A 112,785-nucleotide genomic window follows, 5' to 3' on the forward strand; every position below is an offset into this window, starting at 1 on the left:
AAGCTCGCGGTCGCCATGGGCTTCCCGGTGGTGATGAAGATCGTCTCCCCTGACATCCTGCACAAGACCGAGGCCGGCGGCGTCGTGGTCGGCGTCAAGACCGCGGCGGATGCCGAGAAGAGCTACGACGCCATTCTCGCCAATGCGAAGAAGTATAAGGCTGACGCCAAGATCGAAGGCATCCAGGTTCAGCAGATGCTGGCCGGTGGCACCGAAGTCATCGTTGGCTCCATTACCGACGGATCGTTCGGCAAGCTGGTGGCGTTCGGCCTCGGCGGCGTGCTGGTCGAGGTGTTGAAAGACATCACCTTCCGCCTTGCGCCCGCGACCAAGGACGACGCGCTGTCGATGCTGGACGGCATTCAGGCCCATGACATGCTGAAGGGCGTGCGCGGCGGCGATCCCGTCAACCGCGACGCGCTGGCCGACGTCATCGTCAAGGTGTCGCAACTCGTCAGCGACTTCCCCGAAATCGTCGAGCTCGACCTCAACCCGGTGTTCGCCACCAAGAAGGACGCGATTGCCGCCGACGTGCGCATCGTCGTCGATTTCGACTACAAGCCGCGTCCGGCGCCGCGCCCGACCGAGGAAATCGTCGTCGCGATGAACCGTATCATGCAGCCGAAGGGCGTTGCCGTGATCGGCGCCTCCGCCGAGGACGGCAAGATCGGCAACTCCGTGATGAAGAACCTGATCAACGGCGGCTACAAGGGCGAGATCTATCCGATCCACCCGAAGGCTGCCGAGATCCTGGGCTACAAGGCCTACAAGAGCGTCAAGGACGTGCCCGGCGTGATCGACACCGCGGTGTTCGCGATTCCGGCAAAGTTCGTCGCCGGAGCCCTGGTCGAGTGCGGCGAGAAGAAAATTCCCGGCGCCGTGCTGATTCCGTCGGGCTTTGCCGAAGCGGGCGCCCCTGAACTGCAGGCCGAGATCGTCGAGATCGGCAACAAGTACAATGTCCGCCTGATGGGGCCGAACATCTACGGCTTCTACTATACGCCCGCCAATCTCTGCGCCACGTTCTGCACCGCCTACGACGTCAAGGGTTCGGCGGCGCTGTCGTCGCAGTCCGGCGGAATCGGCATGGCCATCATCGGCTTCTCGCGCTCGGCCAAGATGGGCGTCTCCGCGATCGTCGGCCTCGGCAACAAGTCCGACATCGACGAGGACGATCTGCTCGCCTTCTTCGAGCAGGACCCCAACACCAACCTGATCGCACAGCATTGCGAGGACCTGAAGGACGGCCGCGCCTTCGCGGAAGCCGCCAAGCGCGTCTCCAAGAAGAAGCCGGTGATCGTGCTCAAGGCCGGCCGCACCTCGGCCGGCGCCAAGGCAGCGTCGTCGCACACCGGCGCGCTCGCCGGCAACGACAAGATCTACGAGGACGTGTTCAACCAGTCCGGCGTGATCCGCGCCCGCTCACTTCGGCAATTGCTCGAATTCGCGCGCGGCGTTCCGGTGCTGCCGACGCCGAAGGGCGAGAACATCCTGATCATCACCGGCGCCGGCGGTTCCGGCGTGTTGCTCTCGGACTCGGTGGTCGACAACGGCATGTCGCTGATGGCGATGCCGCCGGATCTCGACGCCGCGTTCCGCAAGTTCATCCCGCCGTTCGGCGCGGCCGGCAATCCGGTCGACATCACCGGTGGCGAACCGCCGATCACCTATGTCAACACCGTCAAGCTCGGGCTGTCGGATGAGCGTATCCATGCGCTGATCCTCGGCTACTGGCACACCATCGTGACGCCGCCGATGGTGTTCGCGCGCAACATGGTCGAAGTGAAGAAGGAGATGGAGGCCAAGGGCTTCGTGAAGCCGATGGTCGCCTCGCTGGCCGGCGACGTCGAGGTCGAGGAGGCCGCCGAATATCTCTACCAGAACGGCATTCCGGCCTACGCCTATTCGACCGAACTGCCGGTCGAGGTGCTGGGCGCCAAGTACAAGTGGGCACGCGGCGCGGGCCTGCTGTAACGATCCATACGCGCGATGTTGCGCAGATGCCGCCGGGGTTTCCGGCGGCATTTTTGTTTGGAACCGGAACCGCCGGAACCGCTGCCGTGACGCCATAAGCGGCAGAAGGAACCGGAACATTCTCGCGCGTCCGACGGTTGAAACGCATCGTCAATTTACCGGAGGACATGATGAACAATCGTTTTGCTGTTTCGCTGCTTGCGGCTTCGCTGCTGACTTCGGGCGCGGCCTTCGCGCAATCCACCACGGCAACCGGCGCCGCCAATGGCGCGGCCGCGGGCGGCTCGGTGGCGGGCCCGGTCGGCGAGATCGTCGGCGGCACCGTGGGTGCTGCAGTTGGTGCGGCCGTGGAAATTCCGAACGCGGTGATCACGTCGGTGACATCAGAGCGGACGCCGTCGGTGACGGTACGTGAGCGTGTCGTCGTCGGCGAGCCGCTGCCGCCGGCCGTCGAGTTGCGGCCGGTGCCGAGGCACACCGAATATCGCTATGCCGTCGTCAACGATCGCCGCGTGATCGTGGAGCCGCGCACGCGCAGGGTCATCAAGATCATTGAATGATGATCGGGATCATCGAATGATGATCGGGATGATCGACTGATGATCGATCCTCGCGGGACATTGGTCCCGCGGGGATCGTCGTATCAGGAAGGGCTGGCGCCGGTTTGCCGGGTTCGGCGGAAGATCCAGTCCAGCGCTGCGGCAATCGCAAGCCCGACGCAGGCCGCCAGCGCATCGACAACAAAGTCTTCCACGCGGGCATGCCGTCCGGGCGCCCAGAATTGCAGGATCTCGATCAGGCCGGTGAGCCCGACGGCAACGACGGCCGTCAGCCACCGGTTGCTTGTGTAAGCGAGGCCGAAGGCAAGCCCGAGCAGCACGAAGGCCAGCGCATGCTCGCCGTCCTGTCCGAGGTTGGAATGGGGCCGGTACCCGGGTGGGCCAAGCGTCGCAAAGGCGACAGCGGCGGCAAGACACCAGGCGAACACCCTGAGAAGGATCGTGATCATCGCGATCGGATAGCACACTTCGCGTGACGGATAATCCGCTCATGCGAGCCTGCAACACTGTGTGGTTAATTTGCCCGGAGCTTCGGCTGCTCAGAGCAAATTTTACAGCGGTTCCCGCACGCCCATGCCGTGCATGAAGCGCTCGCGGATCTGCACGGGATCACGGCGGGTGGTTCCGGTGCCGGGCTTGTCGTCGATCCGGACGCCGATCAGGGTCGGGCCCGAGGCCGACATCGATTGCTCGATCAGGCGTTCGAAATCTTCCTCGTCCGCGGCCCAGGCGCTGTTGGTTAACCCGCTCGCGACCGCGATGGCGACGAGGTCAGCGACCGCGGCACCCGGCGTCGGTTGTGCGCCGGTGATTTGGTAGATGCCGTTGTCCATCACCACCATGGTCAGGTTCTTCGGTTTAAGCGTCGCGATCGTCGACAGCGAGCCGAGCTGCATCAGGAGCGAGCCGTCGCCCTCGAGCGCGAACACACGGCGCTGCGGTTGCGCCAGCGCCACGCCGAGCGCGATCGGGAAGGCGAGGCCCATGCTGCCGAGCATGTAGAAATTCTGCGGCCGGTGACCGGCGGCCCAGAGGTCGAAATTGGTGTTGCCGATGCCGCCGATCACGGCTTCCTCGTTCTTCAGCTTCGCGACCAGCCGCGAGGTGAGATCGAACCGGTTCATGACCTTGGTATTGCGGGCGGGATTGTCGGCGGCGGTGTTCATGAGATCGCTCACTTGTCGAAGACTTTGCCGCCGGTCAGGAGCGGCGAGAGGATCAGCGCCACCGGCGCCTGCGTGGTGAGGGCCTGCTTGATCGAGCGGTCGACGATGAACTCGAATTCGTCGAGCCGGGTGCAGGTGTGATGCTCCATCGCCAGGCTATCCAGCACCGGGCGCATGGTGCGGCACACCAGCGACTGGCCGTAGTTGAATTCGCCGAGCGTGCCGCGTTCGGACACGAACATGATCAGCGGGATCTGGTAGGGGATCGCCAGCGACGCCAGGATATTGGCGAGCGTGGCAAAGCCGGAGGTCTGCATCAGCACCGCGCCGCGCATGCCGGCCATCCAGGCGCCGGAGACGATGCCGACCGCTTCTTCCTCGCGGGCGGTGGGAAAGGTGGTGAAAAACGGATCGGCGTGAACGTTCTTGATCAGCGTGGTCAACACGCGATCGGGAACGTAGGGCACCAGCCTGATGTCGTTGCGTTTGAGCGCCTCCAGCACGATGCCGTGCCAGGTGGTTTCTTGCGCCTTTTCCTGCGCGCTCTGGGGCGACGTATGTGCCTCGGCAACCGCCATCTCGGTCTCCCTTTACCCGCGACGATGTTTCGTTCGCGCATCGTTCGAGCGCCGAACTTGACGTTCGCGGCGGGATTGTCAACATGCTCTCGCGTTACCGTGATCTGCTGACTTGCCGATGCCGTCGGCATGCCACCATGTGAAACGAGAAGTAATGAACAACACGGGGAGGGCGCCATGGCCAGATGGTTCCGGACGGCTGCTTTGCCGTCGCTTTAGCCGACGCCGCAGCCGATCCCCGCCGCCACCCCCGCAAAACGCCGTGGTTTTCCGAACTGAAAGTTGCCAGCCAAAATGACCGTCAACAACAAGCGCGTGTTCTACGTCAAATATCTCGCCCACCCGGTCTACGAGGAAATCATCAAGGCCCGTCCCGACGTCCGGCTGGACCGGCTCGAGAATGAGAGCCCCGATGCGGTCTCGGCGCCGATTTTGTCGGCGGCGCATGCCTATCAGATCGGGGCGGCGCGCGATGAGCTAGCGCCGCATTTCCACGTCCATCGGGATCTGCTGCAGCGGGCGCCCAACCTCCTGATCGTTTCCTCCAACGGCGCGGGCTTCGACCCCGTCGACGTCGACGCCTGCACGGCGGCGGGCGTGCTGGTCGTCAATCAATCCGGCGGCAACGCCAATTCAGTCGCCGAGCATGCGCTGGGCATGCTGCTGACGCTGTCGAAGCGCATCCTCGAAGCCGACCGCGCGCTGCGGCGCGATGCCAATGTCAATCGCAATGCGCTGATGGGCAACGAAGCCAAGGGCAAGACCATCGGCATCGTCGGGATCGGCAATGTCGGCCGCCGCATCGCCGAGCTCTGCAAGGGCCTCTTGCACATGAAGGTGATCGCCTACGACCCATTCCTGAGCGCCGAGGAAATCGCCGCACGGGGCGCGGAGAAGGTCGAACTCGACGACCTGATGCGTCGCTCGGATTTCGTGTCGATCTCGTGTCCGCTGAACAAGGACAATCGCGGCATGATCGGCGCGCGCCAGTTCGCGCTGATGCAGCCGCATGCGTTCTTCATCACCACCGCGCGCGGCTTCATTCACGACGAGAAGGCGCTGTACGACGCGCTGCGCGAAAAACGTATCGCCGGCGCCGGCCTCGACGTCTGGGACAAGGAGCCGCCGCCGCCGGAGCACCCGCTGCTGCAGTTCGACAACGTGCTGGCGAGCCCGCATACGGCAGGCGTCACCAAGGAAGCGCGCGAGAACATGGGCCGGATCGCGGCCGAGCAAATCCTCGATGCGCTCGACGGCAAGCGGCCGCCGCGCGTCATCAACCCCGAAGTATGGCCGGCTTACGCGAAGCGTTTCGAGCGGACCTTCGGGTTTGCGCCGAAATAGGGTCGTGGATGGCATGGCCGAACCAGAAGCCCGTTTCTACGAGTCCCAGGGACTGCGGCTGCATTATGCCGACTGGGGCAACGCGGCCGCGCCGCCGCTGCTCCTGATCCATGGCGGGCTCGATCACTGCCGCAACTGGGATGCGATCGCGCGGGCATTGCAGCCGCATTTTCACATCGTGGCCCCGGATCTGCGCGGGCACGGCGATTCCGATTGGGCCAAGGGAAGCAGCTATGGTCTCGCCGACAATGTCGTCGACCTCACGCGCCTGATCGCCATCGCGGGGCTGAAGGACGCCGCCATCATCGGCCATTCGATGGGTGGCATGGTCGCGCAGGCCTATGCCGGAACGTTCCCCGAGCGGGTGTCGCGGCTGGCCGTGCTGGACGGCACCTTCCTGTCCTACGCCAGTCCCGCGCCGATCGACGAACAGATGTCGCGCTGGATCAAGCAGCTCGAGCGGATCGGACAGCACGAACCCAGCGCCTTCAAGACGATCGACGAAGCGGCGCAGCGGCTTTCGGGGCGCAACAAGCGGCTGACGCCGGAGCAGGCGCTGCATCTGGCACGCCACGGCGTCCGGCAGCACGCCAATGGTCTCTATCGCTGGAAGTTCGATCATTACCAGCGGGCGAGGGCGCCGTATCGATTGTCGCCGAACGACTATATCGGCCTGTGGTCGCGCATCGCTTGTCCGACCCTACTGATGTGGGGCAGCGAAAGTTTCCTGGCCGATCCGGAGGCCGCCGGCCTGCTGGCGCATTTCAAGCAGGCCGAGATGCTGAAGATCGCGGGCGCCGGGCACTGGCTCCATCACGACCGGCTCGATGAAGTGCTGGCGGCGCTGCGGCGGTTTCTCGGCGTGCCGGCCTGAGCAGAGTGCTTACAGAAACGCGAACCTGAAGGCCGATCCGTTCGAGATCACCCGGCCCGCCGTCGGCGCCGGAAAATGCGCCGGCAGCAGGATGCTCGGCGTATCCGCCAGTTGTTCGAGCAATTTGACGCGCGTGTTCCGCGCCATCTCAAGGTCGAAATCGGCGGCGTTCGAGAGCCAGGGCGCCGCGCACTGGATCGGATGGTGGATCACGTCGCCGGACACGACGGCATGATCGTGGCCGCCGCGGAGGTCGATCATCATGTTGCCGATGGTGTGGCCGGGCGCCGGAACGAAACGGAAGGTGGCCTCGTGGTCGTCGAACACGCAGTGGTCGCTGTCGACAAATTCGGCCTGTCCGGCGGCGACGACGGGCAGCACCGAGTCCTCGAACGAGCCGCGATTGACCGCGCGTCCGGGATTCTTCCGGTGATGCCGGTCCCAATGGTCGTATTCCGTCCGTCCCATCAGGTAGCGCGCCTTGGGGAAGGTCGGGACCCAGCGTCCGTCGACCAGCCGCGTGTTCCAGCCGACGTGATCGACATGCAGATGGGTGCACATCACGAAATCGACGTCCTCGGGGCGCACGCCGAGCGCTGCCATGTTCTCGATATAGGGCTGGTTGAGCCGATGCCAGAAGGGCAGGCCCGGGCGCTCCTTGTGATTGCCGCAGCAGGTATCGACGATGGCGGTCCAGCGCGGCGTGCGCACCACATAGGAATGGTGGCTGAGAATGAAGCGGCCGGTCTCCGGCTCGATATAACGATGATCGAGCCAGTCGCGATTGGCCGCGATCACCTCGTCGGTGACATTGGCAAATAGGAACTCCTTGTCGAGCGGCAGGGCTGGTATTTCGACCAGTCGGTCGATCCGCATGTCACCGATGGTGAGTTGTCGCATTGGACTGTCTTCCGCTGATCAGTTCCGCAGCAACTCGCCGAAGCCGACCCAGCGCGTCCCGTCGAAGCGGATCAGTTGCAGGACGGTCATCGGCGTATAGCGGTCCGGCGAGTTGTTCACCGCGGTACCGTTGATGAGCATCGGCAGGCGAAGGTCCTTCAAGCTGGTCGCCTGCTTCATGACATTGGCACGCGTAAGATCATTGCCGGCAGCCTTCAGCGTCGCGACCAGTGTCTGCGCGATGGTGTAACCGTAGACGTTGAGCCAGTCGGTCTTGTTGGCGTCCGGCAGGTACGTGTCCATGAAGGCCAGCCATTCCCTGTAGCCGGCATCGTCCTTCAGGCCGGGATCGGTGCCGTCCTTCAGATATTGGCTGGAGATCACGCCGGTCGAATTGTCGCGGCCGGCGGGCTCCAGCACGCCGCTGATCGAGGCCGAGACGTTCGAGATGATCGTGACCGGCTTCCAGCCGATTTCGCCGATCTTGCGGATCGCCTGCGCCGCAAATTTCGGCGTCGCCGCCACCAGCACGACATCGGCGCCGCTGCTCTTGAGCGTCAGGATCTGGGTATCGACGGTCGGTGACGTGGTCTCATAAGGCGCCCTGGCAACGATCTGCTCGCCGCCGCCCAGGCCCTCTTCGAGGGCTTTCAGATAGTCCTTGCCAAGGTCGTCGTTCTGATAGAGCACCGCGACCTTCGCGTTCGGATGGCTGGCCTTGATGTATTTGGCATAGGCCAGCGCCTCGTCGCGATAGGTCGGCTGCCAGCCCACGGTCCATGGAAAATTCTTCGGATCGTCCCACTTGGCGCCGCCGGAGCCGAGGAAAAGCTGCGGCACCTTGCGGTCGTTGAGGTATTTGTGCACGGCGCTGTTGGTCGGCGTTCCGACCCCGCCAAAGATCAGCAGCACCTCGTCGCTCTCGACCAGGCGTCGGGTCTGTTCGACGGTCTTGGGCGGGCTGTAGGCATCGTCGGCGATGATCATTTGGATCTGCCGCCCGTTGACGCCGCCCTCCGCATTGACCTTCCTGAAATAGGCTTCGGCGGATTTGGCGATCTGCGCAAAGGCGGAAACCGGGCCGCTCAGCGGCGCCGTGGTTCCGATCTTGATGGTCTTGTCGTCGGCGCCGGGATCGTATTTCGCCGGCGTCTGCGCTTGCGCAGAAATGGCGGCGAGCATCGACAGCGCGACGCCAAGGGCGGGTAGCTGGATTCCGGGAAATCGGCGCATCGGTACTTCTCCCTGTTGTTCCGCCTCTTCGGGCGGCTCCAAATCGTTGACGAGTACGAACGAACGATCGTTCGTCTGTTGACTATCGAACGAGCGTTCGTTAGTCAACAGATCGTTCGTCTGTTGACTATCGAACGAGCGTTCGTTAGTCAACGTGCATGATCGCACCCGCTTCCAGCACGGCCGAGCCGGCGGCGCCCTCGACCCGCGAGCGCATTCTCGCCGAGGCGCTGAATCTGTTTGCCGAGAGTGGTTACGGCGGCGCCTCGATGCGCGAACTGGCGCGCCGGGTCGGTGTCCGCGAGAGCAGCCTCTACAACCATTTTCCGGGCAAGGCCGCGATCCTGGAGGCGATCGTCAGCGAGCACGGGCCGGCCAGTTCGGCGAGTCGGCTCGAGGCGCCGCGCTATCGGCAGCTTCGGCAACAGCCGGCCGCGTTCTGCCGGCAGTTTGCGCTCGACCTCGTCGCGCAATGGTCGGACCCGCGCGAGCACCAGTTCCAGAAGGTCATCACGGCCGAACGCAACCGCGTGCCGGGCATTCGCGCAAAATTCGCCGACCAGTTCTATTCGCGCGAACAGCGCCTGATGACGGACTATTTTCGCGGTTTTGCGCTCGCCGGCCTGATCTCGACCACGGATCCGCGCGAGATGGCGCGGCTGTTTGCGGCCGGTCTGATCTTCATTCGCCTCGAACACTTTGTGATGGGCGCGCAGCCGTCGGCCCATGGCAAGGTGATGGAGGCCGTCGATCATTTCCTCGCATTTTTCCTGTCCTTGCTCGCGGTCAGGGATATCGACGGGGTCGCCGCGGCAAAGCCGGGCAACGCAAAAACCAAACCAAGAAAAGCCAAGGGAGAGACGCGTGGCAAGGATACCCCTGATTGACCCGGAGCAGACCACCGGAGACATCCGCGCTTCCTTTGACAGGATGCCGGTCAAACTGAACATCTTTCGCATGATGGCGCATGCCGAAGCCAACATGATCCCGGCGATGCGGCTCGGCAATTCGATCTTGCATCGCCAGAAGCTAAGCGCTGTCAACCGCGAATTGCTGATCCTGCAGGCAGCCCAGCTGGAAGGCGGCGCCTATGAGTGGCGTCAGCACGTCCCGATCGCGCTCGGCGTCGGCGTGACGCAGGCCCAGGTCGACGCGCTGGCGCAGAATAACTACGAGAACCGCGCGTTCAATGCGGCCGAGCGGGCGCTGCTGTCGTTCGGGCGCGAAGTGATCGAGAACGTTCGCGTTCCCGCCGAGATCTTTGCGCCGATGCGCCAGCATTTCAGCGATCAGGAAATCGTCGAATCGATTGTCGCGATCGGATTTTACATGATGATGGCGCGACTGACGGAAGCAACCGAGACCGATCTCGATCCGTCGGCCGGCATGACCGTGTTCAACGTCGGCAAGAAGCCGGCAACCGCGTAAGCCGCCTTGCTCATTCTGCGCGAGCCGCGCCCAACCCGACACGAGGTGAAAAAAATGTCAGACAAGATACGGTACGTCCGCGAGCTGAGCGCGGAATCCAAAGGCGAGGCGCCGGGCCGCGGCAGGCTTCAGGGCCGCCGCATTCTGGTGGTCGGCGGCGGGCAGCGAACTTTCGACGCCGAGACCGATCCGGTTGGAAACGGCCGGGCAATGTCGCTGGTGTTCGCCAGGGAAGGGGCCCATGTCGCGGTGGCCGACATGAACCGCGCCAGCGCCGACGACACCGTCGGGCGCATCGCGCGTGAAGGCGGCCGCGCCTTTTCCATCGAGGCCAACATCGCCGGCGAAGCCGATGTGAACCGGATGATCGAAGAGGCAATCGATGGCCTCGGCGGCCTCGACGGCATGGTGCTCAATGTCGGCATCGGGATCGGCGCGCTCGGCATCGACGGCGTCGACCTCGGGGAATGGAACGACACCTTCGCGGTCAATCTCACCGGGCCGATGCTCTGCTGCCGCAAGGCGCTGCGGCACCTCGACCCGGGTTCGTCGATCGTGTTCATCTCGTCGATCGCCGGCCTTCGCTCCGGCTCGCGGCTGGTCGCCTACGATACGTCGAAGGCGGCGCTAGGCGGCCTGATGCGCAATGTCGCCAAGGAAGGCGCCCGGCGCGGTATCCGCGCCAATATCGTTTGCCCGGGCCTGGTCGATACGCCGCTGGGCCGTCACACCAGCGCCGGCCGGCCGTCGCGTAGCGCATCGGGGGCGCCGTTCGGGCGGATGGCGACGGGATGGGAGATCGCCTACGCCGTGCTGTTTTTCATGTCCGACGACAGCGTTTACGTCAACGCGCAGACGCTGGCGGTCGACAGCGGAATCACGGGTCTATAGGCCGGAAACCGGGGAGAAAATTTCCTCCGCCGTCGGGTCCATTGTAGCAATAAACCCACTGCCCACGGGGACCCGGACGAAGCGCTCATTGCTATTTTCGCTGACATCTCGACTAGTTGGCCGCGCAAGCCCATTTTCCGTAGTGCGCCTATCGCTGGAACCTTGTTCCACCGGCGCAGATGGAAGATGTGAGATGCAACAGCTTCGTTCATTGCTGCGCGGCGCGCCCTCCCGGATCGGGCGTCGGCTGTCCCAGATCGTCGCTATCGCCGCCGCCAGCCTGCCGGCCGCGGGCGCGTAAGCGATCTGATATCCAGAGTTCACATCGCAGCGACTATTTCCATTCCGTCGTGGCGCTTGTGCGTCTCAGCAAATAGACATCCATGATCCATCCGTTGGTCTCGCGCGCCTGCGTGCGGGCCTTCAGGATTCGCGGACCTGTTTCTGCCAGCGGGCCGGCAAGCGTGATCTCCTGGGGCATGCCGACATAGGCGCCCCACCAGATGGTTACATCAGCGGGATCGAGATGCTGGAAGGCGCAGTCGCCATCGAGCATCACCACCAGCGTATCGATGCCTACAGGCCAACCGCCCTCGCGCAGCCGTCGACCGGTGGTGACGAGAAACGGTGCGCCGATTTCATTCAGTGGAATCGCATGCGATGCGGTCAAGGCGTTGATCGAGGTGATGCCCGGGATCACCCGCACCCTCGGCGCGGGTTTCAGGCGCGAGGCAATCCGCAGCGTGCTGTCGTAGAGCGTTGGATCGCCCCAGACCAGCAGCGCTACCGTTCCGCCGCCTGCAAGTTCGGATTGAATCGTATCGGACCAGACATCGGCGATGGCGTCGTGCCAGTCATCGACGCCGCCGCGATAGTCGGGGTTGCTCTGGTCGCGGCGGGGCAGGTCGAATTCCACAATTCTTGCGGCGGGATTCGTTACTACCTCGGCGCAGATCGAACGGCGGAGATCGGCGAGGTCGGCCTTGTCCGCGCCCTTGCGCGGGATCAGGATCAGATCGGCGGCGTTGAGCGCCCGGATCGCCTGCAGCGTCAGGTGCTCGAGGTTGCCGGTGCCGATGCCCACCAGGAGAAGTTCGATCATCTGGCTCCCAAATGAAAACGCGGCCGACATGGCGGCCGCGTTGGTTCTTTGCGCCCTCGAATCAGGCGGCGTGGTAGAGCCGCTGCGTCACCAGCGGCGAGCCGCGCAGCGCATGCAACGACTTGGCTGCGGCCAGGATCGCGAGATCGGCCAGCGGCTCGATCAGGACGACGGCCATGTAGGCGGCGCCGAAGCTTGCGACCGAGGACAGGTTCGCGGCGCTGAAACCCGCGCCGTAGATCGCCCAGAACGCCACCCAGGCCACCACCCCGCCCTGATAGGCGGTCGAGAGCGTCAGCGCCTGGCTGTACTTCAGGTCGACATAGGCGGTACCGGGCGCGATCACCCGTCCAGCCAGCGCGTGAAGCGCGAACAGCGGAACCAGTAGCGTGGTGACGTTCATGCCATATTGCGGCAGGTCGATCGGCGAAAAGAACAATCCCTGAATCAGCAGGCCAGTTGCCAGCCCGATCGCCGAAGGCGCGGCGCCCAGGATCAGGAATAAGGTCGAGCCCAGGATGAAATGCACCTCGGATACGCCGACCGGAAAATGCGGCATGACCTCGAAGAAGATGAAAACGCAGACGGTTGCGATCGCGCTGCGCAGGAGCAGCGATACCGGGCCCTTTTCGCCGAGCGAACGGACGACGGACCTGAGGGCAACTGCACCTGCTGCGGCGGCAGTCGCATAACTCAGTACGATTTTGCTGCTGTCGACGAGACCGGGTTCGATATGCATGAAGTCCTCCGTGCCGTCTTCCCCGACGGCGGTTGGTGTAGCGAGGCAGTTTTGGTGCAACGTGCACCGGACGGCAGGTCTCCTGACTTGCGGGTTGTCGCCGCTCCGGACCTTCCCAGCCCGAGATGGGCCAGTGGTATTTTCCGGGGCGGCTCGCCGCTTACAGTTGCGGGGGCAGTCGCGGATTCGGCGCCTGATGGCTAGGCCTCACCGCATTCCCTTTTCATCCCTTCGGCTTTTTAAGGCCACGGGGAACCGTCATCGCTAGCGTTGTCACCGGCCTCAGGCCAAGTCAAGGGCGGCCGGCGGCAAGTGCGCCGTACAGGATCAAGGCAGGGGTGCTGCTGTCCTCAGTCGCCATCAGGTCGGCCAGTTCGGCCACCGTCGCGCGCGTCAGGCGCTGGTCGGGATGGCCAACGGATTCGGCCAGCATGGCCGGCGTATTTGCCGGTAAACCAGATGCGACAAGCCGCCGTGCCAGTTCCGGAAAGGTGCGTTTGCCCATGAAGACGGCTGTTGTCGCCGACGGGTCGGCCAACGCCACGAAATTCAATTCTTCGGGAAGTGCGCCGGTGACGTCGTGGCCGGTGACGAATTGCACCCGACGTGACTTCAGCCGCCGGGTCAGCGGCATGCCGGCCGCGGCCGCCGCGGCACAGGCCGAGGTGACGCCGGGAATGATTTCGTAGCCGATACCGGCCGCCGACAGCGCCTCGATTTCTTCTTCCAGCCGCCCGAATATTCCGGCGTCGCCGGATTTCAGGCGCACCACCTTTGAATGCGTCGTCGCATAATCGACCAAGAGGCGGCTGACATGCTGCTGCCGCGGCGACACCCGGCCGGCGCGCTTGCCGACGCTGACCAGATCGGCCCCGGCGCGGACATGCGCGAGGATCGGGCCTGACGACAGGTCGTCGAACAGCACGGCGTCGGCGGCCTGCAGCCGCGCCACCGCCTTCAGCGTCAGCAGCTCGGGATCGCCGGGGCCGGAGGAGACAAAGGACACAAAGCCGGTCATGTCGCCTCCGCGATCAGGTGAAAGAACGAACCAGTAGCGCGGCCGCCGCCGTCGAAGGTCTTGCTCGATCCGGTTTCCGGCACCGCGGCGCCCGATGCATCGACGACCCGCGCGAGCGGCGCGTCGTTGTGTTCGAGGATGCTGGCGTAGTGGAACTCATGCCCCCGCAACCGGGCGCCTTCGCGGTGACCGGGAATCGGCGATACCAGCTGCGCAAGGCGATAGCCGAGATGCATGCGCCGCTTCTCGAACGACGTCGTGAGCTTGAAGAAGCCGGCCATCTCATGTCGTGCACCGGAGGCGTCGATCAGGCACTCGCCCATCGCCATGTAGCCGCCGCACTCGCCATGGACAGGCCTGGTCTCGGCAAAGCTTCGCAGTCCCGAACGGAATCGGGTTGCAGCCGCCAGTCGCCCGGCATGCAACTCCGGATATCCGCCCGGCAGCCAGCAGGCATCGGCCGATGCGTCCGGCGATTCGTCCGCCAGTGGCGAAAACGGCAGAATCTCCGCGCCCGCCGCGCGCCATCCCGCCAGCAAATGCGGATAGATAAAGGAAAAGGCCGCGTCACGCGCCAGCGCCACCCGATTGCCCGGCGGCGAGATATTTTGGCGTGCTGCCGCATCTGCCGTTGGCGTCTGCGCCGCCAACGCACGCAGCGCCGTCAAGTCCACGTGCGCGGCAATGAAAGATGCCATCTCGGCCAGGATCTGCGCGAGGCGAGGTTGCTCCTCGGCCTGCACGAGGCCGAGGTGGCGCTCCGGCAGCGCGACCGACTCCCGCCGCGGCAACGCGCCGAGCACGCGAATGCCAGCAGCTTCCATGCCGGCCCGCGCCAGCGCCTCGTGCCGGGGGCTCGCCACGCGATTGAGTACGACGCCGGCGAGCGCGACATCCTTGCGCAGGGTGGCAAAGCCGAGCGCGACTGCCGCCGCCGATTGCGCCTGGCCGGATACATCGAGCACCAGCACCACCGGCCAGCCTGCAAGGGCTGCGATATCCGCACTGGCGCCGGTTCCTGTTTCACCAGACGTGGCGACACCGTCGAACAGTCCCATCGAGCCTTCGGCCAACACCAGATCGGCGCCGTCCGAGGCTTGCATCAAAGCGGCAAGGTGCGACGGCTGCATCGCCCAGCTATCGAGGTTGAGCGAAGCACGGCCGGACGCCGCGGCATGAAACGCCGGGTCGATATAGTCAGGTCCGCACTTGAAGGGCTGCACGGAAAGTCCCTGCGCGCGAAACGCCGCCAGCAGGCCCAGCATCAAGGTGGTTTTGCCCGTACCCGAAGCGGGCGCGGAAATGACGAGGCCCGGCGGGATCACGCGCCCTCCGGAAAACGGGGATCGATGCCGACGGGACGAAAGCGGCGGTCGTAGTCGCCGGCATAAAGCCGGCTTTCGTCGAACTCCTGCGCGCCTATCGCGCGCCCGACCAAAATCAGCGCGGTGCGCTCCATGACGCCGGCTATGGCAGCATCGAGTGTCGCGAGCGTCGCCATGACGATGCGCTCGTCAGGCCAACTCGCGCGCCAGACCACGGCGACGGGACAGTCGGCGCCGTAATGCGGCGTGAGTTCTGAGATTACCTTATCCAGCACGTGCACGGACAGATGGATCGCCAGCGTCGCGCCGGTAGCGGCAAACGCCGCGAGCGTTTCGCCCTCCGGCATCGCCGACGCGCGGCCCGAGGTGCGCGTCAGCACCACCGATTGCGCGACGCCGGGCAACGTGAGTTCGGCGCCGAGCGCCGCCGCCGCGGCGGCGAAGGAGGGAACGCCGGGCGTGACGTCATAGGGAATGTTGAGCGCGCGCAGCCGGCGCAGTTGCTCGCCCATCGCCGACCAGACCGACAGGTCGCCGGAATGCAGCCGCGCCACATCATGCCCCGCGGCATGGGCCTCGGCGATTTCCGCGATGATCATGTCGAGCGACATCGGCGCGGTATCGACGATTTTGGCGCCGGCCGGGCAGTGGCTCAGCAGCGCCTTCGGCACCAGCGAGCCGGCAAACAGGCATACCGGCGACGACGCAATCAGGTCGCGGCCACGGATGGTGATGAGATCAGGCGCGCCCGGGCCGGCGCCGATGAAATGCACCGTCATTCGCCGTCTCCTTCCGCGATCGCCGCCGTCGCCATGCCGTCGGCCGATACCGCGCGGGGACCCAGCAATCGTGCCGTGGGCCCAGCGGCTGCCAGCGCGGCGGCTTCGGCAAGACTGCCGATGCCGAAACGCGCGGCCACGCGCTCCGACCAGGTCTCGGTTTCCACCGCGGCCAGCGCGCCCGGCGTGATGGCCCGGATCGGCAACTGTAATTCCGCGGCGAGCGCGAGCAGTGCCACGGCTTCGGCCTTCTCGGCGACCGTGGCCAGCGCCATCACGCCATCGGTCCCGCCGGCCGCCATCAATGCGCTGCGCAGCGAGTCGATCCCGGCCGTTTCGCGAAAGCCTATGCCCGCGATTTTCATTTCACCACGCTCCATTGCACCAGCGGACGCGAGGGAACCCAGCCGCGCATGCTCCCCAAGGGCGCCGCTTGCGCAAGCTCGATGCGCATCAGCTCGCCGCCATGCTTGCTCTGTTCCGAAAGCAGCAGCGCTTCGGTTTCCAGCGTCACCGCGTTGGCCGCCAGCCGCGTTCCCGCAGGGATCATCGCCCACAGCGCATCGAACAGCGACTGGTCGTTGCCGCCACCGACGAAGACGGCATTCGGAGACGGCAATGTTTCGAGCGCCGCCGGCGCCGTTCCTTCGATCACCGTCAGGGCATGCGCGACGCCGAATGCTGCGGCGTTGGTCCGAATATTTGCAACGCGGTCGGATCGTGTCTCGATCGCGAACGCGCGGCCGCCGGCGAGACACCATTCCACCGAGATCGATCCCGAACCCGCGCCGATATCCCACAATATCTCGCCCGGCCGCGGCGCCAGCGCCGACAGCGTCAGCGCCCGCATCGGACGCTTGGTGATCTGACCGTCATGGACGAAGGCGTCGTCCGGCAACCCCGATGTTCGCGGCAGCCCCGCGGCGCCCGCCGCCGAAATCGCGACCGCGGCCGGGGCGGCGACCTCGGTGAGGTCGAAGCCTGCGGCTTGCGTCGTGCGGATTTGCTCCCCGGTGCCGCCGAGCGACTCCATCACGCATAGCGATGAAGCGCCGAAACCTTGTTGGGTCAGCCACGCCGCCAGGTCGCCGGCGGCGTTGCCGTCACGGAGCAGACATATCGCACGCCGCGCCGGCGCCAGATGGGGCAGCAACGTTTCAAACGGCGCGGCGTGAAGGCCGAGGCAGGCGACCTCTTCCAGTCGCCAGCCCAGTCGCGCCGCAGCCAGCGAAAAGGTGGAGGCTGCGGGAAAGGCGATCCATTCGCCATGCGCAAGCTGTGCCACAAGGCTGCCGCCGGCGCCGTGCCAGAACGGATCGCCGGACGCCAGAACCGCTACCCGCCGGCCACGGCAGTCCAGCACCGGGTCAACCGAAAACGGCACCGGCCAGGGGCGGCCGCGCGCGTCGATCTCGGCAAGCCTGAGGTGGCGCGGGCCGCCGAAGACGATTTCCGCTTTCGCCAGCGCATCTCGACTTGATTGGGACAAACCCGTAAGGCCATCTTCGCCGATACCGATGATCGAGAGCCAGGGATCGGCCGCCAGCCGAGTGGAGGAGTCAGACATGATGCGCGTCCTTCGCGTCCTTCTCTTGGGCGGCACGACGGAGGCCAGCCAGATCGGCCGCGAGCTTGCCGCGGCTGGCATTGCGGGAGTCTACTCCTATGCTGGTCGCACCGCGACGCCGGTTGCGCAACCCTTGCCGACGCGGGTTGGCGGTTTTGGCGGCGTCGATGGGCTCGCCGAATATATCGGCCACGAAAAAATCACCCATGTGATCGACGCCACGCATCCGTTCGCGAGCCAGATCAGCCGCAACGCCGTGGAGGCCTGCGCAAAAACCTCCACGCCGCTGATCGCCTATCTGCGCGAGCCGTGGAGGGCGGTGGCCGGTGACAAATGGCAGCATGTCGCTGATGTCGAGGACGCCGCGGCAGCACTGCCGGATCAGCCGGCGCGAATTTTTCTCGCCATCGGCAGGCAGCATCTCAACCCGTTCGCGGCGCAGCCGCAGCACTTCTACCTGCTGCGCCTGGTCGACGCGCCCGATGCGACGTTGCCGCTGCCGGACGCCGAGATCGTGCTGGCGCGCGGACCGTTCACCACAGAAGGCGACCTTGCGCTGCTGCGCGATCACCGCATCACGCACGTTGTCGCGAGAAACGCGGGCGGCGAGGGCGCCAGGGCCAAGCTTGATGCCGCGCGTGCGCTCGGTCTGCCGGTCATCATGATTGACCGGCCCAACCTGCCGGAACGCAGGACGGCGCAAAGCGTGGGTGAAATCATGCGCTGGCTCACTCACTCGGCGTGCCTCGGCGTGTAGACGTAGCGCCCGACCCGGCGGGTCGCTGAATTGCCGACCAGCACGACGGTACGCATGTCGGCCATCTCGGGCTGCGCTTCGGCGAGCGTCACCGTCTCGATGCGTTCCTCTGGCGTCGTCACCGCGCGCGCAAAAATGATCAGCCGGTCGGGACCGCAGGCCTCGCGCAGGATTTCCAGCGTGCGCGCGAATTGATGTGGGCGGGCGGCCGAGCGCGGATTGTAAAACGCCATCGCGAAGTCGGCTTCCGCGGCGAGCCGAAGCCGCCGTTCCACGAGCGCCCAAGGTTTCAGATTGTCGCTGAGGTTGATCGCGCAAAAGTCGTGGCCAAGCGGCGCGCCGGCACGGGCGGCCGCCGCCAGCATCGCGGTGATGCCGGGTAGCACGCGGATATCGAGGTGGTGCAGCGCCGGGTTTTTCTCCAGCGCTTCGAACACGGCTGACGCCATTGCGAACACGCCGGGATCGCCCGACGATACGATCACGACGTGCCGTCCGGCGGCGGCCAGTTCAAGCGCCTCTTTGGCCCGTTGCAACTCAACGCGATTGTCGGAGGCGTGCAGTGTCAGGCCTTTGCGCGGCGCCACCCTTGCGACATAGGGAATATAGCCGACGACGTCGGTCGCGACCGCCAGCGCCGCGGTGACTTCGGGAGTCACGAGCGCCTGATCTCCGGGGCCGAGGCCGGCGACCACCAGCGAGCCGGTCATTCCTCCAGCTCCGGGCGGCGGCCCTGGCCGTGGACCAGAATGGTTGCGAAGTAGGGGCATTCGCCAATGTCGGTTTCGGCGAGCCGCATCACGCGCTGGCCGGGCATGGTGCCGCGCTCGACCAGCCATGCGTCGTCCAAGCGACCCGCGCGCTCGAGCGCCCGGCGCACTTTTGGCAGATTGCGCCCGGTCTTCATCACCACCAGCGCATCGGCGCTTTGCATGTGACGCAGCAGATCGTCTTCGGGCAGCGTGCCCATCAGCACGGAAAGGACATCGTCGCCCCAGGTGATGGGAATGCCGGTCGCGTTCCAGCAGCCGGTCATGCCGTTGATCCCCGGCACGATCTCGACCTCGGCGCGGCCCTGCAGCCGGGTTTGAAGATGCATGAAGGAACCATAGAACAGCGGGTCGCCCTCGCAGAGCACGACGACGTCGTTAGCCGCGGAGAGACCCACAAGCCGCATCGCCCAGTCGTCGTAGAACGACGCCAGCAGTTGATTGTATTCGGCGCTGCCGAACGGCAGCTCGGTCGTGACCGGATATTCCATCGGATATTCCGTCACGTCCGCCGCCAGCATGCCTTCGACGATGCGGCGCGCCTGGCCCGGCCGGCCAATTTTACGGAAATACGCGACGTGGCGCGCGGCGCGGATCAGCCGGTCCGACCGGACGCTGATCAGGTCGGGATCGCCGGGGCCGAGGCCGGTGCAGATGATCTTGCCCACGATCTATTCCTTGGCGCTGGCGAGCGCGTTGATGGCGGCGACCGTGATAGCAGACCCGCCGAGCCGACCCGCAACAATCAGCGACGGCACCGGCGGCGCGGATATCAGCGCTTCCTTCGATTCAGCGGCGCCGACGAAGCCTACCGGGCAGCCGACGATGGCGGCCGGGCGCGGGCAGCCTGGGTCTTCCAGCATGTTGAGCAGGTGAAACAAGGCGGTCGGCGCATTGCCGATAGCAATGACCGCGCCTTTTAGATGTGGCCGCCACAGTTCGACCGCGGCGGCTGACCGGGTATTGCCGACCTTAAGCGCGAGTTCGGGCACGCCGGCATCGTGCAGCGTGCAGATCACTTCGTTATTGGCCGGCAGTCGCGGGCGTGTGATGCCCTCGCTCACCATCCGTGCGTCGCACAGGATCGGCGCGCCGGCTTCCAGCGCCGCGCGGGCTGCCGTCGCCATGCCGGGTGAAAAGCGGACGTGCTGCTCGAGCCCGACCATGCCGGCGGCATGGATCATGCGAACCACCACGACTTCCTCTTCCGCTGTGAAGCGGCCGAGATCGGCTTCGGCCCGGATCGTCGCAAAGGACTTGCGATAGATCGCCGCGCCGTCGGTTTCGTAAACGTGCGGCATCACAGCGCCTCGCGCAGGAGGGAGGGGTGAGCGGCGAGATACTCCGCGGTCATGCCCCAGCGCAAAGGCAGGTCCCGCGCATCGCCATCGCGGATCAGGTCAAACCCTCCGGCTTGCGCCGTCAGCGTCAGCGCCGTGGGGCCGGGATGCGCGCAGCCTTTGCTACAGCCCGACACATGCAGCACGGTTCCGTCAGGCAGATGGGGCGCCAGCGATCGCGCCAGCGCGCGCGTCGGCTGCGCGGCCTGGCGGCATCCGGGCGCGCCGGTGCAGGCAATTACGCGCAGCATCGGATCGTTGGGCTGCGTGATCAGGCCGGGCAAATCCGGCATGGTACGCGCGCCCTCGATCAGCAGCATCCGCCACGGCGTCACGCGCAGCGCGCCGAGGTGTGACAGCGCATCAAGCAGTTCGGCCGGCACCTGGCCGAATTCGAATCCGATCAGCACGCCTTGCGCGACCAGACCCGGCTCCGGAGAATATGTGGCGATGGATGGGGCAGGGACCTCCGCAAAGATTTCCGGCAACACCGCACCGCGCGCCAGATGCGCCGCCATTCGGCCGCGCTCGCCGGAAATTCCGCCCGATTGCACGAACCAGTCGGCCAGCGCTAGCATGGTGCTCACAGCGGTTTCCGCTGATACGTGCGCGGCAGTCGCTGCACCACTGGCGCGGCAGATCAATCCGCCATCTGCGCTGCGCTCCAACCGGATGTCGGCCGACACGTTGGTCAGAACCGGTCGCGGCCCGCAGTCGATCGCGAAGCCGAATTTGGCCGGCAGGCGCGGCGCGTCCGGCGCGGTCAGTGATTTCGCCAGCGCCGCCGCCAGTTCGACGCTGCCGTCATCGCGCGACCAGAACGGCGTAAGCACAATGTTGCGGCGTTCTTCGGCCTCGGGGGTTTCGTCGATCAGGCCGAGCGCATCGAGACCCGCGATCAGGGGAGCGTAGCTGTGCTCGGTCACGCCGCGCAGATGAATGTTGGCGCGCGAGGAGAGATCGATCACGCCGTTGCCGTGTGCGCGCGCGAGCCGCGCGATCTCGTGCGCCTGCTGTGGCGCCAGCCGACCGCCTGATGGCCGCACACGAATGACCCAGCCGTCACCCGACAGCATCGGGCGCAACGCGCCGGGACACCAGCCCTGGATGACCGGCTCAGCCATGGGCGGCCCCCAATTGCATCGCAATAGAGTTGCGCCGGGTCGTCCAGAGGCCTGCCTCCCGCAGCGCGTCGAACCGCGCCCGCATGGCGGCGAGTGCCGCCGGGTTTTCGCGCGCCATAAAATCCACCAGATCGGATCGGCCCAGGGTCGCGTCGTAATAGAGGTCGAACAGATGATGGGGAACGTCGCGCGTCAGGTGCGCGAAGGCGGCGAGGTTATCGAGCGTCATGGTGAGTTCGGCCGCGCCGCGAAAGCCATGACGCATCATGCCGCTGGCCCAGGCCGGATTGGCGGCACGCGCCCGGACCACGCGGGCGATCTCTTCCGGTAGGGTGCGCGATCGCGGCGCGTCGGGCTGCGTCGTGTCGAGATGATAGAGCGGGGGCGCCGTGCCACCGAGCCGCGCGACAGCGGCAGCAAAGCCGCCTTCATGGGTGGCGTAATCCGACGCCAGCAACAGGTCGCTCTCGGCGAGATCCTGCACATGGGCAAAGCCATCGGCGGCGAGCACGCGGGTTTCCAGCGCGGCGCGATCCTGGTGACTATTTCCCTGCGCGTCGATCGCCCATTCCGATCCGGCGAGCCAGGCTTCGCCGAGCGTTTGCCGGCCCTCGGCGCTGTAATCCTCCAGTGCTGCGCCCATCGCGAGTCCGTAAAGCCCCGGGCGCGGTCCGAACACGCGCGGCGTGGGCGTCGCATAGGGATTGCTGTCGTCGGGCTCGCCGTCGCCGGCCAGCGCCGCGGCACCGGCTTCGAACAATTGCGGCAGATTTGGAAAGACGTCGCGAAACAGCCCCGAGACCCGCAACGTCACGTCGATGCGCGGCCGTCCCAGCAGCGCCGGCGGCACGACCTCGATGCCGTTGACGCGTTCGGAGTTGGCGTCCCAGCGCGGCGCGAGGCCGGCCAGATGCAGCGCCATCGCAAATTCCTCGCCCGCGGTCCGCATCGTCGCGGAGCCCCAGAGATCGATCACCAGCGCGCGCGGCCAGTCGCCATGATCCTGCAAATGCCGGCGCAGCAATTCCTCGGCGAGCTTGACGCCTTGCGCATGCGCAGAGCGCGACGGCACCGCGCGCGGATCGACCGAAAACATGTTGCGTCCGGTCGGCAGCACGTCGGACCTGCCGCGCGCCGGTGAACCCGATGGTCCCGCCGCAACCCGCCGCCCGGCCAGCGCCGTCAGCAGGCCGTCGCGCTCGCCGGCGCCTTGTCCATAGATGTGAAGACCATCGCCGAACTGGCTTGCCTTGATGTCGCAGACAAAGCGGTCGATGCGCGTCAGGGCTTCGGCCGCGCTCATGGTCGCGGTGATCCCGAGATCCTGTTCGATCCCTGCGGCCTGGGCTTCGGCACGCACCGCCGCGACCAGCCGGACGCGCCGCGCCGGGTCCAGGCCATCGGCCGTCGAATACTCGTCCAGCAACTGCTCGAGCCGCAGCAGCCCTACCGGCATGGAGCTGGCCGCCTGCGGTGGCGGCAGATGGCCCAGCGTCACCGCGCCGATCCGGCGCTTTGCCTGTGCGGACTCGCCGGGGTCATTGACGATGAACGGATAGATCACCGGCAGTCCTGCCGTCAGCGCTTCCGGCCAACAGCTTTCCGATAGCGCGACGGATTTTCCCGGCAGCCATTCCAGCGTGCCGTGCGCGCCGACATGCACCAGCGCGTCGATCTGTTGCGCGTGCAGCCAGAGATAAAACGCGACATAGCCATGGCGCGGCGTGCGCGCGAGGTTGTGATAGTCGGCGTCGCGCGACGATACCTCGCCGCGCTCGGGCTGCAGCGCGACCAGCGCATGGCCGCGATGGAGGGCGGCGAAATGAAATGCGTCGTCGCGCACCGCGGGGTCGGTTTCGGGTTCGCCCCAGGCCGCGGTGAGGGCGGTCTGCAACGGCTCGGGAAGGCGGGCAAGCGCCGCACGATATTCGTGCAACGGCCAGGCTAGTGTTCGAGCCAACAGTTTCGGCGCGAGTGGCTCGCCGCCGGTAACAGCGTAACCGTCGTTGGCCAGATCGGACAGGATCGCTTCGGTCGACGCCAGTGCATCGAGCCCGACCGCGTGTGCCATCTGGTCCGCACGTCCGGGATAGGTCGACAGCACCAGCGCCAGCTTGCGTGCGTGCGCCGGTGTGGTCGCCAACCGGTGCCAGCCTGTGACGCGATCGGCGACCGCCTCGATCCGTGCGCTGTCGGCGCGATGGGCAAAGCGGGAATATTGCAGATCCGGATCGCGCTTGCCCGGCGATTTGAAGCTGGTGACGCCGGCAAAGATACGCCCGTCCAGTTCGGGGAGAACCACATGCATGGCGAGATCGGCCGCCGACAATCCGCGCTCCGACGCGGCCCAGTCGCGCTTGCGCGCGGTCGACAGTGCGACCTGAAACACCGGACAACCGGGCGCGTCAAGCGGCGAGGTGCCGTCGTCGCCGCGCGCGGAGAACGCTGTGGCGTTGACGACGGCGGCCGGGGCCAGTCTGCGAAGCGCCTCGCGGGTCCATTCGGTGGCACCGGGCGCCTTAAGCGAAGGCACGAACAGCCCGATCGCATCGAAACCGCGCGAGCGGAATGCGTCGATCAGCGCATCGACCGGCCCGGTATCGGCGGACGTGAGGTAAGAGCGATAGAAGGTCACGACGATGAGCGGCCGGCCGGTCGGTGCCGGCTCGGCAACAACACCGCGTGCTGGATCGTACCAGCCGTAATCGGGAACGATTTTTTCGCCTTGAACCGGTCCGGCATAGAGTCCGGCCGCCAGCGCCAGTTGTGCGAGGGCGGCCTGCGCCGCCAACGCGCCGCCGGCGTCGCACAATGCGGAAAGCCGTCGCAAGGTCGAGACAGGCAGCGTCGAGAACGCATCGAGAGCGACATCCTCGCGCCCGTCGCCGGGCAACACCGCGAGCGCGATACCGCGCCGCTGCGCCAGGTCGCGCACCTGTTGCAGGCCGTAGGACCAATAGCTCTCGCCGCCGATCAGCCGGATCAGGATTCCCTTGGCATCCGCCAACGTCGCGTCAATGTAAGTATCGACCGACATCGGATGGCGCAGCGCGACCAGATTGGCGAGCCGCAGCGTCGGCAGTATGCCGTTGGCGCGATGCCAGCCGGCCGCGAACGCGCCGAGATCGCTGTCGGAAAACGACAGCGCGACCAGATCCGCCGGCGTCTGCTCCAGATCGTAGGCAGTCGCCGTCTCGTCAAGCGCGTAGCTGTCGCGGTAGCCGCCATGCATGGCCGATCAGACCCCCAGCGTTGCCTCGATGGCGGCGCGATCGATGTGGTGGCGTTCGGCGATGACGACGAGCTGCGACGTCCGGGGCGTATCGCCCCACGGCCGGTCGAACTGGCTCCGCACCCGTTCGCCGACGGCCTGCACCAACAGTCGCATCGGCTTGCCCTTGACCGCAACATAGCCTTTCACGCGCAAAATATTCTGTTCGCGCGCCAACCGACGGATGGATTCGGCCAAGGCTTCCGGATCCAGAGTCTCCGGCAGGCTGATCGCGACGCTGTTGAAATCGTCATGCTCATGGTCGTCCTCGCCGTCGTGATGCGAGGGGCGGGAGGCGATATCGTCTTCGGCGGCGCTGTTGAGACCGAGGATGACGCGGGGATCAATGATGCCGTCCGTCATCGCCAGCATCGGCACCGCGCGCGGTGATTCCGCCGATATGATCGAACGTGCAGCGGCCAATCCTGCGTCGCCGGCGAGATCGGCCTTCGACAACAGCACGATATCGGCGCAGGACACCTGGTCCTCGAACACTTCTGACAGCGGCGTCTCGTGGTCGATGCTGTCGTCCGCGGCGCGCTGGGCGGCAATCGCATCCAGGTCGGGCGCAAACCGTCCGGCCGCCACCGCTTCGGCATCGGCCAGCGTGATCACGCCGTCGACCGTGATGCGCGAGCGGATCGCGGGCCAGTCGAACGCCTTCAACAGCGGTTTTGGCAGCGCCAGCCCCGAGGTCTCGATCAGGATGTGATCGGGTCGCTGCGGCATCGCCATCAGCGCCTCGATCGTCGGGATGAAATCGTCGGCGACGGTGCAGCAGATGCAGCCATTGGCGAGCTCGACGATATTCTCGACCGGGCAGTTTTCGTCGGCGCAGGATTTCAGGATATCGCCGTCGACCCCGAGCGTGCCGAATTCGTTGACGAGAATGGCGAGCCGCTTGCCGCCGGGGTTGCGCATCAGATGCCGGATCAGCGTGGTCTTTCCCGAACCGAGAAAGCCAGTGATGACGGTGACGGGTATTTTGGCCAGATCGGTCATGCGAGCACCATGGGCGGAATGCGGGCAAGGCTCTGCTTGCGGAAAATCTGCGGGCGTTGCCGCCAGGGCACGATGCCGTCGGGCGCACTGGCATAGGCAGCAGCGCCGGACAGAATTTCGGCCGCGTCGGTTTCCGACAGGCGGCCGTAGACGTAGGACCAGCGGCCCGGTGCGCTGAGCGCGACCGAGCAGCCCTGCGAGCAGGCGGAAAGGCATTCCACCGGCACGATCTGCACCGTCTCGGGCGCGCCTGCCGCCATCAGCGCGGCATGCAGCCGCGTGCCGGGACACGCCGTGCCGTCAGGTACGGTTTCTCCGGCTTTGCAGGTGATGCAGACATGCAGCGAAACGCTCATCATCTTGTCCCATGCTTCCATACGAAAGGGCAGGACAGGAGGCGGCGCGACCGAACGAACGGGTGGCGCATCCAACCGGCCGCGGAACACCCCGTCCGCCCGTTCAGTCTGTGCGCTGGCAGGTCTCCCGGCTTGCGGATTCTGGGTTTCCCCAACACTCACTCCACCTTCCCAGCATCATCGCCAGTGGCCTGGAGTGACCTAATCCGGTCACGGTCGCGGGGGCGGCAGCGCTTCGGGGTTTCCCCCTATCGCATTCCCTCTTCGCCTGTCATAGACAGGAACCAACGCTGCTTCACATGCGGAACAATCAGCTTCCTTGTCAAGCAACAGAATGTGCAATGACCCCAGACCCTGACCAGACCGAAGACGACCGCCATGCCGCCAAAATGGCCAAGAAAAAGGCCGCGCGCGACAAGATCATGGCCACCAAGCAGGGCGAGAAGGGCCTGATTATCGTCCATACCGGGGCCGGCAAGGGCAAGTCGTCGTCTGGTTTCGGGATGATCCTGCGCTGCATCGCCCATGGCATGCCCTCGGCCGTGGTGCAGTTCATCAAGGGTGCCTGGGATACCGGCGAGCGCCGCCTGATCGAGGGCCATTTCGCCGATCTTTGCCAGTTCTACGCCATGGGCGAGGGCTTTACCTGGGAAACCCAGGATCGCGCCCGCGACATAGCCGCGGCCCGGGCCGGCTGGGAGAAGGCCAAGGAACTGATCCGGAACCCGGATATCCGGCTGGTGCTGCTTGATGAAATCAATATCGCGCTGCGCTACGACTATCTTGATGTCGCCGAGATCGTGACTTTTTTGCAGGAAGAAAAGCCGCCGCTCACACACGTGGTTTTGACCGGCCGCAATGCCAAGGAAGAGCTCATAGGGATCGCCGACCTCGTCACCGAGATGACGCTGGTCAAGCATCCGTTCCGGTCCGGCATCAAGGCCCAGCCGGGCGTCGAGTTCTGATCCCATGCGCGCGCTGATGATCCAGGGCGCGGGCTCCAATGTGGGCAAATCGCTGCTGGTGGCGGGGCTGTGCCGGGCGGCACGGATTCGCGGCCTCAAGGTCGCGCCCTTCAAGCCGCAGAACATGTCCAACAACGCGGCCGTCACGGCTGACGGCGGCGAGATCGGCCGCGCGCAGGCGCTGCAGGCGCTGGCCTGCGGGATCGAGCCGCACACCGACATGAATCCGATCCTGCTCAAGCCCGAGAGCGAGATGGGCTCGCAGGTGATCGTGCAGGGACGCCGACTGACGACGGTGCGGGCGCGCGAATATTCGGCGCTGAAGCCGAAACTGATGGCGCCCGTCCTGGAGAGTTTTGAGCGTCTGAAAAGCAGCGTCGATCTGGTGATCGTCGAAGGCGCCGGCAGTCCGGCCGAAGTGAACCTGCGGCCCCGCGACATCGCGAATATGGGTTTCGCGCGCGCAGCCGATGTGCCCGTGGTGCTCGCAGGCGATATCGACCGGGGCGGGGTGATCGCCCAGATCGTCGGCACACAGGTGGTGATCGATCCCGCCGACGCCGCGATGATCGAAGGGTTCGTTATCAACAAGTTCCGCGGCGATCCGCGGCTGTTTGACGATGGCTACGCATTCATCGCCGAGCGGACCAGATGGCGCGGTTTCGGTGTTCTGCCGTTCTTTACCGAGGCCGCGCGGCTTCCGGCTGAGGACGCGCTCGATCTGCCGCGCGGCGGCGGCGCCGGCGGATTCCGCGTCGCCGCGCTGCAGTTTTCCCGGATCGCCAATTTCGACGATCTCGATCCGTTGTCGCAGGAACCGGGCGTCAGTCTCACGATGGTGCGCGCGGGCGAGGCGATACCTGGCGACACCGATCTAGTGATTCTGCCGGGATCGAAATCGACGCGTGGCGATCTGGATTTTCTGAGGGCGCAGGGTTGGGACATCGATCTCGCCGCGCATGTCAGGCGTGGCGGTCATGTGCTCGGGATCTGCGGCGGCTACCAGATGCTCGGCCGCACCATCAGCGATCCCGACGGGATCGAAGGGCCGGCCGGGGAAACACAAGGTCTCGGCCTGCTGAAGGTTGACACCGTCATGACCGCGGACAAGCGGTTGACGCGCATCGAAGCTACGCACGCTTCGTCCGGCGCGCCGATCCAGGGTTATGAGATACACATCGGCGAAACCTCGGGCGAAGCGCGAAAACGCCCGTTCGCGCAGGTGGCAGGTGAGGCGGAAGGCGCGGTCTCGGCCGACGGCCGCGTGATGGGAAGCTATCTCCATGGCATGTTTGCCGGCGACAGCTTCCGTCAGGCGTTTCTCAAGCAGCTCGGGGCGGCACCTTCAGCCACATCCTATGCCGCCGGGGTCGAGGACACGCTGGACCGACTTGCCGCGCATCTCGAGGCGCATTTGGACGTCGATGGTTTGTTGGCGGTGGCGCGCTAGCCGCGCGCGATTTCATGCGTCACCGCACGTCCCATTCGGTCGGAAAATTCTCTTGCCAGCCGACGCGATGCAGCAGCGGCGTGTCGTCGATGAACTCGGCATGACCCAGACAGAGATAGGCCGATAGTTCCCAGTCCTCGGGCACGTCGAGCAAACGTTCGATGGCGCGCGGATCGAGGATCGAGACCATGCCGACCCCGATATTTTCGGCGCGCGCGGCCAGCCACAGCGTGTGGATTGCCATCGCGGTCGACTGCCGCAGCGTTTCCGGCTGCGTGCGGCGACCGAGGCCGTGGCCCTCGGCCGGATCGATCAGCGTGAACACCGCTAGCTGCACCGGTGCGGCGTCGAGGCCGGCGAGTTTCAAGCGCAGATATTCCCGGTGCTGTTCGTCCTTGTAGTCGGCCGAGGCCTCCGCGTTGCAGAGATTGAAGTTGGCGCGGACGCCGGCGCGCAACGCGGGATCGTTGATCCGGATGACGCGCCAGGGCCTGGAGTTGCCGACCGAGGGCGCGCTGTCCATGGCGTGACGCAGCCGATCGAGCACGTCCTCATTAACCGGTGTCGTCCGGAAATGACGAACATCGCGGCGCCAGCGGAAGATGCGCGCCAGCGTCTCGGCGTCGGCTTTGGTGAACTCCATCGATCTAGTCTCGCAACGCCGCGGCCAGCCGGTCCCATTCCGCCGGTTGTCCGGGCAGGCCAAGTCTGAGCCAGCGATCGGAATATGGGAACATGCGCGTCCAGATTTGGTATCGGGCCAGCCGGTCTCGCGCGGCGGCTGCGTCCGGTGTGTCGTATAGCCGGAACAGGTCGGTTCCGCCCAGCACTTTCCATCCGGCCGACTGTGCGAAGCGATCGAGGCGCGCGGCGTCCGTGCGCAGCCGCGCCGCGGTGGCCTCGGCCCAGGAACGGTCCGACAGCGCGGCCTCACCGATGGCGATGGCGGGGCCGGACACCGGCCAGGGTCCGGCCATTTCGGCAAGCGTTGCGATGTCGGCTTCCGAACCGAGGATGAACCCCAGCCGCATGCCGGCGAGGCCGTAGAATTTTCCGAACGAGCGCAACACGATCAGTCGCCCTTGTCCGGCCTTCGGAGCCAGCGAAAGGTCGGGCCGTGCGTCGGCGAAGCTTTCGTCGACCACCAGCCTTCCGACTCGCGTCGCCAGTCGCAGCAGGTCTTCCGGCGCATGGTTTTTACCATCGGGATTGTTGGGGTTGACCACAACAGCGAGATCGACGCCTTCGAGCGCTGCGAGCGTCGTCACCTCGTCGACCTGCCAGCCGGCGCTGCGAAGTGCTGCGCCGTGTTCGTTATAAGTGGGAGTCAGGATGCGCGCGCATGCCGGCGCGGAAAGTCGCGGGATCATCTGGATCGCCGCTTGCGCGCCGGCGACCGCGAGCATCGGCGCTTCCGATCTATAGGCGGCGCGCGCTGTCGTCAGCAGGCGCGCCGTCGCCGCATGCGTGGGGAGTGCCGTCCAGGTATCCTGCGGCAACGTCGGCAGCGGATAGGGCACGCGATTGATTCCGGTGGACAGGTCGATCCAGTCCGTGCCGCCGAAACGCGCCTGCGCCCTGTCGATATCGCCGCCGTGGTCGCGAATTTCGTCCTCCTGTCGGATCGTATGGTCAGAGCAGGGCAAGAAGCGCGAGCCCGGCCGCCAGCACAAGCATGGCGCGGCGATAGAGCGCAAGGGCTCGGTTCAAATCCGCAGCAGTTGGGTCCGGGGCTTCGGCATTCAACCAGGGTTCCTGCGAGAGCTGTCCCTCGTAAATGCGGGGCCCGGACAGGCGAATGCCGATCGCGCCCGCCATCGCGGCTTCCGGCCAGCCGGCGTTGGGCGAACGGTGATGGTGCGCATCGCGCCACATCGTCGCCAGCGCGCTGCGCGGCCGAATGGAGACGGCCGCGAACAACAATCCCGTCAGCCGCGCCGGGATCAGGTTCGCGACGTCGTCGATGCGCGCCGCCGCCCATCCGAAAGCTTCGTGTCTTGGGGTGCGATGGCCGATCATGGAGTCCAGCGTGTTGATGGCCTTGTAGGCGGCAATGCCCGGCAGGCCGAAGATCGCGCCCCAGAACAGCGGCGCCACGATTCCGTCGGACGTGTTCTCGGCAAGGCTTTCGGTCGCAGCCCTTGCGATCCCGGCCGCATCGAGCTGCGAGGGATCTCGTCCGACAATCATGGAAACCGCCTGCCGTGCCGCCGGCAGATCGCCTGCTATCAACGGCCGCGCCACGCCATCGACATGGTCGTGCATCGAACGCGCGGCGACAAGCGGCCAGGCCAAAATCGCGGCGAACATCAGACCCGGCCATCCGCCGGGCAGCATCGACGCACAGGCCAAGCCGACGCCGGCCGCTAGCATGATGACAGCGAGCGCCACACCAATTCCGGCCGCGCGTCGCGTGGCTTCGGAAGCGTCTTCACGGTTGAAGCTTTGATCGAGCGCGGCAATCATCGCGCCGATCCACGTCACGGGATGTCCGATCCTTGCGTGGATCGCAGACGGCCAGCCGAGAATTGAATCGATGAGCAATGCCAGCAGCATGATGGCAGCTCCACTCATTTCAACGCATCTCCCGGGATCGAGCCGTCGCGGCCTCGCCGGCATATTGGCGAAGCGACGCCCGCTGACAAGCCCGGCGACATCGACGACGCATCAATGCGGCTTCGCATCGAGCAGGATCCCGCGTCCGATTGACTCGGCGGACCAACTGCAATTAGTGTCCTCGCGACGGTTCTCCTTCGGGGGATCAAAAGGGAATGCGGTGAGGGGCGGTTCTTTAATCTTTGAACAAAACCCCGATTCCGCGGCTGCCCCCGCAACTGTAAGCGGCGAGCCTTTCGTCAATTGCCACTGGGATCAAACCCCGGGAAGGCGACGAAAGGCGATGACCCGCGAGCCAGGAGACCTGCCGCCAGTCGTGGTCACACGCGAGCACATTGGGCGGGGTGTCCTGGTGGTAGCCGATCCTTGGCCCAGCAAGCGGGCCTCGGGGAGACTTCGTTCGCGGTGACGTGCCACGTTAACCGCGAGCCGAATGATGAACTCCGTCTCCTTTCATGCGTCACGACGCATGCCTTTGCTGTATTCCGTTGTGCTCTCCTCCGTTCTCTGGCCGCTCGATGCGTGGCCGCAAAGCGCGCCAAAAACGAGCCAGACGCTCGATCCGATCGTCGTGACGAACCCGCAGCCCGCCGCGAGCCCGCGCCAGCCGAACAGCCCGGGCGCTTCGCGGTCGACCCGCGCAGGAAAGAAGCGCGCGGCCGCGGCGGCGACGACGCCATCGACGGTTGTTCCGACATCGCCGGCAGCGCCCACGCTGACGTTGCACCAGACGGCAGGTAGCGGCAGCCGCCTCAACCTGACGCGGCTACAGATACCGGCCAGCGTCGAGATCATCACCGCCGAAACCATCGCCGAGCGCGGCCAGCACAACGTGATTGACGCCGTCACCCAGGACGCGACCGGCTTCACCGCCAGCCCCGCTCCCGGCAACGGCGGGCTCTCGTTCAGCACCCGCGGCTTCACCGGCAATTCGACGGTCATGACGCTCTATGACGGCACGCGGCTCTACGTTGGCTCCGGTACGTTGACGTTTCCGTTCGATACCTGGTCGGCGCAACGCATCGAGGTGCTGCGCGGGCCGGCGTCGGTGATGTACGGCGAGGGCGCCATCGGCGGCGCGATCAATGTGATCTCGAAAATGCCGCTCACCGTCCAGCGCAACGAGGCGGAAGTCTCGCTAGATAGCAACATGACGAAACGGCTCGCGGTCGACAGCGGCGGCCCGATCAACAAGGACGTGTCGTATCGTGTGACCGCGATCGGCAACATGTCGGACGGCTGGGTCGATCGCGACAAGACCTCGAACGTTGCGGTCTCTGCGGCGGTGCGCGTGCAGGCTTCCGAGACGCTGGCCTGGACGCTGTCCACTGATTACGGCGATCGCAGTCCGTCGCGCTATTTCGGCACGCCGCTCCTCAACGGCCAGATCGACGAGTCGCTGCGGTTCAAGAACTACAATGTCGGCGACAGCAACATCCGCTACCGCGACAGCTGGAATCAGTTGCGGACGGAGTGGCAGGTTACCGACAGCATCACGGTTCACAACGTGCTGTATTATCTGAACAGCCAGCGGCATTGGCGCGATGTCGAAAGCTACGCGTGGAATCCGGCCAAGGGCCTGATCGACCGCTCCTCCTATATCGAGATCTTCCATAACCAGCAGCAGGTCGGCGACCGCATGGATGCGACCTTTCGCGGCCATGTGCTCGGGATGAAGAACGAGTTCGTCGCCGGTTTCGACGTCAACCGGATCGATTTCACCCATACCAACAACTCGCCCTTTAGCGGGACATCGTCGGTCAATCCCTGGTCCTTCGATCCGGGCGTATTTCTCAGCCCGATCCCGACCGTTCCGTCCTTCAATACCGTGACCAACCAGTACGCTCTATTCGCCGAGGACCGGCTCTCGCTGACCGATCAGTGGACGCTGATCGGCGGCGTGCGCCAGGATGAACCGGTCATCAACCGCACCGACCTGATCACGACGGCTAACGGCTTCGTCAAATCGTTCTCGGCAACGAGTTGGCGCGTCGGTACGGTGTATAATCCGGTCAAGGATCTGGCGCTGTACGGACAATATTCGACAGCGGTCGATCCGGTCGGCAATCTGATTACGCTGGCGACGACCCAGAAGGATTTCCAGTTGTCCACCGGCGAGCAGGCCGAGATCGGCATCAAGCAGTCGTTCTGGCAGGGCCGCGGCGAATGGACGCTGGCCGGTTATCAGATCGTGAAGAACAACCTGTTGGCGCGCGATCCGAACAATCCGGCGTTGACCCAGCAGATCGGCCAGCAATCGTCGCGCGGCGTCGAAGCGACGATCGGGCTGGTGCTGGATTACGGCTGGCGCATCGACGCCAACACCGCCTGGCTGCGCGCCAAATACGATGACTTCGTCCAGTCGGTGAACGGCGTGGCGGTCAACTTCGCCGGCAACGTTCCGGTCAACGTGCCGCAGCACGTATCGAACGTCTGGCTGACCTGGGCATTCGCGCCAAATTGGTCGGTCAATGGCGGCGTGCAGATCGTCGGCAAGACCTTTGCCGACAATGCCAATACGCTGGCGCGTCCGGCCTACACCGTCGTCAATGGCGGGGTGCAGTGGAAGCCGGACGCCAACACCACGCTGTCGCTGCGGGTCTACAATCTCTTTGACACGATCTATGCGACCTCGGGCGGCACCACGCAGTGGCTGCTGGGCATGCCGCGGACCGCCGAACTCGCACTCAATGTCAGGTTCTGACGATGCGGCGCCGGATCATGCGTCGCGCAAGGCGGTGGCTCTATATCGCCCATCGCTGGATCGGTATCGGCACCTGTCTGCTGTTCGCGATGTGGTTCATCTCCGGCGTTGTCATGATGTACGTGGCGTTTCCGCAGCTCAACGACACCGAGCGGTGGGCGGCGCTGCCGCCGATTGCTTGGGACAAGGTGCAGGTGACCCCGGATCGCGCGATGGAAGCCGTCGGCTTTAAACTCTATCCGCGCGATCTGCGGCTCGCAATGCTGAACGAGGAGCCGGTCTACCGGCTTCTCGGTTGGGATGGCGAGCGCAAGACGATATCGGCGGTCGACGGCCACACCGTCGATCACGTCACGTCGGAACAGGCGCTTGCGGTCGCACGGTTTCATCCTAATGCCGTGCGGCCCGAACTAAGGGACACGGTGCAGCGTGACCAATGGAGCGTTACCGCGCGGTTCGATCCGTTGCGGCCGCTTTTTCTGATCTCGCTCGGCGACCCCGGTGGGACCGAACTCTATGTCTCCTCGCGGAACGGCGAGATCGCGCTCGACACCACGCGGAGGGAACGGGTCTGGAACTGGCTCGGCTCGATCCCGCACTGGATCTATCCGACCGTCCTGCGCAAGGACGGCGCCACCTGGCGGTTGGTGGTGCTGTGGATTTCCGGCGTCTGCATGGTGGCGGCCGTGACCGGATTCTGGATCGGCATTTTGCGCGTGCGGCTGCGTCGCCGTTACACCAACGACGCGGTCACGCCGTATCGTGGCTGGATGGCCTGGCACCACATTGCCGGGCTGATCGGCGGCGTTTCTGTCCTGACCTGGATGTTCAGCGGCTGGCTGTCGCTCAATCCCGGCGAATTTTTTGCCGGACGTGGAACGGCGCGCGAAATGGCGGTTCGCTATGCCGGCACTGAGAGCCCGCACATACCGGCCGAGTTTCTGTCGAAGGCAAAATCAGGCGAACTTCAAATGGCGTCCGTCGAAGCGCGCTTCGTCTGGCTCGGAGGCAGGCCGCTGGTGGTGCTGACCGGCCGCGACGGCGGTCGCGTCACCGTCGATCCCGTAAGGGGCGTCGCGGCGCCTTTGTTCGATGAACGGATTTTCGAGGCCGCGCGCCGGCTGATGTCGAACGCTGCCTTGACGATGCGGCAGCGGCTCGAAGCGCCCGACGCCTACTGGTATTCGCATCACCAGCAACGCGTGATGCCGGTGCTGCGGGCAGGGTTTGACGACGAGGCCCACACCTGGTTTCACATCGATCCCGGGACGGGCGATATATTGGGCCGCACCGACGACAGCCGCCGGACCTACCGCTGGCTGTTCAATGCAATGCACAGCCTCGATTTTCCGCTGCTGCTTAGCTATCGCCCCGCGTGGGACGGCGTGGTGTGGTTGCTGTCGCTGGCCGGATTGGTCGTCTCGGTGAGCGGCATCGTGATCGGCTGGCGGCGCTTGCGGCAATAGGATCGGCGGGGCCGGACGGTTGTGTTTCACGCGCCGATGGTTTCTGCTTCTTAAGGCCGCAGCGAGCAAGAGGGGACATGGGCAGGATCATTCTGGTGACGGGCGGCGCCCGTTCGGGCAAGAGCGCGATCGCCGAGGCGCGGGCGCTCAGCCTTGCGCCCCGCGCCATCTACATCGCCACCGCCGAAGCCCGAGATGCCGAGATGACGGCACGGATCGCGGCGCATCAGGCCCGGCGCGGCGACAACTGGCGCACGCATGCCGAGCCGCTCGATCTGACCGGCGCGCTGGCCGTGACCGACGGAGAGGGGCCGCGGCTGGTCGATTGTCTGACGCTGTGGCTGACCAACCTGATGCTCGGCGGCCATGACTGGCAGGCGGCCGGCCGTGCGCTGGTGGCGGCGCTCCCCGCGCAGGCCGATCCGGTCGTGCTGGTCACCAACGAGGTCGGCGCTGGCATCGTGCCCGACAATGCGCTGGCGCGGGAATTTCGCGACGCCGCCGGAACCCTCAATCAATGGGTGGCCGCGGTCGCCGACGAAGTGACCCTGGCGGTGGCCGGACTTCCGCTCAAGGTGAAGTGAAATCTCAGCCTCAATCCGGCCTGAGGCGGATTTTCCGGCCGCTTCATTCACTCAAGAATTCAGTTGAGTGCCAATAAGTCAAATAAAATGAATGGCTTATGCCGGTTACTTCCAGCGGATCCACTGACGGATTGATTGAACATCTGACCCGTTGAATCGGCTAGAAAGCGGCGCGTGCGCGACCCAATCCGCGCCGGACGCCTGTGGGCGTGAGTTGACAGTTCATCTACCGCTGAAGGACGCCGTGATCGTGCACCAGAACCGTTCCGCTTTACCCCAACTCTCGCTTCCGAAGGACAAGATCCGCGTCCTGCTGCTCGAAGGCGTCAACGACAGCGCCGTGCAGCTGATCGAGTCCGCCGGCTATTCCAACCTGACGCGCCTGCCCAAGGCGCTCGACGGCGATGCGCTGCGCGACGCCATCAAGGGCGTGCACTTGCTGGGCATCCGCTCCCGCACCCAGATCACGCCTCAAGTTGTCGAGGCCGCGGACCGCCTCATTGCGATCGGCTGCTTCAGCGTCGGCACCAACCAGGTCGATCTCGATGTGGCGCGACGCAGCGGCATTCCGGTGTTCAATGCGCCGTTTTCCAACACCCGCAGCGTGGCGGAACTGGTGATCGGGGAGATCGTCTTCCTGCTGCGCCGGATTGTCTCGCGTTCCAACGCGGCCCATCAGGGGCGTTGGGACAAATCCGCCGACGACAGCCACGAGGTGAGGGGCAAGACACTCGGTATCATCGGCTACGGCAATATCGGCTCGCAGCTTTCGAATCTGGCCGAAGCGTTCGGCATGCGGGTCATCTTCTATGATCACACCGACAGGCTTCGTCACGGTAATACCGAGCCGACCGCGACCCTGCATGAGCTTTTGGCACAGAGCGACGTCGTGACGCTGCATGTGCCCGAGACCCCGGCCACCAACAAGATGATCGGGCGCGAGGAAATCCGGGCGATGAAGCCCGGAGCCTTCTTCATCAACAACAGCCGCGGCTCGGTGGTCGACCTGGATGCGCTGGCCGAAGCGCTGCGGGAAGGCAGGCTTCGTGGCGCCGCGGTCGACGTCTTTCCGGTCGAGCCGGGCTCGAATGCGGAGCGGTTCATAACGCCGCTGCAGGGTCTGGAAAATGTCATCCTGACGCCGCACATCGGCGGTTCGACCGAAGAGGCGCAAGAGCGCATCGGTGCCGAAGTCGCGCGCAAGCTGGTCGACTACAGCGATTCCGGCTCGACGATGGGCGCGGTCAATTTCCCCCAGGTCCAGCTGCCGCCGCGGCCGTTAGGGACACGGTTCATTCAGGTGCAGCGCAACGTGCCGGGCATGCTCGGCCGGCTGAACGAAGTGCTGGCGCGCCACGCCGTCAACATTGCCGCGCAATATTACGAGACCGACCACGATGTCGGCTACGTGGTTCTCGACGCCGATGCTTCCGCGGCCGACAGCCAGCGCGTGCTCGCGGACATCCGCTCCCTGGAAGGCACCATTCGCGCCCGACTGCTCTACGAATACAAGGCGTGAGGGCCGCGTCGAACGCATTATCGACGCCGTCTGGAATCCCGATACACTGGCCGACGTCTCGGACCTGATGAGAGCGCACGGCTGAACGCGCGTTCTTGAAAGCAGCAGTCAAACGGTGGAAGGAACCAACGATGAGCGAATTGTTCGACAAGGGATTGAAGGTCCGCAAGGAAGTGCTCGGCGAGGAGTACGTCAACAAGTCGATCGCAGGCGCCGACGAATTTACCCGGACGATGGCGGAATGGTCGACCGAGTTCTGCTGGGGTGCGTTGTGGACCCGCCCGGGCCTCGATCGCCGCACGCGCAGCATCGTCAACCTGGCGATGCTCGGCGCGCTGGGGCGGCCCCACGAACTGAAGCTGCACGTCAAGGGCGCGCTGAAGAACGGCGTGACCAAGGACGAAATCAAGGAGATCCTGCTTCAGGTCGGGGTCTATTGCGGCATCCCGTCCGGAATCGATGCGTTCCGGAATGCGCGCGAGGCCTTCAACGAGGTCGAGGGGAAGTGACGCAGCCGGCGGCTGTGTTGCAAGTGCTGCGCTTCATCGTCGGCTCCGGGGGTATCTATGTCCGTTGCCGCGGTTGCTTCGCTGACGTCATGGCAAAGCCGGCTTTCATTTCGCGGACCGTATCGACAAAGGCCTTGATGATCGGGGAGTGCGCACGATCCTTGTGATAGGCAACGCTGTATTGTGTCCTGATGGCGCGACCCTGGATTTCCAATGCCCGCAGGTTGGGGTGCGGAACGAATTCAAAATCGGCTACCACACTGATGCCGAGTCCCCGCTCAACGGCCTTCCAAACACCCTCCCGGCTTTCGATCTCGAAAACCGGGTTGATCTTTAGCCCTTCGTGCTGGATCGCCGCCTCGAACGCGCGTCGCGTGGTCGAGCCGCGCTCGCGCAAGACGAAGCGCTGATCCGCAAGTTCGTGCAGCTTTACCGATTTTCGATTGAACCAGGGATGGTCGCCGTTAACGAAGATGACCACGCGATGTGTTCGATAAGGGATCATCACCACGCGCGGGTCGTCCGGGACTTCCGCGAGGATTGCAACCTCGGCCTCGAAGTCAATGATATGACGGAGCGTGCGTTCGGAATTGCCGAGCAGCGTCGAAATCTGCACGCCGGGATGGTCGCGGTTGAAGGCCGCCAGAATCTCGGTAGCGTGAAACGGGCCCACGGTCGCCAGACGGAGATGACCTTTCGTCGATTGGCCATGGGCGCCCAACAGTTCGTGGGCCTCATCGCAGAACTTCATGATGCCGCGCGTAATTTCAAACAGCGCGGCGCCGGTTTCCGTTAGCTCGACCGTTCTCGATTTGCGGATCAGAAGTTCGACGCCGTAGCTTTCTTCGAGTTCCTTGACCTGAATGGTCAGCGTTGGCTGGCCGACGTTCAAAACGCGCGAAGCCGCCGTAAAGCCGCGGTGCTCGGCAACGGCGTGGAAGGCGCGTATTCGGCTGAACACTATTGACATAATCAATAGGTTCCTTCGAAAAGATGAATTTGTCAATAATGCGCGGCTGCCTACCATCGCTCGAAAGGGAGAAGCGCGATGGTGTGGAAATATGGAAATCCGGTTCAGATCGAATTCGGCGTCGACAGTTTCGCCAAACTGGCTGAGCTGATCGGAGGCCGGCGATATGCCCTGGTCACTTACGGCGAGCCGTTCTTTGACGAACTGGCGGGCCGGTTGAAAGAGACCGCCGGCGCGCCCGCTCTCGTGATCAGCGATGTGGCGCCCAATCCCGATTACCGATTGCTGGCCGAACAAACCGGCCGGTTCGCCAAGCTGGAGCGGCAGCCAGAGGTGATCGTCGCTCTCGGTGGTGGCTCGGTTATCGACTCGGCCAAGGTTTTCGCCGCGGCGGGGGGCGACTTCGGAAAAATCAAAACCTTCCTGGAAAGCCAGAAAGGCGCCGAGCAGCTCTCGGCCATTCCCATCATCGCGGTTCCGACGACGGCAGGCACCGGAAGCGAAGTGACTTGCTGGGGGACAGTCTGGGACGAGGCGAACGGAAAAAAGTATTCTCTCGCTCGGCCAAATCTCTATCCGACTCACGCCGTCGTCGATCCGCGCCTGATGCTGGGCAAGCCGCTGCTGCTGACGATCAGCACCGGACTCGACGCATTGTCGCACTCGCTGGAAAGCCTGTGGAACGTCAATAACAATCCGGTGTCCGCCAATCACGCCGTTTTCGCCGCCCGCAATATCCTGGAGGTATTGCCGAAGCTTGTGAAGGATCTCGGCAATATTGAATTGCGTGGCCGGATGGCGATGGCGGCCTTGTTCGCAGGCCTGGCATTCTCGAACACCAAAACCGCTATCGCCCACTCACTGTCCTACCCGATCACGTTGCGGCATGGCGTTCAGCACGGAATCGCATGTTCGTTCTCGCTGCCGATGGTGCTGCGCAGCGTCCAGGGCGTCGGTGGTATCTGCGAAGACAGCCTGAAGCAGATTTTTGGCGTCGATCTGGCGCGTGGCGCCGACGATCTGGAAGATCTTCTCGGGCTGCTCGGAATCTCCAGCAACCCCGCCGCGTACAAGATCGATCGCCAGGAGTGGCGCCTTCTGATCGAGGATTCGCTTCAAGGCGAGCGCGGAAAGAATTTTCTCGGCTCGGGAGACCGGTTGATTGAGGCGTCGCAGATGATGCGCCTGCCGAAAGCCAAGACTGCGTGAATTGAAGCCGCCGGAAGTTGCACGCGTTAAGCGTGCTCACCGCGGCGTGACAGGGAGAATGACTATGAAAACCAATGGAAAGACCATCGTCGTCAACGGCCGCGCCTACAATCCGCCCGAGCGGCCGACTGTTGTGATTTGCCTCGATGGATCCGAGCCCGGATATATCGAGCAGGCGATCGAAGCCGGCGTAGCGCCGACCTTCGCGCGGTTCATCAAGGAGGGCGCGCACGTTCACGCCAGCAGCGTGATTCCGAGTTTTACCAACCCGAACAATCTGTCGATCATTACCGGGCGCCCGCCATCGGTGCATGGGATCGCCGGAAATTACTTCTACGACACCGCCAGCGGCGTCGAAGTGATGATGAACGACCCGAAGTTCCTGCGCGCGCCGACAATCCTCTCGGGTGTTCACGACGCCGGGTTCAAGGTCGCGGCTGTCACCGCCAAGGACAAGTTACGTACCCTGTTGTCGCACGGGCTCGATTATTCGACCGGCCGCGCCTTCGCCTTCTCGGCCGAAAGGGCCGACCAGGCGACGATGAAAGACAACGGGATCGACGATCTCCTCCGCTTCGTCGGACGGCCGTTGCCGGAAGTCTACTCTGCCGATTTGTCGGAGTTTGTGTTCGCCGCCGGCGTCAAGCTGGTCGAGCGCCATCGCCCCGACCTGATGTACCTGTCGACGACCGATTACATCCAGCACAAGGTCGGTCCGGGAACCAGGATTGCGAACGACTTCTACGGAATGATCGACGGCTATCTGGCGCAACTTGATGCGTTGGGCTGTAACATCGTTGCCACCGCGGACCATGGAATGAACGACAAGTTTATCCAGGGCGGTCAGCCTGACGTGCTGTACCTCCAGGATTTGTTCGACGACTGGATCGGCAAGGGGCAGGCGCGCGTCATTTTGCCGATCACCGATCCCTACGTGGCGCACCATGGATCGCTGGGTTCATTTGCAACGATCTATACGCCCCCCGGCGCGAACGTCGACGAGCTCATCGCAAGGCTGAAGGGCACTCCCGGCGTCGAACTGGCGATGACCCGTAAAGCTGCTTGCGAACGGTTTGAGCTACCCACCGACCGCGTCGGCGACATCGTCGTCATCTCGTCGAGGCACAAGGTGCTGGGAACGAGCCGGGACCGCCACGATCTGTCGGGGCTGACCGAGCCGCTGAGGTCACATGGCGGGATTACGGAAGAACGCGTTCCGCTGATCGCAAACGGCAAGATTGTCATCCCGCCCGGTCACGTCTTGCGAAACTTTGACGTGTTCGACGTGGCCCTCAATCGCATTCAGTGATCCGGCGCCGATCCGACAGGAGCGTTCAATGAACATACAGGCTCAAGCCGTTCGTCACGAACAAATGCGGATCGCGGGCGCGCGCATCGATACCGATGAGCGCGTCAACGTGGTCAACCCCTACACCAACAAGGTTGTCGGCACGGTGCCGGCTGCGCGCCCCGAGCAGGTGCGCGACGCCTTCGCCAAGGCCAAGGCCTTCAAATCCAAACTGACGCGCTATGAGCGTCAGCAAATCCTGCTCAGGACCGCGGACCTTCTTGCAAGCCGCAAGGAAGAATTCGCGCGGTTGATTACGGCGGAATCCGGTCTGTGCTGGAAGGATTCGCTCTATGAGGCCGGCCGCGCTTACGACGTTTATTCCTTCGCCGGCCAGTTGACCATCAAGGACGATAGCGAGGTGTTTTCCTGCGACATCAGCCCGCAGGGCAAGTCGCGCAAGATCTTTACCATGCGCACGCCCTTGCTGGGGACCATCTCGGCGATCACGCCATTCAATCATCCGCTGAACATGGTGAGCCACAAGATCGCGCCGGCGATCGCCACCAATAACCGGATCGTCCTGAAGCCCACGGAGTTGACGCCCCTCACCGCCCTGGCGTTGGCCGACGTCCTCTACGAAGCCGGACTGCCGCCGGAAATGCTCTCGGTCGTAACCGGAAATCCCCAATCGATGGGGGATGCCATGATTACCGATCCCGATGCCGATCTCGTCACCTTCACCGGCTCGGTCCGTGTCGGCAAGCACATCGCCGCGAACGCCGGCTACAAACGCCTGGTCCTCGAACTTGGTGGCAACGATCCGCTGATCGTCATGGAAGATGCCGACCTCGAGAAGGCGGCAGAGCTGGCGGTGTTGGGCGCCACCAAGAACTCAGGCCAGCGCTGCACCGCCGTCAAGCGCATCCTTTGCGTGGAGGCTGTCGCCGACGAGTTCGCCGAGCTTGTGCTCAAGCGAGCCAGGAAACTGAAGTGCGGGGATCCGATGGATCCGTCGGTGGATGTCGGAACGGTTATCCATGAAGGGGCGGCGAAGGAGTTCGAGCGCCGGGTTGAGGACGCCGTGAAGGACGGTGCTCGCCTGCTTCACGGAAACGATCGTCAAGGAGCGCTTTACCCGCCCACCGTCGTTGACCATGTCCCGTACACGTCCGAGCTGGTTCTGCAAGAAACGTTCGGTCCCGTGATTCCAATCATCCGGGTCCCCAACGACATCGAGAGCGTGATCAGGATTTCCAACTCGACCGCCTTCGGTCTGTCGTCGGGCGTGTGCACAAACCGCCTCGATTACATCACGCGTTTCGTCAACGAGCTCGACGTTGGCACCGTGAATGTCTGGGAAGTTCCTGGCTATCGCATTGAGATGTCGCCGTTCGGAGGCATCAAGGATTCCGGGCTTGGATACAAGGAAGGCGTGCAGGAGGCGATGAAGAGCTTCACGAACGTGAAGACGTACTCGCTTCCGTGGTCGACGTAGCCGTCGAAGCCCGTCGGGCGCGCGCCCGCCCATTCAAATGCGTCAATCGGAATCAGCCCGGAAGAAGTGCTGACCGGCATCGAAATTAAAACAGGGAGGTTGAAATGTCTGTGATGCAAAGTCCGGCGATGGGGTCCGTCGGTATCGTGAATCCCGAGCTCGCTAGCAATTTTCGACGCGCGCAATGGCGAATGCTGTTGGCCGCGATGTTCTGCTACCTGTTCTTTTATACAGGTCGGCAAACCTTTGGCTTTGCCATCCCCGGCATTCAAGCCGAATTTGGTGTGACCAAGGAGGCATTGGGTTGGGCCAGCGCCGCATTGCTGTGGTGTTACGCGGTCGGTCAGGCCATCAACGGCAACCTCGGTGACAAGCTCGGCGGCCGTCGCGTGATGAGCGCAGGTGCGATCCTGTCGTTCATCATGAACTGGGCGACAAGCCTGTCCACCGGCATTGTCAGCCTGTCGGTGTTCTGGGGCATCAACGGGTATTTTCAGTCGATGGGATGGGCGCCCGGCAGCCGGCTCCTGTCCAACTGGTGGGGACGTCACGAGCGCGGAACGGTTTATGGGCTTTATACATTTGCCGCGGGACTGGCCTCAGTCCTCTCGTTCGTGACTTCTCTGATCGTTGTCGGTTACTTCCAGCTCGACTGGCGCTGGATATTCAGAATTCCTGTCCTGCTTCTGCTGATCGGCGGAATCGCGTTCTATCTGATCGCTCGCGAGAAGCCGGAAGACATGGGCTTTGCATCGCCGCATGACGATGCGGTTGACGACGCGGCGATATCAGAAGTCTCGGATTCCGAAAGCTCGTTTGCCAGATACAAGGCGGTGTTGTCGAACTGGCGGTTGCTGGTGGCAGGCGTTGCCATCGGATTTCAGAACGCCGCAAGGTACGGGCTTCTGGTGTGGGTGCCCGTCCATTTTCTCGGTGCCAACTGGACCAAGGCCGATGCAGCGGCGGCGATTGATCCCCGCTGGATCAGCATTGCGCTGCCGGTCGGCATGGCGTTTGGCGCGTTTTCCAACGGCTGGGTTTCGGACAAGCTCTTCAACTCGCGCCGTTATGCCGCGATCGTGCTCTACATGGTCCTGGCGGCGATCACGGCGCTCTACATGTACACCATTCCGACCACGGCCGTGTATCAGGGAATGGTCGTGCTGTTCCTGTGCGGCTTCTTCGTCTACGGCCCGCAATCATCGTTCTGGGCGCTGTGTCCCGATCTGGTCGGGCACAAGCGGGCGGGCACGGCGACTGGCGTCATGAACTTCTGCGCCTACTTGTTCGCCGGTTTGGGCGAACCGGTGATCGGACACTTCATGGACGGCCATCCGACCTCGATTGTATTTCTGGTCGTCTCGGTATGTGCCGCAGCCAGCGCGACCGTCGCACTCTTTATTCGACGCTAACGTAGCTTGATCCACTGCTCCCTCGTCGAAAACACGAGGGAGCAGTGGACCTTACATAAGGTGAATACGTCGCATATGCAGGCGCGACTCCGAGGAGTTGCCCAAAGTCGATGTGACCGGATATCGGCATCAGCCCGAGCCAGTTAACGCAACCCCAGGCCGCGCGCGATGATTCCGCGCAGGATCTCGCGGGCGCCTCCGCGGAGAGAAAAAGAGGGGGCGTGCAACGTGGTGTAGGCCAGCACCGCGGAGAAGTCGGTCGTCGATGACGAGGTCGGCTCGGCGCCGACCAGGAGGCGGGCGATTTCCGGGACTTCCTGTTCAAGTACTGCGCCGAGATCCTTCACGATCGCGGCCTGTAGCGTTGGATCGGACCCGGCCTGCAACATTCCGGCGACGGATCGGGACATTCGGCGAAGCGTCACGATATGCGCGACGAGGCGGCCGACGGTCGCCTTGGCGTGATCGGACGGTGAATTTCCCAAGGAGCGGACCATTTCAACCAGCAGTTCGAAGGAAGAAAGAAATCGCTCGGGCCCGCTGCGTTCGTTGGCAAGCTCGGAGGTGACCTGTTGCCAGCCTTCCCCGATCTTGCCGATCACGCTGTCTGCCGGCAGGAAAACGTCGGTGAAGACGACCTCATTGAAATGGTGCTCGCCCGTCAGCGCGATGATCGGCCTGACTTCGACACCCGGCGTCTTCATGTCTACCAGGAACTGGCTCAGCCCCTGATGTCGCTCGCCGCCGTCTCCGGTCCGGCAGAATAGCACCATGTAATGGCTGCGATGGCCGTTGGTGGTCCAGATCTTGGTGCCGTTGACGCGATACCCGCCGTCGACCGGTACGGCCCGCGTTCGCGCAGATGCCAGATCGGAGCCGACATCCGGCTCGCTCAATCCAATACAGACGAAGCATGTGCCGGCGGCAATGCGCGGCAGGATTTCAAGGCGCTGCTGTTCGGTGCCCGAACGCAGCAACAGCGGGCCGGACTGCCGGTCGGCGATCCAGTGCGCCGAGACCGGCGCGCCATGGGCCAGCATCTCTTCGAGCACGACATAGCGTTCGAGCGCGCTGCGCTCATGGCCGCCATAGCGCTTCGGCCAGGTCATGCCGATCCAGCCGCGCTCGCCCATTTTGGCGCTGAACTCGGCACTCCAGCCGTTCCAGCTTTCGGCGCGTTGCAGGGCAGTGGTGCCGGCCAATTCGGTCTTGAGGAAGTCGCGCACCTCGCGCCGCAGTTCTTCGGCCTCGGGCGAATGCGGCGGCGGCGCAAACGGGAACTGGTTCGTCATCGGGACGCTCCGATATCGGTGATGCCATACCACAGCCGATCCGGACCGCCCTCGATCGCGGCTTGGCCTATTCGCGTGCTCCATTCGGTCTCGTTGCCGAACTCATCCCGCCACGACAACAGCCGCCGGGTGTAAAAGTGGAGGCTGTGTTCATGGGTAAATCCGAACGCGCCGTGAATCTGATGGGCGATGGCAGAGCCGAGGCTTGCCGCTTCGCCGGACCGGACTTTCGCGCAACCGATCGCCAGCGTCTCGACGCCTTCTTCGGTCACCGCCTCAGCGGCAAGGTCGGCCGCCGCATTGGCGGCCTCGGCCTGGGTCGCCAGAACCGCCAGGCTCTGCTGAATGCTCTGGAATTTTCCGATCGGGCGGCCGAACTGAACGCGCTCCTCCGCGTAACGCACGCTCATCGCGGTTGCCTTCGAAAGCGCACCGGCGATCTGCTGGGCCCGCATCGCGGCTCCCATCGCGTGCAGATCCGATCTCGTGAATTCGGACGGTGCGGCGTCATTGTCTTTCAAAGCGAGGTCAATCATGAAGCTGTCGCGTGGCTCGCTGGCGACATTGTTAGCGCAAACCGGCGCCATTCCATCGGTTGCGATGAGGACGACGTAAGGTCGTTCCTCGAAATCGGCGACCGCCACGACCGTTTTGACATGCCGTCCCCAGGGAACATGGCGCAGGCTGCCCGCCAGCGTCCATCGGCCGTCGCTTCGCTTGAGCTCGAGCGCCGGTTGATCCGCCGAAGGCACGCTGATTGGGCCGGTCGGGATAGCAATGCCCGCTTTCGCCAGCAACAGGCCCGCCAGCATGGTTTCGCCAAGCGGCAGCGGCAATGCGTGCCCGCCCGCGGCGCGCAACACCGAGAAAGCTTCCACTGGCGAAGCGCCGAAGCCGCCGGCGTCCTCGGGAATGAGCGCGCCCGGCAGTCCGGCGGCATCGACAGCCGACCACGCCGCATCGGGCCATCGGCCGGTCTCGGCGTCCGCCAGATCCTTCGGATGGCAGAGGTCGCCGAACAGCCTGTCGGCCATGTCGAACAGTGGATTCTCGGTTTGTGTCATCGTTGCGTCTTTCGCGCAGTTGGAGAGGAAAGCCGCGCCTACATTCGCGACGGCAACCACAGGATGATCGAGGGAAACGCGACGAACACCGCGATGATGAAAAGGTGCGCGATGAAATGCGGAAAGATGCCATGGAAAACGTCGGCCACCGGACGGTTCGCATAGCGCGCGACGATAAAGCAATTGAGCCCGATGGGAGGCGTGATCATGCCGACTTCGGCGGTCACGATCTTGATGACGCCGAACCAGATCGGATCGAAACCGAGGCTCTTGATCAGCGGCAGCACGATCGGCACCGTCAGCACCAGGATGGCGATCTGGTCCATGAAGGAGCCGAGGATGATGTAGCCACAGAGGATGAGCGTGATGATGATCCATCGCGAGACGTCGAGATGGCCGACCCAATGCACCAGATCCTGGGTCGACTGCGTCAACGTGAAGAAATAGCCGAAGATGCTGGCACCGACGAGAATCATGGTGATCATGCAGGTGCCCTGTGCCGCATGCGTGAAGGCGTGCACGAGGGTCTTGCGATTGATGCGCCCGCGCCAGATCGCCAGCGCGAACGCGCCGGATGCGCCGAAAGCGGACGCCTCGGTGGGTGTGGCGATGCCGGTATAGATGACGGTGGTGACGATGCCGAACAAAACCAGCATCGGGCCGACGGCCTTCAGCAAGCGCAGCTTCTCGTGCATCGGCACGTTGGTCAGCGAGGGGGCCCGCGACGGATCCTGCCAGACCAGGAAAAGGATCGTCGCCATGATCGTCAGCGTCACCAGGATGGCCGGAATGATGCCGCTGACCAACAGCTTGCCGATATTCACCTCGGCCAGCAGTCCGTAGATCACGAGCGCCACGCTGGTCGGCAGCAGCATCGATAGCGTCCCGGAAATCGCGACCACGCCGGCCGCCATTTTCGGCTCGTATCCCTGCTTGAGCATGGCCGGCAGGCTGGTCGAGGAAAGCGTAGCCGCCGAAGCGGTGCTGGAGCCGCAGATCGCGCCGAATCCTGCACCGGCCAGTGCGGTCGCCATGCCGAGGCCGCCGGGCACGCGCCCAACCCATGCCGCGGCGGCGCGAAACAGGTCGTCGGCGACGCCGCTGACCAGCACCATTTCCGCCATCAGCAGGAACATCGGGATCGTCAGAAGTTCATAGGATCCGACCACCGAGAGCGGCGAAGTCTGAATAATCCCCGACACCATGTCGGGACCGCCGATCAGCCAGAGGCCGGTGCCGCCCGCTATCGCCATGGCGAAGCCGACCGGCGTTCCGATGGTGAGAAGGACGAAAAGGCTGACGATAACGAAAAAGACGATCATTCGAAGGATCCGCTCTGAATGGCTTGGGCCGATCCGGCGATCGGCGGAAGCGGGATCACTTCGCGTCCGGTCGCCAGCGTATAGCTGTGACAGACCGTTGACAGGATGAGACGCAGCGTAATCATGCCCGCGCCGAGCGGCACGAACGCCGCCGAGGCCCATGCCGGCCAGGGGAACGCGCCGGCCAGAATATCGTTGTCGATGTAGTTCTGCCACGCCCGGGCCGCGCCGGCTCGTGTCATCCACGCAAACAGTACCGCAGACAGCAGGCAGATCACTACTTCGCAGGCGCGCCGTGCCGACGGGGTGAGATAATGATGCAGCAGGTCGACGCTGATGTGGCCATTGACGGCGAACGTCCGCGACAGCGCCAGAAAGAACAGTCCGACGATGACATAGAGCGAGATGAAATCGAACGACCATCCCCAGGGACGATTGAACAGATAGCGCAGCGCGACGTCGGTGGCGACGATCGACATAATCAGGAACAGCGCGACCGCCGCCAGGAACGAGGCGGCACGTTCTACGGCGGACAGGGCGCGGTCGAGACGTTTGAGAATCATTGCGGCCGTCTCCTCATCAGGCGCAGCGGCGTATAGATCAGGACGGTGTCGCCGCGCTGGGTCAGGACGTGGTTGGTGCAGCGAACCAGGCCCCGATGCCCTTTGGAGGCTGCGCGAAGTTCGGATACCTCGCATTCGACGTGAATGGTATCGCCGACCATCGTCGGCCCCTTCACGTCGAGCTCGGCGTGCAGGAAGGCGAGGCCGGTGCCCTGCATGAATGGCGTCAGCAGGCCCTCGGCGAATGAATAGACCAGCGCTGCAGGGACCACGCGCTCCCTGATCGCCATGTCGCCGCGATCGGCGTCATTGGTGAACAGCTCTTCGGTGAGCCATGTCAGGTTGACGAAGGCCGACAGGTCCGCGGCGGTAATGGTTCGGCCGGCCGTGTGAAACCAGGATCCAACGGCAAGATCGTCGAAGTAGAGGCCGCGCCCGAGCAGGGTTCCTTTTTTCGTCACGACCCGATCTCCTCTGGCGCCATTCGCGGTTCCGACGTGATCCCGGCCGCCACAAGCGCGTCGATGGCCTCGGTTGCATAGCCCGCTGCGCGCAGGATGTCGCGGCTATGCTGGCCGAGCCGCGGCGCCGGCCCGCCGATGTCGGCCGGCGTTTTCGAAAACATTGTCGGCACGCCGGGCATTCGCAACGGGCCCTCGGTGGGATGCTGTTGCATCTGGAAGAAGCCCTTGGCCCGCAGATGCGGATCGTCGACGAGTTGCTCGATGGAGCGCAGCGGCTCGACCGGAATATCGATGGCGGACAGAAGCTCCACCCATTCCGCCGTGGTCCGCTGCGTCATGTAGGTCGTCACCATCGCGTAGATTTCGTCGATATGCTCGGAGCGGCTGGTGATGGTGGCGAAGCGGGGATCGCCGGTGAAAATCTCGGGTTCGCCGATCGCCGTGAAGAAGCGGCGCCACTGCCGGTCGCTGTAGACCAACGCACAGACGTAGCCGTCCTTGGTGGGGTAAGGCCGGCGGTCACGCGACAGCAGGCGGCCATATCCCATGTCGCCCAGCCCCGGCTCGAACAGGCCTCCGCCCATGTGATCGCCGAGTACGAGTTGCGCCATGGTCTCGAACATCGGGATATCGATTCGCTGGCCATGGCCATGGCCATGGCGCTCGCGATGCCACAGCGCAGCGGTGATGGCGCCGACTGCCCAGATACCGACCACGCGATCGGCGATCGCCAGCGGCGCGTAGCGGGGCGCGGGATTGCCGGCCCGCTGCACCAGGCTCGGGATCCCGGTGCCGCCCTGCATCAAATCGTCATAGGCCGGTCGCGCGGCGTATGGGCCATCCTGGCCGTAGCCGAACAGCCCGGCATAGATGATCTTCGGGTTCGAGGCCGCGACGTCGGCGTAGCCGAGCATCAGGCGTTCCATCACCTGCGGCCGGAGGTTGTAGACCAGCACGTCAGCGGTCTCGATCAGCTTCAGCAGCGCCTCACGGCCCTGCTTCTGCTTGAGATCGAGCACGATGCTTCGCTTGCCGCGATTGGCCTGCAGAAATATCGAACCCATGCCGGGGTTGCGGAACGGTCCGATGCCGCGGACCGAATCGCCTTCGGGAGATTCGATCTTGACCACATCGGCGCCCATATCGCCGAGAATCTGCGTGGTGTAGGGCCCCATCAGAACGGTGGTCAGATCGAGGATTTTCAGACCGGTGAGGGGGCCTGTCATTTGCCAAGCCCTCTCAGCTTGCATCTGCGATGCGGGAATAGCGGCAACAACGGGGAAGTTGCTTCACTTGAGCGCACTCTCGAACGCGGCGAGAACTTCCGATCCGGGTTTGCCGCGGCCGTCCAGTTCCTTGGCCCACTCCTTGCTGACGTCGACCATCTGGGCTTCGATGCGCGCCTTGTCGGCAGCGCTGAAATCGACCTCCAGCACGCCGCGGGCTTTGAGCTTTTCCTGGTCCTGCAGCTCGTTGCGCTGGGATATTTCGCAGCCGCGCTCGGTGGTTTCGCGGCCGACCCGTAGCATGGCCTCCTGGACGTCGGGCGGCAGGGTCTTCCAGCGCTTCTCCGAAATCACGTAGGTGACGACGAAGCTGCCGAAATTGGCGCCGACCGAAGCCGACTTGATCAGGTCCTGCACGTCGTAGGAAAAGATGCTCGAATATGGAAACAGCATGCCGTCGATGGTGCCACGCGACAGCGACTGATAGACGTCGGGGGAGGCGATCTGCAGCGACACGGCGCCGAGCTTCTGAACTGCAAGCTCCTTGGCCTTGCCGGAGGTGCGGATCTTCAGGCCCTTGAGCGTGTCGATGCCGGGAAACGTCGCGCTGCGCAGAAAGATCTGGTAGGGCGGAAGCACGATGGTGAACAGCAACCTGACGCCGGCCGGCTCCAGTTCCCGTTTGGCGATGATGCCGTCGGTCGCCAGCTTGTAGAATGCCGCCGTACCTTCGCACGATGTGGAAAAACGCAAGGGAAGTTCGGCGACGACCGAGAGCGGCAGCTTGTCGGTCACGAACGATGGCGCGACGTAGCCGATGTCGACGACGCCGGTCTGCGTGAGGGAGAGCAGGTCCTTGGCCTTTCCAAGCTGCTCGGACGGATAGTATTGAAATGCAATTTTATTGCCGGTCTCCTTGGCGACGCGGTCCATGTACCATTTCGTGACCTGCTCGCTGATGTAATGTCCGCCGGGAAATGAATCCGCCACGCGAAGGGTGAGCGGATCGGCAGCATGGGACGGTGCGATCGAGCCGATCGCGAGCGGTGCGACCCAGAGCGCGGCAAAGATACCTGGCATTTTCTTCATTGACGTTCTCCCGTTTTCTTCTTGTTTTATGCCTGGAAATTCAGCCGGCATCGGCGATCGAGCGGCAGGCGCGCTGCAACTGGTCGGCTCTGGCGGCAATCTCGTCCTTCATGCGGTAGCGCGGCCCTGCCAGCGCGACCGCAAAGTGTTCGTCGTTGATCTTCATGGCGACGGCGACGGCCATCACGTCCGCGACGCTCTCGCCGTCGTTGAGGTAATAGCCACGCTTCAGCGACTTGACGATGTCGGTCGCGTAGGCGGCTGCCGATGGCAGCGTCTGCTTGGTGTATTTGGTGAATTTCAGCTTGGAGATGACGGCTTTGCGCTCGGCCTCCGGAAGCTGGCCGAGCAGGGCCTTGCCCATCGAATTGGCGTGCAGGTCGCGGATTTCGCCGACCACCGCCGAATAGCGGATCCGATGCGGCGATTCGAACACTTCCATGTACACGACCTTGTCGCCGCTGCGCTTCGACAGCACGACGGTTTCGCCGGTCTGGTCGCGCAATTCGGAAAGCGCATGGGATACCCGCGTTCCGATCGGGTCGTGCTGCGCGATCGTGGTGACAAGCTGCAGCATCCGCTTGGTCGGATATAGGCCGCGACGTGATCCCAGCGAATAGAGAAATCCGCGGGCTTCGAAGGTGCGAACCAGGTTGAAGCAGGTCGAGACCGGCATCTTCATCCGCCGGGCGAGGTCGGACAGCGTGATCGGCGTCTGCAGGCGCGCAAACGTCTCGAAAAGGTCGAAGGTACGCGAGGCCGACTTCATCGTGTTTTCACTATTGTGAAAGATAATTCATCTATTGGAAACAGGGTAAAGCGCGTGCGCGGTGGGGAGTCAAGCCCGCGATGCCGGATGCGCGCCGCCGTGATGTGATCACGCAGCCCGTTCCGTCCGATTGACGGCGCCGCGTAGGGCCGCCTCGAACTTATTTCGTGGTCAGCGCAATGGCTTTGGCCGCGGCGAATCCGTCGATGTCGGAGTCGGAAAATCCCCATTCCAGCAGCGCCTCGCGGGTGCCGGCACCCGGTGCTTCCGGAGGCCGCGGCAAAGCGGGCTTGGTTCTTCCGAACCGCGGCGCGGGCGCGGGCTGGACCACGCCGTCGATGTCGACGAAGGTCTGCCGCAGCTTGTTGTGGGGATGCTGCGGCGCCTCGGCCATGGTCAGCACCGGGGCAAAGCAGGCATCGCTGCCCTCCAGCGCCGCGCACCACTGATCCCGGGTGCGGGTCTTGAACGCCGCTGCAATCCGCGCCCGCAGTTCCGGTCCGTCATTGCCGGGCTCGATGCCGAGCAACCGGAACAGATCTGCCCGGAATTTCATCTCGATCGCGGCAACGGACACGTAGAGACCATCGGCGCAGGGATACACTCCGTAGATCGCGGATCCGCCATCGAGAACGTTGGTGCCGCGATCCAGGCTGTACAAGCCCGCTGCGTGCAACCCGAAGAACATCGTCATCAGCGATGATGCGCCATCGGTCATGGCGGCATCGACGACCTGTCCCTGGCCGGAATGTTTGGCTTCCAGCAACGCGCACGCCATGCCGAAGGCAAGGTAGAGCGCGCCGCCGCCGAAGTCGCCGACGAGGTTGAGCGGCGCAACCGGCGCTTCGCCGGCGTTCCCGATCGCCGACAAAGCGCCGGTCAGCGCGATATAGTTGAGGTCGTGCCCGGCGGCCTGCGCCAGCGGTCCCTCCTGACCCCAGCCCGTCATCCGGCCATACACCAGCCGCGGGTTGCGCGCGAGCGCCACCTCCGGTCCCAGTCCCAGCCGCTCCATGGTGCCGGGGCGAAAGCCTTCGATCGAAGCGTCCGCACGTGCCACCAGCTGCAAAGCGAGATCGATGCCGGACGGCTGTTTGAGATCGATGGCGATCGAGCGTCGCCCACGCATCAAGAGGTCGAACCGGGTTGGCTTGTGGACCCCGAGATCGCTCGGCGCGGTGCGATCGAGACGCACCACCGTCGCACCCATGTCGGCCAGCAGCATCGCGGCCATCGGCCCCGGACCGATGCCTGCGAACTCGACCACGCGTATTCCCGCCAGCGGACCCATTCTCGTTCTCCTGTCGGATGTCAGCGACTGCTTTTGAAATCAGGCGTTCTTGAAGTCGGCTTTGCGCTTGCCGAGAAAGGCGGTGACGCCTTCGGCGAATTCCCGGCTGCCGAAGGCCACGGCCTGCGCCATCGCTTCGGCGGCAAAGAAATCGTCGATCGGTCCATAAGCGCTGTTCAACAGCATCTTGGTCAAACCGAACGAGGTCGCCGGCCCGGCGGCCAGCTCTTTCGCCAATTGCAAGGCGTCATCGACGAGCGACGCGGCCGGCACCATGCGTTTAGCGATGCCGATCGCAACCGCTTCGGACGCCTCGATACGGCGATTGGTCAGAAGAATATCCTTGGCGCGGGCGGCGCCGACGCTGCGCGGTAACGTCAGCGCGAGGCCGAGGTCTGGTGCTGCGCCGAGGCCCGGGAAGGCGGCGCGGAAAAAGGCTTTGTCGGAGACGATCACGATGTCGCACAACAGCGCCAGCGAAAATCCCGCACCCGCCGCCGCGCCGTTGACGGCCGCCACCACCGGCTTATCGCCGGTCAGAATGCATTTGGTCCACGCGTAGGTTTGATGCATGCGTGCCCGCACCGACGGCGCACCGCGATCATTCATGTTGCTGATATCGCCGCCGGCGCAGAAGGCTTCCTCGGAACCGGTAATCACCAGGCAGCGTACAGCGCTGTCCTGCATCAGGGCGGGGATCCTGGTTTCGAGGTGGGTCTTGATGTCGACGGCTAGGGCGTTGCGTGTGCGCGGCCGGTTGAGGCGGATCAGGGCGACATCGTCGTGATGTTCGACGATGACGGCGTCGTTCTCTTTGGCTGTCATGTGGTTCCTCCGATGCGCGCGCTCTGGCGCGCGGCTTTGAAAATCTGGTTTGAAGTCGTGGTGTTAATTCCAGGCTCTTGCGGCAACATTAGACCGCACGCTTCAAAAATGAAACTCAATTTCGCATATTGAGTTATGGCAGGCGGACGTCTATAAGGGCGCCAATAACAATCGAAACACGATCGGGGAAACGATGAACCTGACGATGGGTCTTCGGAAGGCGGCTAGATTCGGTGGCGACGCCGAGGCGCTGGTGTGCGGCGAGGCGCGCCTCGACCGGCGGACTCTGGTCGACAGGGTGGCGCGTCTCGCTTCCGTCCTGCGCGATCTCGGCATGGGCGACGGCGACCGGGTGGCGATGCTGGCGGCCAACGGTCAGCACTATATCGAATTCTATTTTGCAGTGTTGTGGGGCGGCGGCGTGATCGTTCCGATCAACTCGCGGTTTGCCCTCCCCGAAATGATCGAGCAGATCCGCGACGCGAGCCCCGTGGTTCTGATCGTTGACCGGACCTTTGCCGAGACCGGCGCGCAGCTCACCGAGGCCGCGCCGTCGGTCAAGGCGATGCTGTCTGTAGCGGTCGGCAAGGCGGGGCCGAAGGCGTTCGACTACGAAACTATGCTCGCCGCAGCACAACCGCGCGAGGATGCGCTCAGGGGCGGCGAAGACCTCGCGTGCATCTTCTATACCGGAGGCACCACCGGCCGTTCAAAAGGCGTGATGCTCAGCCATCGCAACCTGTGGGCCAACGCCGTGGTGACTGCGGCGCGCCTCGGCTTCGACGAGAGCATGGTCAGCCTGCATGCCGGGCCGTTGTTCCACCTCGCCGCCGGCGCGCGCGTCTACACCACGGCCGTAGTCGGTGGCAAACATGTTGTCATTCCGCGGTTTACCCCGGTTGATGTGCTGGAGGCCATTGCGCGCGACAGAGTCACCGTGGCGACCTTTGTGCCGACGATGCTGTCGATGCTGCTCGAACTCCCCGATCTCGGTTCGTACGATCTGTCGAGCCTGCGAATGATCACCTATGGCGCTTCTCCGATACCGGAAGTTGTTCTGAGCGAATGCATGAAACGCTTTCCGTCGGTTCGGTTCTCGCAATCCTACGGCATGACGGAATTGTCGCCGGTCGCCACCATCCTCGGACCGGAGGACCACATGCCCGACGCTCCGAGGCGACATCTTCGCTCGGCCGGCCGGCCGATCAGTTCGGCGGAAGTGAAGGTCGTCGATGCCAAGGATCGCGAACTGCCCTGCGGCGAGATCGGCGAAATCCTGGTGCGCGGCCCGATGGTGATGCAGGGCTACTGGAACAAGCCCGAGCTGACCGCGGAAACCCTGCGCGGCGGCTGGATGCACACCGGAGACTCCGGCTATTTCGAACCCGACGGCTATCTCTATATCGCCGACCGCATCAAGGACATGATCATATCCGGCGGCGAAAACGTCTATTCGGCCGAAGTCGAGAATGCGATCTGCGCGCATCCGGATGTTCTGCAATGCGCTGTGATCGGCATTCCCGATGAACGTTGGGGCGAAAGCGTCCATGCGGTTGTGGTCCGGCGTCCCGCTGCCGTCCTGACGGACGATGGCATCATTACCCACTGCCGTGGCTTGATCGCCGGCTACAAATGTCCGCGCAGCGTGGATGTCCGCGATCAACCGCTGCCGCTGTCGAGTGTCAACAAGATCAACAAAGCCGAATTGCGCGCCCCGTTCTGGAAGGAACGCACACGGCAGGTCAATTGACCGGTGTGCAACCGGTCACCACGGTGCCCGCCAACAGAACGTAGCCGACAGGGGAGGCAAATGAAGTTGAAATTCATGATATCGGTACTGACCGGGGTATTTGCGATCGCAGCGTTGTTTTCGGCAAATGCCGCGGGAAAAAAATACAGCGTTGGCGCGTCCGACACGGAAATCAAGATCGGTCATACAACCGCCTACAGTGGTCCGGTATCCGCATTCGGAGCAGGCGGACGTACCCTGGTGGCCTATTTCAAGATGGTCAACGAGGCGGGTGGAATCAACGGTCGCCGCGTCAACGTCATTTCCCTGGACGACGCATACAGCCCGCCAAAGACGGTAGAGCAAACGCGCAAGCTGGTTGAAGATCAGGAGGTGCTGCTGATCTACGGCGTATCCGGAACGCCGACCAATTCCGCCACTCAGAGATACCTCAACGGCAAGGGCGTACCGCAAATTCTCATTGCTACGGGGGCGTCGAAATTCAACAACCCCAAAGACTTTCCGTGGACGATGCCATTCTGGCCCTCCAATGGCCTCGAGCAGAAAATCTATGTCGATTATATTCTCAAGATGAAGCCGGACGCGAAGATCGCGGTCCTCTATGCAAACGACGATTACGGAAAAGACCATCTCGACGGCATCAAGGCAGCGCTGGGCGCGAATCCGGGTTCCAAAGCTTCGATTGTCGCCGAACTGAGCTACGAAACGTCGGATCCGACGATCGATTCCCAAATTGTAAATCTCAAGGCTTCAGGCGCCGATGTGTTCATCTGCGCCAGCACGGGGAAATTTGCAGCCCAGGCCATCCGCAAGGCGCGCGAGATCGGGTGGTCCCCCCTGAAGTTTTTGACCAATGCTTCAAGCTCGGTCAGCGCCGTACTCAAGCCCGCGGGCCTTGAGAATTCGGTGGGTGTCATGACCGCGGCCTTTCTCAAGGCGCCCAACGATCCGATCTGGGCGAACGACAAAGACGTCAAGGACTACGTCGAGTTCATGAAGAAGTGGAATTCGCAAGACAACCCGAACGACTTCTATGCAACGGTTGCTTACGTCAACGCGGCGATGCTGCGCCACGTGCTTGAGAGCAGCGGCGACGACCTGACGCGGGACAATGTTATGGAACAGGTAGCGAATATCCATGATGTTCGCCTGCCGTTGCACCTGCCGCACGTGGTGCTGAAAACAACTCCGCAGGATTTTAATGCGTTCAGATCGCTCCAGTTGCAGCGATTCGACGGGGAAAAATGGATTGATGTCGATTAGAGCATGACCGGGGAAAAGCATGCCCTCGGGTCAATATTCCAGGGGCATGCCCGACAAGGCTCTCTGGAACGCTGTTTTCTAGGTCTCGGAGCCTCCGAGCGAAGCGCTTATTTTCCTTGCCGCGACGGCTACCGCCGGGCCGTATTCGTGATCGAGCTGATCCTGCGACACCAAATACGCCGGTCCGCCGACGCTCAGCGCATAGACGCTTCCAGCGTTAGGTGTGATGATCGGAGCTCCGACGGCATTGATGTCTTTGCGCCATTCCCCGGCGGAGGTGCAGAAGCCGCGTTCCGCGACCTCGCGGATCGACGCCTCAATGGATCGCGTGATCAGCGGCCAGTCATCGCCGTGCTGTTTGCGGATGGCGTCGAGAATGCTGTCGCGTTCGCTGTCAGGCACCGCGGCGAGATAAGCCTTGCCAACCGCGGTGACGGCGATCGGTATCCGCGAACCCGGCGCCAGCCGAAGGCCGACGAGGCCGTGGCCTTCGCAGGTTTCGACGTTGAGCATCATCAGCTTGTCGCGCGTGCCGAGCGCGATATGCAGGTTATGGGCGTCGGCAAGAGTCTCCATGATCGGCCGGGCTACGCGCCGGACATCGAGGTTGGCGAGCGCCGCATAACTCAGCGACAGCGTGCGGCCGCCCAATTCATAAGTTCCGAGCCGGCTGTCGTAGGCCAGATAGCCCAATTGGGTGAGCGTGTGCGTAATACGCGAGATCGTCGGTTTCGGCAGTTCCGTGCGTTTCGCGAGATCGAGGTTGCCGAGCGCGCGGTCGCCCGCTCTGAAGGCGCTGAGGACTTCAAGTCCGCGCGCCAGCGCGGTGACAAACAGCCGGCCGCCGGCGTCGTCCGCAACCTCGTCCTTTGCGGCGGCCCGCGGTCTGCGGGCAGCGCGTTGTAGCAGCATGCGCGCGCTTTTCTTTTTCGCTCGCTCTTCAGAGGCTACAGAGGGTGCCTGACCGGGCGGTTTGCCGCTCCTGTTTTTTGGGGTCAGGTTGCGCGCTCCCGAACTGGATTTGCGCGGCGGCTTGTCGACCTTCATAGCTCTCAACCTCTTGCTGGTGCCGGAACGCCGCTGGAATGTTCGCGGGTCACAATGCCAAGGGACTTATCAGTTTCCTGCCGGCTTGTCGCTGCGTCGAGCTCCAAATCAGCTTTGCGAAATTAGATTTCGCATATTGTCTTGTTGGGAGCGCCGTGGCAACTTCAACGGCAGTTTTGATCCCTCCAAAATTCAAGGAAGCGCCCGCAGATGCCCATCGATCCCAAAACCCTGCTGCAATGGCCCTTCGCCGATCTCGAGCATACCTATACCGAGCGCGACACCATGCTCTATGCCCTCGGGCTCGGCTGCGGCGCGGATCCGATGGACGAAAGCCAGCTTCAGTTTGTCTATGAGGGCCGGCTGCGGGCGCTGCCGTCGATGGCAGTGGTGTTGGGCTATCCCGGATTCTGGATCAGTGATCCGGGCACCGGCGTCGACTGGAAGAAGGTACTGCACGGCGAACAGGGCATCACGATTTTCAAGCCGTTGCCGTCGGCGGGAACTGTGATCGGCCGCACGCGGGTGACCGGCGTGTTCGACAAGGGCAAGGATAAAGGCGCGGTGCTCGTCTCGGAGCGTGACGTCATCGACAAGGCGAGTGGAGATTTGCTCTGCCGCCTGACGTCGACGACCATGATGCGCGGCGACGGCGGCTTCGGCGGCCCCTCCGGTCCGCTCCCGGCGCCGCACGCACTGCCCGATCGGGCCCCGGATAAAACCGCCAGCATTGCAACGCTGCCGCAGGCCGCGCTGATCTACCGGTTATCCGGCGACTACAATCCGCTTCATGCCGATCCCGCGGTGGCGCGGAGCGGCGGGTTCGACAAGCCCATCCTGCATGGTCTGTGTACGTTCGGCGTGGTGTGCCGCGCGTTGCTGGATATGGTCTGCGGCAGCGATCCCTCCAGGTTGCGCGCGATGCAGGTCCGGTTCAGCTCGCCGGTCTACCCGGGTGAGACCATCGTGACCGAGTTGTGGAACGAGCCAGGCGGCATCGTCTCGTTCCGCGCCAAGGTGAAGGAGCGCGACCTTGTCGTCATCAACAACGGCCGTGCCGAGGTGGCGGCTTGAGCCGCCGCTTCGACCGCGGGCTGAAGGCGCTCAAATCCGGCGGTTGGATTTTTCCCAATACGGATCCCGCAGGCGCCGCTTGAAGATCTTTCCCGAATCCTCACGCGGCAGGCCTTCCTGCAACTCGATGTGCCGGGGTATCTTGTAGTCGGCCAGCGTCGCTCTCAGCTGGGCGCGAATGGTATCGCGATCGATGGTGGCGCCGCGCTGGGGTTCGATCACGGCCATCAGGGCTTCGCCGAATTCGTCGTCCGGGATGCCGAACACGGCGCAGTCGTGGACGCCGGGGAGGGCGTGCAGCGCCGCTTCGATCTCGGCGGGGTAAATATTGACGCCGCCCGAGATCACCATGTCGCGCTTGCGGTCGGAAATGAAGACGTAGCCGTCTTCGTCGATATAGCCGACGTCGCCGCTGGTGATGAAGCCGTCGCGCTCGATCTCGATCCGCTTCTCCGGCTTGTTGTGATAGCTGAAATCCGGGCTGCCGGTGGACCGCGAATAGATCTCGCCGATGGTTCCGCGCGGCAGAACGTTGCCGGCATCATCGAGAATCCGCAGCAAGGCACCGTCCAGGATCTGGCCGACCGTGCCGGGTTTCCTGAGCGCATCTTCCGGCGCTGCGTAAGTCACGGCGCCGGATTCGGTGCTGCCGTAATATTCGTGGATCACCGGTCCCCACCAGTTCATCATGGCCTGTTTGACATCGGGCGGGCAGGGCGCGGCCGCGTGCACGATGTGACGCAACGCGGAGACGTCGTATTTCTCGCGGACTGCAGCCGGCAATTTCAACAGGCGGACGAACATCGTCGGTACCATGAAGACGGTGTCGATGGCTTCTTCCTGAACCAGCCGGAGAAGTCCTTCCGCGTCGAACCGTGGCATCAGAAACAATGCTCCGCCGAGACGCCCGGCACGCAGCGCGAAAACGTTGGGCGCGGAGTGATAGAGCGGTCCCGGCAACAGCGCGCGCACGCCCGGTTTCAGGCCATAGACGCGCGCCCGCATCGCCTCGGCGGCTGCGGCCTGTGCGGGGGTTGGCGCTTCCCTGCGGACACCCTTGGGCTGCCCGGTGGTGCCCGAGGTGTAGATCATGCTCTGCGGCTGCGGCAGTTTCGGGCCGTCATAAGGCCTTTGTCTGCTCATCCAGGGTTCGAGATCCTCCGCGCCGTGCGGCAGACCGCGGCGTGAGGGATCGATCCGGTAGGCCCCCTCTATCTCCGGCGGCGTCGGAACGCTGAGCAGGGTGATGTCGCCGGGAATAACCTCGCCCAGCGCGTTCAGGAGATCGGCATGGCCGATCAGCACGCGGGTTCCGGTATCCTTCAGAATATAATCGACCTCCTCGGGCTTGAAGTGCCAGTTGACCGGCACCGCATAGGCCCCCAGCAACATGACCGCGTAGCTCGCTTCGAGGAAGGCAATGTCGTTTCGCATCAAGATGCAAACGCAGTCACCTTCGCTGACGCCGAGGCTTTGCAATCCGCCGGCGATCAGCAGCACCCGTTTTTCGACTTCATCGAAGCCTCGCTTGCGTGAACCGCTGATGATGCCGGTGGATACGGTCATGAGGATCTCCCGTCGCTCGAGCTCGTGTGCCCATCTCTGGTGAACCCTGCCATGTGTATATCTGGCAGGGTGGTTGCTGCAGGCCTGGCGCTTCTAGCGGTACGGCTTCCGGTGCCGGCGCTACAGCGACCGTGCAATGAGTTCGCGCATGATCTCGTTGGAGCCGCCATAGATCCGGCGCACGCGGGCGTCGGCATAGGCGCGGGTGATGGGGTATTCGAGCATGTAGCCGTAGCCGCCATGCATCTGCACGCATTGGTCCACCACCCGGCATTCAAGCTCGGTCAGCCAGTATTTGCACATCGCGGCGGCCTCGACGTCGAGCTTGCCGTCCAGATGAAGCTCCATGCAGCGGTCGAGAAAAACCCTGCCGATCTGGATCTCGGTCTTCATCTCGGCGAGCTTGAACCGATTGTGCTGGAATTCCGCCAGCGGCTGGCCGAACGCCTTGCGCTGTCGCGTGTAGTCGAGTGTCCATTCAAGCGCCGCTTCGGCGCCGGCGACCGCTGTGATCGCGACCAGCAGTCTTTCCTGGGGAAGTTCGTTCATCAGGCAACGAAAGCCGCGGCCTTCCTCGCCCAGCAGGTTGCCGGCCGGCACCCGCACGTCGGTGAAGAACAGCTCGGAGGTGTCCTGCGCTTTCATGCCGAGCTTTTCGAGGTTGCGGCCGCGCGAAAAACCCGGGCGGTTGGCCTCCACCAGAAGAAGACTGATCCCCCTGGAGCCGCCTTGCGGATCGGTCTTGCAGGCGAGGATGACGAGGTCGGCGAGCTGACCGTTGGTGATGAAGGTCTTGGATCCATTGACGATGAAGTCATCGCCGTCGCGGATGGCGGTGGTGCGGATCGACTGCAGATCGCTGCCGGCGCCGGGCTCCGTCATCGCCAGGGCGACAATGACTTCTCCCGTCGCCATCAACGGCAGCCATTGCCGTCGCTGGGCTTCGGTGCCGTAATGCAGGATATAGAAGGCGGCAATGTCGGAGTGCACACGGAAGCCGGGACCGTTGAAGACGCCGCGCGAGAGTTCTTCGGTGACGATCGCGCTGAGGGTGAAGTCGCCACCGCCGCCGCCATATTCCTCGGGGATGGCCGGACAAAGCAGGCCGGCCGCGCCGGCCTTGTTCCAGAGGTCGCGGCTGACCACGCCGTCCTTTTCCCACTGCGCATGATGCGGAGCGATCTCGCGGTCGACGAAACGCCGCACGGTATCGCGGAATGCCTGGTGTTCGCCGTCACCGTAGATCGTTTGCGGTATCATGATCCAATCGTCCTCCGAGGGGTTTTTGTCATTTGCGAAATCGTATTTCGCATATTTGACATTTGCAAGCGCGCGTGGCAAATCCGCTGCGATCAAGCCGCCGAAAGCTGCAAGGCGGTAATCCGGGAGAATTTGCCGAGATGGCTGAGCCAGCGCGCGCTAAACCAAAACCGACACCTGAGACCCAGCATTTCTGGGACGGCACGCAAGCCGGCGAGTTGCGGCTGCAGCGCTGCGACGCCTGCGCCAACGTCTATTTCCCGCCGCGCCCGTTCTGTCCGTCCTGCGCCTCGCGCAAGGTCAGCGTGTTCAAGGCGAGCGGCAAGGGCACGCTGTACAGCTACGTCATCAACCATCGCCCGGCCGCACCCGGTTTCACCCCGCCTTACGCGATCGCGATCGTCGAGCTCGCCGAAGGCCCGCGCCTGATGAGCAACATCATCGATTGTCCGCAGACGCCGGAGGCGCTCGAACTCGACATGAAGCTCGAAGTCGCCTTCGAGAAGCTCGACGACAAGATCACCCTTCCTCAGTTCCGTCCGGCGAAGGGCTAAGCACCATGCGCAGAAACGCAGTCGCCGTCGTCGGCGCCGCCGAAACCACCGAACTCGGCGTCATCCCCAACATGTCGCAGATCCAGCTTCACGCGGATGCGGCGCTCAACGCCATTGCCGATGCCGGACTGAAGCTGTCCGACATCGACGGCATCGCGACCGCCGTGGAGACCCCGCAGCAGATCGCGCACTATCTCGGCATTACGCCGACCTGGGTCGATGGCACTTCGGTCGGCGGCTGTTCGTTCATGCTGCACGTCCGCCACGCCGCCGCGGCGATCGAGGCCGGCCTGTGCAAGACCGTGCTGATTACGCACGCCGAAAGCGGCAAGTCGATGATCGGCAAATTGCCGCGTTCGACGCCGGCCGACAGCCTCAACGGCCAGTTCGAAGCGCCGTTCGGCGTCTACGGGCCGCCGAGCATGTTCCCGATCCCGGTGCTGCGCTACATGAAGACCCACGGCATAACCCACGAGCAGATCGCCTCGGTCGCGGTGGTGCAGCGGGAATGGGCGGCGAAGAATCCGCGCGCCACCATGAAGGCCCCGATCACGGTCGCCGATGTCCTGAACTCGCGGATGATCGCCTATCCGTTCCGCATTTTGCAATGCTGCCTCGTCACCGACGGCGGCGGCGCGCTGATCCTGACGTCGGCGGACCGCGCCAAGGACTTTCCGAACAAGCCGGTCTATATCCTTGGCACCGGCGAGAGCGTGGAAACGCCGATGGTCAGCCAGATGAAGACGTTCGATAGTTCGCGCGCCTTCAAGGTCGCGGGCCCCACCGCGTTCCGCGAAGCCGGCATTACCCACAAGGACGTCGATCACCTGATGATCTACGACGCCTTTGCGCATTTGCCGCTCTACGGGCTCGGCGACCTCGGCTTCATGCCGCACGAGGAAACCGGCAAGTTCATCGCCGACGGCAACACCCGCCCCGGCGGCAAGCTGCCGCTCAACACCAATGGCGGCGGTCTCAGCTACATGCATTCGGGCATGTACGGCATGTACGCGCTGCAGGAGAGCGTCCGGCAAATGCGCGGCATCGCCCCCGCACAGGTGCAGGGCGCGAAAGTCTCGGTCTGCCACGGCGTCGGCGGCATGTTCGCCGCGTCCGGCACCATCATCTTTACGAACGAACGATAACCAGCTTCGTCATTCCGGGATGGTCCGCAGGACCAGACCCGGAATCTCGAGATTCTCAGATGCGCAATTGCGCATCCTAGTTCGTGCTTCGCACGCCCCGGAACGACGACATCAACAGGAGACTCCAATGGCCAAATCACTGCAAGACAAAGTCATCATCGTCACCGGCGCCGGTCGCGGCATCGGCAAGGAGATCGCGCTGCTCTGCGCAGCCGAAGGCGCCAAGGTCGTGGTCAACGATCCCGGCGGTGCGGCCGACGGCGCCGGCACCAGCGCGGCACCCGCCGAAGAGGTGGTCGAGGAAATCAAGCAGAAGGGCGGCACCGCGATCGCCAACTTCGAGACGGTGGCGGAAGCCATTCCGGCCAGCAAAATCGTAAAAATGGCAACCGACACCTACGGCAAGCTCGACGGCGTGGTCAACAACGCCGGCATCCTGCGCGATGCGATCTTTCATCGCATGAGCATCGATGCCTTCGAGTCCGTCATCAAGGTTCATCTGATGGGCTCGTTCTATGTCGCGCACGCCGCGGCGCGGCTGTTCAAGGAGCAGGAAAGCGGCTCGTTCGTCCACTTCACCTCGACCTCGGGCCTGATCGGCAATTTCGGCCAGGCCAACTATGCCGCGGCCAAGCTCGGCATCGTCGGGCTGTCGAAATCGATCGCGCTCGACATGAGCCGTTTCAACGTGCGCTCGAACTGCGTCTCGCCGTTCGCCTGGAGCCGGCTGATCGGAACCATTCCGACCGAGACCGAGGAAGAGAAAGCACGCGTCAAGAAGATCCAGCAGATGGGTCCGGAGAAGATCGCGCCGATCTGCGCCTTCCTGCTCTCGGACGCCGCCAAGGACGTCACTGGGCAGATATTTGCCGTGCGCATGAACGAGATATTCCTGATGGGCCAGTCGCGCCCGCTGCGCTCGGTCCAACGGAGCGACGGCTGGACACCGCAGACCATTGCCGAACACGCCATGCCCGCGATGAAGTCGTCGTTCTACAAGCTCGATCGCTCCGCGGATATTTTCAACTGGGATGCCATCTGAGCGACGACAGGCGGGGGGCTGCCAGCGCACCGGAGATCATTGCATCGAATTGCCACGGAGACATCGACCGTCCGGGTCGGATAGCAAAGCCGATCATCAAAGAAATCGGCAAGAGCCAACGAGGAAAAAGAAATGCAGAAGAAATCTTCGCTTCTTGTGATGGTGGCGGCAATCATTGTTGCGTCGTCACTCTCGGCCAATGCGGCGGAGAAGAAGTATGGTCCGGGCGTCACCGACACGGAAATCAAGATCGGTCAGACGATGCCCTACAGCGGGCCGGCTTCCGCCTACGGCACCGTGGGCCGGCTCGAAACCGCTTATTTCGAAATGATCAACGCCGGCGGCGGCGTGAACGGCCGCAAGATCAATCTCATCAGCCTCGACGATTCCTACAGCCCGCCCAAGGCCGTGGAGCAGACGCGCCGGCTGGTGGAACAGGATGAGGTGCTGGCAATCGTCGGACAGCTGGGCACGCTGACGAGTTCGGCCGCGCAAAAGTACCTCAATGTGAAGAAGGTTCCCCAGATCCTGATCACATCGGGTGCGGCCAAATGGGATGACCCGAAGGCCTTTCCCTATTCGACGTTTCTTTACTCGCCGTACCGCCTGGAAGGCCAGATCTTCGCACAGTATCTGCTCGCCAACAAGCCGGGCGCCAGGCTCGGCGTGTTTTCCCAGAACGACGATGCGGGGCGGGATTACGTCCGCGGCTTGAAGGACGGGCTTGGCGACAAGGCCTCCACGCTCATCGTCAAGGAACTGACCTACGAGACCACCGATTCGACGATCGATTCCCAGGTCGTGACGCTGAAGGCCGCCGGCGTCGACACGCTGTTTCTGATGACGACGCCGAAGTTCGGCGCCCAGACGATCCGCAAGATCGCCGAGCTGGGCTGGAAGCCGCTGACCTACCTGTCCGCCGTATCGACCTCCCTCAAGACCGTGCTCGAGCCAGCCGGGCTCGACAACTCCAAGGGGCTGATCACGGCGCTGGCCGTCAAGCGGCCGGACGATCCCCGTTGGGAGAACGAGAAGGACGTCCAAGACTACAAGGCCTTTCTCAAGCAGTGGTACCCCACGGGAAACATGGCCGATAGCAGCAACATCGCCGGATATATGGCGGCCTTCGTGACGGTGAAGATCCTCGAACTCTGCGGCAACGACCTGACCAGGGAAAACCTGCTCAGGCAGGCGACCAACCTGACTGATCTCGCCGCTCCGCTGCTGTTGCCGGGCATCACCATCACCACGACGCCCGCCAGGTACACGCCATTCAGGCAGATGCAGATTGCGCGTTTCGATGGGACTACCTGGGTACCTGAAGGCCCACTCATCAGCGCGAACGAGCCGTAACACCGATTGACCTGCTGACAGAACGCGAGGGGAAACGACGATGAGCATGGATGTAAGGGTCGTGGGCGTCGGAATGATTCCATTCGCGAAACCCAGCGCCAGCGAAAGCTATGTGGAGATGGGCGCCAAGGCGGTGGCGGCGGCGCTCGCCGATGCTGGCTTGTCCTACGCGGCGATCCAGCAGGCTTATGCGGGCTACGTCTACGGAGATTCGACCTGCGGACAGGCGGTGCTCTACCGCGCCGGCCTAACGGGTATCCCGATCTTCAACGTCAACAATAATTGTTCGACGGGATCGAGCGCGCTGTTCCTGGCGCGCCAGGCGGTGGCGAGCGGCCAGGTCGAGTGCGCGCTTGCGGTCGGTTTCGAGGAAATGCGGCCCGGCGCGCTCGGCTCGAATTTTCCTGATCGTGTCGGGCCGATGGCCCGGCATGCCGGCCTGATGGGCGAGTTGCAGCCGCACGATCCGAAGGCGCCGCGCGCGGCCCAGTTCTTCGGCGGCGCCGGCGCGGAGTACGCGGAAAAATATGGCACCGGTCCGGAAGTCTTCGCCAAGATCGCCGCCAAGGCGCGCGTGCATGCCGCCAACAATCCTTTCGCGATCTTCCGCAACCTGCTGTCGGTCGAGGAAATTCTGGCCTCACCGCGGCAATACGGGCCGATGACCCGTTATCAATGCTGCCCGCCAACATGCGGCGCCGCGGCGGCTATCGTCTGTTCGCCGGCGTTTGCCGCGCGCCACGGCCTCGACGGCTCGGTCGCGATCAAGGCGCAGGCGATGACATCCGATACCGCCAGCACGTTCGAAGAACGTTCGATGATCAAGCTGATCGGCTACGACATGGCCAAAGATGCCGCGTCGGCGGTCTATGAATCGGCGGGCGTCGGTCCCGAAGACATTCAGGTGGTCGAATTGCACGATTGCTTCACCGCCAACGAGTTGCTGACCTACGAAGCGCTCGGCCTCACCGCGGAGGGAACGGCCGAGCAGTTCATCACCGACGGCGCCAACACCTACGGCGGCAAGGTCGTTACCAATCCTTCGGGCGGACTGCTGTCGAAGGGACACCCCCTTGGCGCCACCGGCCTTGCGCAATGCACCGAACTGGTCTGGCAATTGCGCGGCACAGCCGGTCCCCGCCAGGTGCGCGATGTGACGCATGCGCTCCAGCACAATCTCGGGCTCGGCGGCGCCTGCGTCGTCACGCTGTACGGCAGAGCCTGACAGACCGGCCGCATCGGCAACGGAGGCGACCGCGCCGGCACGCGATCGGTCTCACTCCGCTGTGGTTGCATTTGGTGGCGCCGCGATCACCAATAGCTGAATCGATGGCAGCGGCAATGGCGGTATGCGAGATGACGGTTTGACGGGGCGGGAAAAACCCGGCTTAGTTTTTCGCGAAGCGCAAGCCTCGACCGAAGCTTAAGGGAGACACGACAATATGGCCATCAACCGGAGAACATTCGGAATAGGCGCGTCCGGACTGCTGCTGGGACCGATCGTGGCGCCGTTCATTCGCCGCGCGGGCGCCGCCGAATCGACCATCCGGATCGGCGTGGTCAACTCGATGAGCGGCAGTCTCGCCGCCTACGCCCAGGAAGGCCAGCCGGCGTTCGAATACGTCATCAAGAAGATCAACGCCGAAGGCGGCATCAAGAGCAAGGGCGGCGCCAAGATCGAACTGGTGATGGCCGATGACACCAGCCAACCGGCGCGCACCGCGGCCGAGGCCCGCCGGCTCATTACCGAGGAAAAGGTCCAGTTGCTGACCGGAACCATTCTCAGCGCCCAGATGCTGGCGCTGACGCCCGTACTGGACGAACTGAAGATGCCGACGCTCTCGGTCTGGGCAGGCGGATCGCAGTCCGATTATATGTTCACGCTGGGCTATCCCTACGATCGCGGTTACGCCCAGACGATCCACGACTTCATCATCTCGCTGCGCGACGACAGCAAGTTCGCGATCAAGACCGCGGTGATGGGTTACTCGAACTACGAGGCCGGTCAGCAGGTCAACAAGTTCCTGGTCGAGAAGCTGAAGGCCAGCGGCGTCGAAATCATCGGCGAGGCCGCGCTCGACATTCGCGCGCAGGACCAGACCGCCGCGATGATTCGTATCCGCTCGCTGAAGCCCGATGTCGTCGCCGGCCTCGTCACGCCGCGTGACGGAATCCTGCTGCATCAGGCCCGATACAATCTCAACTATCACGGCAGCGTTTTCTGCGGCGGCACCGGTGGCTATACCGACCTCTCGCTGTGGAAGGACCTTGGACCCGAAATCGGCAAGGCCGTGCTGACCAAGAACCTGTTCGGCATGACCGGCTTCAGTGCCGGAGCCAGGATCGACTCGATGCAGAAGATCATCGCCGAATTGCGCGACGTCGCCAAGCTCGACAAGATCGGGCAGGGCGCCATTCAGTATGCACAGGCTGCCCGCGTGCTGCAGCAGATTCTCGAGAACGCCGCCTCCCTGCAGAACGACGCGCTGCTCGAGGCGTTCAAGAAGGTCAATATTCCGTTCGGCGATCCCAACCTCTATGTCGCCAAGCCGAAGGGCCTGCAGTTCGCGCCAGACCGGCTGCTCAAGGACGGGTCGGCGATGTTCATCCAGTGGACGCCCGAGCAGGATCAGCAGGTGATCTTCCCGAAGGAGTTCGCCCAGGTGCCGCCGCGGCCCCGCGTCTAAGAGGTTGCTGTGGCCTTTCTCGAAGTCGCCAACGTTACGAAACGCTTCGGAGGGCTGGTCGCGCTGAATGCGATCAGCTTTTCCGTCGAGAAGGGCGAAATCGTCGGCATCATCGGCCCGAACGGCGCCGGCAAGACCACGCTGTTCGGTGTGATCTCGGGCTTTATTGCACCGAGCCAGGGCGAAGTCAGCTATGACGGCGAAAGCATCATCGGCATATCGCCGGATCGCCTGGTCCGGCGGGGGCTGATGCGCAGCTTCCAGATCGTGCAGTCGTTCGCCGACATGACCGCGCTCGACGTGGTGACGACGGCGGCGCTGACGCGAAGGCCGATGCGGGAAGCGATCGACTATGCCGCGCAGGCGTTGCTCCGCGTCGGTCTCGGCGGCAAGGAGCTCAAGGTGCCGCTGACGCTGTCGCTGCAGGACAAGAAGCTGCTCGAACTTGCCAAATGCATTGCCACCGATCCACGCTGCATCCTGCTCGACGAGGTGATGGCCGGCCTGACCATGAGCGAGACGGCGGCGCCGATTGCGGTGATCCAGGAGCTGAACCGGCAGGGCGTCACCATCGTCATGGTCGAGCATGTCATGCCCGTGATCATGCGGCTGGCGACGCGGATGGTGGTGATCAATTTCGGCGAGAAGATCGCCGAGGCGACCCCAGAGGAGATATTGAAGGATCAGCGCGTGATCGATGCCTATTTCGGAGATCACCTCGATGCTTGAGATCGAGAGCCTGACGGCCGGCTATGGCGGCGTGCCGGTGTTGCGCGATATCAACGTCAAGCTCGAGGCCGGCGAGATCGTCGGCCTGCTCGGCGCCAACAACGCCGGCAAGACCACGCTGATCAACAGCCTGTCCGGCACCGTCCGGCCGATCTCCGGGCGAATCCTGTTTCAGGGCGAGGACATCACGGCGATGCCGCCGCGCCGGCGCGTCGAGCGCGGCATCGTACAGGTACCGGAAGGCCGCCTGGTGTTTCCGGACATGAGCATCCGGGAAAATCTGCTGCTCGGCGGCATCAATAGCCGGGCGCGGCCGCATCGCCGCCGGCAGATGGACAAGGTGCTGGAGCTGTTCCCCCGGCTCGGCGAACGGCTTTCGCAAAATGCCGGTTCGCTGTCGGGAGGCGAGCAGCAGATGCTGGCGATCGGCCGCGGGCTGATGGCCGAGGCGCACGTATTGATGCTCGACGAGCCTTCGCTCGGCCTCTCGCCGCTCTTCGTCCAGTATATTTTCGAGATCATCGACCGGCTGCATGACGAAGGATTGACGATCCTGCTGGTCGAACAGAATCTGAATTTGACGCTGCGTCACGCCCAACGCTGTTACGTGCTGGAGCGCGGGCAGGTCGCGGTGGAGGGAGTTGCCGATGCGGTCAGGGACGATCCCCGCACCAAAAGTGCCTATCTTGGCCTGTAATCGGAGGACGGCGTGAGCGAACTCTACCAGGCACTGGCGCAGGGCCTTCTGATCGGCAGCACCTACGGGCTGCTGGCGCTGGGAATGGGGCTGGTTTACGGCGTCAGCGGCGTCGTCAACTTCTCGCATGGCGACTTCATCTCGCTCGGCATGTTCATGTGCCTGGCGCTATATTCCGCGCTGTCGCTCGATCCCTATGTCTCCGTGATCATCACGGTTCCGGTGATGACGGCGATCGGGGCGCTGGTTTACCTGTTCCTGATCAGGCCGATGGTCGGGCACCAGTTCCTGATGGTGGTACAACTGACCCTGGGATTGAGCCTGGTTCTGCAGAACGGCATCCTGATGGTGTTCGGCGGACAACCGGCGCGTACGCCATCGGTCGTGGAATCGAAGCTGTTTCTTCTGGGCGACGTGGTCCTGCGCGTGCCCCATGTGATCGCGTTCGCGGTCTCGTTCGTTCTCGCCGGCGGCCTCTATATCATGCTGCGATCGACCGACTTCGGCCGCTCGATCCGTGCCGTGCATCAGAATGCCCATGCGGCGGCGCTGATGGGGATCGACGTCGGCCGCGTCCAGGTCATGACTTTCGCGCTCGGCATCGGGATTTTGGCGCTGGCTGCGGCGTTGCTATTGCCGGGCACGCCGATCCAGCCCACCCAGGGCCTGCGCTACACCGTCATCACCTTGCTTGTGGTCGTGCTCGGCGGCATGACCAATTTCGTCGGCATCATGCTGGGGGGATTGGTGATCGGCATCGCTGAGGCGTTCGGCACCATCTATCTCGAAGGGCCGCTGGGTTTGCTGATGCCCTACATCATCTTCGTGCTGATCATGCTGTTCCGGCCGCAAGGGCTGACCTGGAGTTCCTCGCGATGAGAGAGGAATTCTACAAGACGCTGTCGTCGCCGATCTGGTGGGGCGTGCTGGCCGTTGCCGCCACGTTGCCGTTCATGCTGTCGAGCTACTACCTGCATATCCTCACGTTGTCCCTGGTCTATGTCGCACTGGCCTCGTCGTGGAATATCGTCGGCGGCATGGCCGGGCAGATCTCGCTGGCGCACAGCCTGTTCATCGGCATCGGGGCGATGCTGTCGAGCGCGCTGCTGCTCAAGCTCGGCATCAACATGTGGTTGGGCTTGCTGATTTCGGCGCTGATCTCGGGCGTGCTCGGTGTCGCCATCGCCTGGATCGATTTCCGCTTCCAGCTCGGCCATCTCTCTTTCGTGCTGATCACGCTGGCATTCGCCGAGATGGGGAGCATCATCGTCGAGGGGTGGGACTTTCTCGGCGGTGCGTCCGGATTGTTGCTGCCCAAGGACACCGGTAATTTCCTCGCCTTTCAGTTTGGCGGCGGCGGTGGCGCATTCTGGATGATGCTGGCGCTGGCGGCGGTCTGTGTGCTCGTCAATGTCGCGATTCTCAATTCACCGCTCGGCTACTATCTGCGTACCATCCGCGACAACGAAAAGGCGGCGCAAGCGATCGGCGTCGACATCCTGCGCTACAAGATCACCGCCATGGCGATTTCGGCGGTGCTTGCTTCGGTCGTCGGCACCGCTTACGTCCGGTACCTGACGTTCGCGGATCCCTATCTGCTGATCTCGCCGGTCATCACCATCGAGATCGTGCTGTTCGCCACCGTCGGCGGTCTTGGCCGAGCCTACGGTCCTGCGCTCGGTGCGCTGCTGCTGGTTCCGCTCGGCGAGGTGCTGCGCGGCAAGCTCGGCAGCACACTGCCTGGCCTGCACTACTTCATCTACGGCATTGTGGTGATCGGGGTCATTCTGGTGACGCCGCGCGGGCTGCTGCCGCTTTTTGAGGGGCTGTGGCGACGCTGGCGAGAGGCCCGCTAGAAGCTGTAAAGCCATTTCACGGCGGCTGTTTTTAGGGACGAACATGGACATGTCAGACCCAGCTCCGGCGGAAAGGTCGCGATGGGTCCGACGCCGGGAGCGGCGATGATCCTCGAAAGCGGGGCAATGGCGTGCTGCACTTGATCCCTATTGCGGGCTCCATTTGCCACGAAACTCTCTCGGTGTGACTCCGGAAAATCGTCGGAAAGCGCGAGTGAAATGCGCAGGGTCGGTGTAGCCCGAGGAAAATGCGACATCGATAATCTTGGCATTCGTGTTGCGCAGAAGCTTAGCGGCATTTTCAAAGCGGACCCCGTCAAGCAGGTCGGAATATGTAACGCCCGCGCTTGAAAGTTTGCGCTGAAAGCTTCTGACGCTGATGCCAGCCATCTCTGCGATTTCCGCGATAGTTGGAATTCTATCATCCAGGTAGGATGGCAGCATCAATTTGACCGCTGAGACGATTTCGTGGCCGGACGGCCCGACGCCGTCGTTATCTGAAGGCGCCGGCGTCTCGCTTGCGAGATTGGGGAGATCCAGGAATGAAGCGGGAATATCGATCCATGAGGAATTCTGATCCGATAGGAAGCGGGTATTTTGCCAGAGCGACCGAGTCTCAAGGCTCGGTTCATAGCGGGCTTCGAAGGCCATCGTCGCCGGAACCCAGTCGGGGCCGGAAAATTGCCTTACGATATGCATTACGTAGACATTCTGAAGCCACTGCGAATGCTCAAGATGCGGCACCCTGGCCGTGCCTGCGAGCTTGCTGCAAATTCTCACGTGATTGTCGTAGCGCTCCAGCCACACACTCACGGTCGTATCTTCAAGCGATGCCCATTTGCACAATTGCTGCAAAGCAATGAACAGCGTCGGCGAGAAGCGGATGACGGCGCGCATCTTTTCGTTCAGGTGGCAGAATTGCAGCCGGCGCGCAGCTTCAAATCCAATGTCCGTGATGCCTTGCGATCGCTGGGCGGCTTCCACGAAACGTACGGCGAGCAGGATTGGGATATAGTGCTCGGGCTTTTCCTCTAGAGAAGCTGGAAGGCGAAACTTGGTCAGCAAGGCCTCCGTTGGAGCACCGGCCTCATCACAAATCTGAGCGAAAGGAATAATGAATTGGCAACGAGTCAGAGGAAGTACGGTCATTTCTAGGTTCTCGCGCAGAAATTGAGTTCGGCGATTTTTCACGTTTTCGGCGTGCGGCCTGGCTAAGCTGCCGAAAGCTTAATGGCTCCCGGTTGGCGTGTATTGCAAAATTTCTACTCGCTGCATTGGAAGAGGCTGGCTGGCCCATCGGGAGCTCGCCATCGGTTTCAACTTGGCGGCTTAAGGCAAGACCTCCGACGATTCTCCACCCATGCTCCAGCGAAAGCGGAGGCTAGACGAGGCGTCTCGGCTCTTCACCACATGTCTTCGGTCCCATGAAGCCTGTTCATATTCCTTCCCGGTACTCGGTGCGGGCGGCGATTGCTGCCTCACTGCGTCACGGTGACGCAGCACTTCAACGCACCGCATTCCAACTAGGGATGAGCCCGCGCTCGTTGCAGCGTCATCTCTCCGCAATGGGCACCAGCTACAGCGACATGGTTGCGGAAGTGCGCCTCGATACTGCCTGCTACCTGCTTCTGGAATCCAACAAGCGCATATCTGAGATCGCACTGCGCCTTGGCTATGCGGGAACGAGCAGCTTCAGCCGTGTCTTCATGCGTTTGACAGAAATACAGCCCGTCATCTATCGGCGGCAACGAACTGTTCAAGAAAATGACAAGTCCCGACTCGGGAAGGAGTCGCATGCGGGCAATCAGCAGAAACCGCCGCGATTGGCGCGAAATGGCAAGACATCTTCCCTGTCAAGCGGGAGTAACCTCGCACCCCCTCGACAAGGGAAAAAACAGCATTCTAACGGCACTGACTGAAGAAGAACGCTATGTGGCGGGTCTTGAAAAGCAGGTCTCTTTTCATGAAAAGAGACTGAACGATATCGCCTCCTTGACAAACAGCCGAGCTGCCACGTCGTGTCGCGAACAGGACACGCGCGAGCAGCTCGATATTTCGATTGCCCAGTCGCAGTCCGCAAAGGCGCTACAGCAGAGCGCGAGCGCGAGCGCGTCGTTTGAATCGTCAATCGGCGGTGTCAACACCACCGTGCTGCAGACTCATGCGCTACTTGATGATGCAAAATGGGAGGTTGAGCAGACGACGGTCAAGGCGGCCTCGGACGGACACGCCAGCGTCGTGGCGCTCGCGGTCGGTGCCCGCGCCCCGCAGGCGCGTGCGTGCTCTGAGTCAAGTCCTACGCGGCTTACCTGTGAGGATTCAATCTGATAGCCGCATGGTGCCGTGTCAGCGGTAACCGGAGATGCAGCGTCAAGGCATGGCAGCCGCCTGTCAAACCCGATCGGCCGACCCGAGGGTTTCACGCTCTTCGCGATCCGGCAGCAAGAATTAGCGAAGGCCGCGGCCATTGGCGTGAAATGGCAAGAAATCTTCCCGGGTTGCCGTGAAATAGCGGAATGAAAACCAGTTTCCGGTGCTCACCGGATGCCAGCAACGATGGTCTGGGTTGGGGCGGCGAGCATGACACAGGACCGTGTCATCTGGCGGCCGATGCGCCTTGTTCGAGGGCGCAACATCGATTTTCCACCGTGCGAACGGGATACAGAAAGGTGAACCAATGACAATACTGCGTGCCGCTCTTCTCGCCATTGCCGCTGCTGGCATGGCGTGTGTGCCGACGGTCCTTTCCGCTCAATCGGCAGCCGAGCCGAAGCCGCACATGCCATTGGAGAAATCCATCGGCCAGTCGAAGCCCGAGGTCGTTCCGTCGTTGTTTGTTCTTAACTCCAAGGGCGCCACCCTGAAGGACGGGAAGCTCGTCCTGGCCGGAGTTTCTCCGAATGCCATCGTGTTTGCGGATCGCCCGGTGCGGGCCGCCGGGCATGATCTGACGATGCGGATCGTCGAGGATTGGGGCAGCGGCAGCGACAATTTCGCAAAGGATCCGCCGAACGCTACGGTGTCCGGATTCAAGAAGGACGGATCGGCTGTCTTCGACGCGGTGGTTGTGCTGAAGTCGCCGAAGCTCGAAGGCGACAGGCTGACTTTCGATGTCGACGTTCTCGAGGGTGATCTGGCGGGAGCCGATGGACCGGCATCGGTCTTCATCGACATCATTGGCCGGCCGCTGACCCCGCTGTCGTTTGCTGGTGTCGCTCGCAGGACGGCCTGGCGCGGCGCTTACTATCGCGGCGCTGCTGTTGCCGGGGCTGTGGCTGTTGGAGCGGCTGCCGCGGCCGCCTATCCCTATCCCTACTATTATGCGCCGCGCTGTGGCTATTATCCCTATCCGCCTTGCTACTAGGGATAGGCACGACGGTTCGAAAGACCTTATGACAAGAGTGGACAGGGCGTCGTGGAGACTGCGGTCAATGTGTCGGTCGGCACATTGACCAATAAATTGCAATGAACACCCTGACATCCGAAATGTGGATAGATTCGAAAACTCAATCGAACAATAAGGAGTACGGGCAAATGTTGACGAAGCGAGATCTACTTCGCTCCACCGCGGCGATCGCCGCGCTCGCCGCCACGACGGCAAAGTACACCCCGGCAATTGCGCAGAACAAAGCCGATTGGCCCAGGCTGTTGGAGGCCAAGGACATCGCCGAAGAGGGCTTCATCTACGGCTTACCGCTCGTGATGAATTATGCGGTTATGCAAGAGTATGCCGTGGACAGGAATTCGGGGCAGTTCAAGGCGCCGTTCAACGAAATTAAAAATCTGCACCACGTCGCCACACCAGAGGATACGGCAGTTATCACGCCGAACAGCGACACCCCTTACTCGGTGCTCTGGCTGGACTTGCGCGCTGAACCGATGGTTATATCGGTGCCGATGATCGAAAAGGACCGCTACTACGCGGTCCAGTTCATCGACGGCAACACCTACAACTATGGCTACATCGGCACTCGCGCCACGGGGACCGAGGCGGGTGACTTCCTGGTGGTCGGCCCTGATTGGAAAGGTGGAACGCCCAGCGGGATCAAGAAGGTCTTCCGATCGACGACGCCGTTCACGCTCGCGGTTATCCGCACTCAACTCTTTAATCCAGGCGACATGCCGAATGTCGAGAAAATTCAGTCTGGCTACAAGCCGCAGCCGCTTTCCGCTTTCCTTAAGCAACCGGCCCCGCCCGCCGCGCCGAAGATCGATTTCCTCCCCGCCACCACAGCCGGGATCAAGGATAACTTCTTCCAATATCTCGACGCAGCCCTGCAATTCGTCCCTGAGACGCCCAAGGACAAGGCGATTCGCGCGAAACTTGCGAAGATTGGCGTTGGTCCCGGCAAGACGTTCGCGTTCAAGGATCTATCGCTCGAACACAAAGCCGAAATCCTGGTGGCAATGAAGCAGGGTGACGACAAGGTCGACAAATGGCTGGCCAGCGGAAACAAAGCCATCAACGGCTGGAGCGTCGGCTCGTTCTTTGGCGACGAGGCCTTCTATAACGGCGACTGGTTGATGCGGGCCGGAGCTGCCAAGGGCGGCATCTATGGCAACGATGCCGTAGAGGCGATGTACCCTTATACCCGAACGGACGCGACCGGTGAGCCGCTCGACGGCAGCAAGCACAAGTACACCATCACCTTCGCGCCCGGCCAGTTGCCGCCAGTGAATGCGTTTTGGTCCGTTACGATGTACGACGGCAAGAGCCAGCTCTTGGTCAAGAACCCGATCAATCGCTACCTCATCAACTCTCCGATGTTGCCGGCGATGAAAAAGGACGCAGATGGCTCGCTGACGCTGTACATTCAAAAAGACAGCCCCGGCGCAGACAAGGAAGCAAATTGGCTTCCGGCGCCGGCTGACAAAATCTATCTCGTGATGCGCCTATATTGGCCGAAGCCTACGCCCCCATCGATCCTGCCGCCTGGCAACGGCACCTGGCAGCCGCCCGGTATCAAGCGGGTTTGATGGCGCCTGGACCAATCATGCTGCCCGGAAAGTGACTTGAGCGATCGAACTCGTGCTGGCCTGTTTTGGCGGGCGCGAGTTCGAGCGTAAATTACAGTTTCTAGAGCAGCGATCGGAAAGGAAGAAGCTTGGTATGCAGATGAAGCCGTAAGCGGATCTGTAGGAAACCGAATGGGAGGATTTTTCCGTTGGGGGCTGCTAGCGACGTACCATTACACAGCCTTAGCTTTGACGAATATTCTGACATGGTTATTGGAGCGACGGTGACTTTCCTGCTGACTGGTCGCAGTCAGGCGCCTTGGTCGGTCGGTCATTGCAAATTGGGTTCGATCGTCTTGCAATTTGGCGTGGAGGGAGGCTCCAAGATTGTGCACGGCATTTCGCGTCCGGATGCTTTGACCTTTATTCTTCAGGACGAGCAAATTGCTGATCGCTTGATTTTTTGCGGTCAAATCCTTCAGCCTCAGGACTTTGTGGTGCTTCCGCCCGGGAGCGATTTTACATTCGCATCATGCGGCATTCATCGTTGGATGTCGATTTCGATGCCTGTTGGAATCTTTGAAGCGTTTGCGATCAAGACCGGCAGAAAACATCTTGCATGGGTCGAGAACGAAAAGTGCGTCATTTCGCTCCCGGAGCAATCGCTCAAATGTTTGACCGCGGCGGCCGCGAGCGCCACCCTGCTCATGCGCGAGAAGCAAACGTCGACGCGTCATCGATTTAGTATTGCCCGTTTGTTAGACGCATTGATCACCGCGATTGCGGGTTCGGATAACGAAATGTGTCTCCCGGCAGAAAATTCACGATTGTCCAGCGACACCGTGACAAAAGCGTTGAAGTATGCCCGTGGTCAGAAATGGGAAGGGCTTCAGGTTGCTAACTTGGCCCTCGCGGCTGATGTAACAAGCCGGACGCTGTTGAGGACGTTCCGGCAACATCTGGGCGTTGGACCGGCGAGCTATCTTAAGCTACGTCAACTCAACATGGTCCGCCGTGCACTCCGCGGAAAATGTCAGCCGTCAGGTAAAGTCACAAACATCATGAGCGAGCACGGCGTTACTGAATTCGGTCGTTTTGCCTCGGAATACAAAGCCCTTTTTGGAGAGCGCCCATCGGAGACGGCGGCGAGGTCGCGGTTGCAAAGAGTGGGATGAAGCGATGTGCTTCAGTCGGCGTCGTCAGCCGTAATACGCAAATTCGCCAAGTGCAATTCGCGCCTCGGGGCGCACCGAAAAGAAGCGCGGACGCAACCGCCAGCGAAATGCCATTCGACACGCGGCAGGCCGCCTTGTTCGGTGACCGGTTACCGACGAAGCATGTGGCTTCAAGGCTCGCCTCAAGGGCGGTTGATGCTGGCGAAAACAGAAGCGTCACGCTGCAGTGTATCGAATTTGCAACGGGTCAACTTCTTTCGGTTGGTTGGCCGATTTTGCATAGCGACCGGGAGTTGACCAAAATACTTTCGGTACAGGCCCTTAAACTTGCGGCTGATGTGTTTCCAAAGGATTTGAAAATGAGAAAGATCGTACTCACGGCTGCTGCATTCACCGCATTCGCGGCCCCCGCGTTCGCTGCCGACCTGCCGCAGCGGACTTACGCCCCGGTCAAGGCGCCCTTGATGGCTGCCGTCTACGACTGGACCGGCTTCTACATCGGCGGTAACGGCGGATATGGAACGAGCCGCAATTGCTGGGGTGTCGTACCGGTAGGTGGCGCGGTCATTCCCGACGGTTGCCACAGTCAGTCGGGAGGCGTCATCGGTGGACAGCTGGGCTACCGTTGGCAGGCCGGTCAGTTTGTGTTCGGTTTGGAAGGCCAGGGCGACTGGGCAAATATGCGCAGTTCACACGTGAGCGTTGTCAATCCGCTTCTTACCGATTCTTCCAAGGTTACTGGCCTGGGCCTTTTCACCGGCCAGGTTGGCTACGCCTGGAACGCGGCGTTGCTGTATCTGAAAGGCGGCGCGGCGGTGACGAACAACAACCTTCTTCAAGCTACCACGTTTGGAGGCGTTGGCCTGAACTATGCGACCTCAACCCGTTGGGGTGGTGCCATCGGCGTTGGGTTTGAATACGGCTTCACGCCGAACTGGTCGGCTGCCATTGAATACGATCGCTTGATCATGGGTAATGCCAACAATTCCTTCTCGGTACCGGCAGGCGCTGCTGCTGTGGTCAATCGGGTCAGCCAGGATGTGGATCTGGTCACCGTGCGCGTGAACTACAAGTTCGGTGGACCCGTCGTTGCGGCATACTGATCTTTGCTAGCTAACGCGAGGGCCGGCTTAGCCGCCGGCCCTCGTCGGTTTCTTGGCCATTTTGGGGCGAAATTTTCGTGATGCATGACATGAAGAAATTTATCATTGGAGCAGCATTTGCTGCAGTCGGTTCTACCTGCGCGCTTGCGGCTGACCTGCCTGTGCAGGCCTACAAGAGCGCGCCCGTGGTGGCCCAGGTCTATAACTGGACCGGCCTTTATGTCGGTGTGAACGGCGGTTACGGCTGGGGCTCGCAAGATCCGCTGACGCTCGTCTCCAACAGGTTCGACCGTACAAGCTTCAATATCAGTGGCGGGATGCTCGGCGGCACCGTGGGGGCCCAAATCCAGCAGGGATATGTGTTGCTCGGCCTTGAGGGTGATCTTGATTGGGCGAACATCAAAGGCAACGGCATCTCAAGTCCGGCTATCGCGGGTATCGGGCAGGGTATTACGCTCGATATTGCGTCCAACATCAGCGCCATTGGAACGGCAAGAGTACGTGGCGGCGTCGCTATGAACAATTGGCTGTTCTACGTGACCGGCGGTGCGGCATTTGTGAAATCGAGCGCCAGTGGCACCTCAATTGCCGGCGTGCCTTGTGGTACGCTTGGCGTGCTGCCGAATTGCGCGGCCTCCGCCTGGCACCCTGGCATCGTTGCGGGCCTGGGCGTAGAATATGGCTTCACACCCAACTGGTCCTTGAAGGGTGAATATCTTTACACGCAGATGATCGGCGCCGGCGTAAACGTTGACAAGCTCAACATCTTCCGTGGTGGCATCAATTACCGATTTTGAAGTAGAAGATGCGGGTGGGGCGTTATTATGAATCCTAAGGCGTTGGCTCTTTGTGCAGCGTTGGTTGCACTTACCGGTCCTGCATCGGCCCAGTCGCCGTCATGGACCCAAACGGGTATGCTCAGTTGTAAGCTTAACCCGAGCATTGGATTCATTATCGTCGGCCACCAGTCGATGGAGTGCCGTTTCGTGCCATCCATGCCCGGTCCGCCACAGCTTTACGAAGGCGCCCTCAACACGGTGGGAATTGATATTGGGATAATCGGTGGCGGCGCCCTGGCGTGGGGCGTTCTGGCGCCTACCGCTGGCGTTCCTGCCGGCGCTCTGGCTGGCACCTATGTTGGTGCAAGCGGTGATGTGGCATTGGGACTTGGTGTCGGAGCAAATGTTCTGGTCGGCGGATCCAACAGAAGCTTCGCGCTGCAACCGGTATCAGTCGAGGGCTCGGTCGCGCTGGATGTCACACTTGGACTGTCCGCACTTCAATTGAGATGGGTTCCTTGAGCCAGTGCACCTGGCCGTGCAGAACACAGTTCGAGTTGTACAAGGAACGTGAAACCGGAGGATTTAGATTGCGACATTGTTTTATTCTCGCCGCGGCTGCGACACTTGCCTGCTCCAGCGCCTTGGCCCAGACGCCGCTTTCGGCCTATGTCGATAGCAACGGCTTCATCGATGTGCAAAAACTGACATGCGCCCAACTTGCGGGTACCTACCAGGAAGACGCGGACGCCCTGACGTCCTGGTACAGCGGTTGGTACAACGGCCTGGCCAAGAAGCACTACCTGGATCTCAGGAAGGGAAAGGTCGTGGAGCACGAGGTGATCGAGTACTGCAAGGCAAATCCGGACAAGCTCATTATCGAAGCCATCGCTGTCGTATTCAAGGATGAGCGGGCGAAACTGGGAATTCGGATGAAGGCCGATTGAGACAAGCGCGCCAGTCGCTGGGCCTGGGGCATCGATGATGGGGCCAACTGATGTTGTCCCCATCGGGAAGCGTGCAGTTGTTTTGTCGCCGCTCTGAGTTTCTCAAACTTGGCGATGGCCCAAAGCGCGCCTCCGAGAGGCAGCAGTTCAGGGCTGCAGGGCAGGACTAAGGACTCTTGAAAAGAGGATCTACGGGAAAGGCGCCGCCTGTCAGTCCTAACGACTGCAGCTCGATGCTGTGACGGTCCACCTCCAACATGGCTAACAGCAGCGCAAGCATCACCGCGACGTAGATGAACAGCGGCGACGCGTGTCGGGTCGCGGGATCTACGCCAGGCGAAAGCAGAACGCGAAGCGCTCGCAGCCTCAAAACAACCTGCAGATACGTCTTGGATCGTATTTGCATGCCCATCGCCCTTGATGTGGCCTTACAGCGTAGGACCTGGGCGGCGTAGTTTCAAGGCGTGACTTCGGAATCGTGGAACTCAGAGGATCTTCCTTTGTTCAGATCGATCAACCGAAAGCCAGACATCGATGCGACCGTGGGCCATTCCAGATTTGGTCGTACTGAGTTCCGGGTTCGCACTTGCACAATCGCAGGAGCCTGGCCCAAGCCTGGCCGGCAGTGGACGAACAGTCCCCGAGGACAAAGACCTGTTCCAGCCGCAAGGTTGGACGGGGCCGATCAACACGCAATCTGGCGGAGCACCTGCCGAAAGTCCGCAAGGCCAAAGTCCGCCTGGCATGCAAGCCGCCCCGGAAGGTTCCAATAAAACGGTCGTCGCTGCGGACAAATAGCGCGGTTCGCGACGAGCAATGATTTCGTTCTGGCGGCCACGTCAGGCAGAATGAACGGTATATTGCGTCAGGGCCACTCGGAGTGTCGATGCGCTTGGTCTTGCCCATCTTCGCGGTCGCGTTTGTTGCGTCGCTGATGTCGATGCTGCCGTCCGCTCAAGCGCAACTGTTGGGTCATGGCGGTCCCGTGCGCGCGATTGCGGTCTCAGCCGACGGCAAGACGATCCTGTCGGGTAGTTTCGACACCGCGGCAATCCGATGGTCTCTCGCAACCGGGTCCGCGGAGCAGGTGCTTCGCTTTCACTCGGACGCGGTGAACGCGGTTGCCTTCCTGAGGGACGGGAGAATGGCGACGGCCGGCGCGGACGGACGCATCGCGATCTGGACGACAGGCCGGCAACAGCCGGATTTGGTTCTGGAGGGGCATCGAGCGCCCATCGCCGCCCTTGCGGTTTCGCCCGACGGCGCGATGCTCGCCTCGGCATCCTGGGACCACACCGTCCGGCTCTGGTCGCTTGCGGACGGCGCGCAGCGCGTATTGGAAGGCCATTCGCAAAACGTAAACGGTGTTGCCTTTGCGCCGGACGGGAAATCGGTCGTAAGCGCCGGCTACGACCTGACGCTGAGAATTTGGCGGCTGCCCGAGGGAGTGCCCGATATCCTCACGTTGCCATCGCCGATCAACGCGGTGGCCGTTATGCCGGACGGCGAAATCGCGACCGGCACCGCTGACGGTAAGCTGCGAATGCTGAGTCCCAAGGGCACCGCGAACGGCGAGGTCCAGGCGCTCCCGACGCCGATCGTGGCGTTGGCGAAGTCCGATGACGGAGCGCTGATCGCCGCGGCGGGCATCGACGGCACCGTGGCTATTATTGACTGCAAGGCGCGTTCGCTGTTGCGCGTGCTCGCCGGTTCGGGCCTGCCCGTCTGGGCGGTCGCCTTCTTGCCGGATGGCCAGACCTTGCTGACCGGTGGCGCCGACGGGAAAATCCGGCGGTGGAATGCGCTTACCGGCGATCCCGTCGGTTCAAATCTGCCTGGCCAGCCGGCAGATTTGCTCGCCGCTTACGCGGGAGATCACGGGGCGGAAGTGTTCAGGGCGTGCGTCGCTTGTCACACGCTGTCGGACGAGGAGCTGCCCCGCGCCGGCCCGACGCTCGCCGGATTGTACGGCCGAAAGATCGCCTCGCTGCCCGGCTACCGCTTCTCCGATGCGCTGAAGACGATGGACATCGTCTGGACTCCCGAGACGGTCGCAAAACTATTCGAGGTCGGCCCGAATGCCTATACACCCGGCACCAAGATGCCGGAACAGCGCATCGGCTCGGCCGAAGATCGCCGGGCGCTCACGGATTTTCTGGCGCGCGCGACGGCGAAGTAAGCGAATCTAGAACGCGTCCCATTGCTCGGCGGCAAGGTCTCTCATCTCGGGGTGTTCCTTGAACATCCGCTGGATATCGATGCTGGGATGGTCTTTGAGTGCCGCTACTACGCACTGGTTGACGTATTTCCGGCGCGCGAGCCACTTGACCTTCGTGCCTTTCGCCTCCGCCTTGCAGGCAACGACCGCCTGTTTCAGGACAGCCTTTTCCGCCTTGGTCATCCTCGCCGCCTCGGCAGTCAACGTCGCGCCCATCGTGATAACCACGGCAATCAGACCGGTGACGAAACGGAACATGGGCCATTTTCCTTGATTTGATGCTCGGCGAAAATTCATGGTGTTGGAAAAAGAAGAGCGCGTCGTGACGAGCTGTGTCACGTGCGAACGCAACCAGTTTAGTTCTTGTCGTCTCGTTGGCGCAAATAGTCGTCGGTCGTACGCGGTGGGGTGCGCTCGGGCACGCCCGCGAACGGATCAAACTGCTGCTCGCTCATGGTGATGACGCGGCAATCGGCGCACATTCGCAGCGCGTCGAGGCGCCTGTCGCCCGCCGGATACATCCAATGCCGGCCCTCAAGCTTTGCTGCGACGCGATCGATCGTGCTCTTGGTACCGAAAGGCGTGCCGCAGCGGATGCAATGCGCGGGCTCTTCCTCCTTGATCACCTGCGCCGGCGCCCTGACCGCGCGGAAATCGATCTGCGGCTTGAGCGTGATCACCTTTTCGGGACAGGTGCTCTGGCACAGTCCGCATTGCACGCAGGCGTCCTCGACGAACTTGAGGACGGGACGCTCCGGATCGTCGCGAAGTGCGCCGGTGGGGCAGACCGAGACACAGGACAGGCACAGCGTGCAGCCGTCGGTGTTGACGGTGACCGCGCCAAGCGGCGCGCCTTCGGGCAAGGCAATCACGTCGGTCGGGCTCGGCGCGACGCGGTGCAATTCGCTCAAGGCAAATCGCAGCAGATCGCGCCGCTTGCCGACCGTCCTGAATGTTGCGGGTTGAGCGACAGTTGCGAGCGGCGCGATGGCCCGCAAATGCCCACCGAGTACATCCGGATCGTCCGTCTCGATTGTCGCGACGCGATCGCCGGCAAATCCGAGACCGCCAAGAATGGCATCGGCCATGGCGATGGTTTGCGACAGCCCGGCCAGGTCGTGCAGCGGTTTTGCCCGCAACAGAAAACGCAGGCTCGCCGCGCCGTGAGCAAAGGCCGCCACGATGGCCTCGAGTCCCAGCTGCGTCACTTCGTTAACGGCGAAAGGGAGCACGTTTGCGGGCAAACCGTCGCCATGACGTGCCAGTGCGTCGATCAGCGGACGGCCGTGCTGGCCGTCATGAACGAGCAGGACCGGCCGGTCTCCGCCGGCGTCGTGATAGGCGAGCAGCATCGCGCGCAGTTGGTGCAACTGCACATCCGCCGGCGGCAGTGCATAGGAGGCCGCCCCGGTGGGACAGGCCGCGGCGCATTGCCCGCATCCGGCGCAGACCTCGGCATTGACGTTGACGTGATCGCCATCCGGCGTGATCGCCCCGGTCGGACATAGATCGAGACAGCGATGGCATCCGGTCAGATTCGACCGCGAATGGGCGCAAAGGTCGGCGGTGAAGTTGACGTATTTCGGCTTGTCGAAGCGTCCGACGAGATCGCGCGCCTTTAACACGGCACGCAGCATCGCCGCCGGATCGCGCGGATCGGCGCGTAGATAGCCGTCGCGCAGATCATGCGAGGGAAACAACGGTGCGTCGCCCGCCAGATCGAGCACGAGATCGCAGCGCGAGGTCGCACCGTTGCGCGGCGCTTCGAAGACGAAATGGTCGCGCGAGGAGGGCCGCGGCACGGCAAAATCGTCGATGACGAGTTCGAATGCGCCGAGATGGCCCCTGGCATTGCGGATCGTGCCCTTGACGATCGGGAACGCGGTCGCGGCCGGCGGTTCGATCTGCGTCGGCCGGCGGATCATCACGGTCACGTCGAGATGATCGGCCAGCAGCCTGCCGGCTTCGATCGCGCGCTCGTCGCGGCCATAGATCAGGATGACGCCTTCGCTCGTGAGCGTGACGAGCGGAAAATCGGGCGCGGTCTCGACTGCGGCGGCGAGCAGGGCCGCTATCTTGGGTCCGGTCGCGGCGCCTTCAGCGGACCAGCCTGCCGTCTCCCGAATGTTGACGAAATCGATGCGATCCCGCCGCTTGCCGGCCTCCTCGGTGAACTTCGCGGCCTCCTGGGTGCAGCCGACTACAAGCGTTCCCTCCGCCTTGGCTGCGTTGCGGAACTGGTCGAGCTCGGCGCGGCAGAGCTGGCGGTGGGTGGCGATCTCGCTGTTGCGGCACCCGCGCCGAACCGCAGCCGGATCGAGCGGCATCGTGTCTTCGCACGAGCATATCAGGATCGTCTTTGGTGGATGGGCCATACCGACCAGTCACTCCTAAAGACTAACGCAGCGGCAGCGAGCGGACTCGCGCCAGCCGTCCTGCTCGTATAGTTTATTCCCAACAGGGAAGAAAAGGAAATTGGAGGACCACGTGTCGCCGAGCTCGCGAACGCACGCGGTCATATCGGAGCCGCTGGATTTGCCGCCACCCTATCGCCTGGTGCGGCTGCGCGAAAGCGGTGACGCCTTTAACCATGCGCTGGGTATCGCAGACGCGAGCGGCGCTGGCACGCTGGTCTATGTCGGGCGTTTTGACCTCGCCGAGTTCTCGGTGGTGCTCGAACCCGATGAGCCCCTGCGCAGCGCGCGCCGCGCCTTCTACGCCGGGATGGTGGCCTTGACCGACGCGCTCCGCGCCTATGCGCCGCCGAACAAGCCCGTGACCATCGATTGGCCGGGCGCAATCCGCGTCGACGGCGGTCTCGTCGGCGGCGGACGGCTCGGCTGGCCGTCGTCGGCGAAAGAGGACGAACCGCCGCCCTGGCTGGTGTTCGGCGCCATGATCCGGACCGTCTCGATGATGGACGCTGAATCCGGCGTCCATCCGCTTTCTTCCGCGCTGGAACAGGAGGGCTTTGGCGAAGCCGGCGCCATTCAGGTGACGGAAAGCTTTTCCCGGCATCTGATGATGGCGACCGACCTTTGGCACTCTGACGGCTTCGACGCAGTGGCGCGCGACTATCTCGGCAAGGCCTCGCGCGAGCGGCAGGTCAGCCGCCGGATCGATGACAACGGCGATCTCGTGTTGCATCGCATCAATACCGGGACGACGGAACGATGTAACCTGATGCAGGCGCTGGCTGCGCCTTCCTGGCTCGATCCACAGACGGGAGGACCGCGCACGTGAAGCTCCTGCGCACCATCGCGCTCGATCCGTCCGACACCTTCGTGTTCGATGTGGCCGCGGAACCCGGTGATTGGGCGGTGTCGGGTGCATTCCGTTTCTGCGACCGCGATCCGGCCACGCTGACGGGCAAGGAACGTGCGGCCTTTCGCAGTGGCTTTCTTGGCGTGCGGTCGTGGGGCTGGTCGACTCTGGTGCAAATCGTGCCTGCCACGGACGATGATCGGCGGACGCTGGTGGAACTTCTCGCCGCGCAACTGGTGGAGCGGTTTGGCGCGCCCGATATTGCAAGCGCGCGCCTCGCGGCGGAGGAAGAAGTCGCCTTTGTGGAGCAGCTCTGCGCCCATCCGATCAGCACCCTTGTTGCGGTCCATCGCTCGGCTGCGGACGGTGAAGTCCGAGAGTCATTCCGCAGGCTGCAATTGCGGGAAAGAGGGGGACACAGCAAGGCCTTCTCGTTCATGGAGGTGGAAGACGACACCGATCGTGACGGGCAACTCGATCTTGCTGATCTGAGCACGGAGCCGCAGCGCCGATGAAGGACTTCTGGATATCCTGCGGCCACCATCTGCTCGACCGCAATGCGAGCGGCGGGCTCGCGGTCACCGACGAGTTTCTGAAAGCCTATTTCGCGCGTCCCGAACTGATGCCGCCGGCGGACGCCTGCGCGTTCGAGCTGAGGCTGCATCGGGAATTGCTCGCTGATCCGCGCCGGCCGGTCGGCGCGGAGGAAGTTGCGGCGGTGGCCGACGCCGACGCCAGGGAAAACTGGCAGTTCGTGCTGGCGTTCCGCGATCTCCTGCTGCGGCATCCGACGCTGGAGGCTGCCTATCTCGCGCTGGTCCGCTCCGGGGCCATCCATCTGCCGCCGCTGTTCGTCAACCAGCTCGTTCACGTCATCCTTCGAAACGCGCTTGACGGCTGCGAGGATCCGTTCGTGCTGCGTGCAGCCGAATTGTTCTTCCGGCCCCAGCGGATCATGCCGCACGAACGCCTGTTGCTGCTCGGCGACGAGGAAGTCGTTGGCGGGCTCAGTCCGACGCCGGTGCTGTCGTTGATGTCGATGCTGGACGCGCCCCATGAGGCACAAATCGATATCCTGTCGGACGAGAACGCCGACAGCTATTGGCAACGCAGCGATCAGTTCGATATGGGGCTCGATCTGGGCGACGGCCGCAGGGTGGTAACGGCGCTTGCTGAGGCGATGAGACGCTGGATTTCCCACTTGCTCGGGGTCGAGGTCACGATCGAGCCGTTGGGCGAATTGCGCGAAGCGAAGCTGACCTGGTATGTTGGTCTGGACGCGGACGGCACGCGTATCGGCGACCGCCTCTGGCATGGCGAGCCCCTCGATGAGAGGATGGCGGGACGCGTGCTGGCGCTGTTCCAACTCGACTTTGCTGATCGTGCGATGGTGGCCGATGCCGTCGGGCAGGAGCCGGTATATCTCATCATGGCGCTCGCGTCCGATCAGAGCCTGCGGATGAAGCCGCAGAATCTGCTGACGGGATTGCCGGTCAAGCATCTGGAGGACGCAAGTTGAGCCCCGCCGCAGTTCCCTTGCTGAGTATTCCCGTCGGCGTCGTGGTCGAGCGCCGCAAGGCGGATTCGCCCTGGATCGACTTCGTCTGGCGCGGCGTCGGCGTATTGCCCGACGAGCCGGAGATGGCGTCGTGGACGGTGCTGCGCGAGCAGAACGAGACGACGCTCTACTATGCCGGTCGCGCAGCGGTTGAGCTCTACCGCTCCGAAACGGCGCGCTATCGCGAGAACATGGCGTCCGGGAACCCCAGCATCTGGGTTGTCCTGAGTCCCTCCGAGGGCGCCTGGCCCTACGCGGTCTCGGCTGTCACCGCCGATCCCGCGGAAGGCGAGTCCTTCACCGAGGCGGGCGCCAATCTCGTCGAGGCGGTGCCGATGCCGGAAGTGCTGCGCGAGGCGATTGAAAGTTTTGTTGCCGAGCACCACGTCGAAGAGGAGTTCGTCAAGCGCAAGCAGCGTCGTGCCGACCCGGAAGCGCTGGCGCGGCGCCATCATGACGGTAGTCACAAATGAGCGACGAGGAATTCCTTGCCCGCTGGTCCCGCCGCAAGCAGAAGGCGAGGGCCGCTGCCGACGCCTCGCCGCCGTCCCCGCCGGCCGACCCACCGGGTATGGCGCCGCCGCCAGTTCCAGCCGAAGATCCCGCGGCGGGGGCTGTAGATCTCTCGAGTTTGCCGTCGATCGATTCGATCGATGCGGCCACCGACATCACCGCGTTTCTGCGCCAGGGTATTCCCCAGGATCTGAGCCGTGCGGCGCTTCGTCGCGCCTGGAGCGCCGATCCCGCGATCCGCGACTTCATCGGTCTCGCGGAGAATGCGTGGGACTTCAACGATCCAAACGCGATGCCGGGCTTCGGGCCGCTGGATTGCTCGGCGGAGCAACTTCAGGCGCTTGTCGGCCGCGTTATCGGCAGTGCGCGCAGCGTTGCCGAGAACCTTGATGATGCGCCGGCCGGGGAGGGCGCCAGCCGACCGCGACCGGACGATGAGCCCCCGCCGGAGGCGGTTCCCCCGTCAGGCGCAACCGATGAAACTTTGACCCGCGACCCTCCTCAGGCGCCTGCTGCGGTGCAACTGGAAGCACCTTACGAAGTGGGAAGCAGCGACGACACGATGGCGCGTCGCAGCCATGGAAGTGCGTTGCCGCGTTAGTCCATCGACGAAGGGCTATAGCCTCGGACTATGCGATCAATTGACCGGTTCCCTACCGAGGTCTAGTCTTCGAACTGTTCAGCGCGTTGGCACCACAGATGGGAGGTCCAGTTGCGCGATGCGGGACTTAGTCGTGCCATTGATGCGGCAGGCGGTGTAGCCCAGCTTGCCCGCAAGGTCGGTATTGCGCAGCCCTCGGTATCGAACTGGAGCCGGGTGCCTGCCGAACGGGTGATCGCCGTCGAAACGGCGACTGGCGTATCGCGCGCAGAATTGCGGCCCGATCTCTATGACGAGAGTGCCACGCCAGAAAATACCGTTGTTGATCCCGTCGACGCCGCACGCGGCAGGGAATATGGGCTGCTCGCTGCGTTGCTGTCGTCGTCACCGCCGCAGGCATTGCTCGACCAGATTGCGCGGCTCTCCGACGATGCAACGCCGCTCGGACGTGCGCACTGGGCGTTGGCCGAAGCCGCTTCAAGCGCCGTCGCGTCTGACGTCGAACGCGAATATTTCGATTTGTTCGTCGGTCTCGGCCGCGGCGAGCTGCTCCCCTACGCGTCCTATTATCTGACAGGCTTTCTCAACGAACGTCCGCTGTCGCGCCTGCGCGAGGACCTCGTCGCACTCGACATCGAACGCGTCGAGAGCAATTTCGAGCCCGAGGACCACGCGGCGACGCTGTGCGAAATCATGGCCGGTCTTGCCACGGGCCGCTTTCCGGCCTCGCCCGGGATGCAAGCAATCTTCTTCGCGAAGCATGTAGCGCCGTGGATGAGCCGAATGTTCGCCGACTTGGAAGGCGCCGCAAGCGCAAGGTTCTACCGATCGGTCGGATCGCTTGGCCGACTGTTTCTGGAAATCGAGACGGAAGCTTTCACGTTCGCCAATTGACCAATGGCAGCTGGTCCGGGAGATGCGCGATGAAGGACGAAAAGAAAGGGACAGTTGGGCGTCGCGACTTCCTTCGCAATGTCAGCGTCGGCGCGGTCGGCGCCGGCGCGGCGTTGGCGGCGCCGCTGATTGCGCCTGCCGAGGCCGACAGCGAGACCAACGATGAGAAGCGCAAGGCGCGTTACAAGGAAACCGATCACGTGAAGGCATACTACCGCGTCAATCGTTATCCTGCTTGAGGGAGGCGGCCGTGCTGATCAAGAGAACACAACGCCAGCATTCAGAGGTCGTCACACGCGGATCAGTCGCCGAGGCCCTGTCGGCTCAGGGTGGCGGTCTCGATCGCCGCGCTTTTCTGCGCCGATCCGGTCTTGCCGGCGGCGCTCTCGCAGCGCTGAGCACGTTGCCGGTCGGCGGTGTCCGGAAAGCCGAAGCTGCGGCCGCCGGGCCGCTCACTTCGGGTGCGACCATCCGCAAGAGCGTCTGCACGCATTGCTCGGTTGGATGTACGGTGACCGCGGAAGTGCTCAACGGGGTCTGGATTGGGCAGGAGCCGAGCTGGGAGTCGCCGATCAATCGCGGCTCGCATTGTGCGAAGGGCGCTTCGGTGCGCGAACTCGTGCACAGCGAGCGCCGGCTTCGCTATCCGATGAAGCTTGTCAACGGGCAGTGGACGCGCCTCTCTTGGGACACCGCGATCAACGAGATCGGCGACAAGGTGCTTCAGGTTCGCGAGAAATCAGGCGGCGATTCCGTCTATTGGCTCGGATCGGCCAAGATGACCAACGAAGCTGCCTACCTGTTCCGCAAGCTCGGCGCGTTCTGGGGCACCAACAACACCGACCATCAGGCGCGTATCTGCCATTCGACGACGGTTACGGGCGTAGCCAACACCTGGGGCTACGGCGCGATGACCAACAGCTTCAATGACATCCGCAATGCCAAGACCCAGGTCATCATGGGCGGCAATCCGGCCGAGGCGCATCCGGTATCATTGCAGCATTTGCTCGAGGGCAAGGAGCTTCAAAGGGCCAACTTTGTCGTGATCGACCCACGCCTGACGCGAACTGCCGCCCATGCGACCGACTATGTGCGGATGCGGCCGGGCACGGACATCCCGGTGCTCTACGGCATGATGTGGCACATTCTCCAGAACGGCTGGGAAGACAAGGAGTTCATCAAACAGCGCGTCTACGGTTTCGACGATCTCCGCAAGGAAGTGGAGAAATGGAATCCGGAAGAGGTCGAGCGCGTCAGCGGCGTTCCTGGCGAACAGCTTAAGCGCGTCGCCAAGATGTTTGCGACAGAGAAGCCGTCAACGCTGATCTGGGCCATGGGCCAGACCCAGAAAACCGTGGGCACCGCCAACGTGCGGGCGAGTTGCATCGCCCTGTTGATGACCGGAAATGTCGGCAAGCCTGGCACGGGCGCCAACATCTTCCGTGGCCATGACAATGTGCAAGGAGCGACCGACGTCGGGCTCGATATCGTCACGCTGCCGTTCTATTACGGCCTCGCCGAGGGCGCGTGGCGGCACTGGTCGCGGGTTTGGGAAGTCGACTACGACTTCCTGAAGTCGCGCTTCGACTCCAAGCAGATCATGGAAACCCCCGGCATCCCGCTCACCCGCTGGTTCGAAGCCGTGACACTGCCAAAGGATCAGGTCGCGCAGAAAGACAATGTGCGGGCGGTATTCGTGCAAGGCCATGCCAGCAACAGCATCACCCGCATTCCGGAATCTCTGAACGGTCTGAAGGCGCTCGAACTGTTGGTCATCGCCGACCCGCATCCGACCACCTGGGCCTCGCTCGCCGTGGAGGCCGGGCGCAAGGATGGCGTCTACATTCTTCCGGTTGCCACGCAATTCGAGTGCAAGGGTTCGCGCGTTGCTTCGAACCGCTCGCTGCAATGGGGCGAGCAGATCGTGAAGCCGGTGTTCGAATCGAAGGATGACCTTGAGGTCATCTATCTGATGGCGAAGAAGTTCGGATTCGCCGACCAGATGTTCAAGAACATCAAGGTCGAGAACAATCTGCCGGAGGCCGAGGATGTGCTTCGGGAAATGAACCGCGGCAGCTGGTCGACCGGCTATTGCGGGCAATCGCCCGAGCGGCTCAAGGCCCACATGAAGAACCAGGCGAAGTTCGACATGCTGACGATGCGGGCGCCCAAGGACGATCCTGAAGTCGGCGGCGACTATTACGGCCTGCCTTGGCCGTGCTGGGGCTCACCGGAAGTCAAGCATCCCGGTACGCCGCTGCTCTACAACACCAACCTTGCGGTGATGGATGGCGGCGGCACGTTCCGGCCGCGCTTCGGCATCGAACGCGAGGAGAAACTCGCCGACGGCACCACGCGCAAGGTCAGCCTGCTGGCGGACGGGTCATACTCGAAGGATTCCGAGATCAAGGACGGCTATCCGGAATTCACGCTGGCCAGCCTGAAGAAACTCGGCTGGGACAAGGATCTGACGGAAGCGGAAATGGCCACCATTAACAGGGTCAACTCCGCCAATCCCGACGCGGTGTCGTGGTCGCTCGATCTGTCCGGCGGCATCCAGCGCGTGGCACTGGCGCATGGCTGCGTGCCTTACGGCAACGGCAAGGCACGCATGAATGCGTTCGGACTGCCGGATCCGATTCCGGTTCACCGCGAGCCGATCTACACGCCGCGGGTCGATCTGGTGTCGAAATATCCGACGCTGCCGGATGCCAAGCAGTTCCGCATGCCCAATATTGGCTTCTCCGTGCAGAAGGCGGCGGTGGAGAAGGGAATTGCAAAGCAATTCCCGCTAATCCTCTCCTCGGGGCGGCTTGTCGAATATGAGGGCGGCGGCGAGGAGACCCGAACCAATCCATGGCTCGCCGAACTGCAGCAGGACATGTTCATCGAGATCAGTACCGCCGATGCCGCCGATCGCGGCATCAAGGACGGCGGCTGGGTGTGGGTCACGGGCGCCGAGAGCAATTCCAAGGCCAAGATGAAGGCGCTCGTTACCGAGCGTGTCGGCAAGGGCGTCGCCTGGATGCCGTTCCACTTCGGCGGCTGGTTCGCAGGTCGCGATCTTCGCGGCAACTACCCGAAGGGCACCGATCCGATCGTTCTCGGGGAAAGCGCGAACACGATCACCACCTATGGGTACGATCCGGCGACTGGCATGCAGGAGCCCAAGGTCACTCTCTGCCAAATCGCGGCGGCATAAGGAGCAACGGCCATGGCACGTATGAAATTCCTCTGCGACGCCGACCGTTGCATTGAATGCAATGCCTGTGTGACCGCCTGCAAGAACGAGAACGAGGTGCCGTGGGGCATCAACCGTCGCCGTGTCGTCACCATCAACGACGGCAAGCCGGGCGAGCGCTCGATCTCGATGGCCTGCATGCATTGCACGGACGCGCCCTGCCAGGCCGTCTGCCCCGTGAACTGCTTCTACACCACCGCCGACGGCGTGGTACTGCACTCCAAGGACCTGTGCATCGGTTGCGGCTATTGCTTCTACGCCTGTCCGTTTGGCGCGCCGCAATATCCGAAGATCGGCAATTTCGGTTCGCGCGGCAAGATGGACAAGTGCACCTACTGCGCCGGCGGACCCGAGGCCGACGGCAGCAGGGCGGAATTTGAGAAATACGGCGCGAACCGCCTCGCCGAAGGCAAGCTGCCGCTCTGTGCGGAGATGTGCTCGACCAAATCGCTGCTGGCCGGAGATGGCGAGATCATCGCCCAGATCTACAAGGAGCGCGTCACCAAGCGCGGCTACGGCTCCGGCGCCTGGGGCTGGAAGACTGCCTACCGCGAGACGATCGGGTCCTGAAGAGAGCTGTGCGCGACGGACGGGAATAGACGGGAATATCGGGGAGGAAGCTGATGGCGTCGTTTGGGAGATTTGTCCGTCTGGCAGTCAGCGCCTGGGTGTTTGCATTGCTCGTCGCCGTGGCGATGCCGGCAGCCGCCCAGCAGATCAACCCGACCGCAAGCTCAGTGAAGGAGCAGCAACTTCTCCAGGAATTCGACCGGATCCAGGGGCGCGTCAGCATTCCCGATGCGCGCTCGGGTGTGCTCGAGCAGCCGGCGGGGCGTAGCTGGCGGGAATTCCGCAATGTGACGCTGCGCTGGGTCGGCGGCATCGCCATCCTCGGCATGCTGGCGCTGCTCGTCGTCTTCTATCTCAGCCGCGGCATGGTGCGGCTGCAAGGCGGCAGGTCAGGCCGCACGATAGAGCGCTTTTCTGCGTTTGAGCGCTTCGTGCACTGGATGACCGCGACCTGTTTCATCATTCTCGCGGTCTCCGGGTTGAACATCACCTTCGGCCGTCCGTTGCTGCTGCCGCTAATCGGCTTCGAGGCGTTCTCCGAATGGTCGCAATGGGCGAAATATGCCCACAACTATCTAAGCTTCCCCTTCACCATCGGTGTCGTGCTGATCTTTTTGATGTGGATCGGGGGCAATATTCCAAACAAGGTCGATATCCAGTGGATCAAGCAGGGCGGCGGGATCATCGGACACGATCATCCGCCAGCCTATCGATTTAACGCCGGCCAGAAGGCGATCTACTGGATCGTCGTGATCGGCGGATCAGCGGTAGCGGTCACTGGCTATGAGCTGATGTTTCCGTTCTATGTGTCCGGCATCGAAGGCATGCAGGTAGCCCAGATCGTGCACTCGATCGTGGCCGTGCTGTTTGTTGCGGTGATGCTGGCGCACATCTACATCGGTACCATCGGCATGCAGGGTGCCTTCGAGGCCATGGGCACCGGCACCGTCGACGTGAACTGGGCGAAAGAGCATCATAGTCTGTGGCTCGAGGAGGAGAGGGCTCGAACCGGGCCCAATGACGCCCAACCGCAACCGGCGACAGCGGCGGAATAAGAGTCGGACTGCAATTCGTTGACGACCAGTTGACCGCGCCGCGGTGCCCGCCGCGGCCGAGGATTTTCAGAGCGCTCGGAATCCGTGTTCTGTTGCGAAACTTGATGCTGCGTTTAGCCAGGTTCGGTTACAGGCGGACTGCCGACGTGGAGAATGCCTGTTGAACAGGCTCTTGAAGCCCGTTGAGGACCACCACGCCGGCAGACGCGATGACGATGGCAGCCGCGCAAGCCAACACAAACGCCTTCATGACGGTCTCCCCGGTATACGGCGTCAACTTGGCAACTATACGATGGCTGGCCGCATACGCAACAGGGGACGCCGAAGGCTCACCGGGGTGATGTCGGTCCTGGCTATTGCGTGGATTCCCTCGGAAAGACCAGCGAGCGGTCATCGAAGTCCTGGACGGGAAGTTTTCCCAGCTGATCCGTCTTTCGGAGCTCCTGGACTGGCGGCATGCCGGTCTTGCCGGAGGGGAACAGCGCGTGAGATTTGAGGACACCGGTCGCTGCACCTATCGCAACCAGGGCGGCAATCACGGGAGGGACTAGGCGCATCATGCGTCATCTCCATTCGTTTCAGGTCGTCCCCCGAGACAATTGCACTAGGCCGAATTGCGCCACAGCGATGTGAGCTGTCTCACACCGACCAGGAAGTTTTTCGATTTGGGCGACAGGGTGTCACCTCCTCGCCACGGCGGACGCGCGTGTCAGTTGCCCCATAACTTGTTGATCTACGGCAATGCAGGTACTGGATCGAAAAAAGGTGACGAAAGCGAGTTACACGAAGTTGCCGAGACTACAAGGGTGGTTCCCAACACTGAATTCGTGAAAGTCAATAATCCGACGAATTGATCCGCACTTCCACCGCGACCGCTGACCGGAGCGCGAAGCAGGATCAGGCGTGACCGTCCCTCGGGCGTGACGTTATCTTATAGTCCGGCGCCGGTATCCCTAGCGGAGTGTATAGATAGCTGACGACGAGAGACGGGATGCCGCGACTGGCGATCTCCAACAATGCGCCTTGTTCAGGGTGATCTTTGATACCCTGTGTGACATGCGCTAGACCTTTGTTCGCGATGTGAAAGACACACAGTAGGGCTTTCTCCGCCTCAGCATGCCCGCCATCATAACGCTCCAACACCGCTTGAGGATCGACCATCTTGAGGTGACCGGCATCATTCTTGAAGTGCTCAATGCCAACATCTCCTTGGCGACGTCTTTTGATATTGCTCAGGACTGAGTTGTTGTCGCATAGCCCCAAGAACTCAAGCAGCGCTCGACAATGGATAAGGCCTGCCTCTGTTGCCGGGTTCGCGAACGCGTCGAAGTTACCTTCTATCTCCAACTTGCCATCGACGAAAATTGTCATTGCAGGTGCGTCAGACCATTTTGCTCGCAATTGCAGGGCGCGGTTCAGTGTAGCAACTGCATACATCCGGTATGGGAGGATTTCGTAGAGCAGTCGGGTTTCGTTCATACAAGAGTCTGCCTGCAAATGATTTGGTACATTTTATCGTAGCTTTTCTGCCGCACTGTCGTGTACCTAAAATGTACCAATTCGCCGGTCAGAAAATCTCACCACGCACTGATTGTTCAAAGAAACCGCTGATTTTCAGCGTAAATGTGTGTATGTCCTATCGAGGATTGAACGGACAGAGATAGCTAAGTGGCTGAAAGTAATTGGAAGTTCTGTTGCGCCCCCATGATGGACTGGAGCGAGAGTTTAATCGTTTCAAATAATTAGAGAGCCGCGTGTGCACGATGTGTGCACCGGGAGATCAAAGAAAATCCAGAGACAACTAACGTGAGCACCCTGAATGGAGCGCGCGTCGCTGTCAGCGGCGGGCCTATGTTTCGGGAGGGCGTGATCTCGTGCGACAAGTCCGGAATTGGCGAGATCGACCTTTGCGGAGGAAGTTCGCGGAATGAGCGATCATGGAATGTGCTCGACTGCAAAACGACTATGAATCAATCTGATTATGCTGAACAGATCGAAAGTTCCGAAGGCATTGAATGGGATCGTTGATTGCTTCGAGATACAGAGCTCACACAAAATGGAGGCACGGCCCATGACGCCCATCACTCGGATAACGTGGTAAGGAGCCGACTATGCAAGAAATCTATGGGTCCATAAAAATAGGAGAACAACGCCGCACGCGGCCCGCGGTAAGGCACTCGCGACGTGGCGAGGGGGACCACGACTATTTATCGAACCCTCGGCGATTTCCGCTGCCGCTGCTATCGTAGGATTTGTCGATGTAGCCGCCGACCGGCCGGGCCGCTGTCGACACACCGTGCCGCGGCCAGCAGGCCGCCATGATCGAATTCCGACCAACCAATCTGCGGACTTCAGCGACCGTCGCCTCCGCCGGGCTGTGTTCGATTTAGACAAAAGTCTCATAAGGTGGAGTCCTATTGAGGATTACACTGCTTTCACCGCTTTCGCTCCCTAATAAATGGGACGGAAGCAGCGGTAGCTCGCGGTACCGAAGGCCGTTGGAGCTCTCCTCGGGTGGTTCAAAGTTCCCCTGGGGTCGGGCGTTGCGGACGCACTCGCAATTCGCGCCTGTAAACGTCGCGCGCGATCCGCGCTCCGCGAGGAAATAAGGCGCCGAAAATCGGAGGCGATGCCTTGAAATAATAGGAGCCGCACATGGCAATGCAAATCCCGAGGGATTTCCGCCGCGTGATTATCGCTGCGTCGGTGGGAAACGTCATCGAATGGTATGACTTCTATATCTTCGGCAGCTTGGCCGCGGTGCTGTCGGTCAAGTTCTTTGAACAATCCAACCCGGTAGCAGCTCTGCTGAGTACGATTGCGCTGTTCACCGCCGGATTTCTGATCCGTCCGCTGGGGGCGTTCCTCTTCGGATGGATGGGCGACCGGGTGGGCCGCAAGTATACGTTCCTTGTTACGCTCAGCGGAATGGGGCTGGGCACGGGGGCGATCGGGTTGATCCCGACCTACGCATCGATCGGTCTGACCGCCGCGTTCCTTCTCTTCGGCTTGCGCATGATCCAGGGTCTGTGCCTGGGTGGCGAATATGGCGGCGCCATCACCTACGTTGCCGAGCATGTGCCGGACGACAGCCGCGGCTATTACACCGGCTGGCTGCAGACCTCTCCGACGCTCGGGATCGTGGTGTCACTGGCCGTGATCGTTCTGACCCGCACCTATTTCGGTAATCAGGCTTTCGACGAATGGGCATGGCGCGTTCCGTTCCTGGTTTCATTCCTGTTGGTGGCCATCGCGATCTATATCCGGCTCCAGCTCCAGGAGACGCCGATTTTCCAGGACATCAAGGCGAGGGGGCAGATGACCAGGAATCCCTGGAAGGAGGCCTTCCTCAGCTCGAACATCAAATACATACTGATAGCCATCGTCGTGCTGATCGGGCAGGGAGTGGTCTGGTACAGCGGTCAGTTCTGGGCGCTGTACTTTCTGCAGCAGGTTTCCAAGGTGGACGCGCTGACCTCGGCCTACATCGTGGGAGCCGCGTTGCTCATTGCAACGCCGAGCTTGATCTTTTTTGGCTGGCTGTCAGACCAGATCGGCCGCAAGCCGGTGATTCTGGGAGGCATGTTGCTTGCCGCGATCACGTACTACCCGCTGTATTTGTGGCTGGGAACGGTCACGCAGCCTGGCAACATCAACTATCCGATCGCGATCTTCATCGTCTTCATCCTCGTTTGCTACGTCGGGATGGTGTATGGGCCGGTCGGGGCGTTTTTGGCGGAATTCTTCCCCGGCAGGATCAGGTACACGTCGGTGTCGGTGCCGTATCACATCGGCAACGGCTGGGGAGGAGGATTGGTGCCGTTCATCACTTCGGCAACTTTCGCGGCCACCGGCAGCATTGGCTACGCGCTGATCTACCCGATCGCGGTCCCCGCGGTGTGCTTCGTGCTCGCCCTCTTCCTGATGCCGGAGACTCGCAAAATCAGCATCTGGGAACCGATAGAGCCTAGAACCGCATCGTGACAAAGTCGCCCGTGTGCGGGGCCGCCAAGGCCCTGCACACTTTTCCCGCGGCTTAGCAGGGAGAGGTCAAACCTTCGCTCACGCCGTCCACTCGCCGACACAACTCTCTCTTCCGACCGCAAGCAGACAACGGTCGGGTTTACGGTTCAGGCAACCACCCTTCTCAGCTGGCTGGGTGATGCCAGCGATCGTGCCACCAGGTGCTGAAATCGCGATCGGTCACAAGTTCCCAGGCTCCAAACAGGATCACCAGGATGCCCGACACCATACTGCTTATCGTGGCTGATACCGGCTCGTAGCCGACCGTCCAAGGTGCCACTATCAGAGCCAGTCCGATGAGGATCTCTCCCCATTCCTCCAGATAGGACGGAATGACAAATCCCTCCACAGCAAACAGAATGACGCACAACCCGAGCGCGATGGTTATCCAGACCGCCGCCCCGGCGAAGCCCAGGACGAACGGCGACACGACCAGCCACACGCCCAACAGCAGGCTGGCGACGTCTTGCCAATGTCGAATGCGCATGTTGCTCACCTCCTTTCCTCCTCTCTATATGATAACGCACTGGTGACGATGCAAAGGCGCAGATCGTCGCGGGGAATCAAGAGGCATGGGCAGATGTCGCGCGAACCCGCCAGCCGTTGAAGCGGGTAACCGAGGCGCCTCATTCATCCGCAATTCGATAACATTCTCTGGAGTATTGCCTCGACCGAGTGTGGCGAAATCCCAAGTTCGACAAATCCAGGCATCTCCGGCGATGACACGGTGTCGATCTGCATCAGCTCCACCTGATTACGAGTGAGGGGTGGATCAGGGAGTATTTCGGAGGCCCACGCCAGTGCGTGCCAAGCGGCAAACGGGATTGGAATCAGTATGGGTGCGAGGCCAGCTTGATGCGCAACGGCCCTGAGAAATTGCTCGTAAGAGTAGAGGCGCGGGCCGCCGAACTCGAAGATCGTTGAAGGCGTTTCCGGTCGCTGCATGGTCCGGCCAATCGCCTCCGCAACATCCTCCACATAGACCGGCTGCAATCTGGTCAGGCCGCGGCCGAACATCGGATAGATCGGAAGCTGGCGGAGGAGCCTGAGGATGGTGGTGAGAAACGCGTCGTCCGGTCCGAATATCACCGCCGGGCGGACGAAAAGTGCATCGCCGAACGCGGCCCGGACCGCCAGTTCGCCTTCGCCGCGCTTTCGGATGTAGCGGGATGGTGAGGCAGGATCGGCACCGATTCCTGAAACATGAACAAGCTGTTCGACTCCAGCCCGTTGCGCTTGGGCCGCTACCCGTTGGGCCGCCTCGACGTGAACGGAATGAAAAGTCTCCTCTCCGTGCTCGACGTAAAGGCTGACCGCATTTACAACGCCGTAGACGCCGGCCACCGCATCCGCGACTGATCGCTCGTCGTGAACGGTGGCCTCTACGGATTGAAGTTGCGGATCATCAGGACCAAACAGCCTGTGCCCCCGATCCGGATGCCTTGACGCGATCCGGACGGAAAATTCGCGATGGCGCAGATGCCGAACGATGCGGCGGCCGAGAAAGCCGGTTCCGCCGAACACGGTGACGGTGCGGCCGTTCGTTGCCATCATGGCTCAAACTCGCCTCGAAACGACTCTCCGGATGCAGTCGCCGCCCACCGTTAACTATTGTTTGTTTGCTGGTGCGCCCGGAAGCACGGCTGCCACGCCTTCCGGATTGATGTTGAAGGCCAGGAATATCAACGGCTGGTTGCCTGGGTTTCCCCATTGGTGCACAAGAGCGTACGGCTCATAGATCAGGGAACCTGACCCTTTTGCTTCCGTCTTACCGTCGACCGTGTTCGCTCCGGTGCCGGAAATAATATAGTACAGAGCCGCTCCTGACCGATGGTGTGACGGGTTGGAGGGCATCTGCGCCGGAAATGTGACTCGCGTGAGATTGAGATCATAACCGCCTGGCTTCAGGTCGGGGATTGGAGTCGCAGTGCGATATAACTCCGTCACGGCGGCAGGTGCCGTCTCGACGGGCCGACCCAAGTCCACAGCGGGGACAAGGAAGAAGTGAAGAAAAGTTGACGGTTCTCCACTGCCCGCCGTTAGCGCCGCCGTCTTTCCGCCGGCGATGAACAGCCCTTCTCCGGCGTTGAGCATTTTGGCTTCGCCATCGAGCGAGACCTCGGTCGATCCTGAGATCTGGTAGAGGATACCGTTGGCCGCCGAGACGCCGCTCTTCTCCTCCGCCTGAAGAGTGATGCTCACCGCTTTGAAATGCAGCGGCACGTCTGTGACGGTCGGCAGTTTGGCTGCGGCGACCACCGTTCGCGTAATTGCCAGTGGAGCGGGGGTGGTTTGTGCGGCCCCGGAGTTGGGAAGCGCCATTGCACCGAGCAACAATAGTCCGGTTGTCCTGAACTGCATGATTGCCTCCCAGGTTCAGCGGATGATCGGAGCACCATACGCGTTCCCGACGCCTCTTGGAATGGCAGGCCGCTTCGAGCCGCTATTGGACGGAAACCGGGAGCAAAGGCCGCGCGAAACTGAGTTCGTGGCCGTCGGGGTCAATTAGGTGGAAGAAGCGCTCACCCCATGCGGCATCGCGGGGCGCGCTAGCTGGCTGGTTCCCCGCCGCGAGCGCACGGTCGTAGAGCGCATCAACATCGGTAACGTAGAAGATTACCCGCCCCCACCAGGACCAGCGCCGCTCGGCAGGCTGGACGATGAGGTTGAGATAGCACGCCCCTGCTCGCAGGCTGGTGAATGACGACTCCTCACCGCCTTGCAGGACCTCAAACCCCAGCGCGCGGTAAAATCGGACAGCTCGTGGCATCTCGTGGGTGCCTAGTGTGACCGCGCTGATTCCCTCGATCATAGGCAGAACTCTCCTGTTTCATTCCCCGCCACCCCCGCCTACGCCGAGGTCTGGCGGCGATCAGCGGGTCCGCCGGGGTCGATCATATTGAGGTACGGGAAGACTACCCCCATATATCGCTTTTTAGGGAGTCTTGCCGTGAGGATGGCGCAGGCGACCCTTGTTGCGGCGATTGCTGCCGCTGTTCAATTTGCCCCCCTTACGCTCCTGTCAGCTGAGGAGGGGGGCAGACCCGCGCTGATGATCGAGATCGAGGGGGCGATCGGTCCGGCAACCGCCAGATACGTAAAGGAAGCGCTGGCGACGGCTGGCGAACGGCAGGCTGGGGTCGTTATCTTGCGTTTGAACACGCCGGGCGGCCTTGCCACCAGCATGCGCGAGATTATTGCCGACGTGCTCGGATCCTCTGTCCCCGTCATTGGCTACGTGGCCCCATCCGGCGCCCATGCGGCGAGCGCGGGCACCTACATTCTCTACGCAACGCATATCGCGGCGATGGCGCCGGGCACCAATCTCGGCGCTGCGACACCGGTGCAGATCGGCGGCCCGCTGCCGGGTCTGCCAGGCAGCACCCCGGACAAGGACGGCAAGGACAAAAAGGATGACGCACAGCAGCCTGCGTTGAAAGATGCCATGACGGCGAAGGCGACGAACGACGCGGTTGCGCTGATCCGCAGCCTCGCCGAAATGCGCGGGCGCAACGCCGATTGGGCCGAGAAAGCGGTGCGCGAGGCCGCCAGTCTTTCCGCCAGCAGCGCATTGCAGGCGAATGTCGTTGAACTCATCGCGCGCAACCCGGCCGAACTGCTTCAGTTGGTCGACGGCCGCACGGTCGAGCTCGCCGGTGGCGAGAAGCGGCAGTTGACGACAAAGGGCCTGACGATCGAGCGGTACGATCCCGGCTGGCTGATCCGGCTTCTGTCCGTCATCACCGATCCCAACGTTGCTTTCATTCTGCTGATGGTCGGCATCTACGGTCTGATCTTCGAGTTCTCCACTCCGGGCGCCATCGCGCCCGGAGTGGTCGGGACGATCTGTCTGCTGCTTGGCCTCTATGCCCTTAACATGCTCCCGATCAATTACGCCGGCCTCGCCTTGATGTTGCTGGGGATCGCCTTCCTGATCGTCGAAACCTTCAACCCGACCGTGGTTCTCGGCCTTGGCGGCGTTGCCGCGTTTCTTCTCGGCGCCGCCATGCTGTTCAAGATCGAGGCCCCCGGATACCGGCTGTCATGGACAGTCGTTATCATCGCGCTGGCGATGATGGTCAGCCTGACCGTCGTCGTGCTCGGCTCGCTCTGGCGCGCCCGCAGAAACCCGGTCCGGGTCGGGGGGCAGGCCATGCGCGGTCTGCCTGCCCAAGTTCTCGACTGGTCCGGCAGTCAAGGTCACGTCTTCACGCATGGTGAGCGCTGGCAGGCCCACGGGGCGGAAGCCCTCACACCCGGAGAGGTGGTTGAGGTGGCTGGTATCAAGAACCTGACGCTCGTGGTGCGGCGGCGATCAGCACGAACTGTGGGCGAAGGAGGTGTGTGATGATGTTGGAATATCTGAGCTATCTTCTTCTCGTACTTGTCGTGGTCATGTTTCTCTCCGCAGCGATTCGCATCTTGAGGGAATACGAGCGCGGCGTCGTCTTTACACTGGGTCGCTTCACCGGGGTGAAGGGTCCCGGTCTCATCATCCTCATTCCGCTCGTGCAGCAGATGGTGAAGGCCGATCTGCGGGTCGTGGTGCAGGATGTGCCGCCGCAGGACGTGATCACGCGCGACAATGTCACGGTCAAGGTCAACGCCGTGCTCTACTTCCGCATCGTCGACCCGGAGCGTGCGATCATCAAGGTCGCGGACTTCATGGCGGCGACCAGCCAGCTGGCGCAAACCACGCTGCGCTCGGTCCTCGGCAAACACGAGCTCGACGAGCTGCTGGCTGAACGGGATCGGCTCAACGCTGATATTCAGGAAATTCTCGATCAGCAGACTGACGCCTGGGGTATCAAGGTGACGAATGTGGAGATTAAGCATGTCGATCTCAACGAAAACATGATCCGCGCAATCGCCAAGCAGGCCGAGGCAGAGCGGTTGCGGCGAGCGAAGGTGATTAATGCCGAAGGCGAGCAGCAGGCCGCCGAGAAGCTCGTCGAGGCCGGGCGACTTCTGGGCCGGGAACCACAGGCGATGCAGTTACGCTATTTCGCTGCCCTGCACGACATCGCGAGCGAGCGGTCCTCGACCATCGTCTTTCCTCTGCCGACGGATCTGCTCACCCATCTCACTCATTTCGCCCCACGACCGGACGCGGCGAAGTGACGTTGATCGGAGGCGACCTTAACCACGGGTGGGAATGCTAGTGCTTATACTATTGAAATATCTATATAATTCATCAAGTGGCTATGAAGGATTACGTCCGCCAATGACGACGTGAATCTCCGGCAAGATTACGACGCGGCACAGACCCGGCGCCGCTGCGATGGTTAAGCGTGGCCATCACGGCCCAAGGATCCACGTGTGCGACTAGCCGGGCCTGATTTCGTCACGGACAAATTCCGGCGCCATCCGGCAAAACATTTCTGACGGGATCGAAGCCCGCGCAAAATTCGGCGCCGTTGCTTCGTTGTAAACATTACCCACACGTGGGATAATAATGACCAGCTAATGTCAGCGGGAGCTTGTCTCAACCGTCTTGACCGGCACTCAACCTCCCGCTGAACGATCAAGCAATGGGAGGGAAACATGGCATCCCATGCATCTCGTCGTGACGGACTGTCACGCCGTGACGTGATCAAGACCGCCGTCGGTGCAGCCGCGGCCGTCGGCCCGTTCTTCCACGTCACGCCAGCCCACGCGGCCAAGACACTGAAGATCCTGCAATGGAGTCACTTCGTCCCCGCCTACGACAAGTGGTTCAACAACACCTACACCAAGGAATGGGGCGCCAAAAATGGCACCGAGGTCATCGTCGACAACATCAACCTCGGCTTGATCCCTTCGCGCGCGGCGGCGGAAGTATCGGCGCAGAAGGGCCACGACCTGGTGATGTTCCTCGCGCCGCCTTCGGTCTACGAAGAACAGGTCGTCGACATGAAGGATGTCTATGCCGCGTGCGAGAAAAAGCACGGCAAGCCGATCGATCTTGCGGTGAAGAGTACCTACAACCCCAAGACCCAGAAATACTTCGCCTTCTCTGACAGCTTCGTTCCCGATCCCGTCAATTATCGCTCGGATCTCTGGGGCGACATCGGCATGAAGCCCGACAGCTGGGACAACGTCCGCGTCGGCGGCAGGAAGATCAAGGACAAGACCGGCATTCCGGTCGGCATCGGCCTTTCAGCCGAACTCGACACTGCGATGGCCATGCGCGCGATCATGTATTCTTTCGGCGCGCACGAGCAGGACGCCGACGGCAGTCTCACGATCAATTCCAAGGAAACCCTCGAAGCGCTCAAATTCGTCAAAGCGCTGTTCCAGGAAACCGAGACGCCGGAAGTATTTGCCTGGGATCCGTCGTCGAATAACCGGCAGATGCTCGCCGGCAGGTCGTCCCTCGTGCTCAACGCGATTTCGATCACGCGTGCGGGCGAAAACGACAAGATGCCGATCCACGAGAAGATCGCGCTCGCCAAGCCGCCGAAAGGCCCGGTCCGGCAAATTGGCCTCGAGCATGTGATGGATTGCTATGTGACCTGGAAATTCTCCGAGAACATCGACGGCGCGAAGGCCTTCCTGGTCGATTACATCGACAACTTCAAGCAGGGCTTCATGGCCAGCGAATTCTACAACTTCCCCTGTTTCTGGAAGACGGTGCCCGACCTGACCCAGCTCATCGCCAAGGATTCCAAGGCGGTGCCGCCGGATAAGTACGCAGTGCTGTCGGATGTGCTCGGTTGGGCGACCAACGTCGGCTATCCCGGCAACTCCAATGCCGCGATCGACGAAACTTTCAATACCTGGGTGATCAACACGATGTTCGCCGAAGCTGCTGCAGGCGCAGAAACTCCGGAGAACGCTCTCGCGCGCGCGGAGGCCAAGATGAAGGCGATCTGGGCGAAATGGAAGGACCGGAAGATGATTTGATCGTCTCGCCGCGCATTGCCGTTGAGGCACAGTAGCTCTGGGCCCAAGGGACCGTGCCTGGCACCGAAGCCGATCCGGTGAACGGCTTCGCAGAGGGAGGCAATCGGGACTCGCGCATGGCCATTGTGGAAACACGACGCATCACCAAGCTTTTCGACGAGGTTCGCGCCGTTGATGGTATTGACCTCATCGCCAGGGAGGGAGAATTCCTGGTTCTGCTCGGACCATCGGGTTGCGGCAAGACGACGTTGATGCGCCTGATCGCAGGCCTTGAGCGACCGACCTCTGGCGAAATCGTGATTGACGGAAATATCGTGACCGGGCTACCGCCGCGCGCAAGAAATGTCGCTATGGTGTTTCAAAGCTACGCACTCTATCCGCACCTCACGGTCGAAAAGAACATTTCGTTTCCGCTGCGCGCACGCGGCGTGCCAAGACACGCGATCCGCAAGAAGGTCGCCTGGGCAGCGCAGATATTCGGTATCCAGGACTTCCTTGACCGAAAGCCGCGTCAGTTGTCGGGCGGGGAGCGCCAGCGCGTCGCGCTCGCGCGTGCGGTGGTGCGTGAGCCGGTGGTCTTTCTTCTCGATGAGCCCCTGTCGAATCTCGACGCCAAGTTGCGCAACTCCGCGCGTGACGAACTAAAGCAGTTTCAGCGCAGCCTCGGCACCACCACCATCTACGTCACCCACGATCAGGCCGAGGCGATGGGTTTGGGGGACCGCATCGCGGTTCTCAACCAAGGCCGTGTCCACCAGATCGGCACGCCGCACGAGATCTATGGCTCGCCGGCGGATATCTTCGCCGCCACTTTCATCGGATCGCCACCGATGAACCTGATCGAGGACGGCAGGATCTGGATCGGCTTCCGACCGGAAGCGTTCCTGCCGAAGGAAGTTGAACCGTATGGCGACAACGTCGACTTTCCGTTCCGCATCACCCGCATCGAGTATCTCGGCGCCGACCGCCTGGTCTACGGCCTGATCGATGGCCGAACACCCGAGGCTCGCTTGATCTCGAAGATCCCGACCAACATTCGCACGCATATCGACGCCGGCCAAGTCTACGACTTCATCGTGAGGCGGCAGGACATCGCCCGCTTCGAGCGCGAGAGTGGCCGGCGCGTCGACGGAGGCGCGGCATGAAGTCGACGATCACGGCGACAGTCGGCAAGACCCGGGTAAAGGATAGCCTGCTGTCGCGCGTTGCCGACAACGATCGCTGGCTGTGGCGCGCCATGCTTGCGCCGGCGATCCTCTACATCGGGCTCCTGGTCGGGTTTCCCTTCCTGCTCTCGCTTTATTACAGCGTGTCGAGCATCACGGTCGCCAGCCAGGACGTGCATTTTGTCGGGCTGGAAAATTTCCGGCGCATCGTGGCGAGCGGCACGTTCTGGCTTTCGCTGCAGAACACGATTGTGATCACGGTCGTTTCCCAGTTCTTCGTCCTTGTGTTCGCCAACATTCTGGCGACGGCGCTTGTCGTTGATTTCCGCGGCAGATGGCTGGTTCGGCTGTTGATCTTGCTGCCGTGGGTGGCGCCGATCTCGCTTGGCAGCATCGGTTGGCTCTGGATCTTCGATTCGATCTACAGCGTCATCAACTGGACCGCGCGCGCGGCTGGCCTGCTCGGGCCCAACCAATGGCCGATCTGGCTCGGCCAGCCAACTCTGGCAAGGGCATCGATCATTATCGTCAACGTATGGCGCATCCTGCCGCTGGCGACAGTCATTGTCCTTGCCGGACTGTCATCGATCCCGCAGGATATCCATGACGCGGCGGAGGTGGATGGCGCCGGGTTCTGGCGCCACCATTTCCAGATCACGACGCCGCTGATTCTGCCGATCATGCTGGTGGCACTGTTGTTCGGCATCATCTTTACGTTTACCGATTTGATTGTCGTGTTCGTGCTGACCCGCGGCGGCCCCTACGACACCACACAGGTAATCGCCAGCTGGGCCTATTTTACCGGAATTCAGGGTGGCGATCTGGCGGGGGGAGCGGCCATCTCACTGTTCCTCTTTCCCGTCTTGGCCGGCGTCGCGATCCTGTTCTTGTGGTTAGCCCGGCACACCGAGGTCACCTGACATGACCCGCGAACTCGTCCGCGCACGACATATTGCAGGCAAGGCGGCTCACGCCGCCGTCCTGGTCTTCTTCGTGACGTTCCTCGCCTTTCCGTTTTACTGGATGATGATCACCACTTTCAAAGCCAACCAGGATTTGTACAACACCGCAAACAATCCTTACGTGTTTAACAGCCCCCCGACGCTGCAACATCTTTCGGTGCTGTTTGAGGACACCCAGTACGTGCAATGGCTGTTGAATACCGGCTTCGTCGGCATAGTCGTCGTGATCATCACGCTCTTGCTCGCTGTCCCGGCGGGCTACGCGCTCGCGCGCATGACCGGCGCCTGGGCGCAAACCCTGGGTGTGACGATCTTCCTCACCTATCTGGTGCCGCCGACGATTCTGTTCATCCCGTTCTCACGCATCATCGCGGTGCTGGGATTGCAGGATTCGGTGTGGTCGCTCATCCTCGTCTATCCGAGCTTCACCGTGCCGTTCTGCACCTGGCTTCTGATGGGCTTCTTCAAGGCGATCCCGCGCGACCTCGAGGACGCAGCCATGATCGACGGGCTGAGCCGCTTTGGCGCCTTTATCAAGGTGGTGATGCCGATTTCGGTCGCCGGAATCCTGACGGCGGTCATTTTCGCCTTCACCCTGGTGACGCAGGAATTTGTTTATGGCGTCACCTTCATCACCGCATCGTCGAGCTATACAGTAAGTGTCGGTATTCCGACATTCCTGGTGCGGGGCGACGTCTATTTCTGGGGCTCAATGATGGCGGCCTGCCTGATTGCAAGTGTCCCAATCGCCATTATCTATAATTTCTTCGTCGCACGCTTTGTAGCCGGCTTTACCATGGGCGCCATCAAGTAGCGCCCGCCAATCAAGCGTTCTTCGAAGCGGGAGCCGGTAACATGACCGAAAGATGGCACCCGGACGAGAACCTTTCGGTGATCGCGCGCTTCGAGGTGCGCCACCGCGCCTATCTCGCCTTGGACGGTTCGATCCATCGGCCGCTCCCGGCCTTCGCCTCCGATACCCGTCTGCTCGTCAGGCTTTATCGGGCGATGGTGCTGGTACGCGCCTTCGATGTGAAAGCTGTGGCGTTGCAGCGCACCGGTCGGCTAGGGACCTATGCCGCATCGCTTGGCCAGGAGGCAGTGTCGGTTGGCACGGCCAGCGCCATGCGTGACGAGGACGTCTTGCTCCCTTCCTATCGCGACAACGCCGCCTTGATCTGGCGCGGGGTCAAACTGGAAGAAATTTTGCTGTTTTGGGGCGGCGACGAGCGGGGCAACCGCTTCTCAGGCCCGATCCAGGATTTCCCGTTCTGCATTCCGGTCGGATCGCAAGCGCCGCAAGCTGCGGGCGTTGCTTACGCCTTCAAGCTGCGCAAGGAGCCGCGCGTTGCCGTATGTCTGTTCGGCGACGGCGCCACCTCAAAGGGCGACCTCTGGGAGGCGATGAACTTCGCGGGTGTGCACAAGCTGCCGGTCGTGTTCGTCGCCACCAATAATCAATGGGCTATATCCGTGCCGCTGCGGCTTCAGACCGGATCCGAAACGCTGGCGCAGAAGGCGATCGCAGCGGGTTTCATCGGTGAGCAGGTCGATGGCAACGACATCGTGGCGATGCATGCTGCAGTCGGCGAGGCGATCGAAGCAGCCCGAAATGGCCAAGGCCCCCGCTTTATCGAGGCGGTCACCTACCGGCTCGGCGATCATACGACCGCCGACGACGCGACGCGCTACCGTCCGACCGATGAGGTCCAGGCGCGCTGGAAGGAGGAGCCGATCGCGCGGCTGAGATCATTTCTGGCTGGTCAGAAGGTGTGGAGCAAGGCGGACGAAGAGCAGCTTTCCGCCGAGTGCCAGCAGCACATCGACGCCGCGGTCGAGCGCTATTTAGTTGTAAAACCGAGGGCCCCCGAGACCATGTTCGATCACCTTTATGCCGAACTGCCGAGGGTCTATGCCGCGCAGCGCCGGGAACTCGAGGGGAACGACTGATGCCTGAGGTGACGCTGGTGGAAGCTATCAATCTGGCGCTCGCCCGTGCGATGGAGGATGACCCCAATGTCGTCGTGTTCGGCGAGGACGTCGGGGTCAACGGCGGCGTATTCCGCGCCACGGTCGGACTGCAGCAGCGTTTCGGACCGGAACGGGTATTCGATACGCCGCTTGCCGAACTTCTTATCAGCGGACTCTGCGTCGGCATGGCGGCACAAGGGCTGAAGCCGGTCGGCGAGATCCAGTTCATGGGATTTATTTATCCCTGCATCGATCAATTGGTGAATCATGCCTCGCGGCTGCGCAACCGCACGCAAGGGCGGCTCAGCTGTCCGATGGTTTTACGGACCCCGCATGGCGGCGGCATTCGCGCTCCGGAACATCACTCGGAGAGCGCCGAGGCGATGCTCGCCCATATTCCAGGTTTGCGCGTGGTCATTCCATCTTCGCCCGAACGCGCTTACGGCCTGCTGCTCGCCGCCATCCGCGACCCCGATCCAGTAGTGTTCCTGGAGCCGACGCGCATCTACCGCGCAATGAAAGGCGAGGTGGATGACAACGGCGAGGCCCTGCCACTGGATGCCGCCTTTATCCTCAGGGAAGGCCGTGACGTGACCCTGATCAGTTGGGGCGCGATGGTGAAGGAGACGCTGGCGGCTGCCGAGACGCTCGACGCCGAAGGCATCAGCGCGGAGGTTATCGATCTCGCGACCCTCAAGCCCTATGACGAGGAGACCTTGCTAAGCTCGGCCGCAAAAACCGGACGCTGCGTCATCGTGCACGAAGCTGCGCGGACCGGCGGCTTCGGTGCCGAGATCGCCGCACTTTTTGCCGAGCGCGGGCTGACGTCTCTTCTCGCTCCTGTCGCCCGTGTCACAGGCTATGATACGGTGATGCCGCTGCCCCGGCTTGAGCAACATTATATGCCGTCGGTCGGCCGTATCGCGGCCGCCGGACGCAAGGCTTGCCAGTTCAGTTGAGATCAGCGGAACACATCCCATGCGACAGTTCATGTTGCCCGATCTTGGCGAAGGTCTGGAAGAGGCCGAGATAGTGACCTGGCATGTGAACGAGGGGGATCACGTGGTTACGGATCAGCCACTCGTCTCGGTCGAGACCGACAAGGCCGTGGTTGAAGTGCCGTCGCCGTGGAATGGCCGCATCGCGCGGGTGTTCGGGACCAAAGGTGATCTGGTGAAAGTTGGTGCGCCCCTTGTCGAGTTCGCCGAGGGCGCCGAGCAGGATACTGGCACCGTGGTCGGCCAGCTCGACACCGGCGAAAAGCAAGCTGCAGTGGTCGAAAGTCCTGCCGAGCCGGCGCCAGGGCGAATGCTCCAGGTGCTCCCGGCGGTGCGCGCCCTCGCACGCAAGCTCGATGTCGATCTCAACGCCGTACAGGCCACTGGACCCGGCGGCACCATCACACGGGCCGACGTCGAGCGGGCCGCCAAAAGTCTCGCCGAGGCAGGGCCAGCCGAGGCATTGCGTGGGATGCGGCGCGCCATGGCCCAGCGCATGGCAGCGGCGCATGCCGAAGTGGTTCCCGCTACAGTCACCGACGACGCTGATATCGGCGAATGGCGAGCGAGCGAAGACCCCAGTGTCCGCCTGATCCGCGCAATTGCGGCTGCCTGCGGAGCAGAGCCCGCGCTCAACGCCTGGTATAATTCCGGCGCGGGCGACCGGCGTCTGGTCAAACGCATCGATATTGGTATCGCGATCGATACCGAGGGGGGCCTCATCGTGCCGGTGATGCGCAACGTAGCCGAGCGCGACGCACGGGACCTGCGAGCCGGGCTCGACAGGCTGCGGGCCGACGCTATCGCCCGCTCGATTCCACCGGAAGAACTTCGGGGGGCCACCATCACACTGTCGAACTTCGGCATGATCGGCGGCCGCTTCGCCAGTCTCGTGGTTGTACCGCCACAGGTGGCGATCGTCGGTGCCGGCCGGATCGCCACGCTGGTGGTGGCACATCAGGGCCGGCCGGCGGTGCGACGCGTGCTGCCGTTGTCGCTCACCTTTGACCATCGCGTTGTGACGGGCGGCGAGGCCGCTCGCTTTATCGTCGCGCTGAGGTCGGATCTTGAGCGGGCTTCGTAGGACCGCGATACACGTGAGCCCGAAGCTTGATGCGAGTGGTTGCCGGTGTCCGGTTTTGGCGGCCCATGGCCTGGAGGGCTCTTGCCAATGTCCTGCGTCAGGATGACGCCGATCCCGCTCTGCAGGAAAGCTATCGTTCCCAAGGCATGGAGCCCGACATCAATTCCAGTCCAGCCAAGTTTCAACGACTGGTCGAGGACGAGTTGGCGCGTTTGGCACCGCTGATCAAGTCAATTGGACTGAAGCGCGACTGAGCCGTGCGGACGTGGGCGCCGGGAATGCCCGGATGTTTGGTTTGAAGACACCACGTCTTGACCAACGATCGAGTGCACTGCAGTGCACGGTAGCGTGCGGACACACTCTCCATCTACGGAGCATGAACGAAATGTGCGACCTCTCTTCATCCCGAGGTCGGTCACGGTGCCTGACATGACGGCCGTTTTGCGGGCTCTCGCCCCTTTCCTGGCTTCAAAGCATGAGAATGCGTTGCGGCTTAGGCCGTGTTTACCTGGCATCCACAGATCACACTCACCGCTTTGCGGGCGATCTCCCTCAATTCGACACGGCGCGCGCCGGCACGTGCGCGGATCGCGATGGTGTGCATGG

General features: G+C 62.7%; 111 protein-coding genes and 3 riboswitches (2 of these 114 running past the window's edge). Of the genes, 64 read left to right on the forward strand and 47 right to left on the reverse strand.

From position 1 onward, the window contains the following. Positions 1-1,974, forward strand: partial view of an acetate--CoA ligase family protein gene (locus FFI89_RS12515; protein WP_138836924.1) — the 3' portion only. It extends 156 nt beyond the left edge of the window; the window shows 1,974 of its 2,130 coding nt (coding positions 157-2,130); its start codon lies off the left edge, out of view; the stop codon is at positions 1,972-1,974. Between the two features lie 170 nt (positions 1,975-2,144). Further along, on the forward strand, positions 2,145-2,534 hold the full coding sequence (locus tag FFI89_RS12520) for a DUF1236 domain-containing protein (protein ID WP_138836926.1): 390 nt from the start codon (positions 2,145-2,147) through the stop codon (positions 2,532-2,534). Positions 2,535-2,617: 83 nt separating this feature from the next. Here FFI89_RS12520 and FFI89_RS12525 read toward each other — a convergent pair whose 3' ends face one another. The 3 genes from FFI89_RS12525 to FFI89_RS12535 form a co-directional block, all read right to left on the reverse strand. Then, positions 2,618-2,980: a VanZ family protein gene (locus FFI89_RS12525; RefSeq protein ID WP_138839201.1), complete on the reverse strand. Its 363-nt coding sequence runs from the start codon at positions 2,978-2,980 to the stop codon at positions 2,618-2,620. Positions 2,981-3,085: 105 nt separating this feature from the next. Continuing rightward, a complete protein-coding gene (locus FFI89_RS12530) occupies positions 3,086-3,700 on the reverse strand; it encodes a thiamine pyrophosphate-dependent enzyme (protein ID WP_138836928.1) in 615 nt (204 codons plus the stop codon). A gap of 8 nt (positions 3,701-3,708) precedes the next feature. Beyond that, on the reverse strand, positions 3,709-4,278 hold the full coding sequence (locus FFI89_RS12535; protein ID WP_138836930.1) for a thiamine pyrophosphate-binding protein: 570 nt from the start codon (positions 4,276-4,278) through the stop codon (positions 3,709-3,711). A 294-nt stretch (positions 4,279-4,572) separates the two neighbouring features. Between FFI89_RS12535 and FFI89_RS12540 the strand changes: the two genes are divergently transcribed. Together FFI89_RS12540 and FFI89_RS12545 are read left to right on the forward strand one after the other, a co-directional pair. After that, a complete protein-coding gene (locus FFI89_RS12540) occupies positions 4,573-5,622 on the forward strand; it encodes a hydroxyacid dehydrogenase (RefSeq protein ID WP_138836932.1) in 1,050 nt (349 codons plus the stop codon). 13 nt (positions 5,623-5,635) lie between these two features. Further along, positions 5,636-6,496 (forward strand): alpha/beta fold hydrolase, encoded by an 861-nt coding sequence (locus FFI89_RS12545; RefSeq protein WP_138836934.1) that lies wholly within the window; start codon positions 5,636-5,638, stop codon positions 6,494-6,496. Between the two features lie 9 nt (positions 6,497-6,505). On the opposite strand, the gene FFI89_RS12550 is transcribed toward FFI89_RS12545, so the two are convergent. Both FFI89_RS12550 and FFI89_RS12555 read right to left on the reverse strand, forming a co-directional pair. Beyond that, a complete protein-coding gene (locus FFI89_RS12550) occupies positions 6,506-7,396 on the reverse strand; it encodes an MBL fold metallo-hydrolase (protein ID WP_138836936.1) in 891 nt (296 codons plus the stop codon). Positions 7,397-7,414: 18 nt separating this feature from the next. Further along, positions 7,415-8,629, reverse strand: coding sequence for an ABC transporter substrate-binding protein (locus FFI89_RS12555; RefSeq protein ID WP_138836938.1), 1,215 nt, complete (start codon positions 8,627-8,629; stop codon positions 7,415-7,417). 158 nt (positions 8,630-8,787) lie between these two features. Between FFI89_RS12555 and FFI89_RS12560 the strand changes: the two genes are divergently transcribed. From FFI89_RS12560 to FFI89_RS12570, 3 genes are read left to right on the forward strand one after another with little or no spacing between them, the layout of a single operon-like run. Then, a complete protein-coding gene (locus tag FFI89_RS12560; RefSeq protein WP_138836940.1) occupies positions 8,788-9,516 on the forward strand; it encodes a TetR/AcrR family transcriptional regulator in 729 nt (242 codons plus the stop codon). After that, positions 9,494-10,057: a carboxymuconolactone decarboxylase family protein gene (locus FFI89_RS12565; protein ID WP_138836942.1), complete on the forward strand. Its 564-nt coding sequence runs from the start codon at positions 9,494-9,496 to the stop codon at positions 10,055-10,057. Before FFI89_RS12560 ends, FFI89_RS12565 begins: the two co-directional genes overlap by 23 nt. A 54-nt stretch (positions 10,058-10,111) precedes the next feature. Beyond that, positions 10,112-10,948, forward strand: coding sequence for an SDR family NAD(P)-dependent oxidoreductase (locus FFI89_RS12570; RefSeq protein WP_138836944.1), 837 nt, complete (start codon positions 10,112-10,114; stop codon positions 10,946-10,948). 334 nt (positions 10,949-11,282) lie between these two features. On the opposite strand, the gene cobF is transcribed toward FFI89_RS12570, so the two are convergent. The 7 genes from cobF to cbiE all read right to left on the reverse strand — a co-directional run bounded on the left by cobF (position 11,283) and on the right by cbiE (position 17,478). Next, entirely contained in the window at positions 11,283-12,050 is a 768-nt protein-coding gene (cobF, locus tag FFI89_RS12575) for a precorrin-6A synthase (deacetylating) (protein ID WP_138836946.1), read from the reverse strand. A 61-nt stretch (positions 12,051-12,111) separates the two neighbouring features. After that, on the reverse strand, positions 12,112-12,789 hold the full coding sequence (locus FFI89_RS12580) for an energy-coupling factor ABC transporter permease (protein ID WP_138836948.1): 678 nt from the start codon (positions 12,787-12,789) through the stop codon (positions 12,112-12,114). A gap of 54 nt (positions 12,790-12,843) precedes the next feature. After that, positions 12,844-13,064: riboswitch (cobalamin riboswitch) on the reverse strand. A gap of 17 nt (positions 13,065-13,081) precedes the next feature. After that, positions 13,082-13,807 carry a uroporphyrinogen-III C-methyltransferase gene (gene cobA, locus FFI89_RS12585; RefSeq protein ID WP_138836950.1) on the reverse strand — a complete coding sequence of 242 codons (726 nt, stop codon included), beginning with the start codon at positions 13,805-13,807 and terminating at the stop codon, positions 13,082-13,084. Continuing rightward, positions 13,804-15,129, reverse strand: coding sequence for a cobyrinate a,c-diamide synthase (locus FFI89_RS12590; RefSeq protein WP_210249149.1), 1,326 nt, complete (start codon positions 15,127-15,129; stop codon positions 13,804-13,806). The genes cobA and FFI89_RS12590 overlap by 4 nt, the downstream gene beginning before the upstream one ends. Next, the gene (gene cobM, locus FFI89_RS12595) at positions 15,129-15,911 is read right to left on the reverse strand and encodes a precorrin-4 C(11)-methyltransferase (protein WP_138836954.1); all 783 of its coding nucleotides are present in this window, start codon (positions 15,909-15,911) and stop codon (positions 15,129-15,131) included. The genes FFI89_RS12590 and cobM overlap by 1 nt, the downstream gene beginning before the upstream one ends. Beyond that, complete coding sequence (locus FFI89_RS12600; RefSeq protein WP_138836956.1) at positions 15,908-16,276, reverse strand: cobalamin biosynthesis protein; 369 nt, start codon at positions 16,274-16,276, stop codon at positions 15,908-15,910. The genes cobM and FFI89_RS12600 overlap by 4 nt, the downstream gene beginning before the upstream one ends. Further along, positions 16,273-17,478 (reverse strand): precorrin-6y C5,15-methyltransferase (decarboxylating) subunit CbiE, encoded by a 1,206-nt coding sequence (gene cbiE, locus FFI89_RS12605; RefSeq protein ID WP_138836958.1) that lies wholly within the window; start codon positions 17,476-17,478, stop codon positions 16,273-16,275. The genes FFI89_RS12600 and cbiE overlap by 4 nt, the downstream gene beginning before the upstream one ends. A gap of 1 nt (position 17,479) precedes the next feature. On the opposite strand from cbiE, the gene FFI89_RS12610 reads away from it, so the two are divergent. After that, positions 17,480-18,235, forward strand: a complete 756-nt coding sequence (locus tag FFI89_RS12610) for a cobalt-precorrin-6A reductase (RefSeq protein ID WP_138839203.1) — start codon at positions 17,480-17,482, stop codon at positions 18,233-18,235. Here the strand turns inward: FFI89_RS12610 and cobJ are convergent. The 7 genes from cobJ to FFI89_RS12645 are packed head-to-tail and all read right to left on the reverse strand — an operon-like array spanning position 18,211 to position 26,098. Further along, complete coding sequence (gene cobJ, locus FFI89_RS12615) at positions 18,211-18,945, reverse strand: precorrin-3B C(17)-methyltransferase (RefSeq protein WP_138836959.1); 735 nt, start codon at positions 18,943-18,945, stop codon at positions 18,211-18,213. The genes FFI89_RS12610 and cobJ overlap by 25 nt on opposite strands. Further along, on the reverse strand, positions 18,942-19,673 hold the full coding sequence (locus FFI89_RS12620; RefSeq protein ID WP_168212876.1) for a precorrin-2 C(20)-methyltransferase: 732 nt from the start codon (positions 19,671-19,673) through the stop codon (positions 18,942-18,944). The genes cobJ and FFI89_RS12620 overlap by 4 nt, the downstream gene beginning before the upstream one ends. Positions 19,674-19,676: 3 nt before the next feature. Then, a complete protein-coding gene (locus FFI89_RS12625; protein WP_138836963.1) occupies positions 19,677-20,306 on the reverse strand; it encodes a precorrin-8X methylmutase in 630 nt (209 codons plus the stop codon). Further along, the gene (gene cobG, locus FFI89_RS12630) at positions 20,306-21,469 is read right to left on the reverse strand and encodes a precorrin-3B synthase (protein ID WP_138836965.1); all 1,164 of its coding nucleotides are present in this window, start codon (positions 21,467-21,469) and stop codon (positions 20,306-20,308) included. The genes FFI89_RS12625 and cobG overlap by 1 nt, the downstream gene beginning before the upstream one ends. Beyond that, the gene (cobN, locus tag FFI89_RS12635; RefSeq protein WP_138836967.1) at positions 21,462-24,701 is read right to left on the reverse strand and encodes a cobaltochelatase subunit CobN; all 3,240 of its coding nucleotides are present in this window, start codon (positions 24,699-24,701) and stop codon (positions 21,462-21,464) included. The genes cobG and cobN overlap by 8 nt, the downstream gene beginning before the upstream one ends. Positions 24,702-24,707: 6 nt before the next feature. Then, complete coding sequence (gene cobW / locus FFI89_RS12640) at positions 24,708-25,742, reverse strand: cobalamin biosynthesis protein CobW (protein ID WP_138836969.1); 1,035 nt, start codon at positions 25,740-25,742, stop codon at positions 24,708-24,710. Continuing rightward, the gene (locus tag FFI89_RS12645; RefSeq protein ID WP_138836971.1) at positions 25,739-26,098 is read right to left on the reverse strand and encodes a DUF1636 domain-containing protein; all 360 of its coding nucleotides are present in this window, start codon (positions 26,096-26,098) and stop codon (positions 25,739-25,741) included. Before FFI89_RS12645 ends, cobW begins: the two co-directional genes overlap by 4 nt. Before the next feature lie 99 nt (positions 26,099-26,197). Next, a riboswitch (cobalamin riboswitch) is annotated at positions 26,198-26,402 on the reverse strand. 37 nt (positions 26,403-26,439) lie between these two features. On the opposite strand from FFI89_RS12645, the gene cobO reads away from it, so the two are divergent. Together cobO and FFI89_RS12655 are read left to right on the forward strand one after the other, a co-directional pair. After that, a complete protein-coding gene (cobO, locus tag FFI89_RS12650; protein WP_138836973.1) occupies positions 26,440-27,063 on the forward strand; it encodes a cob(I)yrinic acid a,c-diamide adenosyltransferase in 624 nt (207 codons plus the stop codon). Positions 27,064-27,067: 4 nt separating this feature from the next. Continuing rightward, positions 27,068-28,513, forward strand: a complete 1,446-nt coding sequence (locus tag FFI89_RS12655) for a cobyric acid synthase (protein ID WP_138836975.1) — start codon at positions 27,068-27,070, stop codon at positions 28,511-28,513. A gap of 19 nt (positions 28,514-28,532) precedes the next feature. On the opposite strand, the gene bluB is transcribed toward FFI89_RS12655, so the two are convergent. From bluB to cbiB, 3 genes are read right to left on the reverse strand one after another with little or no spacing between them, the layout of a single operon-like run. Next, positions 28,533-29,156, reverse strand: coding sequence for a 5,6-dimethylbenzimidazole synthase (gene bluB / locus FFI89_RS12660; protein WP_138836977.1), 624 nt, complete (start codon positions 29,154-29,156; stop codon positions 28,533-28,535). A 4-nt stretch (positions 29,157-29,160) separates the two neighbouring features. Continuing rightward, on the reverse strand, positions 29,161-30,120 hold the full coding sequence (cobD, locus tag FFI89_RS12665) for a threonine-phosphate decarboxylase CobD (protein ID WP_138839205.1): 960 nt from the start codon (positions 30,118-30,120) through the stop codon (positions 29,161-29,163). 25 nt (positions 30,121-30,145) lie between these two features. Further along, on the reverse strand, positions 30,146-31,087 hold the full coding sequence (gene cbiB / locus FFI89_RS12670; RefSeq protein ID WP_138836979.1) for an adenosylcobinamide-phosphate synthase CbiB: 942 nt from the start codon (positions 31,085-31,087) through the stop codon (positions 30,146-30,148). 152 nt (positions 31,088-31,239) lie between these two features. Then, a riboswitch (cobalamin riboswitch) is annotated at positions 31,240-31,456 on the forward strand. Between the two features lie 142 nt (positions 31,457-31,598). Between cbiB and FFI89_RS12675 the strand changes: the two genes are divergently transcribed. The 5 genes from FFI89_RS12675 (at position 31,599) to FFI89_RS12695 (ending at position 37,911) form a co-directional block, all read left to right on the forward strand. Further along, on the forward strand, positions 31,599-33,833 hold the full coding sequence (locus FFI89_RS12675; protein WP_246669498.1) for a TonB-dependent siderophore receptor: 2,235 nt from the start codon (positions 31,599-31,601) through the stop codon (positions 33,831-33,833). Between the two features lie 17 nt (positions 33,834-33,850). Then, positions 33,851-35,299: a PepSY domain-containing protein gene (locus FFI89_RS12680; RefSeq protein ID WP_246669435.1), complete on the forward strand. Its 1,449-nt coding sequence runs from the start codon at positions 33,851-33,853 to the stop codon at positions 35,297-35,299. A 77-nt stretch (positions 35,300-35,376) separates the two neighbouring features. Next, a complete protein-coding gene (gene cobU, locus FFI89_RS12685) occupies positions 35,377-35,883 on the forward strand; it encodes a bifunctional adenosylcobinamide kinase/adenosylcobinamide-phosphate guanylyltransferase (protein WP_138836986.1) in 507 nt (168 codons plus the stop codon). Between the two features lie 250 nt (positions 35,884-36,133). Then, the gene (gene serA / locus FFI89_RS12690) at positions 36,134-37,402 is read left to right on the forward strand and encodes a phosphoglycerate dehydrogenase (protein ID WP_138839207.1); all 1,269 of its coding nucleotides are present in this window, start codon (positions 36,134-36,136) and stop codon (positions 37,400-37,402) included. A gap of 131 nt (positions 37,403-37,533) precedes the next feature. Then, entirely contained in the window at positions 37,534-37,911 is a 378-nt protein-coding gene (locus FFI89_RS12695) for a carboxymuconolactone decarboxylase family protein (RefSeq protein WP_074827231.1), read from the forward strand. A 55-nt stretch (positions 37,912-37,966) separates the two neighbouring features. On the opposite strand, the gene FFI89_RS12700 is transcribed toward FFI89_RS12695, so the two are convergent. Then, the gene (locus FFI89_RS12700; RefSeq protein WP_371722483.1) at positions 37,967-38,938 is read right to left on the reverse strand and encodes a LysR substrate-binding domain-containing protein; all 972 of its coding nucleotides are present in this window, start codon (positions 38,936-38,938) and stop codon (positions 37,967-37,969) included. Between the two features lie 21 nt (positions 38,939-38,959). Here FFI89_RS12700 and psrA point away from each other — a divergent pair, with 21 nt between their 5' ends. From psrA to FFI89_RS12720, 4 genes are all read left to right on the forward strand, one after another. Continuing rightward, the gene (psrA, locus tag FFI89_RS12705) at positions 38,960-40,090 is read left to right on the forward strand and encodes an iron-containing alcohol dehydrogenase PsrA (protein ID WP_138836988.1); all 1,131 of its coding nucleotides are present in this window, start codon (positions 38,960-38,962) and stop codon (positions 40,088-40,090) included. A 64-nt stretch (positions 40,091-40,154) separates the two neighbouring features. After that, the gene (phnA, locus tag FFI89_RS12710; protein WP_138836990.1) at positions 40,155-41,399 is read left to right on the forward strand and encodes a phosphonoacetate hydrolase; all 1,245 of its coding nucleotides are present in this window, start codon (positions 40,155-40,157) and stop codon (positions 41,397-41,399) included. Positions 41,400-41,427: 28 nt separating this feature from the next. Next, positions 41,428-42,876, forward strand: coding sequence for a phosphonoacetaldehyde dehydrogenase (phnY, locus tag FFI89_RS12715; RefSeq protein ID WP_138836992.1), 1,449 nt, complete (start codon positions 41,428-41,430; stop codon positions 42,874-42,876). Between the two features lie 104 nt (positions 42,877-42,980). Next, complete coding sequence (locus FFI89_RS12720; RefSeq protein ID WP_138836994.1) at positions 42,981-44,288, forward strand: MFS transporter; 1,308 nt, start codon at positions 42,981-42,983, stop codon at positions 44,286-44,288. Between the two features lie 143 nt (positions 44,289-44,431). Here the strand turns inward: FFI89_RS12720 and FFI89_RS12725 are convergent, their stop codons facing one another. The 10 genes from FFI89_RS12725 to FFI89_RS12770 form a co-directional block, all read right to left on the reverse strand. After that, entirely contained in the window at positions 44,432-45,580 is a 1,149-nt protein-coding gene (locus tag FFI89_RS12725; RefSeq protein WP_138836996.1) for an acyl-CoA dehydrogenase family protein, read from the reverse strand. Then, on the reverse strand, positions 45,577-46,644 hold the full coding sequence (locus FFI89_RS12730; RefSeq protein ID WP_138836998.1) for an acyl-CoA dehydrogenase family protein: 1,068 nt from the start codon (positions 46,642-46,644) through the stop codon (positions 45,577-45,579). Before FFI89_RS12730 ends, FFI89_RS12725 begins: the two co-directional genes overlap by 4 nt. Before the next feature lie 38 nt (positions 46,645-46,682). Further along, positions 46,683-47,966, reverse strand: a complete 1,284-nt coding sequence (locus FFI89_RS12735) for a TRAP transporter large permease (protein WP_138837001.1) — start codon at positions 47,964-47,966, stop codon at positions 46,683-46,685. Next, positions 47,963-48,529, reverse strand: coding sequence for a TRAP transporter small permease (locus FFI89_RS12740; RefSeq protein ID WP_138837003.1), 567 nt, complete (start codon positions 48,527-48,529; stop codon positions 47,963-47,965). The genes FFI89_RS12735 and FFI89_RS12740 overlap by 4 nt, the downstream gene beginning before the upstream one ends. Further along, a complete protein-coding gene (locus FFI89_RS12745; RefSeq protein ID WP_246669436.1) occupies positions 48,526-48,990 on the reverse strand; it encodes a MaoC family dehydratase N-terminal domain-containing protein in 465 nt (154 codons plus the stop codon). Before FFI89_RS12745 ends, FFI89_RS12740 begins: the two co-directional genes overlap by 4 nt. Continuing rightward, complete coding sequence (locus FFI89_RS12750; RefSeq protein WP_138837005.1) at positions 48,987-50,219, reverse strand: CaiB/BaiF CoA-transferase family protein; 1,233 nt, start codon at positions 50,217-50,219, stop codon at positions 48,987-48,989. The genes FFI89_RS12745 and FFI89_RS12750 overlap by 4 nt, the downstream gene beginning before the upstream one ends. 63 nt (positions 50,220-50,282) lie before the next feature. Continuing rightward, on the reverse strand, positions 50,283-51,308 hold the full coding sequence (gene dctP, locus FFI89_RS12755; protein ID WP_138837008.1) for a TRAP transporter substrate-binding protein DctP: 1,026 nt from the start codon (positions 51,306-51,308) through the stop codon (positions 50,283-50,285). Between the two features lie 40 nt (positions 51,309-51,348). Next, the gene (locus tag FFI89_RS12760) at positions 51,349-52,077 is read right to left on the reverse strand and encodes an IclR family transcriptional regulator (protein WP_138837010.1); all 729 of its coding nucleotides are present in this window, start codon (positions 52,075-52,077) and stop codon (positions 51,349-51,351) included. Between the two features lie 160 nt (positions 52,078-52,237). Further along, positions 52,238-53,368 (reverse strand): CaiB/BaiF CoA-transferase family protein, encoded by a 1,131-nt coding sequence (locus FFI89_RS12765; RefSeq protein WP_138837012.1) that lies wholly within the window; start codon positions 53,366-53,368, stop codon positions 52,238-52,240. Positions 53,369-53,407: 39 nt separating this feature from the next. Beyond that, positions 53,408-54,193 (reverse strand): enoyl-CoA hydratase/isomerase family protein, encoded by a 786-nt coding sequence (locus FFI89_RS12770; RefSeq protein WP_138837014.1) that lies wholly within the window; start codon positions 54,191-54,193, stop codon positions 53,408-53,410. Positions 54,194-54,386: 193 nt separating this feature from the next. Between FFI89_RS12770 and FFI89_RS12775 the strand changes: the two genes are divergently transcribed. Both FFI89_RS12775 and FFI89_RS12780 read left to right on the forward strand, forming a co-directional pair. Then, positions 54,387-55,943, forward strand: coding sequence for a long-chain-fatty-acid--CoA ligase (locus tag FFI89_RS12775; protein ID WP_138837016.1), 1,557 nt, complete (start codon positions 54,387-54,389; stop codon positions 55,941-55,943). A 60-nt stretch (positions 55,944-56,003) separates the two neighbouring features. Next, a complete protein-coding gene (locus tag FFI89_RS12780; protein ID WP_138837018.1) occupies positions 56,004-57,206 on the forward strand; it encodes an ABC transporter substrate-binding protein in 1,203 nt (400 codons plus the stop codon). Between the two features lie 78 nt (positions 57,207-57,284). On the opposite strand, the gene FFI89_RS12785 is transcribed toward FFI89_RS12780, so the two are convergent. After that, a complete protein-coding gene (locus FFI89_RS12785; RefSeq protein ID WP_246669437.1) occupies positions 57,285-58,118 on the reverse strand; it encodes an IclR family transcriptional regulator in 834 nt (277 codons plus the stop codon). A 345-nt stretch (positions 58,119-58,463) separates the two neighbouring features. On the opposite strand from FFI89_RS12785, the gene FFI89_RS12790 reads away from it, so the two are divergent. Then, positions 58,464-59,327: a MaoC/PaaZ C-terminal domain-containing protein gene (locus tag FFI89_RS12790; protein WP_138837022.1), complete on the forward strand. Its 864-nt coding sequence runs from the start codon at positions 58,464-58,466 to the stop codon at positions 59,325-59,327. Between the two features lie 30 nt (positions 59,328-59,357). Here FFI89_RS12790 and FFI89_RS12795 read toward each other — a convergent pair whose 3' ends face one another. Both FFI89_RS12795 and FFI89_RS12800 read right to left on the reverse strand, forming a co-directional pair. After that, entirely contained in the window at positions 59,358-60,893 is a 1,536-nt protein-coding gene (locus FFI89_RS12795) for an acyl-CoA synthetase (RefSeq protein WP_138837024.1), read from the reverse strand. Between the two features lie 120 nt (positions 60,894-61,013). Then, positions 61,014-62,153 (reverse strand): acyl-CoA dehydrogenase family protein, encoded by a 1,140-nt coding sequence (locus FFI89_RS12800; RefSeq protein WP_138837026.1) that lies wholly within the window; start codon positions 62,151-62,153, stop codon positions 61,014-61,016. A gap of 140 nt (positions 62,154-62,293) precedes the next feature. On the opposite strand from FFI89_RS12800, the gene FFI89_RS12805 reads away from it, so the two are divergent. The 10 genes from FFI89_RS12805 to FFI89_RS12850 all read left to right on the forward strand — a co-directional run bounded on the left by FFI89_RS12805 (position 62,294) and on the right by FFI89_RS12850 (position 72,216). Further along, the gene (locus tag FFI89_RS12805; RefSeq protein WP_138837028.1) at positions 62,294-62,707 is read left to right on the forward strand and encodes a Zn-ribbon domain-containing OB-fold protein; all 414 of its coding nucleotides are present in this window, start codon (positions 62,294-62,296) and stop codon (positions 62,705-62,707) included. 5 nt (positions 62,708-62,712) lie between these two features. Then, entirely contained in the window at positions 62,713-63,852 is a 1,140-nt protein-coding gene (locus FFI89_RS12810) for a thiolase (RefSeq protein ID WP_138837030.1), read from the forward strand. A 127-nt stretch (positions 63,853-63,979) separates the two neighbouring features. Then, on the forward strand, positions 63,980-64,894 hold the full coding sequence (locus FFI89_RS12815; RefSeq protein ID WP_138837032.1) for an SDR family NAD(P)-dependent oxidoreductase: 915 nt from the start codon (positions 63,980-63,982) through the stop codon (positions 64,892-64,894). 132 nt (positions 64,895-65,026) lie between these two features. Beyond that, on the forward strand, positions 65,027-66,247 hold the full coding sequence (locus FFI89_RS12820) for an ABC transporter substrate-binding protein (RefSeq protein ID WP_138837034.1): 1,221 nt from the start codon (positions 65,027-65,029) through the stop codon (positions 66,245-66,247). A gap of 40 nt (positions 66,248-66,287) precedes the next feature. After that, positions 66,288-67,472: a lipid-transfer protein gene (locus tag FFI89_RS12825; RefSeq protein ID WP_138837036.1), complete on the forward strand. Its 1,185-nt coding sequence runs from the start codon at positions 66,288-66,290 to the stop codon at positions 67,470-67,472. A 217-nt stretch (positions 67,473-67,689) separates the two neighbouring features. Continuing rightward, positions 67,690-68,934, forward strand: a complete 1,245-nt coding sequence (locus FFI89_RS12830) for an ABC transporter substrate-binding protein (protein WP_138837038.1) — start codon at positions 67,690-67,692, stop codon at positions 68,932-68,934. A gap of 9 nt (positions 68,935-68,943) precedes the next feature. Then, entirely contained in the window at positions 68,944-69,663 is a 720-nt protein-coding gene (locus tag FFI89_RS12835; protein WP_138837040.1) for an ABC transporter ATP-binding protein, read from the forward strand. Beyond that, the gene (locus tag FFI89_RS12840; protein ID WP_138837042.1) at positions 69,656-70,360 is read left to right on the forward strand and encodes an ABC transporter ATP-binding protein; all 705 of its coding nucleotides are present in this window, start codon (positions 69,656-69,658) and stop codon (positions 70,358-70,360) included. The genes FFI89_RS12835 and FFI89_RS12840 overlap by 8 nt, the downstream gene beginning before the upstream one ends. Positions 70,361-70,372: 12 nt before the next feature. Further along, entirely contained in the window at positions 70,373-71,239 is an 867-nt protein-coding gene (locus FFI89_RS12845) for a branched-chain amino acid ABC transporter permease (RefSeq protein ID WP_074818637.1), read from the forward strand. Next, entirely contained in the window at positions 71,236-72,216 is a 981-nt protein-coding gene (locus FFI89_RS12850; RefSeq protein WP_138837045.1) for a branched-chain amino acid ABC transporter permease, read from the forward strand. Before FFI89_RS12845 ends, FFI89_RS12850 begins: the two co-directional genes overlap by 4 nt. A 147-nt stretch (positions 72,217-72,363) precedes the next feature. On the opposite strand, the gene FFI89_RS12855 is transcribed toward FFI89_RS12850, so the two are convergent. Continuing rightward, complete coding sequence (locus tag FFI89_RS12855) at positions 72,364-73,365, reverse strand: AraC family transcriptional regulator (protein ID WP_138837047.1); 1,002 nt, start codon at positions 73,363-73,365, stop codon at positions 72,364-72,366. Positions 73,366-73,781: 416 nt separating this feature from the next. Between FFI89_RS12855 and FFI89_RS12860 the strand changes: the two genes are divergently transcribed. The 10 genes from FFI89_RS12860 to FFI89_RS12910 all read left to right on the forward strand — a co-directional run bounded on the left by FFI89_RS12860 (position 73,782) and on the right by FFI89_RS12910 (position 83,355). Beyond that, positions 73,782-74,135, forward strand: a complete 354-nt coding sequence (locus tag FFI89_RS12860) for an AraC family transcriptional regulator (RefSeq protein WP_246669499.1) — start codon at positions 73,782-73,784, stop codon at positions 74,133-74,135. A 13-nt stretch (positions 74,136-74,148) separates the two neighbouring features. Beyond that, on the forward strand, positions 74,149-74,544 hold the full coding sequence (locus tag FFI89_RS12865) for a hypothetical protein (RefSeq protein ID WP_210249109.1): 396 nt from the start codon (positions 74,149-74,151) through the stop codon (positions 74,542-74,544). A gap of 349 nt (positions 74,545-74,893) precedes the next feature. Next, a complete protein-coding gene (locus tag FFI89_RS12870; protein ID WP_371722511.1) occupies positions 74,894-75,580 on the forward strand; it encodes a hypothetical protein in 687 nt (228 codons plus the stop codon). Between the two features lie 170 nt (positions 75,581-75,750). Then, positions 75,751-77,193 (forward strand): DUF1254 domain-containing protein, encoded by a 1,443-nt coding sequence (locus FFI89_RS12875; protein ID WP_138837051.1) that lies wholly within the window; start codon positions 75,751-75,753, stop codon positions 77,191-77,193. 263 nt (positions 77,194-77,456) lie between these two features. Further along, positions 77,457-78,347, forward strand: a complete 891-nt coding sequence (locus FFI89_RS12880) for a helix-turn-helix domain-containing protein (protein ID WP_168212877.1) — start codon at positions 77,457-77,459, stop codon at positions 78,345-78,347. Further along, positions 78,344-79,450 (forward strand): outer membrane protein, encoded by a 1,107-nt coding sequence (locus tag FFI89_RS12885; RefSeq protein WP_371722484.1) that lies wholly within the window; start codon positions 78,344-78,346, stop codon positions 79,448-79,450. The genes FFI89_RS12880 and FFI89_RS12885 overlap by 4 nt, the downstream gene beginning before the upstream one ends. 89 nt (positions 79,451-79,539) lie before the next feature. After that, positions 79,540-80,247: an outer membrane protein gene (locus FFI89_RS12890; RefSeq protein ID WP_168212878.1), complete on the forward strand. Its 708-nt coding sequence runs from the start codon at positions 79,540-79,542 to the stop codon at positions 80,245-80,247. Positions 80,248-80,274: 27 nt separating this feature from the next. Beyond that, positions 80,275-80,751, forward strand: coding sequence for a DUF992 domain-containing protein (locus FFI89_RS12895; RefSeq protein WP_138837058.1), 477 nt, complete (start codon positions 80,275-80,277; stop codon positions 80,749-80,751). Between the two features lie 68 nt (positions 80,752-80,819). Then, entirely contained in the window at positions 80,820-81,176 is a 357-nt protein-coding gene (locus tag FFI89_RS12900) for an HdeA/HdeB family chaperone (protein ID WP_246669500.1), read from the forward strand. 934 nt (positions 81,177-82,110) lie between these two features. Further along, entirely contained in the window at positions 82,111-83,355 is a 1,245-nt protein-coding gene (locus tag FFI89_RS12910; RefSeq protein WP_246669501.1) for a c-type cytochrome, read from the forward strand. Positions 83,356-83,361: 6 nt separating this feature from the next. Here the strand turns inward: FFI89_RS12910 and FFI89_RS12915 are convergent, their stop codons facing one another. After that, positions 83,362-83,652, reverse strand: coding sequence for a hypothetical protein (locus tag FFI89_RS12915; RefSeq protein ID WP_246669439.1), 291 nt, complete (start codon positions 83,650-83,652; stop codon positions 83,362-83,364). A 98-nt stretch (positions 83,653-83,750) separates the two neighbouring features. Further along, entirely contained in the window at positions 83,751-85,721 is a 1,971-nt protein-coding gene (locus FFI89_RS12920; RefSeq protein WP_138837066.1) for a 4Fe-4S binding protein, read from the reverse strand. Between the two features lie 160 nt (positions 85,722-85,881). Here FFI89_RS12920 and FFI89_RS12925 point away from each other — a divergent pair, with 160 nt between their 5' ends. The 10 genes from FFI89_RS12925 to FFI89_RS12970 all read left to right on the forward strand — a co-directional run bounded on the left by FFI89_RS12925 (position 85,882) and on the right by FFI89_RS12970 (position 95,090). Continuing rightward, positions 85,882-86,637, forward strand: coding sequence for a biotin/lipoate--protein ligase family protein (locus tag FFI89_RS12925; RefSeq protein WP_246669440.1), 756 nt, complete (start codon positions 85,882-85,884; stop codon positions 86,635-86,637). Next, positions 86,634-87,173, forward strand: coding sequence for a DUF6505 family protein (locus FFI89_RS12930; protein ID WP_138837068.1), 540 nt, complete (start codon positions 86,634-86,636; stop codon positions 87,171-87,173). Before FFI89_RS12925 ends, FFI89_RS12930 begins: the two co-directional genes overlap by 4 nt. Continuing rightward, positions 87,170-88,177, forward strand: coding sequence for a DUF6352 family protein (locus tag FFI89_RS12935; protein WP_138837070.1), 1,008 nt, complete (start codon positions 87,170-87,172; stop codon positions 88,175-88,177). The genes FFI89_RS12930 and FFI89_RS12935 overlap by 4 nt, the downstream gene beginning before the upstream one ends. Next, complete coding sequence (locus tag FFI89_RS12940; protein ID WP_138837072.1) at positions 88,174-88,689, forward strand: DUF3305 domain-containing protein; 516 nt, start codon at positions 88,174-88,176, stop codon at positions 88,687-88,689. Before FFI89_RS12935 ends, FFI89_RS12940 begins: the two co-directional genes overlap by 4 nt. After that, a complete protein-coding gene (locus tag FFI89_RS12945; RefSeq protein ID WP_138837074.1) occupies positions 88,686-89,330 on the forward strand; it encodes a DUF3306 domain-containing protein in 645 nt (214 codons plus the stop codon). The genes FFI89_RS12940 and FFI89_RS12945 overlap by 4 nt, the downstream gene beginning before the upstream one ends. 111 nt (positions 89,331-89,441) lie before the next feature. Further along, positions 89,442-90,224: a molecular chaperone TorD family protein gene (locus FFI89_RS12950; protein ID WP_138837076.1), complete on the forward strand. Its 783-nt coding sequence runs from the start codon at positions 89,442-89,444 to the stop codon at positions 90,222-90,224. 29 nt (positions 90,225-90,253) lie between these two features. Further along, entirely contained in the window at positions 90,254-90,463 is a 210-nt protein-coding gene (locus FFI89_RS12955; protein ID WP_138837078.1) for a twin-arginine translocation signal domain-containing protein, read from the forward strand. 11 nt (positions 90,464-90,474) lie between these two features. Beyond that, a complete protein-coding gene (locus tag FFI89_RS12960) occupies positions 90,475-93,426 on the forward strand; it encodes a formate dehydrogenase subunit alpha (RefSeq protein WP_138837079.1) in 2,952 nt (983 codons plus the stop codon). A 12-nt stretch (positions 93,427-93,438) separates the two neighbouring features. Beyond that, on the forward strand, positions 93,439-94,035 hold the full coding sequence (gene fdh3B, locus FFI89_RS12965) for a formate dehydrogenase FDH3 subunit beta (protein WP_138837081.1): 597 nt from the start codon (positions 93,439-93,441) through the stop codon (positions 94,033-94,035). 53 nt (positions 94,036-94,088) lie between these two features. Beyond that, the gene (locus FFI89_RS12970) at positions 94,089-95,090 is read left to right on the forward strand and encodes a formate dehydrogenase subunit gamma (protein WP_138837083.1); all 1,002 of its coding nucleotides are present in this window, start codon (positions 94,089-94,091) and stop codon (positions 95,088-95,090) included. A gap of 127 nt (positions 95,091-95,217) precedes the next feature. On the opposite strand, the gene FFI89_RS35170 is transcribed toward FFI89_RS12970, so the two are convergent. The 3 genes from FFI89_RS35170 to FFI89_RS12980 all read right to left on the reverse strand — a co-directional run bounded on the left by FFI89_RS35170 (position 95,218) and on the right by FFI89_RS12980 (position 96,569). Beyond that, positions 95,218-95,340 carry a hypothetical protein gene (locus FFI89_RS35170; RefSeq protein WP_256379182.1) on the reverse strand — a complete coding sequence of 41 codons (123 nt, stop codon included), beginning with the start codon at positions 95,338-95,340 and terminating at the stop codon, positions 95,218-95,220. 103 nt (positions 95,341-95,443) lie between these two features. Then, a complete protein-coding gene (locus FFI89_RS12975) occupies positions 95,444-95,650 on the reverse strand; it encodes a hypothetical protein (RefSeq protein WP_138837084.1) in 207 nt (68 codons plus the stop codon). Positions 95,651-95,987: 337 nt separating this feature from the next. Beyond that, positions 95,988-96,569, reverse strand: coding sequence for a hypothetical protein (locus FFI89_RS12980; RefSeq protein ID WP_138837086.1), 582 nt, complete (start codon positions 96,567-96,569; stop codon positions 95,988-95,990). 327 nt (positions 96,570-96,896) lie between these two features. Here FFI89_RS12980 and FFI89_RS12985 point away from each other — a divergent pair, with 327 nt between their 5' ends. Continuing rightward, positions 96,897-97,118, forward strand: a complete 222-nt coding sequence (locus FFI89_RS12985) for a hypothetical protein (protein WP_138837088.1) — start codon at positions 96,897-96,899, stop codon at positions 97,116-97,118. A gap of 627 nt (positions 97,119-97,745) precedes the next feature. Further along, positions 97,746-99,074, forward strand: a complete 1,329-nt coding sequence (locus FFI89_RS12990) for an MFS transporter (protein ID WP_138837090.1) — start codon at positions 97,746-97,748, stop codon at positions 99,072-99,074. 163 nt (positions 99,075-99,237) lie between these two features. Here the strand turns inward: FFI89_RS12990 and FFI89_RS12995 are convergent, their stop codons facing one another. From FFI89_RS12995 to FFI89_RS13010, 4 genes are all read right to left on the reverse strand, one after another. Further along, positions 99,238-99,600 carry an SPW repeat protein gene (locus FFI89_RS12995; RefSeq protein ID WP_168212879.1) on the reverse strand — a complete coding sequence of 121 codons (363 nt, stop codon included), beginning with the start codon at positions 99,598-99,600 and terminating at the stop codon, positions 99,238-99,240. Between the two features lie 143 nt (positions 99,601-99,743). Next, positions 99,744-100,667 carry a complex I NDUFA9 subunit family protein gene (locus tag FFI89_RS13000; protein WP_138837094.1) on the reverse strand — a complete coding sequence of 308 codons (924 nt, stop codon included), beginning with the start codon at positions 100,665-100,667 and terminating at the stop codon, positions 99,744-99,746. 54 nt (positions 100,668-100,721) lie between these two features. After that, positions 100,722-101,474: a cupin domain-containing protein gene (locus tag FFI89_RS13005; protein WP_138837096.1), complete on the reverse strand. Its 753-nt coding sequence runs from the start codon at positions 101,472-101,474 to the stop codon at positions 100,722-100,724. An 82-nt stretch (positions 101,475-101,556) separates the two neighbouring features. Further along, complete coding sequence (locus FFI89_RS13010; RefSeq protein ID WP_138837098.1) at positions 101,557-101,925, reverse strand: VOC family protein; 369 nt, start codon at positions 101,923-101,925, stop codon at positions 101,557-101,559. A gap of 138 nt (positions 101,926-102,063) precedes the next feature. On the opposite strand from FFI89_RS13010, the gene FFI89_RS13015 reads away from it, so the two are divergent. The 10 genes from FFI89_RS13015 (at position 102,064) to FFI89_RS13060 (ending at position 112,433) form a co-directional block, all read left to right on the forward strand. Further along, on the forward strand, positions 102,064-103,461 hold the full coding sequence (locus FFI89_RS13015; protein WP_246669441.1) for a nodulation protein NfeD: 1,398 nt from the start codon (positions 102,064-102,066) through the stop codon (positions 103,459-103,461). Further along, entirely contained in the window at positions 103,461-104,234 is a 774-nt protein-coding gene (locus FFI89_RS13020; protein WP_138837099.1) for a slipin family protein, read from the forward strand. Before FFI89_RS13015 ends, FFI89_RS13020 begins: the two co-directional genes overlap by 1 nt. A 423-nt stretch (positions 104,235-104,657) precedes the next feature. Further along, complete coding sequence (locus FFI89_RS13025; protein ID WP_138837101.1) at positions 104,658-105,998, forward strand: extracellular solute-binding protein; 1,341 nt, start codon at positions 104,658-104,660, stop codon at positions 105,996-105,998. Positions 105,999-106,114: 116 nt separating this feature from the next. Then, positions 106,115-107,143, forward strand: coding sequence for an ABC transporter ATP-binding protein (locus tag FFI89_RS13030; RefSeq protein WP_138837104.1), 1,029 nt, complete (start codon positions 106,115-106,117; stop codon positions 107,141-107,143). After that, positions 107,140-108,084, forward strand: a complete 945-nt coding sequence (locus tag FFI89_RS13035) for a carbohydrate ABC transporter permease (protein ID WP_210249110.1) — start codon at positions 107,140-107,142, stop codon at positions 108,082-108,084. Before FFI89_RS13030 ends, FFI89_RS13035 begins: the two co-directional genes overlap by 4 nt. A 1-nt stretch (position 108,085) precedes the next feature. Beyond that, positions 108,086-108,940: a carbohydrate ABC transporter permease gene (locus FFI89_RS13040; RefSeq protein WP_138837106.1), complete on the forward strand. Its 855-nt coding sequence runs from the start codon at positions 108,086-108,088 to the stop codon at positions 108,938-108,940. A 41-nt stretch (positions 108,941-108,981) separates the two neighbouring features. After that, positions 108,982-110,076: a pyruvate dehydrogenase (acetyl-transferring) E1 component subunit alpha gene (pdhA, locus tag FFI89_RS13045; protein ID WP_138837108.1), complete on the forward strand. Its 1,095-nt coding sequence runs from the start codon at positions 108,982-108,984 to the stop codon at positions 110,074-110,076. Continuing rightward, a complete protein-coding gene (locus FFI89_RS13050; protein ID WP_138837110.1) occupies positions 110,076-111,056 on the forward strand; it encodes an alpha-ketoacid dehydrogenase subunit beta in 981 nt (326 codons plus the stop codon). The genes pdhA and FFI89_RS13050 overlap by 1 nt, the downstream gene beginning before the upstream one ends. A 19-nt stretch (positions 111,057-111,075) precedes the next feature. Further along, positions 111,076-112,179, forward strand: coding sequence for a dihydrolipoamide acetyltransferase family protein (locus tag FFI89_RS13055; RefSeq protein ID WP_138837112.1), 1,104 nt, complete (start codon positions 111,076-111,078; stop codon positions 112,177-112,179). A gap of 29 nt (positions 112,180-112,208) precedes the next feature. Further along, positions 112,209-112,433 (forward strand): hypothetical protein, encoded by a 225-nt coding sequence (locus FFI89_RS13060; protein ID WP_371722485.1) that lies wholly within the window; start codon positions 112,209-112,211, stop codon positions 112,431-112,433. A gap of 239 nt (positions 112,434-112,672) precedes the next feature. On the opposite strand, the gene FFI89_RS13065 is transcribed toward FFI89_RS13060, so the two are convergent. After that, positions 112,673-112,785: the 3' end of a TetR/AcrR family transcriptional regulator gene (locus tag FFI89_RS13065; RefSeq protein WP_138837114.1), read on the reverse strand. Its footprint extends 529 nt past the window's final position; 113 of the gene's 642 nt are visible here — the last part of the coding sequence; its start codon lies off the right edge, out of view; its stop codon occupies positions 112,673-112,675.

It is taken from the genome of Bradyrhizobium sp. KBS0727, from assembly GCF_005937885.2.
Lineage (GTDB): Bacteria > Pseudomonadota > Alphaproteobacteria > Rhizobiales > Xanthobacteraceae > Bradyrhizobium.

What these genes read in the sequence shown, in the direction of transcription:
- FFI89_RS12520 (WP_138836926.1), top strand. Translation starts at nt 2,145, where the DNA reads ATGAACAATCGTTTTGCTGTTTCGCTGCTTGCGGCTTCGCTGCTGACT.
- FFI89_RS12530 (WP_138836928.1), bottom strand. Translation starts at nt 3,700, where the DNA reads ATGAACACCGCCGCCGACAATCCCGCCCGCAATACCAAGGTCATGAAC.
- FFI89_RS12535 (WP_138836930.1), bottom strand. Translation starts at nt 4,278, where the DNA reads ATGGCGGTTGCCGAGGCACATACGTCGCCCCAGAGCGCGCAGGAAAAG.
- FFI89_RS12540 (WP_138836932.1), top strand. Translation starts at nt 4,573, where the DNA reads ATGACCGTCAACAACAAGCGCGTGTTCTACGTCAAATATCTCGCCCAC.
- FFI89_RS12545 (WP_138836934.1), top strand. Translation starts at nt 5,636, where the DNA reads ATGGCCGAACCAGAAGCCCGTTTCTACGAGTCCCAGGGACTGCGGCTG.
- FFI89_RS12550 (WP_138836936.1), bottom strand. Translation starts at nt 7,396, where the DNA reads ATGCGACAACTCACCATCGGTGACATGCGGATCGACCGACTGGTCGAA.
- FFI89_RS12555 (WP_138836938.1), bottom strand. Translation starts at nt 8,629, where the DNA reads ATGCGCCGATTTCCCGGAATCCAGCTACCCGCCCTTGGCGTCGCGCTG.
- FFI89_RS12560 (WP_138836940.1), top strand. Translation starts at nt 8,788, where the DNA reads ATGATCGCACCCGCTTCCAGCACGGCCGAGCCGGCGGCGCCCTCGACC.
- FFI89_RS12570 (WP_138836944.1), top strand. Translation starts at nt 10,112, where the DNA reads ATGTCAGACAAGATACGGTACGTCCGCGAGCTGAGCGCGGAATCCAAA.
- cobF (WP_138836946.1), bottom strand. Translation starts at nt 12,050, where the DNA reads ATGATCGAACTTCTCCTGGTGGGCATCGGCACCGGCAACCTCGAGCAC.
- FFI89_RS12580 (WP_138836948.1), bottom strand. Translation starts at nt 12,789, where the DNA reads ATGCATATCGAACCCGGTCTCGTCGACAGCAGCAAAATCGTACTGAGT.
- cobA (WP_138836950.1), bottom strand. Translation starts at nt 13,807, where the DNA reads ATGACCGGCTTTGTGTCCTTTGTCTCCTCCGGCCCCGGCGATCCCGAG.
- cobM (WP_138836954.1), bottom strand. Translation starts at nt 15,911, where the DNA reads ATGACGGTGCATTTCATCGGCGCCGGCCCGGGCGCGCCTGATCTCATC.
- FFI89_RS12600 (WP_138836956.1), bottom strand. Translation starts at nt 16,276, where the DNA reads ATGAAAATCGCGGGCATAGGCTTTCGCGAAACGGCCGGGATCGACTCG.
- cbiE (WP_138836958.1), bottom strand. Translation starts at nt 17,478, where the DNA reads ATGTCTGACTCCTCCACTCGGCTGGCGGCCGATCCCTGGCTCTCGATC.
- FFI89_RS12610 (WP_138839203.1), top strand. Translation starts at nt 17,480, where the DNA reads ATGCGCGTCCTTCGCGTCCTTCTCTTGGGCGGCACGACGGAGGCCAGC.
- cobJ (WP_138836959.1), bottom strand. Translation starts at nt 18,945, where the DNA reads ATGACCGGCTCGCTGGTGGTCGCCGGCCTCGGCCCCGGAGATCAGGCG.
- FFI89_RS12625 (WP_138836963.1), bottom strand. Translation starts at nt 20,306, where the DNA reads ATGCCGCACGTTTACGAAACCGACGGCGCGGCGATCTATCGCAAGTCC.
- cobG (WP_138836965.1), bottom strand. Translation starts at nt 21,469, where the DNA reads ATGGCTGAGCCGGTCATCCAGGGCTGGTGTCCCGGCGCGTTGCGCCCG.
- cobN (WP_138836967.1), bottom strand. Translation starts at nt 24,701, where the DNA reads ATGCATGGCGGCTACCGCGACAGCTACGCGCTTGACGAGACGGCGACT.
- cobW (WP_138836969.1), bottom strand. Translation starts at nt 25,742, where the DNA reads ATGACCGATCTGGCCAAAATACCCGTCACCGTCATCACTGGCTTTCTC.
- FFI89_RS12645 (WP_138836971.1), bottom strand. Translation starts at nt 26,098, where the DNA reads ATGAGCGTTTCGCTGCATGTCTGCATCACCTGCAAAGCCGGAGAAACC.
- cobO (WP_138836973.1), top strand. Translation starts at nt 26,440, where the DNA reads ATGACCCCAGACCCTGACCAGACCGAAGACGACCGCCATGCCGCCAAA.
- FFI89_RS12655 (WP_138836975.1), top strand. Translation starts at nt 27,068, where the DNA reads ATGCGCGCGCTGATGATCCAGGGCGCGGGCTCCAATGTGGGCAAATCG.
- bluB (WP_138836977.1), bottom strand. Translation starts at nt 29,156, where the DNA reads ATGGAGTTCACCAAAGCCGACGCCGAGACGCTGGCGCGCATCTTCCGC.
- cbiB (WP_138836979.1), bottom strand. Translation starts at nt 31,087, where the DNA reads ATGAGTGGAGCTGCCATCATGCTGCTGGCATTGCTCATCGATTCAATT.
- FFI89_RS12675 (WP_246669498.1), top strand. Translation starts at nt 31,599, where the DNA reads ATGCCTTTGCTGTATTCCGTTGTGCTCTCCTCCGTTCTCTGGCCGCTC.
- FFI89_RS12680 (WP_246669435.1), top strand. Translation starts at nt 33,851, where the DNA reads ATGCGTCGCGCAAGGCGGTGGCTCTATATCGCCCATCGCTGGATCGGT.
- cobU (WP_138836986.1), top strand. Translation starts at nt 35,377, where the DNA reads ATGGGCAGGATCATTCTGGTGACGGGCGGCGCCCGTTCGGGCAAGAGC.
- FFI89_RS12695 (WP_074827231.1), top strand. Translation starts at nt 37,534, where the DNA reads ATGAGCGAATTGTTCGACAAGGGATTGAAGGTCCGCAAGGAAGTGCTC.
- FFI89_RS12700 (WP_371722483.1), bottom strand. Translation starts at nt 38,938, where the DNA reads ATGGTAGGCAGCCGCGCATTATTGACAAATTCATCTTTTCGAAGGAAC.
- psrA (WP_138836988.1), top strand. Translation starts at nt 38,960, where the DNA reads ATGGTGTGGAAATATGGAAATCCGGTTCAGATCGAATTCGGCGTCGAC.
- phnA (WP_138836990.1), top strand. Translation starts at nt 40,155, where the DNA reads ATGAAAACCAATGGAAAGACCATCGTCGTCAACGGCCGCGCCTACAAT.
- phnY (WP_138836992.1), top strand. Translation starts at nt 41,428, where the DNA reads ATGAACATACAGGCTCAAGCCGTTCGTCACGAACAAATGCGGATCGCG.
- FFI89_RS12720 (WP_138836994.1), top strand. Translation starts at nt 42,981, where the DNA reads ATGTCTGTGATGCAAAGTCCGGCGATGGGGTCCGTCGGTATCGTGAAT.
- FFI89_RS12725 (WP_138836996.1), bottom strand. Translation starts at nt 45,580, where the DNA reads ATGACGAACCAGTTCCCGTTTGCGCCGCCGCCGCATTCGCCCGAGGCC.
- FFI89_RS12730 (WP_138836998.1), bottom strand. Translation starts at nt 46,644, where the DNA reads ATGACACAAACCGAGAATCCACTGTTCGACATGGCCGACAGGCTGTTC.
- FFI89_RS12735 (WP_138837001.1), bottom strand. Translation starts at nt 47,966, where the DNA reads ATGATCGTCTTTTTCGTTATCGTCAGCCTTTTCGTCCTTCTCACCATC.
- FFI89_RS12740 (WP_138837003.1), bottom strand. Translation starts at nt 48,529, where the DNA reads ATGATTCTCAAACGTCTCGACCGCGCCCTGTCCGCCGTAGAACGTGCC.
- FFI89_RS12750 (WP_138837005.1), bottom strand. Translation starts at nt 50,219, where the DNA reads ATGACAGGCCCCCTCACCGGTCTGAAAATCCTCGATCTGACCACCGTT.
- dctP (WP_138837008.1), bottom strand. Translation starts at nt 51,308, where the DNA reads ATGAAGAAAATGCCAGGTATCTTTGCCGCGCTCTGGGTCGCACCGCTC.
- FFI89_RS12760 (WP_138837010.1), bottom strand. Translation starts at nt 52,077, where the DNA reads ATGAAGTCGGCCTCGCGTACCTTCGACCTTTTCGAGACGTTTGCGCGC.
- FFI89_RS12765 (WP_138837012.1), bottom strand. Translation starts at nt 53,368, where the DNA reads ATGGGTCCGCTGGCGGGAATACGCGTGGTCGAGTTCGCAGGCATCGGT.
- FFI89_RS12770 (WP_138837014.1), bottom strand. Translation starts at nt 54,193, where the DNA reads ATGACAGCCAAAGAGAACGACGCCGTCATCGTCGAACATCACGACGAT.
- FFI89_RS12775 (WP_138837016.1), top strand. Translation starts at nt 54,387, where the DNA reads ATGAACCTGACGATGGGTCTTCGGAAGGCGGCTAGATTCGGTGGCGAC.
- FFI89_RS12780 (WP_138837018.1), top strand. Translation starts at nt 56,004, where the DNA reads ATGAAGTTGAAATTCATGATATCGGTACTGACCGGGGTATTTGCGATC.
- FFI89_RS12785 (WP_246669437.1), bottom strand. Translation starts at nt 58,118, where the DNA reads ATGCTGCTACAACGCGCTGCCCGCAGACCGCGGGCCGCCGCAAAGGAC.
- FFI89_RS12790 (WP_138837022.1), top strand. Translation starts at nt 58,464, where the DNA reads ATGCCCATCGATCCCAAAACCCTGCTGCAATGGCCCTTCGCCGATCTC.
- FFI89_RS12795 (WP_138837024.1), bottom strand. Translation starts at nt 60,893, where the DNA reads ATGACCGTATCCACCGGCATCATCAGCGGTTCACGCAAGCGAGGCTTC.
- FFI89_RS12800 (WP_138837026.1), bottom strand. Translation starts at nt 62,153, where the DNA reads ATGATACCGCAAACGATCTACGGTGACGGCGAACACCAGGCATTCCGC.
- FFI89_RS12805 (WP_138837028.1), top strand. Translation starts at nt 62,294, where the DNA reads ATGGCTGAGCCAGCGCGCGCTAAACCAAAACCGACACCTGAGACCCAG.
- FFI89_RS12810 (WP_138837030.1), top strand. Translation starts at nt 62,713, where the DNA reads ATGCGCAGAAACGCAGTCGCCGTCGTCGGCGCCGCCGAAACCACCGAA.
- FFI89_RS12815 (WP_138837032.1), top strand. Translation starts at nt 63,980, where the DNA reads ATGGCCAAATCACTGCAAGACAAAGTCATCATCGTCACCGGCGCCGGT.
- FFI89_RS12820 (WP_138837034.1), top strand. Translation starts at nt 65,027, where the DNA reads ATGCAGAAGAAATCTTCGCTTCTTGTGATGGTGGCGGCAATCATTGTT.
- FFI89_RS12825 (WP_138837036.1), top strand. Translation starts at nt 66,288, where the DNA reads ATGAGCATGGATGTAAGGGTCGTGGGCGTCGGAATGATTCCATTCGCG.
- FFI89_RS12830 (WP_138837038.1), top strand. Translation starts at nt 67,690, where the DNA reads ATGGCCATCAACCGGAGAACATTCGGAATAGGCGCGTCCGGACTGCTG.
- FFI89_RS12840 (WP_138837042.1), top strand. Translation starts at nt 69,656, where the DNA reads ATGCTTGAGATCGAGAGCCTGACGGCCGGCTATGGCGGCGTGCCGGTG.
- FFI89_RS12850 (WP_138837045.1), top strand. Translation starts at nt 71,236, where the DNA reads ATGAGAGAGGAATTCTACAAGACGCTGTCGTCGCCGATCTGGTGGGGC.
- FFI89_RS12855 (WP_138837047.1), bottom strand. Translation starts at nt 73,365, where the DNA reads ATGACCGTACTTCCTCTGACTCGTTGCCAATTCATTATTCCTTTCGCT.
- FFI89_RS12860 (WP_246669499.1), top strand. Translation starts at nt 73,782, where the DNA reads ATGGGCACCAGCTACAGCGACATGGTTGCGGAAGTGCGCCTCGATACT.
- FFI89_RS12870 (WP_371722511.1), top strand. Translation starts at nt 74,894, where the DNA reads ATGACAATACTGCGTGCCGCTCTTCTCGCCATTGCCGCTGCTGGCATG.
- FFI89_RS12875 (WP_138837051.1), top strand. Translation starts at nt 75,751, where the DNA reads ATGTTGACGAAGCGAGATCTACTTCGCTCCACCGCGGCGATCGCCGCG.
- FFI89_RS12885 (WP_371722484.1), top strand. Translation starts at nt 78,344, where the DNA reads ATGAAGCGATGTGCTTCAGTCGGCGTCGTCAGCCGTAATACGCAAATT.
- FFI89_RS12890 (WP_168212878.1), top strand. Translation starts at nt 79,540, where the DNA reads ATGAAGAAATTTATCATTGGAGCAGCATTTGCTGCAGTCGGTTCTACC.
- FFI89_RS12895 (WP_138837058.1), top strand. Translation starts at nt 80,275, where the DNA reads ATGAATCCTAAGGCGTTGGCTCTTTGTGCAGCGTTGGTTGCACTTACC.
- FFI89_RS12910 (WP_246669501.1), top strand. Translation starts at nt 82,111, where the DNA reads ATGTCGATGCTGCCGTCCGCTCAAGCGCAACTGTTGGGTCATGGCGGT.
- FFI89_RS12915 (WP_246669439.1), bottom strand. Translation starts at nt 83,652, where the DNA reads ATGTTCCGTTTCGTCACCGGTCTGATTGCCGTGGTTATCACGATGGGC.
- FFI89_RS12920 (WP_138837066.1), bottom strand. Translation starts at nt 85,721, where the DNA reads ATGCCGCTCGATCCGGCTGCGGTTCGGCGCGGGTGCCGCAACAGCGAG.
- FFI89_RS12935 (WP_138837070.1), top strand. Translation starts at nt 87,170, where the DNA reads ATGAAGGACTTCTGGATATCCTGCGGCCACCATCTGCTCGACCGCAAT.
- FFI89_RS12945 (WP_138837074.1), top strand. Translation starts at nt 88,686, where the DNA reads ATGAGCGACGAGGAATTCCTTGCCCGCTGGTCCCGCCGCAAGCAGAAG.
- FFI89_RS12955 (WP_138837078.1), top strand. Translation starts at nt 90,254, where the DNA reads ATGAAGGACGAAAAGAAAGGGACAGTTGGGCGTCGCGACTTCCTTCGC.
- fdh3B (WP_138837081.1), top strand. Translation starts at nt 93,439, where the DNA reads ATGGCACGTATGAAATTCCTCTGCGACGCCGACCGTTGCATTGAATGC.
- FFI89_RS12970 (WP_138837083.1), top strand. Translation starts at nt 94,089, where the DNA reads ATGGCGTCGTTTGGGAGATTTGTCCGTCTGGCAGTCAGCGCCTGGGTG.
- FFI89_RS35170 (WP_256379182.1), bottom strand. Translation starts at nt 95,340, where the DNA reads ATGAAGGCGTTTGTGTTGGCTTGCGCGGCTGCCATCGTCATCGCGTCT.
- FFI89_RS12975 (WP_138837084.1), bottom strand. Translation starts at nt 95,650, where the DNA reads ATGATGCGCCTAGTCCCTCCCGTGATTGCCGCCCTGGTTGCGATAGGT.
- FFI89_RS12980 (WP_138837086.1), bottom strand. Translation starts at nt 96,569, where the DNA reads ATGAACGAAACCCGACTGCTCTACGAAATCCTCCCATACCGGATGTAT.
- FFI89_RS12990 (WP_138837090.1), top strand. Translation starts at nt 97,746, where the DNA reads ATGGCAATGCAAATCCCGAGGGATTTCCGCCGCGTGATTATCGCTGCG.
- FFI89_RS12995 (WP_168212879.1), bottom strand. Translation starts at nt 99,600, where the DNA reads ATGCGCATTCGACATTGGCAAGACGTCGCCAGCCTGCTGTTGGGCGTG.
- FFI89_RS13000 (WP_138837094.1), bottom strand. Translation starts at nt 100,667, where the DNA reads ATGATGGCAACGAACGGCCGCACCGTCACCGTGTTCGGCGGAACCGGC.
- FFI89_RS13005 (WP_138837096.1), bottom strand. Translation starts at nt 101,474, where the DNA reads ATGCAGTTCAGGACAACCGGACTATTGTTGCTCGGTGCAATGGCGCTT.
- FFI89_RS13010 (WP_138837098.1), bottom strand. Translation starts at nt 101,925, where the DNA reads ATGATCGAGGGAATCAGCGCGGTCACACTAGGCACCCACGAGATGCCA.
- FFI89_RS13020 (WP_138837099.1), top strand. Translation starts at nt 103,461, where the DNA reads ATGATGTTGGAATATCTGAGCTATCTTCTTCTCGTACTTGTCGTGGTC.
- FFI89_RS13025 (WP_138837101.1), top strand. Translation starts at nt 104,658, where the DNA reads ATGGCATCCCATGCATCTCGTCGTGACGGACTGTCACGCCGTGACGTG.
- FFI89_RS13030 (WP_138837104.1), top strand. Translation starts at nt 106,115, where the DNA reads ATGGCCATTGTGGAAACACGACGCATCACCAAGCTTTTCGACGAGGTT.
- FFI89_RS13035 (WP_210249110.1), top strand. Translation starts at nt 107,140, where the DNA reads ATGAAGTCGACGATCACGGCGACAGTCGGCAAGACCCGGGTAAAGGAT.
- FFI89_RS13040 (WP_138837106.1), top strand. Translation starts at nt 108,086, where the DNA reads ATGACCCGCGAACTCGTCCGCGCACGACATATTGCAGGCAAGGCGGCT.
- pdhA (WP_138837108.1), top strand. Translation starts at nt 108,982, where the DNA reads ATGACCGAAAGATGGCACCCGGACGAGAACCTTTCGGTGATCGCGCGC.
- FFI89_RS13050 (WP_138837110.1), top strand. Translation starts at nt 110,076, where the DNA reads ATGCCTGAGGTGACGCTGGTGGAAGCTATCAATCTGGCGCTCGCCCGT.
- FFI89_RS13055 (WP_138837112.1), top strand. Translation starts at nt 111,076, where the DNA reads ATGCGACAGTTCATGTTGCCCGATCTTGGCGAAGGTCTGGAAGAGGCC.
- FFI89_RS13060 (WP_371722485.1), top strand. Translation starts at nt 112,209, where the DNA reads ATGCGAGTGGTTGCCGGTGTCCGGTTTTGGCGGCCCATGGCCTGGAGG.